Genomic DNA, 113620 nt, shown 5'->3' with positions numbered 1-113620 from the left:
GCAGGTGGCCCCGGGAGCCGTCCCGGCGTCGGCCGCTGCCCGGCCGCAGCCCCGCCTTCGTCGCGATCAGCAGCTCGTCGCGGGGGACCAGGCTGCCCAGCAGCGACCCGATGACCGACTCCGCGTCACCGTCGCCGTACACGTCGGCGGTGTCCACCAGGTTGCCGCCCGCGTCGAGAAAGCTCTTCAGCTGGGCGGCCGCGTCGTCGGCGTCGGTGTCCCGGCCCCAGGTCATGGTGCCGAGCGCGAGCCGGGAAACCGCCAGCCCGCTTCGGCCGAGCGGTCGCTGTTGCATGGGTGAACCTTATTTCGAACCCGCCGCCACGGATATCCTCGCTCCCGTCAAGTTCCTGCTCGCCCTCCGGGCGACACCCACCCCCGGCCGCGCGGCGCGTTCGGGGTGAGCCGGTGATCGGCCGGGCCGCCCGCATTGCGTAACCTGATGCGACCTGTGGTGCGCCGATGGGGGAGGACCAGTGCGACTCGGGCTCAGTCTCGGATACCAGACGGCGTGGAGCACACCCGCCGACCACCTGGCGCTCGCCCAGGAGGCCGACCGGCTCGGCTACTCGGTGGTGTGGGCGGCGGAGGCGTACGGCTCCGACTCGCCGAGCATGCTGGCCTGGATCGCCGGCCAGACCGAACGAATCGACATCGGCAGCGCGGTGATGCAGATCCCCGCCCGGACCCCGGCCATGACCGCCATGACGGCGGCGACCATCGACGCCCTCTCCGGCGGCCGGTTCCGGCTCGGCCTGGGCGTCTCCGGCCCCCAGGTCTCCGAGGGCTGGCACGGGGTGCGCTTCGCCAAGCCCCTCGCCCGCACCCGCGAGTACGTCGACATCGTCAAGCTCGCCGTCGCCCGCAAGGAGGTCGCGTACGACGGCGATTTCTACACCCTGCCGCTGCCCGACGGCCCCGGCAAGGCGCTGCGACTGGGCTTCCACCCGCCGCGCGAACAGGTCCCGATCTACCTCGCCGCCGTCGGCCCGAAGAACCTGGAGCTGGCCGGCGAGATCGCCGACGGCTGGCTGGCCGTCTTCTACGCCCCCGAGTTCGCCGACGAGCAGCTCGCCGCCGTGGCCGCCGGGCGGGCGAAGGCCGGCAAGGAACTGGCCGGCTTCGACGTCGTGCCGTCGGTGCCGGTGGTCGTCGGCGACGACGTCGCCACCTGCGCCGAGCTGGTCCGCTGGTACGCCGCCCTCTACGTCGGCGGGATGGGCAGCCGGCAGCAGAACTTCTACAACCAGCTCGCCACCCGGATGGGCTACGGCGACGCCGCCCGCGAGGTGCAGGACCTCTACCTGGCCAAGCGGCAGCGCGACGCGGCCGCCGCCGTGCCGATGGAGTTCATCGACCGCACCTCGCTGCTCGGCCCCAGGGAGCGCATCGCCGAGCGCCTGCGCGAGTACGCCGCCGCCGGCGTCACCACCCTGTCGGTGACCCTCTTCGTCGCCGACCGCGACAGCGGCGTGCAGACGCTGCGCACCGTCGCCGAGGCCCTCGAGATGTCCGGGGTCGGCGAGTGACCTGGATCGAGGCCATCGTCCTGGGCGTCGTCCAGGGGCTCACGGAGTTCCTCCCGGTCAGCTCGTCGGGGCACCTGCGGATCACCTCGGCGATCTTCTTCGGCCGGGACGCCGGCGCGTCGTTCACCGCCGTCACGCAGCTCGGCACCGAGGCGGCCGTGCTGATCTACTTCGCCAAGGACATCTGGCGGATCACCCGGACCTGGATCGTCGGGCTCTGGGACCGTTCGGTGCGTGCCAGCCTCGACTACCGGATGGGCTGGTACGTGATCGTCGGCTCGATCCCGATCGGGCTGTTCGGCTTCCTGTTCAAGGACCAGATCCGCACCGCCGGGCGCAACCTGTGGGTGGTCGCCACCACGCTGATCGTCTTCGCGTTCGTGCTGGCCTTCGCCGAGTACTGGGGGCGGCAGAGCCGCACCCTGGAGAACTTCCGGATGCGCGACGGCATCGTGATGGGCTTCGCCCAGGCGATGGCGCTGATCCCCGGGGTGTCCCGCTCCGGCGGCACGCTCACCGCCGGCCTGCTGCTCAACCTCACCCGGGAGGCGGCGGCCCGGTACTCGTTCCTGCTCGCCATCCCGGCGGTCGTGATGTCCGGCATCTTCAGCGTCGGGGACGTCTTTGAGCCGTCCGCGCCGGGGACGTCCGCGCCGAGCGGGGCGCAGATGGTGGTGGCCACGCTCATCGCCTTCGTCATCGGCTACGCGGCGATCGCCTGGCTGCTGCGCTACGTCGCCCACCACACCCTGTACGTCTTCGTGCTGTACCGGGTCGCCCTCGGCACCCTCGTGCTCGCCCTCCTGATGACGGGCACGATCGCCGCCACCTAGGTGCAAGGAAGGGCCCCTTGTTAACGCTTTCTGTAGCGGAAGGGCCCCTTGTTAACACCCCGACTGGGCGGGGCCGCCGAGGGTCGGGGCGCCACCGGTAAGGACGCTACCGGCCGGGCTCCTGGTGTTCGGGGGCCCGGCCGGCAGCGTGTGTACGTGGTGTCAGCTGTTCCAGTGTTGGGTGACGAGGTCGGCGGCCTGCTGTTCCCACTGCGCGTAGGCGTCGGGGTAGGCCGACACCTGGACGGTCTGGGCGGCGTCGGTCAGGGCCATGTTCTGCCAGCCGTCGACCTGTCGCAGGCCCTTGAGGAACGCCGTCGTCGCGTATTCGGGGTCGGTGATCTGCTCGGGCGAGCCCCAGCCGCTGGAGGGACGCTGCTGGAACAGGCCGAGGGAGTCGTGGTCGTTGCGGTCACCCAGGTGACCCAGGTTCTCCAGCTTCGACTCCTGCAACGCCGTGCCGATCGAGATGACCGCGGCGCGCTCGTCCAGGCCGGCCTTCTTCGTGGCGGCGATGATGGCCTTGACGTTGGCGGTCTGCTCCGGGTCGAGGTCGATGCGCGACTGCGCGCCCTGCACGCCGTGGGGGATGAGCTTCCCGGCGTCCACGCCAGCGGTCTTGTCGGTCTTGTCGGCCTGGACGGCGGCGACGGGCCGCGCCTCACCGGTGCCGGTGTCGGTGGTGGTGTGGTGGAGGGGGCCGGCGGCGAGGCCACCGGCGAAGGCGAGTCCGGCGATGCCGAGGACGCTCTTACGCAGGATGGTCGTGTTCATCAGGGGTGACTCCAATCCGGGGGTCGGCACACCCTCACGCCCCGAACGGGGGCGGTACGGGGGTGTGCGAGCACCACGTCGAGGCGCCCGAACAACGAACAAACGGGGGGAAAGACGAGGGAGGACCAGGCCAGCTGCCGTGTGGTGCCGGCCCGGGTCCAGGTGTAACGACCGGCGACCCGCCCCCATTCCCGGCGACCGGCCACCACTCCTGGGGGTCGAGGGCTGCTGGGTCGGGGGGTCTGGGGGGTGCTGCTTCGGTCGTGCGTCAGGTGTAACGACCCCGACCCCGTCGAGATTCCGGCCCACGGGTTGCCGCCGGCCACCCCACCCCGTCCCCACGCCCGGACCGGGTGCCGGCCTCGACGCCCACGCCCCGCACCCACACCCCACGACCACCCCACGCCCCGCCCCGCCGAGGTCGGACAATCCGCCCATCCTGGTAGGGGCGTGACGGGATGACGGGCAAGTGGGGGCATCAACGGGCCGGGATACCCCCATCCGCCCGACATGAAGTCGATCAACCCAGTCCCGCCGACGGGCCGGGCTGAGCTGCCCCGCCAGAGTCGGACGATCCGCCCATCCGGGTGGAGGGGTGAGGGGATGTCGGGCAGGTGGCGGTATCAACCGGCGGCGGGATGCCGCCACCTGCCCGAGATGGAGTGGTCCGGCAACCCCTCGCCCTGTTCCGGTCCGTACGGCCGCCTAGGGTGGGCAGCGTGGCGACTCTTCTCCTCCTGCGGCACGGCCGCACCACCGCGAACGCCGACGGCGGCCTGGCCGGGCGGCAGCCCGTCGAGCTGGACGACACGGGCCGGGCCCAGGCGACGGCGGCGGGTGAGCGGCTGCGTGGGCTGCCCCTCGCGGCGGTGGTGACCAGCCCGCTGATCCGGTGCCGGCAGACCCTGGAACTGGCTCTGCCGCAGGCCGCGCCGACGGTGGACGAGGGGCTGATCGAGTGCGGGTACGGCAGTTGGGAGGGGCAGCCGCTCAAGAAGCTCGCCAAGGAGCCGCTCTGGCCGGTGGTCCAGCAGCACCCCAGCGCCGCCGTCTTCCCCGACGGGGAGGCCATGGCGGCGATGGCGGCCCGCGCCGTGGCCACGGTGCGCTCCTGGGACGCCCGGATCACCGCCGAGCACGGCCCCGAGGCGGTCTGGCTGGCGTGCAGCCACGGCGACGTGATCAAGGCCATCGTCGCGGACGCGCTCGGCGTACACCTGGATCTTTTTCAGCGCATCGTCGCGGACCCGGCGTCGGTCACGGCGATCCGGTACACGCCGCTGCGGCCCTTCCTGCTGCGGCTCAACGATACCGGCGGCGACCTGGCCGGGCTGGTGCCGCCGCCGCGCAAGCGACGGCGGCGGTCCGCGCGGCCGGCGGAGTCGGACGCTGCGGTCGGCGGGGGAGCGGGGGCCGGGCGGTGAGGCCGGCGACGGGCGTCCTCCCCGGCGGGCGGGCCGGGCGGCGCGACCGGTGCGGCGCGGGCGCGCGATTCCGGGTCGGTGGGGTGCGCGACGCTGTGGCGCGCCGGATAGGGTCGTGGGTATGACCCACCAGGTGCACGCCTTCGAGCCGCCGGAGCGGTTCGTCGCCGGGACCGTCGGGCCGCCCGGGGAGCGCACGTTCTTCCTGCAGGCCCGCGGCGGAGGCCGGCTGGTCAGCGTCGCGCTGGAGAAGGTCCAGGTGTCGTTGCTCGCCGAGAAGCTGGAGGAGCTGCTCACCGAGGCACAGCGCCGATTCGGCGTGCAGCTGCCCGAGGCGGTGGCCTCCGTGGGTGACAACGATCCACTGGACACGCCGGTCGACGAGGAGTTCCGCGTGGGCACCCTCGGGCTGGCCTTCGACGTCGACACCGCGACCGTCGTGATCGAGGCGATCGCCGCCGGGGAGGCGGAGGCCGAGGTCGAGCTGGGCGGCGACGAGGACGAAGACGACGACGAGGACGACGACGAGGAGCCGGACGAGGACCTGGACCGGTTGCGGGTCCGGTTGACCCCCGAGGCGACCCGCGAGTTCATCGAGCGGGCCCGCCGGGTGGTCAACGCCGGCCGTCCGCCCTGCCCGCTCTGCGGCCAGCCGCTGGATCCCGCCGGGCACCTCTGCCCGCGGCACAACGGTTATCACCGGTGACCTCGTCGGAACTCGAACGTCGACAGGACGACGCGGCGACGCTACGGCTGCTCCGTGACGGTGAGCTGACCGTCGAGGGCCGGCTGGTCGACGCGTCGAACGCGACGCTGCTCGGTGCGCTCACGCTCGACGGGGCGAGTGCCCGCTGCGTCTACAAGCCGGTGCGCGGCGAGCGTCCCCTCTGGGACTTCCCGGACGGCACCCTCGCCGGCCGGGAGGTCTCGGCGTACCTGGTCTCCCGGGCCACGGGTTGGGACCTGGTCCCGCCGACGGTGCTGCGCGACGGCCCGTTCGGGCCGGGCTCCTGTCAACTGTGGATCGACGAGCCCGACGACGCCGAGCCGCTGGTCGGCTTCGTGCCGGCGGAGGCGGTGCCGCCGCGCTGGTTCCCGGTCGCGGCGGCCCGGGACGACGACGGCGCCGCGTACGCGCTTGCCCACGCCGACGACCCGCGCCTGGCCCGGCTGGCGGTGCTCGACGCGGTCATCAACAACGCGGACCGCAAGGGCGGCCACGTGCTGCTCGGCGCGGACGACCGGCTCTACGGCGTCGACCACGGGGTGAGCTTCCACGTGGAGGACAAGCTGCGCACCGTGCTCTGGGGCTGGGCCGGCCGGGAGCTGCCGCCGGACGCGCTGGAGATGCTCGCCGACCTGGCGGTCCGGCTCGGCGGGGAGCTGGGTGAGGAGCTCGCCGAGCACCTGACGATCCGCGAGGTCGCCGAGCTGACGGCACGGGTGGGCCGGTTGCGCGACGGCGGCCGGTTCCCCCAGCCGCCGCAGGACTGGCCGGCGATGCCCTGGCCGCCGATGTAGCCGTCGGTTCCGACGGTCCGGCAGGCCCGACCGCGCCGCCCAGCAGGGACGTGAGCGGTTGTCGCGTTGGTCACCCGTGGGGCGGGTCCGGCGCGCGGGGCGGCTGGCTAGGCTGACGGTCATGGAGTCTTGGACGGGACATGAGGTGCCACGGCTGCCCGGCAGGGGTGGCCCGCTGACATTGTTCGACTCGGCGCGACGCGGTGCCCATCCCAGTCGGCCCGGCGACGTGGCCACCATGTACGTCTGCGGCATCACCCCGTACGATGCCACGCACCTCGGCCACGCCGCCACCATGATCACTTTCGATCTGGTGCAGCGGATGTGGCTGGACGCGGGCCTGACGGTGCGCTACGTGCAGAACGTCACCGACATCGACGATCCGCTGCTGGAGCGGGCCGAGCGCGACGGCGAGGACTGGAAGGTCCTGGCGATGCGGGAGACCGCGCTGTTCCGCGAGGACATGGAGGCGTTGCGGATGATCCCGCCGGCGCACTACGTCGGCGCGGTCGAGTCGATCCCCGACATCGCCGACAAGGTCCTCACCCTGCTCAAGGACGGCGCCGCGTACCGGCTCGACGACGGCACCGGGGACGTCTACTTCGACGTCGCCGCCGCGCCGGAGTTCGGCTACGAGTCCAACCTGTCCCGCGCCGAGATGCAGGAGATCTTCCCCGAGCGCGGGGGTGACCCGGAGCGGGCCGGCAAGCGCGACCCCCTGGACCCGCTGCTGTGGCGGGGCGCCCGCGAGGGCGAGCCGTCCTGGTCCGGCGGCGACCTCGGCCCGGGCCGCCCCGGCTGGCACATCGAGTGCGCGGTGATCGCGCTGAACCTGCTCGGCGAGTCGATCGACGTGCAGGGCGGCGGCAACGACCTGCTCTTCCCGCACCACGAGTGTTCCGCCGCGCACGCCGAGCGGCTCACCGGCCGGTCGCCTTTCGCGACCCACTACGTGCACGCCGGCATGATCGGCCTGAACGGCGAGAAGATGTCGAAGTCCAAGGGCAACCTGGTCTTCGTCTCCCGGCTGCGGGCCGACCTGGTGGACCCGATGGCGGTCCGGCTGGGGCTGATGGCCGGCCACTACCGCGCCGACCGCACCTGGACCGACGAGCTGCTCGCCGCCGCCCAGGAGCGCCTGGCCCGCTGGCGGCGGGCCGCCGCCGCGCCGTCCGGGCCGTCCGGCGAGGACTTCCTGGCGGAGGTACGCGAGCGCCTCGGCGACGACCTGGACACCCCGGGCGCGCTCGCGCTCGCCGACGACTGGGCGGAGCGTGCCCTCGCCGGCACGGGCACGGATCCCGAGGCCCCGGCCCTCTTCGCCACGACCGTCGACGCCCTCCTCGGCATCCGCCTCTGACCCCACCCCAACCGCCACCCCCTGTCGCCTCCTCGCCCCCTCCCGCCCCGGTGGTCAAGAGAACTGCGTCAGCGTCGATCTCCACGGTGACGCAAACCCCTTGATCACCGGGGCGGGGCCGGAGGGGGAGGCGCGGGGATCGCGCAGGGGAGGGGCAGGGGGCTAGCCCAGGATCAGGCCCGGATCCGGGTCGGGGGTCGGGGCGGGAGCCGGGATCTTGTATTCCTCGGTGAGGGTCGTCATCGGGCCGGGCCAGGTGGCCTGGGCGACCTCGATGGGCTTGCGCCGGGCGTCGTAGGCGACGTGCAGCAGGTGCAGCACGGGGGTGTCGGGGCGGATCTGGAGGGTCTCCGCCTCCTCGCGGCTGGGCTGGCGGGCGGTGATGGTGTCGGTGGCGGTGACGTACTGCCGGCCGGTGGCCTCCTCCGCCTCCTGGTAGAGGGGCCGGCCGAACGCCTCGCCCCGTTCCAGCGTGGTGCCGGCGGTGTCGGCCGGGAGGAACCAGGAGGCGCCCACCTCGACGGGGGAGTCCTCGGTGCGGACGAGGTGGCGGCGGCAGAGCAGCTCGGTGCCGTCGGCGACGCCGAACGCGTCGGCCACCTCGGGCGGGGCGGGGGCGCGGCCGACGGAGACGAGCTGCTGACGGTACCGGGCGGCCAGGTCCGTGTGGTAGCCGCGGAATCCGCCGTACCGGCCCCGGGAGAGGCGGTTGAGCCGGCGTCGGGTGCCCCTGACGTACGTGCCGGAGCCGGGCTTGGTGATCAGGATGCCCTCGACCCGCAGCTGGTCGACGGCGCGCTGCACGGTCTGCTTGGCGACGCCGAACATCTCGGCGATGGCCGGGATGGACGGCAGCCGCTCGCCCGGCCCCCAGTCGCCGCGGCGCACCTGGGCCTTGAGCTGCGCGGCGATCTGCCGGTGCGGGAACTCGGCGGCACCCGGGTTGATCTGCATGGCTCCTCCTGGAGATCACAGCTAGGTTCCTAGGATGCCCCACGGGGTGTGAGCGCGCCACCCCGAACCCGCGAGAGCCCCCGGACCAGGCGGTCCGGGGGCTCTCGGAGTGGATCCGGCTACCAGGAGCCGGCGGTGGGGCCGGCGGAACCGCCGCGCCGGCGCAGGTACTTCTCGAACTCCTGGGCGATCTCGTCCCCGGTCAGCGGGGTGATGCCCGCGTCGCCGACGCGTTCCTCCAGCTCGCGCACGTATTCCCCCAGCTCGGCGTCCTGCTCGGCGGCCCCGCGCACCCGCTGTTCCCACTCCGCCGCCTCCTCCGCCAGGTCGGCCATCGGCACCGGCAGGTCGAGCACCTCCTCGACCCGGTGCAGCAGCGCGAGGGTGGCCTTGGGGCACGGCGGGTTGTTCGCGTAGTGCGGCACGTGCACCCAGAAGGACACGGCGTCGACCTCGGCGCGGGTGCAGGCGTCGTGCAGCACCCCGACGATGCCGGTGGGGCCGTCGTAGCGGGTGGGGGTGAGCTGGTAGCGGCGGGCGGCCTCCGCGTCGGAGGCGCTGCCGCTGATCGGCAGGGGCCGGGTGTACGGCACGTCGGCCAGCAGCGCGCCGAGCAGCACCACCCGTTCGACCTCCAGGCTGTGGCAGATCTCCAGCACCTGTTCGCAGAACGTGCGCCAGCGCATGCTCGGCTCGATGCCCCGGATCAGCACCACGTCCCGCTCGGTGCCCTCGGGGCTGGCCACCATGAACCGGGTGGTGGGCCACTCGACCCGGCGGGTCTCGCCGTCGGCCATCGTGATCGTCGGCCGGCTGACCTGGAAGTCGTAGAAGTCCTCCGGGTCCAGCTCGGTGACCTGCCGCGCCTGCCAGACCTGTTCCAGGTGCTCGACCGCCGCGGTGGAGGCGTCCGCGGCGTCGTTCCAGCCCTCGAAAGCGGCGATGGCCACGGGGGACCGCAGCACCGGCAGTCCGTCGAACTCGGTCATGCCGTCACCTCACCTTGTCGTCGGCGGGCGGTCCCGGGCTGCGGCCCGGTCGTCCGCCTGCCGGGCCCGGTGACGTCCCTGATGTCCTTCACGTCCGTCAGCCTACGTGTCGGGGCCGGATGCGGCCCGTCGGCCGCGCCGGTCCGGCCCGTGGGCCCCGGTGCGCGGCGGCCCGCCCCCGCCCCCGGATCCGCGCACTACCCTGAGTGGCGTGCGGACTTCGCTGCTGGACGTGCTGGCGGAGCGGGTCCTCGTCGCCGACGGCGCGATGGGGACGATGCTCCAGGCGGCCGAGCTGACCCTGGACGACTTCGAGGGGCACGAGGGTTGCAACGAGATCCTCAACGTCACCCGCCCGGACGTGATCCGTGGGGTGCACGACGCCTACCTCGCGGCGGGCGCGGACTGCGTCGAGACCAACACCTTCGGCGCGAACCTCGCCAACCTGGGCGAGTACGGCCTCCAGCACCGGATCGGGGAGCTGTCCGAGGCCGGCGCGCGGATCGCCCGGGAGGCCGCCGACGCGTGGGGCGCCGCCGGGCGGCCCCGGCTCGTGCTCGGGGCGATCGGCCCCGGCACGAAGCTGCCCACCCTCGGGCACGCCGCGTACGCGACGCTGCGCGACGCGTACCAGCAGAACGCTTCGGGCCTGCTCGCCGGTGGCGTGGACGCGTTGATCGTCGAGACCTGCCAGGACCTGCTCCAGGTGAAGGCGGCCGTCGTCGGGTCCCGGCGGGCGATGGCCGAGGCCGGGCGGCGCCTGCCGCTGATCTGCCACGTGACCGTGGAGACCACCGGCACGATGCTGCTGGGCAGCGAGATCGGCGCGGCGCTGACCGCCCTGGAGCCGCTGGGCATCGACCTGATCGGGCTGAACTGCGCGACGGGCCCGGCGGAGATGACCGAGCACCTGCGCTACCTGTCCCGGCACGCCCGGGTGCCGCTGTCGGTGATGCCGAACGCCGGCCTGCCGCAGCTCACCGCCGACGGCGCGGTCTACCCGCTGACCCCGGTGGAGCTGGCCGACGCGCTGGAGCGGTTCGTCGCCGAGTACGGGGTGTCGCTGGTCGGCGGGTGCTGCGGGACGACGCCGGAGCACATCCGGCTGGTCGCCGAGCGGCTGCACGGGGCGCGGCCGGGCGTCCGCGAGCCGCGCCCCGAGGCCGGGGTCTCCTCGATCTACCACCACGTGCCGTTCGCGCAGGACGCCAGCGTGCTGATGGTGGGGGAGCGGACCAACGCCAACGGGTCGAGGGCGTTCCGGGAGGCGATGCTGGCCGGCGACTGGCAGGCGTGCGTGGAGATCGCCCGCAGTCAGGCCCGGGACGGCTCGCACCTGCTGGACCTGTGCGTGGACTACGTGGGCCGCGACGGCACCCGGGACATGCGGGAGCTGGCGGGGCGGTTCGCCACCGCGTCCACGCTGCCGGTCATGCTGGACTCGACCGAGCCGGCGGTGATCGAGGCCGGGCTGGAGATGCTCGGCGGGCGGTGCGTGGTCAACTCGGTCAACTTCGAGGACGGCGACGGGCCGGGTTCCCGCTACGCCCGGGTGATGCCGGTCGTCGTCGAGCACGGGGCGGCCGTGGTGGCGCTGCTCATCGACGAGGAGGGGCAGGCCCGCACGGCCGAGTGGAAGGTGCGGGTCGCGCAGCGGCTGATCGAGGACCTCACCGGCCGGTGGGGGCTGCGCCGGTCCGACATCCTGATCGACGCGTTGACGTTCCCGATCGCCACCGGCCAGGAGGAGACCCGCCGCGACGGCGTCGAGACGATCGAGGCGATCCGGGAGATCGCGCGGCGCTGGCCGGGGGTCAACTTCACCCTCGGCGTGTCGAACGTGTCGTTCGGGCTGAACCCGGCGGCCCGGCAGGTGCTCAACTCGGTCTTCCTGCACGAGTGCGTGCGGGCGGGGCTGACGTCGGCGATCGTGCACGCCAGCAAGATCCTGCCGATGTCGAAGATCCCCGACGAGCAGCGCGAGGCCGCGCTGGACCTGGTGTACGACCGGCGGCGCGCCGGCCACGACCCGGTGCAGCGGTTCATCGAGGTCTTCGAGGGGGTGGACGCCTCGTCGGCGCGGGCCACCCGGGCGGAGGAGCTGGCGGCGCTGCCGCTGGACGAGCGGCTGCGGCGGCGGATCGTCGACGGTGAACGCAACGGCCTGGAGGCCGACCTCGACGCGGCGATGGCGGAGGGCCGGTCGCCGCTGTCGATCATCAACGACCTGCTGCTGGACGGCATGCGGGTGGTCGGGGAGCTGTTCGGCTCGGGCCAGATGCAGCTTCCGTTCGTGCTCCAGTCGGCCGAGGTGATGAAGACGGCGGTGGCCTACCTGGAGCCGCACATGGAGAAGGCCGACGACGGCGGCAAGGGCCGGATCGTGCTGGCCACGGTCAAGGGCGACGTGCACGACATCGGCAAGAACCTGGTCGACATCATCCTGTCCAACAACGGCTACGAGGTGGTCAACATCGGCATCAAGCAGCCGATCTCGGCGATCCTCGACGCGGCCGAGCAGCACCGGGCCGACGCGATCGGCATGTCGGGGCTGCTGGTCAAGAGCACGGTGGTCATGAAGGAGAACCTGGCCGAGATGGCCGAGCGCGGGGTGGCGCAGCGCTGGCCGGTGCTGCTCGGCGGGGCGGCGCTGACCCGGGCGTACGTGGAGGACGACCTGCGGGCGGCGTTCCCCGGCCAGGTGCACTACGCCCGGGACGCCTTCGAGGGGCTGTCGCTGATGGACCGGGTGATGACGGCCAGGCGGGGTGGCGCGCCGGTGGTGGACCCGCAGCGGGAGGCGGCCCTGGCGGCGCGGCGGCAGCGCCGGGAGCGGCAGCGGACGATGGTCGGTGACGCGCTGCCGGGGTTGGACGACGCGTCGGTGCGTTCCGACGTGGCGGTCGACGTGGAGGTGCCGACGCCGCCGTTCTTCGGCACGCGGGTGGTGCGGGGTGTGCCGCTGGCCGACTATGCGGCGTTGCTGGACGAGCGGGCGACGTTCCTGGGGCAGTGGGGGCTGCGGGGCGCGCGGGGCGGGAAGGGCCCGTCGTACGAGGAGTTGGTGGAGACCGAGGGGCGGCCCCGGCTGCGCTACTGGCTGGACCGGCTGACCGCCGACAAGGTCCTGGAGGCGGCCGTGGTGTACGGCTACTTCCCGGCGTACTCGGAGGGCAACGACCTGGTGGTGCTCGGCGAGGACGGGCGCACCGAGCGGGCCCGGTTCTCGTTCCCCCGGCAGCGGCAGGAGCGGCGGTTGTGCCTGGCCGACTTCTTCCGGCCGCGCGGCGACGGCCCGGACGTGGTGGCGTTGCAGTTGGTGACGGTCGGGCAGCCGATCAGCGACTACACGGCGAAGATGTTCGCCGGCAACTCCTACCGGGACTATCTGGAGGTGCACGGCCTGTCCGTGCAGCTCACCGAGGCCCTGGCGGAGTACTGGCACCGGCGGATCCGCGCGGAGCTGACGCTGCCGGGCGGCCGTACGGTGGCCGACGACGACCCGGCGGACCTGGCGGGCCTGCTGCGCACCGACTACCGGGGCTGCCGGTACGCGTTCGGCTACCCGGCCTGCCCGGACCTGGAGGACCGGGCGAAGATCGTGGACCTGCTGGGCGCCCAGCGGATCGGGGTGGAGTTGTCGGAGGAGTTCCAGCTCGTGCCGGAGCAGGCGACGGACGCGATCGTGGTGCACCACCCGGAGGCGAACTACTTCAACGCGAAGTGATCGCGTCGCGGGGCGGGGGCGGAGTGCCCTGCGCCGCCGGGGCCTTCCTACCCCGCGTCCGTCCCGGCGACCCCGGCCGGGTTCCCCTCGGCGAAGTAGGGTTCGGCCGCCTCCAGCCGGGGCGTCCGAACTCCGAGCCTGCGCGCTTCGGCCAGCGTGTCGCGGCAGATGGCGCGCAGCTCCTCGGGGTTGGCGTGGGCCGACGTGACCCGGCGCATCGGTGGGAACCAGGCGAGCAGCCAGGCGAGCGCCGGGGCGGCCAGCCAGAGGGGCGCGGTGAACGGCAGCAGCTCGGCCCGGTGCCGCCGCAGCTCGACGCCGCGTGCCTCGACCAGCGGCAGCAGTTCGCGGACGGCGAGGATCGCCTCGCGTACGTCGCGGCGCGTCATCGTGGCCAGCGAGCCGCGCCGCAGGCTCTGCGTGTGCAGGCCCGCGTTCTGCACGAAGTGGACCGCCAGCCAGCCCCGGAAGTCGGGGTTCTCGTTGATCCGGAGCCCCGCCCCGCGCAACAGTTCGCGTACGGCCCGCTCGCGCGCGGTCGGCGGTCGGCCGAGGGTGCCGAGGAAGACCACGGGCAGCAGCGCTCCGCGCAGCACCCCGTCGTCGCCGAACCCGCCGCCGGCCCCGGGGAAGCCCCAGGCAACCTGCTCCGCGGGGAGCGCCGCGATCGCGGTCGGCGGCTCGACCCACAGGTTGTTGAAGACGAGCACCGTGGCCCCGCCCACGCGTGGCCCGAGGAAGGCTGCGGCCTCCGCGAAGTTGTAGTGCTGCACGCTCAGCACGATCAGGTCGAAGTCGTGGTCCGGCTCCAGGGACTCGCGGTAGCGCACCGGCCACTTCTCGGTGACCCGCTTGCCCCACGGCAGGCGTCGCGCGTCGAGCAGATCAAGGTCGATCGCCTCCCCGTACGCCGCCGCCCGCCCCGGCCGGACGTAGAACTCGACCTGGTGCCCGGCCCGTTCCAGGGCCCACCCGTAGACGGCGCTGATGACGCCCCGGCCGAACATCAAGATCTTCACGCGTCACTCCGTACGCTACAATTGGAGACCATCTCCACTTCCAAAATATGGAGACCGTCTCCACTTGTCAACGGGGGCCGCACGTGACCGACGCCAAGCCGCTGCGCGCCGACGCCCGCCGCAACCGCGACGCCCTGCTCGCCAAGGCGCGGGAACTCTTCGCCGACAACGGCTTCGACCTGCGCTTCGACGACTTCGCCAAGCTGGCCGGCGTGGGCACCGGCACGCTCTACCGCCACTTCCCGACCCGGGAAGCCCTCGCCGAGGCGGTCTACCGCGAGGAGCTCGCCGCCCTGTGCGACCGGGCCCGCACCCTGCGCGCCACCGTCCCGGCCGACGAGGCGCTGGAGTCCTTCCTGCGCGGGCTCGTCGCCCACCTGGACGCCCATCAGGGCCTCGCCCGCACCCTCGTGGTGCTCATGGCCACCCGCGCGGAGGCGATGGCCGAGGGCGCCCAGGCCCTGCACCGGGTCGTCGCCGACCTGCTGGCCTCCGCCGTCGAGGCGGGAGCCATGCGCGCCGACGTGGGCGCCGGCGCTGTCATGATCGCCCTCCAGGGCATCTGCGCGGCGTACGACCACCCGGACTTCCGCGCCGACGCGGACCAGGTCGTCACCCTCGTCCTCGCCGGCCTCCGCCACCCCGCGCGCCCGCGCCACGCCCCGCCCGGCATCGTCCGTGGCTGACTGACCGCGACGGCAGCGACAGCGGCGGCCGGCCGCCGACGTGGACTCCACCGGGTGACACTGCGTTCAGTGCGCTCGCGTGTACCGTCCGAAGTGTCCGCTGGTTGATGCCAGCGGGAATGCCGCCAGCCCTCGACCTGGGAGTGTCGCTGATGCCCCGTCGTCCCATACCCGTCGATCCGTCGATCGGTGATCGCATTCGGGCCCGTCGCGAGCTGCGGGGTTGGAGCATCCGGCATGCCGCCAGCCGTGCTGGCATCTCCCACACGTCGTGGTCGCGGATCGAGCGTGGCCAGCAGCGCACCGACCGGTACATGGTGGTGGATCTTGCTGCGGCGCTGGAGTGCTCGGTGGTCGATCTGACCGGGCAGGCGTACACGCCGGCCGATCGGCAGCTCGATGCGGCACGGATCGATGCCGAGCGGGTGTGGCGGATCATGATGGACACGCCGATGGTCGGCGCGCGGGAGATGCCGGCCACCGTCGAGCAGGTGCGCCGGGAGGCAGGGCTCGTGCGTGCCCTGTACGGGCGGTGTGACTACGCGGGTGCCCTGCGCAGGCTTGTCGACCTGGTGCCCGCGATGCACGGCCTGACCGATCGGCGGGCGGCGTTGGCGGAGATGGTCCCCGTCTACGGGGTCGCGATGGGTTCCCTGCTCAACGTCGGCTATCCGGCTCACGCGTGGCTCGCGGCGGAACGCTGTGCGGAGGCGGCGGGACTGCTGGACGATCCGGTGGCGGCGGGGGTGGCAGCGGCCAACCGGGCGCGGGTGTCGGCCTACTCCGGCGCGTACGGGCCGGCGCGGGCATGGTGCGACGCGGCGGGCGCCGACCTGGCGGGCAGCGGGGCGGACGGGGCCCTGGACGTGCTCGGGTTCCTGCATCTCGCGCGGGCCCATCACCTCGCCGGCCTGCGTGACCGGGCGGGCGCGGAGGAGCATCTCGCCGAGGCGGCGCGGATCGCCGCGCACACGGGGGAGACCGAGAGCTGGGATCTTGCCTGGGGCCCGCGGAACGTGGCGCTGTGGCGGATGGCGTTCCAGCTCGACACGGGCCGACCGGAGGAGGCGATCCGGACGGCCACCGGTGTGGACGTGAGCGGCCTGCCGGCGGTACGGCAGGTGTACTTCTGGCTGGACCTGAGCCGGGCCGCGGAGGCGGTCGGGCGGAGCCGGGACGCGGTGCGGATGCTGCTCGCGGCGGAGCGGGTTGGTCCGCAGCACGCGCGTTCGTCGACGTCGGCGCGCGAGACGGCCCGGGAGTTGCTGCGCCGGGGCGCTGCCTCGCCGGAACTGCGGGGCCTGTGTGAGCGGATGAGCATGACCGTGCAGTAGCCATCCGATAGTGGTGCGTAGGCGTTCCAGTGGCCGTGTGTGCTGTCCGTAGCGTTCTGATCACGGATGTGGCTGCTTCGATCTGACTGCCGCCGTGGCCCTGAGTCAGCGCGGCGGTGGCGGTCCTTCCCGGAGAGCCGGCCGCGCCACTTCCGGAAGGGTTTCAGATGGGCGGCACGCAGCGCGATCCAGGGCCGAGCCGGGGCGAGCAGGCGGAAACGGATGAACGGGAGGCGGCAAGACAGCGGATCCTCGCCCAGGCCGAGGCCGAACGGATACCGGTCGAGGAGACGACCCGGGCGGTGCCGGACCGGCGGTGGCGTCGTGGACAACAGTGAGCCGCCGATAGGGCGTCGGGTGGCGCAGTGGCGGGCGCGGCGGCGGATGACGCAGCAGATGCTCGCCGACCGGTTGGGCAAGTCCAAGAGCTGGGTGGACAAGGTCGAACGTGGCGTTCGCGCCTTGGACAGGTTCTCCGTCATCCAGGAAGTCGCCGAGGTGCTGCGGGTGGACGCGGCGTTGCTGCTGGGCGGTGACGTGCGGCGGGCGGGAACCGGCGGAACCGAGGGCGTGCAGGGGGTCCGGGCGGCGCTCGCCTGCCACGACATCCGCGCGGCCGGGCCTGAGGTGTGGCCGGTAGGGTCCACGGGCGAGTTGCACCGGCGGGTGGAGCACGCGTGGCTGACATATCAGCACGCGCACTACCCGCAGTTGATGCGGCTGGTGCCTGCCCTCCTCGCCGACGCCAGTTCCGCGCACGCCGCCGGTGGCGGGGGCGACGTGGCGGGCCTGCTGAGACAGGTCTATCGGATTGTCGCCTCGCTGCTGGTGAAGCTCGGTGAGCCGGATGTGGCGTGGCTCGCGGCCGACCGGGCCATGGTTCTGTCCACCGGCGACGCGCTGTGGACGGCGGTGGCGTCGGTGCCGCTCGGTCAGGCGTTGCGTGCGTCAGGCCAGGGTCGGGTGGCTGTGGCAGCGACGACCGTCGCCGCCCACCGGATCGCGCCGAGCGTGCCCCACGGGGCCCTGCCACAGGATCTGGCGGTGTGCGGCACTCTGCTGGTCGAGGCGGCCCTTGCCGCCGCCACCTGCGCCGACCACCGCAGCGTGGCGGAACTACTCGACCGGGCCGCCGAGATCGCCGAGCGGGTTGACGGCGGCCAGGACCACCACCACACCGGCTTCGGGGCGGCGGCGGTGCGGGTGGCGCGGGTCGCGGCGGCCGTCGAACTCGGCGACGGCGGCGAGGCAATCGCCCAGCACGCGCAGACGGTCAGGCTGCCCGGCTGGCGGCGACTGCCCGTCGAGCACCGGGCCGCCTACCTGGTCGATGTCGCGCGGGCGTACCTCCAGGTCGGTGACCTGCTGGGGGCGGGCCGTGCCCTGGTCGAGGCGGATCGGGCCGCGCCGGCCGAGGTCCGGGTGCGGCCATCGGCGCGTACGGTGATCGCCGAGGTGGCCCGGTGCGGCCCGGCGCCGGCCGGCGTCGCGCACCTGGCCACGGCGATCGGCCTGATTCGATGACCGCGCCGTTCCTGTCCCTGGCGCAGATCCGCAACCGGCTGATCCTCACCGCCCGCTGGGTCCTGCGCGACCACCGCCCCGGGCCCGACGGACGCTGTCCGGTCTGCCGCACGGCGGGCTGCCCGGCGGTGACCGCCGCCCGCGACGTCCTGCGCGCCACCACGGACGTGCGCCTCTGGAGCACCACAGCCCAGCCCACGGCACCCGATCGGCACGATCCCGGCGGGCCGCGGCGGAGCGGATGAGCGGGCCGCTGGTCGTCTCGGCAACCGGTAGGGTGCGGCCGTGACGGACGGGTGGGCGTGGGACGAGTCGCTGTTCGAGGGCGCCGCCGCGCACTACGAGCGGGGCCGCCTGCCCTACGCGGAGGGACTCGTGGCGGCGCTCGCCGACGAGCTGGGGCTCGACGGTTCGGGGCGGCTGCTGGATGTGGGCTGCGGCCCGGGGACGGTGACGGTGCCGCTGGCCGGGTGGTTCGCCGAGGCGGTGGGCGTGGACCCCGACGCCGGGATGCTGGCCCGGGCGCGGCTGCGGGCCGCGCGCGACGGCGTGGGCAACGTCCGGTGGGTACGCGCGCGGGCCGAGGACCTGCCCGCCGGGCTGGGCGTGTTCCGGGTGGTGGTGTTCGCGCAGTCGTTCCACTGGACGGTTCAGGACGCCGTCGCCGCCACGGTGCGGGGGATGCTGCCGCCGGGCGGGGCGTTCGTGCACGTCGGCGAGGTCACGGAGCCGTCGTCGACGCAGGGGCTGCCGCATCCGACGCCCCCGTACGACGGGATCGCCGACCTGGTGCGCCGCTGGCTCGGGCCGGTGCGGCGGGCCGGTCGGGGGTTCCTGCCGGGCGGGACGCCGGGCGGCGAGGCGCAGGTCCTGGCCGGGGCGGGCTTCGCGGGCCCGACGCGGCTGCGGGTGCCCTCCGGCGTGGTGGCGCGGCGGTCGGTCGACGACGTCGTGGCGTGGGTGCACTCGCGGTCGGACGGGGCCCCGCACCTGTTCGGGACGCGGCTGGCGGAGTTCGACGCCGAGCTGCGCGCCCTGCTCCTCGCGTCGTCGCCGGGCGGATGGTTCGCCGAGCGGGTGCCCGACACGGAGGTGCGGATCTGGCGTACTCCTCGGGCCTGAGGGCGGGGTCCGGCCGGGTGGCGTGCCGCCGGCCGGCACGGGGGTCGGCCGGCGGCACGCGGCGGGGGCGGGCCGGTCAGCCGGCCGCGACGGACGCGGCGGCGGCCACCTCGGCCAGCGGCCCCTGCACCAGTGGGCCCTGCACCGAGCCGCCGATGCGGTGGGCCTCGGCGAGGAGGTGGGCGCGCCAGCGCCGCCACAGCGGGGTCATCCGGGAGGTCAGCCAGACGACGTCGACGGCGTCGTCGGGCAGGACGGTGCGGATGCCGAGGGCGTGGCGGGCCGGGTGCGCCGGGTCGTCGGGGAGCTTGGCGAGCAGCGTCTCGTCGTAGTCGAACAGGTGGGCGGGCGGGAAGCCGGGCGGCAGCTCGCCGCCGCAGCCGAACACGGCGATCCGGGCGCCGGGCGGCACGGTGTCGCGCAGCCGGGCCAGTTCGGCCGTGACGTCGAGGGCGCGGACCCGGTTGACGGCGCGGCGGATGGCGGGCAGCTCCTGGCGCAGGTGCCAGGCGCGGGTGTCCTCCAGTTGGGGCAGGTGCCGGGCGAACCAGGCCCAGAGCAGCTCCAGCACCGGCTCGGGGTGCTTGCGCAGGATGGTCAGGACGTTGCTGGGGTTGTCGCCGGTGTCGCCGGTGGCCTCCCGGGGGTGGGGGCTGTCCACCGCCCACGCCTCGCGGCTGACCTCGAAGGCGAGTCCGTGGCGGTCCAGGCGCAGGCCGAGTTCGATGTCCTCGCCGCCCCAGGAGCGGAAGTCCTCGTCGAAGCCGCCGACGGCGTGGAAGCCCGCCGCCGGCACGGAGCAGTTGAGCGACCAGAACAGCTGCCAGGCCAGGGGCACCCGGGACAGGTCGAAGGCGGTGCTGGCGAAGGTGGCGTGCCGGCCGTCCTGGAAGGAGGGCAGCGCCCCGAACGCGCGGACGATCTCCTCGGGGCTGCGGTCGCGGGTCGCGGCCTCCAGCCCGGGGAGGGGGTCGCCGGGCTGGTAGCCGAAGGTGTAGCCGAGCACGGCGCGGGGCGGCCCGGGCCGGGCGTGGGCGGCGAGGTGGGCGGCGAGGAAGTCGGGGCCGGGCAGCACGCCGGTGTCGACGAACGCGAGGACGTCGCCGGTGGCGAGCCGGGCGCCGGCGTTGCGGGCGGCGGCGGCGCGGAAGCCGAGGTCGGGCTGGAAGTGGTAGCGCAGGCGCAGCCGGTCGGCGAACGCGTCGACGGTCTGCCGGGTGTCGTCGGTGGAGCCGTCGTCGGCGACGACGACCTCGTACCGCTCGGCGGGCATCCGTTGGCCGGCGAGCGCGGTCAGGGTGCCGCGCAGCAGGGGCGCGCGGTTGTAGGTGGGGACGATGACGGAGATCAGTGGCGTTGCGGCGCCAGATGACATGGTGTGACTCCGGTACTCGGGGGCGTCACAACCTATCGACCGTTGACTGAGTCGCGCATCAGTCGTGAGGCTTGTTCATCTCCTGCTTACGGAGCGCGGGAAGCCCTTACCCGAGTCACATTCCCGTATTGTCGGGCATCATTGTCGGGTATCGGCCGCGACCGAAACAGCCCAGCCGCGCCGAGCCGACGCGGGAGCGGGGCGCGTCCCGAACTGTGGGCGATGATCGTGATTTCTGGCAGGGTTGACACCATGCCGGCCCTCCTGCGTTCCCGTGTCACCGACTGGACCCTCACCGTGCCCGTGCTGGCCGTGGTGATCCTGGCTCTGACCTGGGGCAGGGAGCTGCCCCCGTTGGTCGTGGGGGTGGTCGCGACGTTCCTCGCCGGGGCGGTGCTCGCCGCCGTGCACCACGCGGAGGTGGTCGCCCACAAGGTGGGCGAGCCCTTCGGCTCGCTGGTCCTCGCCGTCGCCGTCACGGTGATCGAGGTGGCCCTGATCGTCACCCTGATGATCAGCGGCGGGGACAAGACGGTGTCGCTGGCCCGGGACACGGTCTTCGCCGCCGTCATGATCACCTGCAACGGCATCCTCGGCCTGTCCCTGCTGCTCGCGGCCCTGCGCCGCCGGGTGGCGGTGTTCAACCCCGAGGGCACCGGCGGGGCCCTGGCCACCGTGGCCACCCTGGCCACCCTCAGCCTGGTGGTGCCGACCTTCACCACCAGCCGGCCCGGCCCCGAGTTCTCCCCGCCGCAGCTCGTCTTCGCCGCCGTGGCGTCGCTCGCCCTGTACGGGCTGTTCGTGCTGGTGCAGACCGGCCGGCACCGCGACTACTTCCTGCCGGTCACCTCCGACGGGACCGTCGCCGACGCCGACGGCGACGGGCACGCCGACCCGCCGTCGACCGGCGCCGCCCTGGCCAGCCTGATCATGCTGCTGGTGGCGCTGATCGCCGTGGTGGGCCTCGCGAAGATGGTGTCCCCGGCGATCGAGGCCGGGGTCTCGGCGGCGAACCTGCCGCAGGCGTTCGTCGGTGTGGTGATCGCGCTGCTGGTGCTGCTGCCCGAGACCCTCGCGGCAGCCCGCGCCGCCCGCCGCGACCGGGTGCAGATCAGCCTCAACCTGGCCCTCGGGTCGGCCATGGCCAGCATCGGCCTGACCATCCCCGCCATCGCCATCGCCTCGATCTGGCTCGACGGGCCGCTGCTGCTCGGGCTCGGCGGCACCCAGCTGACCCTGCTGGCGCTGACCGTCGTCACCGGCGTGCTGACCGTGGTGCCGGGCCGGGCCACCCTGTTGCAGGGCGGCGTGCACCTGGTCCTACTGGCCGCGTTCGTCTTCCTCGCCGCCAGCCCCTGATTCCGCGCCGCCACCCCTGCGGGCCGCGCGCCGGCCCGGCGCGGCCCGGCCCACGGGCGCGGCCCCGGTCGACCGCGATCGGGGATGGTCACCGGGTCGCCGGCCGGGCATGATCGACAGGGAGCCGGGGTAGTGGACCGGTGGGACGAGCCCGGGAGGCACTGTGACGGCACGGTCGGGACGTCGACCCGGCGGTCCGCTGGCCGGTCTGCTGGCGGCGATGGTGCTGGCCAGCGGCTGCGTGGTCGGCGGGGTGAACGAGGGCGCGCCGCAGCAACCCCTGCCCCGGTCGACCCGCCAGCCCAGCTCGCCCCAGGGGGAGCAGACCCGCGCCGACGGCACCACCAGCGTGGCCGAGTTCCAGGAGGACATGGCCGTCGCGGTGGACAAGGCCGAGATCTACTGGACCGCGCAGTTCCGGGCGTCGGGCCGGCGGTTCCAGCCGGTCCGGCGGGTCGTGCCCTACCAGCGGGAGGGCGAGGTCTCCTGCGCCGGGCAGGCCCTGCCCCGCAACAACGCCGTCTACTGCTCGGCGGGCGACTTCATCGCCTACGACGTCCGCTGGTCGGTCGCGGCGTTCCGGCAGGTCGGCGACGCGTTCCTCTACTACCTGCTCGGCCACGAGTACGCCCACGGCATCCAGGTGCGGCTCGGACTGCGCGCCCAGTTCACCATCCAGCAGGAGTTGCAGGCCGACTGCCTGGCCGGGGCGTACATCGGCGGCTCGATCGAGGCCGGTGAGCTGCGGCTGGAGGACGGCGACCTCGACGAGTTCCGGGAGGGGCTGCTCGCCGTCGGCGACGACCCCGACCAGCCGTGGTTCGCCGAGGGCGCGCACGGCACCGCCGAACAACGCACCGACCACTTCTTCCGGGGCTACGAGCAGGGCCTCGCGGCCTGCAACCTGGGCTGAGGGCGGGCGGGGAGCCGGGCCGACGGCGTCCCCGGCGGGGACCGGGTCCCGGCGGCGACCGGGCCGACGCAGGTCAGGGCGGGGACCGGGTCCCGGCCGGGGCGGGCCGGCTGCAAGGATCGGGTCGACCCCGCGACGCCTGGAGGACCCCCTGAGCAGCCACCACCCCGCCGCCGTGCTCTTCGACATGGACGGCACCCTGGTCGACAGCGAGAAGCTGTGGGACGTCGCGCTGCGCGAGCTCGCCGCCGAGTACGGCGCCACCCTCTCCGACGCCGGGCGCAAGGCGCTGATCGGCACCAGCATGGCCGACGCGATGCGGATCCTGCACGACGACCTCGGCCAGCCGCACCGCGACCCGCAGGCCAGCGCGGCGTGGATCGACGCCCGGATCCTGGAGCTGTTCCGCACCGGGCTGCGGTGGCGGCCCGGCGCCCTGGCGCTGCTGCGGGCCGTCCGCGCGGCCGGCATCCCCACCGCCCTGGTCACCTCCAGCGGCCGGCCGCTGGTGGAGGTGGCGCTGGACACCCTGGGCCGGGACAGCTTCGACGCGGTGGTCTGCGGCGACGAGGTGGACGCGGCGAAGCCGCACCCCGAGCCGTACCTGACGGCCGCCCGGCTGCTCGGCGTGCCGATCGACAGGTGCGTGGCGATCGAGGACTCCCCGACCGGGGTGGCCAGTGCCCTCGCCGCGGGCGCGGCCGTGCTGGCGGTGCCGGCGGAGGTGCCGATCGCGCCGGCCGACGGCGTACACCAGCTCGACAGCCTGACCGGCGCGGACCTGGAGCTGCTCGCCGCCCTGCTCGGCGACCCGCCCGCGGCCACCTGAATGCCGGCGGCCCCGCCCGGCCGGCCTCCCTGCGCCCACGTCGATCTCCGTTGACGGTGCTCGGCGTGGCCACTATCCTCCGCTGCGTGTCCGGCCCCAAGGCATCCAGACGCTAGCCACCGCTGCGCGGTGGCTGGCCCCGACCAGGGCGCGGTGCAGCTCGGCCCAGGCTGAGCCAGCGCGTCTCGTCGCCGTGCCGTCACCCACGCCGCCGCTGTTGCCCGGGATGCCGTAGCCGCCGCCCTGACCTGTCGGGCCCGTGCTGCCGTCGCTCCCGGTCGCCTCGCGCGGCGGTGCCCGTCTGCCCGGCTGGACCGATCCGCCGCGCCATGGCCCGCCGCGTTCCCGCCATCCACCCACGACGCGGTTGTGGAGTCCTCATGCCAATTGTGATCTACATTCTCGGGCTCGCCGTCTTCGCCCAGGGAACAACCGAGTTCATGCTGGCCGGCCTGATCCCGGACATCGCCGCCGACCTGCGGGTCTCAGTCCCGGCAGCCGGCGCGCTCACCTCGACCTTCGCCGCCGGAATGATCGTCGGGGCGCCGCTGATGGCCGTGCTCAGCCTGCGCTGGCCCCGCCGTTCGGCGCTGCTGGTCTTCCTGACCGTCTTCGTCGCCGTCCACGTCGTCGGGGCCGTCACCGGCAGCTTCGGCGTCCTGTTGGCCACCCGCGTCGTCGGTGCCGTGGCCAACGCCGGGTTCCTGGCCGTGGGCCTCGCCACGGCGACCGGCCTGGCCGGGCCCCACGCCAAGGGCCGGGCCGCCGCCGTGCTGCTCGGGGGCGTCACCCTCGCCTGCGTCGCGGGCGTGCCCGTCGGCGCCGTGCTCGGAAACCTGTGGGGCTGGCGCTCGGCGTACTGGGCGGTGGCCGCCGTCTCCGTGCCCGCCGCCCTCGCGATCCTGCGTTCGGTGCCGCCCACGCCGCCGGGCACGCCCGTGCCCGACGCGCGGCGGGAGCTGCGCGCGCTGCGCCGTCCCCGACTGGCCGTGACCCTGCTGCTGGCCGCGCTGGTCAACGGCGCGACGTTCTGCACCTTCACCTACCTGGCCCCGCTGGTCACCGAGGTCAGCGGGTACGGCAGGGCGTGGGTGCCGGCGCTGCTGGCGGCCTTCGGCCTGGGATCGTTCGCCGGCGTCACCGTCGCCGGCCGGCTCTCCGACAGCCGGCCGATGCCGGTCCTGGTGGCCGGCGGCCCGGCCCTGCTCGCCGGCTGGCTGCTGTTCGCGGCGACCGCGGCGATCGCCCCGGTGGCGTTCCTGCTCGTCCTCGTGCAGGGGACGCTGTCGTTCGCCGTCGGGGCCACGCTGATCACGCTGGTGCTGTATCGGGCCGCCGACGCGCCGTCGCTGGGCGGCTCCTTCGCCACCGTCGCCCTCAACGTGGGCGCGGCCATCGGCCCCCTGCTGGGCGGCGCCGCGATCGGTGCCGGCCTGGGCTACCGGTCCCCGCTGTGGGTCAGCGCCCTGCTGGTGGCGCTGGCCCTGACGGTGGGACTGGCCCCGACGGCCCGGGGTCGGGACCGGACGGACGCCCCCGGGCAGCCGATCCCGTCGTAGTCCGCGCGGCCAGCCGCCCGCCCCGGGCGACCCCGGCCAGGGCGGGCGGCCCGGGCGACCGGTCCCGGCCCCGCCGTGGGCGAGCGGTCCCGGCGCTCGGCGTGGGTGCCGGTCCCGGTGCTCGGCGTTAAGAAGGGCCCCCTGCTATGCCGAAGGCGTTAACAGGGGGCCCTTCCTTGCGACTCAGTCGTGGGCGATCGCGCCCAGGACGTTGATCCGGGCGGCGCGGACCGCCGGCAGCGCCGCCGCGACCACCCCGATCAGCGCGGCCAGGCCGAGGAAGATCCCCATCTGCGACCACGGCAGCACCAGGTCGGTGATCCCCTCGTCCTTCAGCGCCCGCACCACCGCCGCGCCGAGGCCGGTGCCGACCGCGACGCCGAGCAGCGCGCCGAACACGGAGATCACCACGGCCTCCACGGTGATCATCCGCATGGTCTGCGCCCGGCGCAGCCCGATCGCCCGCAGCAGCCCCAGCTCCCGGGTGCGTTCCAGCACCGACAGCGCCAGGGTGTTGATGATGCCCAGCACCGCGATCACGATGGCCAGCGCCAACAGGATCTGGATCATCGTGAGCAGGGTGTCGAAGCCGCTGGTCTGCTGCTCGATGTAGCTGGCCCGGTCGGCCACCGACACCTCCGGGTTGTCGGCCACCAGCGCGTCGAGCTGCGGCTGCACCTGCGACACCGGCGTGCCCGGGGTCAGCCGCACCAGCGCCGTGAACGGCTCCGGGTTGGTGAACTCCGGCCCCGCCTGCCGGGGCAGGATGATCGACCCGATGGACCGCTCGTCGGGCAGCACCGCCGCCACCGTGTACGTGTGCGGCCCCTCGCCCCGGGCGAACTGCGCGGTCAGCCGGTCACCGACCGACTTGCCCAGCTCCTTGGCGCCGGACACGCTCAGCGCCACCTGGTCCGGCTTGAGGGTGGCGGCCGTGCCCGACTGCGGCACGGTGCCGTAGATGCGGGCCATCGCGGCCAGGTCGGTCAGCGCCACCACGTACGTCCGGTCGCCGTCGACGATCGCGTTGTCGTTGTAGACGCCCAGCACCGCGTCGACCCCCGGCAGCGCGGCGGCCCTGTCGACCACCGACGCGTCGAACGTGGGCGGCCGGGGCCCCGTCTGCGCCCCGGAGATCACCAGCTGCGCGTCGACCGTGCGCTCCGCCGAGGCGGAGATGCTCGACTTCGCCGAGTCCAGGATCACCGTCACCCCGGTCACCAGGGCGATGCCGACCATCAGCGCGGCGGCGGTGATCGCCGTGCGGCGCGGGTTGCGCCCCGAGTTCAGCCGACCCAGCCGGCCCGGCACCGACCAGGCGAACAACGCCCCGAGCAGCGACACCACCGGGCGGCTGATCAGCGGGGTCAGCAGCGCCACCCCGATGAACGTGAACAGCACCCCGGCCAGGATCACCGTCAGCGTGGCCCCGCCCGCGTTGCCGGTCAGGCCGACGGCCAGCAGCCCGCCGCCGAGGGCGGTGACCACCGCCCCGGACACCGTGACCTTCGTCAGCGGCCGGTCCGGGGTGGCCACGTCCTGCATCGCCGCGATCGGCGGGATGCGCGCCGCCCGCAGCGCCGGCAGCAGCGCCGCGACCACCGTGATCAGCATGCCGACGGCGAACGCGCCGACCACCGCCTGCGGCGGCACCCCGATCCCGGCCAGCTCCAGCCCGCCGGCGAACCTGCCGAACGCCCAGGCCAGCAGCGCGCCCACCCCGACGCCCGCGCCCAGCCCGAGGACCGAGGCGATCAGGCCGACCGCGAGGGCCTCCAGCACCACCGAACCGATGATCTGCCGCCCGCTCGCGCCGATGGCCCGCATCAGCGCCAGCTCCCGGGTCCGCTGCGCCACGATGATCGAGAACGTGTTGAGGATCAGGAACGTGCCCACCAGCAGCGCCACCGCGGCGAAGCCGAGCAGCACCTTGTTGAAGAACGACAGATCCTCCTTCAGGTCGGCCGACGAGGCGGCGGAGAGCTCCGCGCCGGTCTTCACGTCGTAGCCGGCGCCCAGCGTGCGGGCCACGTCGTCGCGCACCGTCTCGGCGCGCACCCCGTCGGCGACCCGCACGGTGACGTTGTTGAACGTGCCGGGCTTGCCGAGCATCAGCTGCTGGGCGGCGGGCGTGGTGAACGCGACCTCGTTCGCGCCGCCGATGGTGTCCCGGCCGCTGCTGTAGCCGAAGACGCCCACCAGGGTGAACTCGCGCCGCTTCGACTCGAAGGCGGTCAGCGCGCCGACCCGGTCGCCCACCTTCACCTTCGCGGCCTTCGCCAGTGCCGCGTTGACCGCGATCTCATCGTCGGCCTGCGGGCCGCGCCCCTCGCGCAGCCGCACCAGGTCGGACTCGCCCGTCCAGTTCGTGCCGAGCTGCGGCGGACCGAACGACGTGACGACCTTGCCGTTGCTGCCGATCAGCCGGGCCCCGTCGGCGTTGACCAGGCCCGTGGCCGACGCCACCCCGGGCACCGCCCGCACCCGGTCCACCACGTCCGCGGGGAACGGAGCGGACACCTGCTCGCCCTCGCCCTCGCCCACCTCCAGCTTCGGCTTCGCGGCCACGTTGACGTCGACGCCGGCGTACGCGTCGGCGAAGATCGCGTCGAAGGACCGGCCGAGGGTGTCGGTGAGCACGAACGCCCCGGAGACGAACATGACGCCGAGCACCACCGCCAGGCCGGACAGGACCAGGCGCACCTTGCGCGCCAGCAGGCTCTTCATGGTCGCCCGGAACATCAGTTGCCCACCTCGGTCGCGGCGGGGACGTCCAGCTTCTTCATCGTGTCCAGCACCGTGTCGGCCGTCGGCTCGATCAGCTCCGACACGATCTCCCCGTCGGCGAGGAACACCACCCGGTCGGCGTACGCGGCGGCCGTCGGGTCGTGGGTCACCATGACGATCGTCTGGCCGTGCTCGCGCACCGAGTTGCGCAGGAAGCTCAGCACCTCCGCGCCGGAGCGGGAGTCCAGGTTGCCCGTCGGCTCGTCGGCGAAGATCACCTCGGGGCGGGCGACCAGCGCCCGCGCGCACGCCACCCGCTGCTGCTGCCCGCCGGAGAGCTGCGCCGGGCGGTGGTCGAGCCGGTCGCGCAACCCCACCGTCGCGATCACCACGTCGTACCAGGCCGGGTCGGGCTTGCGCCCGGCGATCGACAACGGCAGCAGGATGTTCTCCTTCGCCGTCAGCGTCGGCAGCAGGTTGAACTGCTGGAAGATGAAGCCCACCTTGTCGCGGCGCAGCTTCGTCAGCCCGGCGTCGCCGAGCCCCGTCACCGTCGTGTCGCCGATCGCCACCGTGCCCCGGGTCACCGCGTCCAGGCCCGCCAGGCAGTGCATCAGCGTCGACTTGCCCGACCCCGACGGGCCCATGATCGCGGTGAACCGGCCCCGTTCGAACTCGGCGCTCACCCCCCGCAGCGCGACGACCTGCGCCTCGCCGCTGCCGTACACCTTCCACACGTCGCTGGCACGGGCAGCGGCCTGCGCCTGCCGGCCTGTCGTCGCGGTCACGTCATCTACCTCTTCCGTCGGGCTGGGCCGCACCGGCCCCCGCTGGCCCGGTGCGGGCATGAGCCCATCCTCGGCCCCCGCCGCCGCCGAACCCTCCGACTTCGGGCGGACCTGCGGCGGAAATCCCGCTGCGGGTGGGCCCGGATGCCGGCTCAGGGTTGCCCCTGACCGCTACGGGCGCGCGCCGCCGCCGGCTATCCCCGGGGCCGCACCAGACCCGACTCGTACGCGAGCACCACGGCCTGCACCCGGTCGCGCAGCCCCAGCTTCGTCAGCACGTGCCCGACGTGGGTCTTCACCGTCGTCTCGCTGACCGTCAACTCCCGGGCGATCTCCGCGTTGGACAGCCCCCGCGCCACCTGCACCAGCACCTCCCGCTCGCGCTCGGTGAGCGTGCTGAGCGCCCGGGGCGGCGTCGCCGTCGGATCGGGCAGCGAGTCGGCGAAGCGGTCCAGCAGCCGCTTGAGGATCCGCGGGGCGACCACCGCCTCCCCGGCGGCCACCGTGCGGATCGCCGTCACCAGGTCCTCCGCCGGCACGTCCTTGGCCAGGAAACCGCTGGCCCCGGCCCGCAGCGCGCCCACCACGTACTCGTCGAGGTCGAACGTCGTCAGGATCAGCACCCGCACCGGCAGCCGGGCCTCGACGATGGCCCGGGTCGCGGCCACCCCGTCCATCCGGGGCATCCGGATGTCCATCAGCACCACGTCCGGCAGCAGCCGGCGCGACAGCTCCACCGCCTCCACGCCGTCGCCGGCCTCGGCCACGATGTCCAGCCCCTCCTCGGAGCCCAGCACCATCCGGAACCCGGTGCGCAGCAGCGGCTGGTCGTCGGCGAGCAGGATCCGTACCGGCCGCGGCGGCGGCGCGCCCTCTTCGGTCATCTGGGGTCCCCCCGTCGCGCCGGCCCGGCCGGCTGGTCGTGACGCGGCCCGGTCACACCGGCACCGCCCCGAGCTGCTCCACCGGAATCCTCGCGTACACCCGGTAGCCGCCGCCGGGCCGGGCCCCGGCGCGCAGCGTCCCGCCGTAGAGGCCGACCCGCTCCCGCATGCCCACCAGCCCGTGCCCGATCCGGACCGCGCCCGGCGTCGGCCCCCGACCGGTGTCGGTGACCTCCACCGCCAGGTACGCCGCGCCGAACGTCAACCGCACCACCGCCGTCGCCTCCCCGGCGTGCTTGAGGGCGTTGGTCAGCGCCTCCTGCACGATCCGGTAGACCGTCAACGCCACCCCCTCCTCCAACGGCCCCGGCTCGCCCTCGACCCGCAACGTCACCGGCAGCCCCGCCTCGCGCACCTGCTCCACCAGCGGCCCGATGCCCGCCAGCCCCGGCTGCGGGGCCAGGTCGGCCGCCGGCTCCGCGTCGGTGCGCAGCACGTCCAACAGCCGGCGCAGCTCCCGCAGCGTCGCCCGGCCGGTGTCCTCGATCGTGGCGATCGCCTCGTCGGCGGCGTCCGGGTCGCGGCGCAGCACCCGCCGCGCCCCGGTGGCGAGGACCCCCATCACGCTCACGTGGTGGGCCACCACGTCGTGCAGCTCCCGGGCGATGCGCCGCCGTTCGTCGGCGACCGCCTGCTCGGCCAGGGACCGCTGGTTCTGCTCGGCCACCCGGGCCCGCTCCCGCAGCGCCTCGGTGGAGGCGCGGCGGGCGTGCACCGCCCGGCCCACCGCGTACGCCACCACGGCGACGAGCACGTTGTTGAGCACCAGGTAGGCCGCACCCACCTCGAAGACCGTGTCGTCGACCGGGTCGAAGACGTTGACCGCCGCCACCGGCACCCACAACGCCACGGTGGCCAGCGCCGCCGGGCGGGCCCGGTGGCGCGCCGCCATCGTGTACGTCAACACCACGAAGGCGAGGCTCTGCGTGTTCGGGGCGTGCCCGAACAGCACCGGCACCGCCAGGGTCGCCACGGCGGCGGCCACCGCCGGCCACGGCGCGGCCCGGCGCAGCGCCACCGGGGCGGCGCACAGCACGCTCCAGCCCAGCGCCGCCGGCAGCGGGCCGGGCCGGAAGTCGACCGGGGTGAGCAGGACGAAGAGGGCGTCCACCAGCACCACGGCGACGGCGAGCAGCGCGTCGGAGGCCAGCGGGCGGCCGCGCAGCCACGCCCTCAACCCTGCGGTCATAGGGGAACGCTAGCCGCCGCCGCACGCGATCGGTCGTCGCCGACGGTGAACCCGGCCTCCTCCTCAGGGAGGAGCCTCACTCGTCCGCGCCGGGCGGGCTGGGCCGGGACCGGGCGTCGACCAGCGGGTCCGCCGAGGCGGCCGCCGCCGGGAACGGCGGCGGGGTGCCGCCGAAGCTCGGGCACAGCGCCTGGTGGTTGCACCAGTCGCACAGCCGGCTCGGCCGCGGCCGGAAGTCCTGCCGGGCCGTCGCCGTCTCGATCGCCTGCCACAACGCCACCACGGTGCGCTCGAACCGCGCCAGCTCCTCCGCGTCGGGGGTGTAGTCACAGACCTCCGCGTCCTTGAGGTAGAGCAGCCGCAGCACCCGCGGCACCACCCCGCGCGTGCGCCACAGCACCAACGCGTAGAACTTGAGCTGGAACAACGCCCGCGCCTCGAACGCCTCCCGGGGCGCGCCGCCGGTCTTGTAGTCGACCACCCGCAGCGCCCCGTCGGGGGCCACGTCCAGGCGGTCCAGATAGCCCCGGATCAGCAGCTCGTCGTCGACCACGGCCGAGATCAACGCCTCCCGCTCGGCCGGCTCCAACCGGCGCGGGTCCTCCACCGCGAAGTAGCCCCCCAGCAGCCCGGACGCCGACCGCAGGAACTCGGCCGTGCCGTCGGGATCGGCGGCGTCGAACAGGGCGGCCAGCTCCGGCTGCTCGGCGACCAGCCGGTCCCACTGCGGGGCCACCAGGTCACCGGCCGCCTCCGGGGTGCGGCCCGCCGCCGGCAGGTCGAACAGCCGCTCCAGCACCGCGTGCACCAGCGTGCCCCGGGCCTGCTCCACGCTCGGCCGCTCGGGCAGCCGGTCGATGCTGCGGAAGCGGTAGAGCAGCGGACACGTCTTGAAGTCGGCCGCCCGCGACGGCGACAGCGACGCCCGGACCGTCGCCGGCACCTCCGCCGTGGCCCGCGCCTGCTGCTGGTCGATCACCGGTTCCGCCGTCATGCCCGGAAGGTTAGGCCACCGGTCCGACAAGCCCGCCGCGCCGCTCCGCCGGGTCGCCGTCGGCGTCGGGTCCGTAGCATCGGGGCGATGGAGCAGCCGCAGAGCGACCGACCGCCGCGCCGTCCCACCCGCACCGGCCTCACCGTCGGCCGGGTCCTCGGCGTGCCGCTGCACCTCAACGGGTCGATGCTGCTGCTGGCCCTGCTGGTCACCGTGACCTACGCCGAGTTCGCCCGCCGCCAGCTCGACCTCTCCCAGCTCGGCGCGTACCTGATCGGCGTCGGGTTCGTCGTGTCGCTGCTCGGCTCGGTGCTGCTGCACGAGCTCGGCCACGCCCTCACCGCCCGCCGCCACGGCATCGGCGTGCGGGGCATCACCCTGGAACTGCTCGGCGGCTACACGGAGATGGACCGCGACGCCCCCAGCCCCCGCGTCGACCTGCTGGTGTCGCTGGCCGGCCCGGCCGTCTCCGCGGTGCTCGGCGTCGCCGCCGTCGCCGCGACCCTGGCGCTGCCCGACGGCACCCTGACCAACCAGCTCGCCTTCCAGCTCGCGGTCAGCAACGTCATCGTCGCGCTGTTCAACCTGCTGCCCGGGCTGCCGCTCGACGGCGGACGGGCCCTGCGAGCCGCGGTGTGGGCGTTCACCCGCGACCGGCACACCGGCACCGAGGTCGCCGGCTGGGTCGGCCGGGCCGTCGCCGTCGGCACCGTCGCGGCGACGCTCGCGCTGACCGTCACCGGGCTGCTGGCGCCCCTGGCCCTGCCGCTGATGCTGCTCGTCGCGGTCACCCTGTGGCGCGGGGCGGGGCAGTCCATCCGGCTGGCCCGGATCAGCCGCCGGTTCCCGCTGATCGACCTGCGCCGGCTGGCCCGCCCCGTCCTCGCCGTGCCCACCGGCACGCCGCTGGCCGAGGCGCAGCGCCGCCGCGCCGAGGGCGACCGCCCCGACGCCGCGCTCGCCGTCACCGACGGCGCGGGCCGGCCGGTCGCGCTCGTCGACCCCGTCGCCGCCGACGCCGTGCCGCCGGCCCGCCGGCCCTGGATCGCCGTCGACGCCGTCGCCCGCGCCCTGGCCGGGCTGCCCGTCCTGCCGGCGGGCCTCGACGGGGAACGGGTGATGGAGGCCGTGCGGACCCACCCGGGCGCACAGTACGTCGTGACGGCAGGCGAAGATGTCGTCGGCGTTCTGCACATCGCGGACCTGGCGCAGCTCCTGGAACCCAAACGGAAGATGAACACGTGACCGCACATCCCCCCACCCTCCCGGCCGACCCCGACGCGCCGGCGTCCGCCGACAGCCCGGCGTCGCCGCCCGTGCCGGCGGCCCACGGCAGCGACGCGCCGGGCCTCCGCCACGCCAGGGGGCCCTTCCGCCCCGGCGACCGGGTGCAGCTGACCGACCCGAAGGGGCGGATGCACACGGTCACCCTGGAACCCGGCAAGGAGTTCCACACCCACCGCGGGATCCTCGCCCACGACGCGCTCGTCGGGCTGCCCGACGGCAGCGTGGTCACCACCTCCGGCGGCGGCACCGCGTTCCTCGCGCTGCGTCCGCTGTTGTCGGACTACGTCCTGTCCATGCCGCGCGGCGCCCAGGTGATCTACCCGAAGGACTCGGCGCAGATCGTCGCCATGGGCGACATCTTCCCCGGCGCGAAGGTCCTCGAGGCCGGCGCCGGCTCCGGCGCGCTGAGCTGCTCCCTCCTGCGGGCCGTCGGCACCACCGGCGAACTGCACTCCTACGAGCTGCGCGACGACTTCGCCCAGATCGCCCGCCGCAACGTCGAGGCGTTCTTCCACGGCCCGCACCCGGCGTGGCGCCTGCACGTCGGCGACGTCGCCGCGTGCGCGGAGACCGGCTTCGACCGGATCATCCTGGACATGCTCACCCCCTGGGAGGCCCTCGACATGGTCGAGCGGGCGCTCGTGCCCGGCGGGGTGTTCATCGGCTACGTCGCCACCACGCCCCAGCTCTCGGAGCTGGTCGAGGCGCTGCGCGAGCGCGGCGGCTGGACCGAGCCGCGCGCCTGGGAGTCCCTGGTGCGCGACTGGCACGCCGAGGGGCTGGCCGTGCGTCCCGACCACCGGATGATCGCGCACACCGCGTTCCTCGTCTCCGCCCGCCGGCTCGCCCCCGGCGTCACCGCCCCGCCCCGGCGGCGCAAGCCCAGCAAGGGCGCCGAGGCGTACGCCGAACGCAAGCAGGCGCTGCGCGCGGCCGCCGAGGCCCGGCAGGCCGCCGCCGCCCAGGCCGCCGGGGCGCTGCCCGACACGGCGGAGGAGCGTGGGGTGGCCGGATGAGCCAACCGGGCTTCGGCGGTCAGGACGTGCCGGCGGTGTTCCCCGACTGGTCGCCCTACCCCGACCTCGAATCGGCGGCGCGGGCCTACCTGCGGGACCCGGACGTCGCCCTGGAGGCCCTGGGCGGGGTGCTGCGCGGCGCCTCCGTGCTCGGCTTCACCCTCGAACGGTTCGTCAACGAGGTCAACGGGGTGTGGCAGGAGGTGGTGGTCTGCGACGGCAGCCGCCTCGTGCTCTGGCACGGCGAGGACGTGCCGCCGGGGGAGGGGCCGCCCGGGTCGATGACCTCGTCGCTGCGGGTGGTGCCGGTCTCCACCGTCACCGAGGTCGGCTGCCGGCGGCGGCTCACCCGCACCGACGACGGCCGGATCCGGGTCGACAGCATCGACGTCTACCTGCTGCTCACCTCGCTCGACGAGGCGCCGCCCGGCGACGAGATCGGCGGGGTGCCGCGGCACGACGCGCTGCGCTTCGGCAAGACCCTCGACGACGGCGGGGCCGGGCAGATCGCCCGGCTGGAGGAGTTCGCCCGGACGGTCGCCGCCGTGGTGGGCCGCCCGCTGCTCTGAGCCCGGCCCGTCGGGCGCCACCGCCAGGGTCGTCCCGCCGGGGCGGCCCGGCGGGTGCCCGGTCGGCGGTCGGTCGCCGCGGCGGCCGGGCTCAGTCGTCCTCGGCGGCCGGGCCGGCGACCTCGACGCCGTCGCCCCGCACCACGTGGATGCACTCGCCCGGGCACTCCTTCGCCGAGTCGATCACCTCGAGGCGCAGGTGCTCGGGCACCCCCACCCGGCTGCCCGGGGCGAGCTGCAACTCGCCGTCGGGGCCCTTGACGTAGGCCAGCCCGTCGACGTCGAACTCGAAGACCTCCGGCGCGTACTGCACGCACAGGCCGTCACCCGTGCAGAGGTCCTGGTCAACCCAGACCTGCAACTGGTCGGTCGCGACCTCGCTCACCGGCGTACCCCCATGTTCTCCCGTCCCACGACACGACGGTACCCGAACGCTCCGACCTGCCCCTGCGGCCACCCTGGCGATCAAGGTTCAGTGACGAGGGCGTTGCGTGGGACCGAATCGGCCTCATAGCGGCTAGTGTTAGGGCAGAACGTTCAAGCCCCCCGGGGAGGTGGGACGTGGCACGCAGCGACGACGCGGACTCGCGCGCCGCACGGTGGGAGAAGGAGGCCCACGATCTCTCCACGCAGGTCGCGTTCCTTCAAGAGGAACTCGCTCTGGTGCGGCGCAAGTTGACCGAAAGCCCCCGACACGTCCGGCAGCTCGAAGAGCGGCTGGCGGCCACCCAGGCACAGTTGGCGCGGCTGACCGAGAACAACGAACGGCTCGTGAGCACTCTCAAGGAGGCCCGAGCGCAGATCGTGACGCTCAAGGAGGAGATCGACCGCCTCGCGCAACCGCCGAGTGGCTACGGTGTCTTCCTGGCAGCGCACGAGGACGGCACGGTGGACGTGTTCACCGGGGGGCGCAAGCTCCGGGTGGCCGTCTCTCCCTCGCTGGACGTCGCGGAGCTGCGACGTGGCCAGGAGGTCCTGCTCAACGACGCGCTCAACATCGTCGACGCGTTCGGGTTCGAGCGGGTCGGCGAGGTGGTGATGCTCAAGGAGATCCTCGCGGGTCCCGACGGCGCTCCGGGCGACCGGGCGCTGGTGGTCTCGCACTCCGACGAGGAGCGCATCGTGCACCTCGCCGAGACCCTGATCGGCTCGCCGATCCGGGCCGGCGACTCGCTCATGATCGAGCCCCGCTCGGCGTACGCGTACGAGCGGATCCCGAAGAGCGAGGTCGAGGAGCTCGTCCTGGAGGAGGTGCCCGACGTCGACTACACCGACATCGGTGGCCTCCAGTCGCAGATCGAGCAGATCCGCGACGCGGTGGAGCTGCCCTTCCTGCACGCGGACCTGTTCCGTGAGCACCAGCTCCGCCCGCCCAAGGGCATCCTGCTCTACGGCCCGCCCGGCTGCGGCAAGACGCTCATCGCCAAGGCGGTGGCGAACTCGCTGGCCAAGAAGATCGCCGAGCGGCTCGGCAAGGAGAGGCACACCAGCTTCTTCCTCAACATCAAGGGCCCGGAGCTGCTCAACAAGTACGTCGGCGAGACCGAGCGGCACATCCGGTTGATCTTCCAGCGGGCCCGGGAGAAGGCCGGCGAGGGCACGCCCGTGATCGTGTTCTTCGACGAGATGGACTCCATCTTCCGCACCCGCGGCTCCGGCGTCTCCTCCGACGTGGAGAACACGATCGTCCCCCAGCTGCTCAGCGAGATCGACGGCGTGGAGGGGCTGGAGAACGTCATCGTCATCGGCGCCTCCAACCGGGAGGACATGATCGACCCGGCCATCCTGCGCCCCGGCCGGCTCGACGTGAAGATCAAGATCGAGCGGCCGGACGCCGAGGCGGCCAAGGACATCTTCTCCAAGTACATCCTCGCCGGGCTGCCGCTGCACCCGGACGACCTGGCCGAACACGGCGGCGACGCCCAGGCCACCGTCGCCGCCATGATCGACGCGGTGGTCCTGCGGATGTACTCCGAGACCGAGGAGAACCGCTTCCTCGAGGTCACCTACGCCAACGGCGACAAGGAAGTCCTCTACTTCAAGGACTTCAACTCCGGCGCGATGATCCAGAACATCGTCGACCGGGGCAAGAAGATGGCGATCAAGGAGTTCCTCACCTCCGGCCGCAAGGGCCTGCGCCTGCAGCACCTCCTCGACGCCTGCGTCGACGAGTTCCGCGAGAACGAGGACCTGCCCAACACCACCAACCCCGACGACTGGGCCCGCATCTCCGGCAAGAAGGGCGAACGGATCGTCTACATCCGCACGCTCGTCTCCGGCGGCAAGGGCACCGAGGCCGGCCGGTCGATCGAGACCGCCAGCAACACCGGCCAATACCTGTAAACCCCCGACGACACGCCCCGGGGCCCGCGACAGCGACGTCGCGGGCCCCGTCGCGTACCCGTGCCCGGCACGACACCGCCCCGACGTGGCCGCCCGCCGCACCCCCGCACCGCGCGGCGCGGACTACGCTCGACGTGACGGGGGACCGGGTCGGCGAGCGAAGCGGGTAGGTTGATGAGCGTAAGACGGATCATGGGCACCGAGGTCGAGTACGGCATCTCCGTGCCCGGCCAGGCGGGGGCCAACCCGATGGTCACCTCCTCCCAGGTGGTCAACGCCTACGGGGCGCGCCCCGAACTCAACCGGGGCGGCCGGGCCCGCTGGGACTACGAAGAGGAGTCGCCGCTGCGCGACGCCCGCGGCTTCACCTACTCCGGCGCCGCGTACGACCCCGCCGAGGCGCTCGCCGACGAGGACCTCGGGCTGGCCAACGTCATACTCACCAACGGCGCCCGCCTCTACGTCGACCACGCCCACCCCGAATACTCCACCCCCGAGGTCACCAACCCCCTCGACGTGGTGAAGTGGGACAAGGCCGGCGAACGGGTGATGGCCGAGGCGGCCCGCCGGGCCGCCACCATCCCGGGCACCCAGCCCATCCACCTCTACAAGAACAACACCGACAACAAGGGCGCCAGCTACGGCGCCCACGAGAACTACCTGATGCGCCGGCAGACGCCGTTCGCCGACATCGTCGCGTACCTGACGCCGTTCTTCGTCACCCGCCAGATCGTCTGCGGCGCCGGCCGCGTCGGCATCGGCCAGGACGGCGGCGCCAGCGGCTTCCAGATCTCCCAGCGCGCCGACTTCTTCGAGGTCGAGGTCGGCCTGGAGACGACGCTCAAGCGGCCCATCATCAACACCCGCGACGAGCCGCACGCCGACGCCGACAAGTACCGCCGGCTGCACGTCATCATCGGCGACGCCAACCTGTCGGAGATCTCCACGTACCTCAAGGTCGGCACCACCGCCCTGATCCTCACCATGATCGAGGAGAAGGCGCTCGGGCCGGACCTGGGCATCGCCGACCCGGTGGGCGAGCTGCGCGCCGTCAGCCACGACCCGTCGCTCAAGCACCTGATGCGGCTGCGCGACGGGCGGCGGCTGACCGCCCTGGACGTGCAGTGGGCCTACTTCGAGCGGGTCAGCTCCTTCGTGGACGACCGGTACGGCGCCGACGTCGACGAGCAGACCGCCGACGTGCTCGACCGCTGGGAGAGCGTCCTCGACCGGCTCGGCCGCGACGCGTTCGAATGCGCCGACGAGCTGGACTGGGTGGCGAAGCTGCGGGTGCTGGAGGGCTACCGGGAGCGGGAGAAGCTCGGCTGGGGCTCGCACAAGCTCCAACTGGTCGACCTCCAGTACTCCGACGTGCGGCCGGAGAAGGGCCTCTACCACCGGCTCGTGCAGCGCGGGTCGATGAAGACGCTGCTGACCGACGAGCAGACCCGCACGGCGATGACCGAGCCGCCGGAGGACACCCGGGCCTACTTCCGGGGCCGCTGCCTGGCCCAGTACGCCTCCGAGGTGGTCGCCGCGAGCTGGGACTCGGTGATCTTCGACGTGGGCCGGGAGTCGCTGGTGCGGGTGCCGATGATGGAGCCGGAGCGGGGCACCCGAAAGCACGTCGGCGCGCTGTTCGACCGGTGCGTCAGCGCGAAGGACCTGCTGGAGACGCTGACCGGCGGCTGACCCTGCCGAGGGCCCGAAAGCCCGCCCCGCGCCAAGCCGGCGCGCGGCGGGCTTTTCGTCGCCTCCGCGAGGTAAGTTCATCGGAGACGATCGTGGAGGAGGCAGCAATGGCCACTCGTGACAGCGGCGGGCAGTCGCAGTCGGGCAAGGCCCGGCAGGGCGAGGAGATCGAGGACGTCACCACCGAGGCGAACCCGGAGGTCGCCGAGCGGCACGCCGAGATCACCGAGGACGTCGACGACCTGCTCGACGAGATCGACTCCGTCCTGGAGGAGAACGCAGAAGAGTTCGTGAGGGGATACGTACAGAAGGGAGGTCAGTAGGGCATAGTGGGGAAAAACGGACATGCCTCTATCGCTTGACGATCGAGATGGGTTGCGCCGCTGCCGCGACTGCGGCGTATGGAAGGCGCTCGAAGAGTTCTGCGCGAGCAGCAAGCGTCCTTCCGGTCGCGGCAGCTACTGCAAGGCGTGCTTCAACGTCCGCTCGCGCGCAAGCTACGCGAAGCGGCTCAAGGAAACTCGCGGTCGGGAGGTCAAGCAGTCGCCACAAGTGCCCGACGGGCACCGCTTCTGCCCGGACTGCGGCACCGCCAAGCCAGTAACGGACTTCCCTCGGAACAGGTCCGACAGCACCGGCTACGCCAGTTACTGCAAGCCCTGTCACAACACCCGCACTCGGGAGACCAAGCAGCGGCTCTACGGCGGCAACCGCGAATACCACCTGCGCCAGCGCTACGGGGTGGGGCAGAAGGAGTTCGACGAGCTCCTAGCCGAGCAGGGCGGGGTCTGCGCGATCTGTGGTGGCGCGGACCCGCAACATCTGGACCACGATCATCGCACCGGCTGGGTGCGCGGGATACTCTGCTTCAACTGCAACGGCGGTCTTGGCCAGTTCCGTGACAGTCCTACGAGACTGGCCAGGGCGATCACGTACCTGAGAGGAACCACGTGGCAGCGGGCTTTGATCCATCCGGGCGTCTACCAGATGCGTTCACCAACGCGGGGACGTCGTCCTTCACGTCTTTCCTGAGCAGGGTGGCCCCCGAGATGCTGCCCGGCCGTCGGCCGTTGCCGCCCGGCATGGCCGCCGACCTGGCGCCGCACGCGACCACCATCGTGGCCATCTCGGCCGCCGGTGGCGTGGTGATGGCGGGCGACCGGCGGGCCACCATGGGCAACCTGATCGCCCAGCGGGACATCGAGAAGGTGCACCCGGCCGACGCGTACTCGCTGGTCGGCATCGCGGGCACCGCGGGCATCGGCATCGAGCTGATGCGACTGTTCCAGGTGGAGCTGGAGCACTACGAGAAGATCGAGGGCGCGATGCTCTCGCTCGACGGCAAGGCCAACCGGCTGGCGTCGATGATCCGGGGCAACCTGGGCGCGGCCATGCAGGGCCTCGCGGTGATCCCGCTGTTCGCCGGGTTCGACCTGGCCGCCGCCGACCCGGCGCGGGCCGGGCGGATCTTCAGCTTCGACGTCACCGGCGGCCCCTACGAGGAGACCGGCTACGACGCGATCGGCTCCGGTTCGATCTTCGCGCGGTCGGCGTTGAAGAAGCGGTTCCGGGCGGGCCTGCCGGTCGACGACGCGGTGCGGCTCGCGGTGGAGGCGCTCTACGACGCGGCCGACGACGACACGGCCACCGGCGGCCCGGACCTGACCCGCCGGATCTACCCGGTGGTGATGACGGCGACGGCGGAGGGCACGCACCGGCTCACCGACGCCGAGACGGCCGCGATCGCCGAGGCCGTGGTGGCCGGCCGGATGGAGAACCCGGGCGGCTGAGCCCCGCCTCCGCCCCAGTCAGCAGTCGTCGTCAGCACAGCGCCCAAAGGAGAACCGCCGCCGTGGCCATGCAGTTCTACGCCTCGCCCGAGCAGATCATGCGCGACCGTTCCGAGCTGGCCCGCAAGGGCATCGCCCGGGGCCGCAGCGCGGTGGTCGTGAGCTACTCCGGCGGGGTGCTCTTCGTCGCGGAGAACCTCTCCAGCACCCTGCACAAGGTCAGTGAGATCTACGACCGGATCGGCTTCGCCGCCGTGGGCCGGTACAACGAGTTCGAGAATCTGCGTCGCGCCGGGGTCCGGATGGCCGACCTGAACGGCCTGAGCTACGACCGGCGGGACGTGACGGGTCTGGCGTTGGCCAACGCGTACGCGCAGACCCTCGGCGCCATCTTCACCGAGCAGTCGAAGCCGTTCGAGGTGGAGATCTGCGTGGCGGAGGTGGGCGCGACGCCGGAGGCCGACGCGCTCTACCGGTTGACCTACGACGGTTCGGTCAACGACGAGCCGGGCCGGATGGCGATGGGTGGGCAGGCCGAGGCGATCTCCGGTGTGCTCAAGTCGCAGCACCGGCCGGACATGTCGCTCGGCGAGGCGGTCCGGGTGGCCGTGGCGGCGTTGGGCAGCGTCGGCGGTGAGGGCGGCGCGGCGCGGACGATCGCGGCGAACCAGTTGGAGGTGGCGGTCCTGGACCGGCACCGTAAGGGCCGGACGTTCCGGCGGATCACCGGCGCGGCCCTGACCGCGCTGCTGGACGCCGGGGCGGAGGAGTCGACGGAGCCGGCGACCGAGGAGCGTCCGGAGACTCCGGCGACGCCGACGCAGGAGGCGGGGAAGCCGACGACGTCGGCGGGCTCGGCGGACCTGGAGGGGTAGCGCGGGTCCGACACGCCCGGGCGTGACCGTTCGACGACAGTGATCACCTGGCCGGCCACCCAGATGGGTGGCCGGTCGTGTGTGTCCGGGTGGTCAGCCCTGCCCATTCGGGGCCGGAGAGGACTAATGTCAACTCATGGAGCGGCGAATCTTCGGCCTTGAGACCGAGTACGGCGTCACCTGCACCTACCGTGGGCAGCGGCGGCTGTCCCCCGACGAGGTCGCGCGGTACCTGTTCCGTCGGGTGGTGTCGTGGGGCCGGTCGAGCAACGTGTTCCTGCGCAACGGCGCCCGGCTCTACCTGGACGTGGGGTCCCACCCGGAGTACGCGACGCCGGAGTGCGACTCCGTGGTGGACCTGGTGGCCCACGACCGGGCGGGGGAGCGGATCCTGGAGGGGCTGCTCGTCGACGCGGAGAAGCGGCTGCACGACGAGGGCATCGCGGGTGAGATCTACCTGTTCAAGAACAACACGGACTCGGCGGGGAACTCGTACGGCTGCCACGAGAACTACCTGGTCTCCCGGCACGGCGAGTTCGGCCGGCTGGCGGACGTGCTGATTCCGTTCCTGGTGACCCGGCAGTTGATCTGCGGGGCGGGCAAGGTGCTGCAGACGCCCCGGGGTGCGGTCTACTGCCTGTCGCAGCGGGCGGAGCACATCTGGGAGGGGGTGTCGTCGGCGACGACCCGGAGTCGGCCGATCATCAACACCCGGGACGAGCCGCACGCGGACGCGGAGCGGTACCGGCGGCTGCACGTCATCGTGGGTGACTCGAACATGAACGAGGTCACCACGCTGCTGAAGGTCGGCTCCGCGGACATCGTGCTGCGGATGATCGAGGCGGGGGTGGTGATGCGGGACCTGTCGCTGGAGAACCCGATCCGGGCGATCCGCGAGGTGTCGCACGACATCACGGGTCGGCGGAAGGTGCGGTTGGCCTCCGGCAAGGAGGTCAGCGCGCTGGAGATCCAGCAGGAATACCTGGCGAAGGCGACGGAGTTCGTGGAGCGCCGGGGCGGGGACCAGACGGCCAAGCGGGTGGTGGAGCTGTGGGGCCGGGTGCTGCGGGCGGTGGAGACCGGTGACCTGGAGCCGGTGTCGCGGGAGATCGACTGGGTGTCGAAGCTGCGGCTGATCGAGCGGTACCAGCGCAAGCACGACCTGCCGTTGTCGCATCCCCGGGTGGCGCAGATGGACCTGGCGTATCACGACCTGCGGCGCGGGCGGGGCCTGTACGGGCTGCTGGAGCGGCGTGGGGAGGTGGACCGGGTGGCGACGGATCCGGAGATCTTCGAGGCGAAGGAGACGCCGCCGCAGACGACGCGGGCGCGGCTGCGGGGGGAGTTCATCCGGCACGCGCAGGAGAAGCGGCGTGACTTCACGGTCGACTGGGTGCACCTGAAGCTCAACGACCAGGCGCAGCGCACCGTGCTGTGCAAGGACCCGTTCCGGGCGTACGACGAGCGGGTGGAGCGGTTGATCGCCAGCATGTGATCCGGTGGGCCCCCTCGTGCGGCGCTGGTCGCGGCGGGAGGGGGCCGCCCGGGTAGGCTGGCGCTGCCATGATGTCTGAACCTCCGGGGCGCGAGCGCGGCGCCGAGAAGTTGAACTGGATCGACCGCCGCCGGGAGAAGATCCGCGCGGAGGTGGAGCGGAACCGGCGCGGCGAGTACACGGTGCCGACGTGGGTGTTGGCCGTGGCGCTGGTGGTGCTCGTCGGCGGCTGGCTGGCATTGATCTTCCTGGCCTGAGGTCTCCCGCGCCGCCCGGCCGCAGCCGCGCCCGGCTGCCGCGCCGCCCGGCCGCAGCCGGGACGACGGCGAATCAGCGGGCGAGGGCGGCGGCGTGCCGGCCGGCGGCTGCGGCGGCGAGGAAGTAGGCGTGGTCGGCGTCGAGGCCGCGGCCCATGGTGGACAGGGGCACGGGGCTGGCGCGCAGCGCGGCGTCGAGCCCGTCGGTGGGGACCCGGACGATGCGGTGCCGCCCGGTGAGGGGGGCGAGCGCGGCGTCGACGTCGCCGGCCAGGGCGGCGGGCAGGCCGGCGGGCACGACGAGGTCGGCGGGGGCGAGGGCGACGCGGCCGTACGCGGTGAGGCTGTGGTGGGACACGCCCCGGTGCCGGGGGCGGGGGTCGGCGTCGGAGATGCGCAGGGAGCCGACGGGTTTCCCGCCGAGGGCGGCGACGGCGTTGACGGCCTCGCCGACGGCGACGCCGGAGTAGCCCCACCGGGTGCCGGTGCCGAGGTTGCCGGGGCCCTGGGCGCAGATGACCACGTCGGCGTCGAGCACGTGCCGGGCGGCGAGCAGGCCGCTGTGCACGGTGGTGGCTTCCAGGTCGCCGCCGAACGCCTGCCCGACGCTGATCGTGCCGGCGAGCCGGCCGCGCAGCCCGTCGAGGGCGCGGGAGAACCAGGCGGGCAGCGCGCCGCCGTCGGTGAGCAGGTAGGCGACGCGGGCGGCGGGGGCGTCGGCGTGGATGCCGGCGAGGATGGCGGGCAGGGCGGAGTGCAGGTCGGCGGTGACGACGGGCAGGCCGGCGACGTCCTCGGCGGCGGCGAGCGTCGCGTGGTGCGGGCTGGCCTCCTCGTCGACGCCGAGCAGGATGGGTTGCAGGGGCGTGTAGCGGGCCTTGACGAGGTGCCCGGCGTCGCGGGTGTCGCCGGCCTGCGGCGGGTCGGGCGGCAGCCGGTCGGGCAGGGCCACGACGAGGGCGTATCCGCCGGTGCCGAGGCCCATGAGCAGCGCCCCGGCGTTGAGCAGCACCCGGTCGCCGGGGGCGGGGCGGCCGACGAGGTGCGGGTAGGCCAGGGCCCGCATGGTGGCGCCGTCGGCGAGTGTGACGTCGAGTTCGATCGCGCCGGTCCACTCGCGCCGTAGCGCCGTCACGGTTCCCGCCCGCCATCGCACCATGCGGTGCACGCTAGCGGTTGCCGGGGGCGGGGCGCGGGGGCGGGGTCAGCGTGGCGGCTCGTCCTGGATGTGCCGGGTGCGCCGGTTGCGGGTCTCGGGGCGCGACGGGGTGGGGTCGAGGAAGACGTACCCGATCTCGGGGTAGCGGGCGGTGAGGCGGCGCTCGGCCTCGTCGGCGGCGGCCTCGATGTCGGCGCCGGTGGCGTCGTCGCGGAAGTCGACCTTGGCGGCGACCAGCATGTCCTCGGGGCCGAGCTGCATGGTGAGCAGGGTGTCGATGCGTTCGACGGCGGGCAGCCCGTCGAGTTCCGCCGCGATCTCGTGGCGCAGCCGCTCGGGCACGGAGCGCCCGACGAGCAGCGAGATGTTGGCCTTGGCGAGGGTGATCGCGACGACCAGCAGCAGCAGGCCGATGGCGATGGAGGCGAGGCCGTCGTAGAGCTCGTCGCCGGTGAGGTGGGACAGGCCGAGGCCGACGGCGGCGAGCAGCAGGCCGATCAGGGCGGCGCTGTCCTCCAGGAAGACGGCCTTGACGGTGGTGTCGGCGGTGAGCTTCAGGAACCGTCTCGGCGTGGTGTTCCAGCGGCGCGACTCGGCGCGGATCTGCCGGGTCGCCCGGGCCAGGGAGACCGACTCGACGGCGAACGACACGGCCAGCACGACGTACGCGACGAGGTAGTCGCCGCTGTGTTCGTGCACGAGGATGGTGGTGACGCCGTGGGTGATGGCGAAGCCGGCCCCGGCGACGAAGGTGAACAGCGCGGCGAGGAACGCCCAGACATAGCTCTCCTTGCCGTACCCGAAGGGGTGGCGGACGTCGGCGGGTCGTGCGCCGCGGCGCAGCGCGAGGTAGAGCAGCGCCTCGGTGGTGGTGTCGGCGACGGAGTGCGCGGCCTCGGAGAGCATCGCCGCGGAGCCGGAGATCAGCCCGGCGACGAGCTTGGCCACGGCGATGGCGAGGTTCGCCGCGCCGGCCACGACGACGGTGCCCACGCTCTCGGTCTTGACGTCCGCTTCGGGCATGGGGTCACCCTATGGCCGCCGGGCGCGGCCCGCTGCGGTGCCCTTGTGGTCACCCAGGGTGAGTGTTGTGGCGTTGCCGCGACGCGCCCGGATTGGGTGCGCGCCCGCGCGGCGCGGGCTGCTAGCGTGCACACGTGTCGCGGACCCGCACCGAACGCCTGGTCAACCTGGTGATCTGCCTGTTGTCGACGCGACGGTTCCTGACCGCCGCGCAGATCGCCGCGACCGTGCCCGGTTACGAGCACGATCCGGACGACGCGAAGGATCACGAAGCGTTCCAGCGCAAGTTCGAGCGGGACAAGGCGGAGCTGCGTGAGCTGGGGGTGCCGCTGGAGACGGGGACGGCGAGCGTCTTCGACTCGGAGCCGGGCTACCGGATCGCCCACCGGGAATACGCGTTGCCGGACATCCCGCTGGAGCCGGACGAGGCGGCGGCGGTCGGCATCGCGGCCCGGTTGTGGCAGCACGCGGGGCTGGCGGCCGCCGCGTCGTCGGGGCTGGCGAAGCTGCGGGCCGCCGGGGTGGACGTGGACCCGCAGGCGACCCTGGGCCTGGAGCCGATGGTGACGGTCGACCCGGCGTTCGCGCCGTTGACGGCCGCCGCCCGGGACCGCCGCGAGGTGAGCTTCGACTACCGCGTGCCCGACCGCGACGATCCGACCCGCCGCCGGGTCCAGCCGTGGGGCGTGGTCTGCTGGCGGGGCCGGTGGTATGTGGTGGGGCACGACCTGGACCGGGCGGCGACCCGCTGTTTCCGCCTGTCGCGGGTGGTGGGCGCGGTCCGGGTGGTCGGGGCCCCGGGCGGCTACGAGCCGCCGCCGGGGCAGGATCTGATCAGCCACGTGGCGCGCTGGTCGGGGCCGGTGGAGCGCACGGGCCGGGCGACGGTCCTGGTCCGTCCGGGCCGCGCGGCGGGTCTGCGCCGCTGGGCGGTCGACAGCGGCTCCGGGCCCACGGGGGACCGGCTGGTCCTGCCGTACGCCGACGCGGAGTCCCTGGCCGCCAAGCTGGTGGGGTACGGCCCGGACGTGCGGGTGCTCGACCCGCCGGAGGTGCGCGAGGCGGTGATCCAGCGGCTCAAGGAGATCGCCGCCCGGCACGACGAGCTGACCGTGACCGGAGGTGCCCGATGACCCGCCCGGCGACCCGTCCCGCCGCCCGCCCGACCGGCCTGCGCGCCGCCGGCAACCGGGCGTCGGCCGACCGGCTGGCCCGGCTGCTCAACCTGGTGCCCTACCTGCTGGCCCGGCCGGGCATCGAGATCGCCGAGGCGGCCGGTGACCTGGGGGTGACCGAGCGGCAGCTCCGGGAGGACCTGGAGCTGCTGTGGGTGTGCGGGCTGCCCGGTTACGGCCCGGGTGACCTGATCGACATGGCGTTCGACGGCGACCGGGTGACCATCACCTACGACGCGGGCATCGACCGGCCGCTGCGGTTGACCCCCGACGAGGCGCTGGCGCTGGTGGTGGCGCTGCGGATGCTCGCCGAGACGCCGGGGGTGGCCAACCGGGAGGCGGTGGAGCGGGCCCTCGCGAAGATCGAGAACGCGGCGGGCGACCTGGTCGGCGCCCCGGTGGAGGTGCGCCTGCAGGCGGACGGCCGGCGGGTGGAGCAGCTGCGGGCGGCCGTGGGGCGGGGCCGGGCGCTGCGGATCACCTACTACACGCCGGCCCGGGACGAGACGACCGAGCGGGTCATCGACCCGCTGCGGATGCTGATGGTGGGCGGCCGGGCGTACGTGGAGGCGTGGTGCCGCCGCGCGGAGGAGGTCCGGCTGTTCCGGGCCGACCGGATCGACGCGGTCGTCGAGCTCGACGAGCCGGCGGCGGCGCCGCCGCAGGCCCGCCCGCACGACCTCACCGAGGGGGTGTTCCGGCCGTCGCCGGACCTGCCGTTGATCACGTTGCGGATCGGCCGGGGCGAGCGGTGGATCACGGAATACTATCCGTGCGAGCGGGTCGAGCGCGGCGACGGCGACCAGTGGCTGGTGTCGCTGCGGGTGACCGACCTGGGCTGGGCCCGCCGGTTCGTGCTGGGGCTGGGCCCGGGGGTGGCCGTGGTCGCCCCGGCGGAGCTGGCCGAGCAGGTGCGGGCGCAGGCGGTCGCCGCGCTGGAGGCGTACGCCAGCCCGGACGGCGCGCCGTCGGGTGCTCCGGCGGGGGCCGCGTCGCCCCGGTAGGCTGGCCGCCGTGGTGAAGTGGATCGTGGTCGCGGTGGTGCTGTTCGCGTTCGTGGTGCTGGCGTTGGCCGTGCGGCCGGTGCTGACCCGGCTGCCCCGGCTGCGGCGGGCGGCGATGGCGTTGCAGGGCCGCCAGGCGGAGGCGGAGGCGCTGCGGGTGTCGGCCGAGGCGTTGCAGGCGCGCGCGGAGGCGATGCAGGGGCAGGTGGAGCTCACCCAGCGCCGCCTGGCCGTGATCAAGGCGAAGCGCGGCCACTAGATCGACCCGGGCCGCTGCGCCCTGTCCCCGCTGGTCGGCGCGGGGCGGGTACCCGCAGGTGGGATCCCGGTTCGAATGGTTGACGGGACGCGCGGAGTTGGTCAACACTTCACCGGCCGGTCGAAACCACCAGCGTCCGGCGGGTGGCAACGGCCCTCGACGGACGTACGATGGGCTCCGGAAACACCCCCACGACGACACAGAGCGACTGGAGCTTCCCATGGGTGCCCTCAAGCCGTGGCACATCGCCGTACTCGTGGTCGTGATGATCCTGCTCTTCGGCGCGAAGCGGCTCCCCGACGCGGCCCGCTCGCTGGGCCGTTCGCTGCGGATCATCAAGGCCGAGACGAAGAGCCTGCACGACGACGACCGCGATCTGGCCGAGAAGGCCGACGCCCAGGCCGGCTACCAGCCGCTGCCGCCGAACGCCGCGCAGCCCCAGCAGTCGTACGCGCAGCCGCAGCAGCAGCCGTACGCCCCGCCGCAGGCTCCGCAGCAGCCGGTCATCGACCCGGTGCAGCGCGTCCGCGACCACTGACCGAGGGGCCCGACCACCGTGGCCTTCGCCCTTCGTAAACGCGGACCGAGCAAGTTCGAGCAGGCCGCCGACGGTTCCATGACGCTCATGGACCACATCCGGGAGCTGCGCTCCCGGCTGTTCCGGGCGTCGCTGGCGATCGTCGTGGGCCTGATCGGCGGCTTTCTGCTCGCCCAGCCGGCGTTCGACCTCCTCAAGCAGCCCTACTGCCGGCTGCCGGGGGCCACCGACGCGCTCGGCAACTGCCAGCAGTTCCTCCAGCTCTCCCCGGCGGACGGCTTCATCCTCAAGCTGAAGCTGGCGCTGTGGATCGGCCTGATCATCGGCGCGCCGGTCTGGCTCTACCAACTGTGGGCGTTCATCGCCCCCGGCCTGCACCGGCACGAGCGCAAGTGGGCCTACGTCTTCGTCTCCATCGCCGCGCCGCTGTTCGCCGGCGGCGCGCTGCTGGCCTACCTGGTCGTGGACAAGGGCCTGGCGTTCCTGATGGAGTCGGGCGTCACGGGCCTGTCCACCCAGCTGGAGGTCACCCGCTACATCTCCTTCGTCACCAACATGATCCTGCTGTTCGGGGTGGCGTTCGAGTTCCCGCTGATCCTGCTGATGCTCAACTTCACCGGGGTGGCCAGCGCGAAGCGGCTGCTCAGCTGGTGGCGTGTGGTGATCTTCATTTCGTTCGCCTTCGCGGCGATCGCCACGCCCGACCCGGGGCCGTTCGGCATGACCCTGCTGGCGGCGGCGCTGTGCCTGCTCTACTTCGTCGCCGTGGGTGTCGCGTTCCTCAACGACAAGCGGCGCGGGCGGGGCAAGGAGATCTACGCCGGCATCGCCGACGACGAGGTGTCGCCGTTGGAGCTCAACGACGACCGGGTGCCGCCGAGCCAGCGGATCGAGGCCTCGGCCCCGATCGGGGCTCCGGAGCCGGTGGCCGCGCCGGCGCCGATCGACCGCCGCTACGACGACATGACCTGACGAGGCAGACGACGCGAAGGCCCGCCCCGAGAAAGGTTCGGGGCGGGCCTTCGTCGTGCCGGGGGCGCGGCCCGTCGGGCCGGCGGTGGAGTCGTGGGGCGCCGCCGTCAGGCGAGCAGGACCTGGCCGTCGCGCACCGACACCGCGACCGGCGGCAGCGGCGAGCCGGCCGGGCCGCCGCGCACCGACCCGTCGGCGATGTCGAATTTGCTGTTGTGGCAGCCGCAGACGATGGTGCCGCCGTCGACGCGGGTGACGGTGCAGCCGGCGTGGGTGCAGGTGGCGGAGTACGCCTTGACGGTCTCCTGCGTCGGCCGGGTCAGCACCACGCCCCGGTCGGCGAGGATCCGACCGCCGCCGACGGGCAGGTCGGCCACGGCGGCCAGCGCCGCCGCCTGCCCGCCGGCGGGGGCGTCGTCGGGAGCCTCGCCGGGGGCGTCGGCGTCGGCCGGGTCGCCGCTGCCGGCGGGCTCGGCCACCGGGTCACCGCTGGCCGGCACGTCGCCGCCGGGCGGGTCGGCCGCCACCGGCGCGGCGACGGGCTGCCCGTACGTCTGGCAGCCGGCCAGCAGGGCGGTGACGCCCGCCGCCCCGGTGGCGCACAGGACGGCCCGGCGGGACGGGCAGGGCCGGTGCTCCTCGGTCATCGGGTGGTCCTCCTCGCTGCGGTCGGCGTCGACGGGCGGCCCGTGGTCGGTGCCGCCCTGCGGGGCGCGGCCGATGTGGCCGGCGGCCTGCGGGCGGTGCCCGGTGCCGTCACCGGGTGACCCCGAAGGTGGTGAAGTACCACAGCGACGAGGTCAGCCAGATCGCCGTGAGGGCGACGAAGACCGCCCCGCCGGTGACGGGCAGCACCCAGCCGGCCAGCCCCGGCTTCGGCAGGGCCAGCATCTTCGTGGTGAACACGCCGAAGAAGAAGCAGCCGAACAGGGAGTGCGCCAGGGTGCGCAGGTCGTAGGCGGCGAAGCCGAGGGCGTACAGGCAGTGCACGGCCACGGGTACGGCGAGCAGGAACGCCAGCCGGCCGGACCAGCGGTGGGCGACGCCCGCCCAGGAGGGGCGGAAGCCGCCGAGCCGCCCCCACATCGCCAGCGCCGACAGCACCTGCACCACGGCGAGGGCCATCGCGCCGCTGCCCAGCCACACCTTCACCTGCATCGGCCCGGTGAAGCCGGCGACGTTGACGGCGATGCCGGTGGGCTGGTGCAGTTTCGCGTAGACGCCGGTGGCCACGGCGACCGCCGCGCCGGCGAGCACCGGCAGCAGCAGCGAGGCCGTGCGGGCCGGCTCGGTCTCGGCGGCGAGCCGCGCCGCGAACGCGGCGGGGTCGGGCAGCACCCGCAGGCCCCGATCGTCGTCGCCGGGGCCCCGGTCGTCGCGGGACCGGTCGGCGTCCGGCCCGCCGGCGCGGCCGGTGGGCCAGGTGTCGACCTCGGGCCGCGCCTTCTTGCGGCCGGCGTCCCACCGGTCGCCACCGGGGCGGGCACCCGTCCCGGTGCCCCACACGTCGACCTCGGGCCCGGTGTCCGGGCCGTCGCCCCACGCCCCGGCGCGGGGCAGGTCGTCGCTGCCACGGCCCGGCCTGCCGGCGCGCGGCGCGTCACCGCTGTCGCCGATCCACCCGCCGGCGCGCGGGCCGGCGTTCCCGCCGTCCCAGGCGGCGGCCCGGGGCGCGCTGTCCGCGTCGCCGCCCCACACGTCGACCTCGGGCGGGGTGTCCCAGTCGACGCGGGGCGGGGCCTTCGTGCCGCTGTCCCAGTCGTCGCCGGCCGGGGCGACGTCCGTGCCGGCGCGCCAGTCGCCGCTGGTCACCGGCCGGGCTCCGGCGCGGGGATCACCGGCCGGGCGGTGACGGTCAGCCCCTCGACGATCGTGGTGCCGAACGCGGGGTCCAGCGGCGGGGCCGGGATCGGCCGGCCGTTCCAGGTGAGCACGCCGATCTGGGTGCCGTCGGGCCGCAGGATCCAGCCGCCGTCGACCCCGGCGTCCCGTAGCTGCGGGGTCGCCCGGTAGACCACGGGGGCGGTTCCCGCCGTGGCCTTCGCGGTGAACGTGGTCGTCTCGCCGCCGATGGTCAGCTTGCCGGTCGCCTCGGAGCCGTCGAACGTCCCGGTGAGCTTCGCGTTCTTGCCGTCGAGGGCGAGCTTTCCGTCGGCGGCCGTGCCGCGCAGCCACAGCTCCATGTCCTTGCCGTCGCACACGTACGCCTCGGCGGCGCCGTCGCGGGAGGTGATGGCGATGCTGGCGCCGTTGTTCAGGCGGCCGGTCCAGCTCGCGTCCACCTTCTGTTCGGGCGTGCCGGCGGCCGGGACGTCCGTCGCGCCGGGTTCCGCCGACGGGGGCGCCGAGGCACCCGGGGACAGCTCGGGCGGTTGGCTCCCGGACGGCGCCGGCGGCGCGTCGGCGGCGCTGGCCGGGGGCGCGGCGTCCGCCTTCGGCGGCGCGGCCGTCGGTGCCGCCTGCGCGCTCATCGCGAACAGCACGGCCGCCATTCCGGCTCCGGTCACCAGCGTCAGCAGCGGGGTCATGCGCTTCATGGGGCAGCTCCCTTCACCGGAACGTACGGGGTTGGCCCGCCGGTCGTTCAACGCGACGGCAGATTGCTTCGGCGACGAGTCCCGCAACCGGCGTCGGGACCGTCCGGCGCGGGCCGGTCGGCGGTGCCACGGCGGTGCGGGCGGGCGGTACGGTGCTCGCCGTGACCGCAGCCGACCACCCCGCCCCCGGGCCGCGCCCCGACGGTCCCGTCGCCGTGCTCGCCAACCCCACGGCCGGGCGCGGGCGGCACCGGGGCCTGCTGCCGCGCCTGCTCGACCGGCTGGCGACGGCGGGCCGCCCGGTGCGGCTGCTGGAGGCGGGCACGGGCGCGCAGGCCGAGGCGGCGTGCCGGGCCGCCGTCGCCGACGGGGCCGCCGCGCTGGTCACCGTCGGCGGCGACGGCACGGTGCACCGGGGCCTGCAGGCGGTGGCCGGCACGGGGGTGCCGTTCGCTGCGGTGCCGGCCGGCACCGGCAACGACTTCGCCGCCGACACCGGCTTTCCCGCCGACCCGATCGCCGCCGTCGAGACCGTCGCCGCCGCGCTGCGCGAGGGCCGGACCCGGCCGGTGGACCTGGCCCGGATGACCGGCCCCGGCGGCGACACCCGGTGGTACGGGGCGGTGCTCGCCGCCGGCTTCGACGCGATCGTCAACGAGCGGGCCAACCGGATGCGCCGCCCGCGTGGCCCCCGCCGTTACGACCTGGCGATCCTGGTGGAGCTGGCCCGGCTGCGCCCGCGCCGCTACACCCTGCGGCTCGACGGCGAGCCACTGGAGCGCGACGCGGTGCTGGTGGCGGTCGGCAACTGCGCCAGCTACGGCGGCGGCATGCGGATCTGCCCCGACGCGGACCCGACGGACGGCCTGCTGGACGTGGTGGTCGGCGGCCGGTTCGACAGGCGCACGCTGATCCGGGTGAAGCCGCGCATCTACCGGGGCACCCACGTGCGGCATCCGCTGGTGAGCAGCCACCGGGCCCGCACGGTGGAGCTGGCCGCCGAGGGCATCACCACCTACGCCGACGGGGAGCGCTGCCTCGACCTGCCGGTGACGGTGACCGCCGTGCCGGGCGCGGTGCGCCTGCTGCGCTGAACGGGACGCGGGCGCGGACGGGCGGCAGGCCGTCGCCCGGCGCGGCTACCAGCGGTTGCGGGCCTCCTCGGCCCAGCCGACGAGTCCGTCGAGGTCGACCCGCTCGCCGTCGTCGGTGGCCGCCCAGCCGGTGAAGTGCCCGAAGCACTGGTGCGTCTCGTTGGCCACCACGCCGAGGTTGGTGCGGGCGGCCCGCTCATGGAAGGGGTGCAGCGTCACGTCCACCCGGTCGCCGGTGATCCGCCACGGGCGCAGCCAGTCGGACCGGTCGTACGTCCAGCGCAGCTCGTCGCCGATCTTGTGCAGCCGGCCGGCGACGAACAGCCCGTTCTCGGTGCTGCCGGTGCCGTCGGTCCACGTCCCGCCGAGCTGGACGGCCCGGCCGGGCCCGCTGCCCGCCGCCCAGTTCCAGGCGACCGAGTACGGCCATCGTCCCCGGCCGTGGTCGAGCACGGCGAACGACCCGTCGGCGGGGACGTCGTGCCACGTGCCGCCGACGCGCAGCCGGCCGCGTACGGGTCGCCCGACGTCCTTGACGGTGTACTGGAACCGCCGCTGGCCCCACGGCACGACCACCCCGAGCGACTCGTGGCCGGCGGGCAGCGGCATGGCCAGGTCGACCTCGACGTCGCCGGCGGCGGCGCGCAGGGTGGTGCCGTCGGGGCGCTGGTCGATGGCGACGGTCACCGGCCCGCGCGCGGTGACGGTGCCGACGCCGCTGCGCTCGGGCAGCTCCACCCCGCGGGCCAGCGGCACCACCGCCTCGGCGACGACCTCCTCGCCGGTGGCGCGGTCGAGCACGTAGAGGCTGTGCACGCCGGCGTAGTCCAGCGACGACACGACGACCCCGATCACGTGGGCCGGGGTGACGACGCCCCAGTACTCCCAGCGCTTGGTCCGCCCCCAGCCCCGCAGGTTGGCCCGGTGCAGGGGGCGGCGGGTCCAGCCGACCGCGTCCGGGTTGAGCCGCCCGTCGGGCCGGCAGAGGTCGACGGGTGCGGTGATCTCGCGTTCGTGCGTCATGGCGGGAGGTTACCCGCCGGTACGCGGGGTGGCGGGTGGTCCCGCCGTCCCGCGTACCGGGGCCGGTCAGCGGATCGGGTTCCAGCCGTCCGCGCCGGCCAGGTACCGCTGCGCGGTGTAGGCGGGCGCCTGGGCGTCGGTGAGCTGCGGGCGGTCGGCGGTGACCGTCGCGCCGGGGCCGCTGTTGCGGTACTCGAAGAACCGGGCGTCGCGCCACGAGAACCCGGACATGTCGGTCCACGGGGAGTCCTTGACGTGCGCCCCGAGGACGCTGTCGCGGAACACGACCTGGCCGATCGCGTTGACGTCGCCGCTGGGGTGCCACGGCCGGCCGAGGTGCACGCTCTGGGCGGCGGCCGAGTCGGTGGTCAGGGTGCAGCCGACGAACAGGAAGCCGTACGGGTTGCCGATCATCGTGGACGGCGCGGTGACGTACCCGTTGTTGGTCGACGACCCGCGGTCGAGCGACCTGATCTCGCAGCGGTCGAAGACGCCGGTGCCCCGGCCGAAGATGAAGTCGACGTCTCCCTCGACGTAGCAGTCGCGGAAGTACGCGCGGCCGATGGCGCTGCTGTTGGCGCTGTTGTGGTAGAGGGTGTCCTGGTTGCCGAGGAACCGGACGTTGTCGAAGACCAGCCGGTCGGCGCGGGTGAGCACGGCGACGGCCTGCTCGGCGCTGTAGTCGTGGGTGGCCTCGTCGAAGCTGTTGGCGAAGGTCAGGTGCCGGGCGGTGAAGTCGCTGCCGTCGATGGTCACCGAGGCGCTGCCCGAGGTGCCGTAGGTGCCGCCGTCCGGCTTCGGGGTGCCCGAGGCGTTGTCGTAGGTGATGACCACGTCGCGGGCGTCGCCGGTGGAGCCGACGAGGGTGAGGCGGGGCTTGTCGGCGGGGATGGTGACCAGCTCCCGGTAGGTGCCGGGCCGGATGACGATGGTGCGCCCGGTGGTGTTGCCGGCGGGCACGGCGTCCACCGCCGCCTGCACGCTGGTATAGGCGCCGCTGCCGTCCTTGGCGACGACCACCGTGTCGCCGGCCGGCGGGGTGCCGGTGGGCGTCGGGGTCGGCGAGGCGGGGGGCGTGGTCGTCGGCGTGGCGGTGGGGGTGGCCGGCGGGGGAGCGCCGGTCGGTGGCGTGGTGGGGGTGGTGGCGCCGCTGGTGACCGTCACGTCGTCGTAGCGGGCGGTCGCGTGGCGGGTCTGCACGCCGATGCGGCCGGTGGCGATGCTGCCGGTGCCCGAGCCGACCGGGACGCCGTCGACCCACCCGCGCACGGTCGACCCGGCGGCCTCGATGCGCAGCGTGTACCAGGCGCCGGTGGCGACGGTGCGCGACAGCGTGCCCAGGGTGGTCGCCGCGCCGCTGCGGACCGCCTCCAGCCGGACCTGGTTGCCGGGCAGCAGGGCCAGCCGGTAGTAGGTGGTCGACCCGGAGGCCCGGGCGAGCAGGGCCACGGCCCCGTCGGCCGGCAGGGTCAGGGCCATGACCCGGGCCTGGACGGTGTAGTCGGTCCAGGTCGAGGTGCCGGCGAACAGGCGCGCGTTGTCGGTGTCGGCCTTGGCCTGGTGCAGGGCGGGGCTGTCGTCGGCGACGACCGACCAGGTCCCGCCGGACTTCGACCAGCCGGCGGTGTCCCCGTCGGTGAAGTCGTCGCTGAACAGCGTGGCGGCGTACGCGGACTGGACGCCGCCGAGCTGGGTCAGGCCGAGCGCGGCGGCGGTGAGGGCAGCGGTGGCGACGGCGAGCAGGGGCCGTCGGCGGCTTCTGCGCATGGTGGAGGATCCTCCGGGGGACGGGGTGGGAGGCCGGCAACGGGGCGTGAAAGCGCTTTCCTGGCGCACCGTAGCCCCGGTCCTCATGCCTGTCAATGCATCGCGTCCCCGCGCGGCTGGCCACGCCGGCGACAGCGTCACCGGCGTGGCCCGTCCACGGTCGCGGGCGGGGCCTAGCCGTTCAGCCGTTGGCGACGAGCCGCCAGCGGTTGTCGGCGCTGCCGTTGTCGGAGTCCTGCACGGCCTGCGCGCCCTGGGCGGTGGAGCCGTTGAGGATGCCGAGCAGCTTGCCGCTGTTGACGTTGCGGATCTTGTAGGTGCCGTCGCCCTGGTTCAGCAGGGTCCACAGGTGGTCGGCGGTGCCGTTGTCGGCCCACTGTAGGACGCGGGCGTTGTCGGCGGTGGACATGTTCTCGACGCCGAGGACCTTGCCGCTGTTGACGTTGCGGAACTTGACGTTGCCGCCGTCGGTCACGACGACCCAGTTGTGGTCGGCGGTGCCGGTGTTGCCCCACTGGAGGGCGAGCCCGCCGTCGGCGGTGGACATGTTCTGGATGCCGAGCACCAGGCCGCTGCCGACGTTGACCAGCTTGTGGGTGGTGGTGCCGGTGCCGCCGCTGACGCTCCAGTAGACGGTGTAGTTGTAGCCGTGCGCGTCCTGGAACGGCGCGAGGTTGACCGTCGCGCCGTTGGCGGACGCGGTGAACGCGAGCGAGCTGGTGCTGGTCCGGGTGACCGACGTGGCGTTGAGCGAGGGCAGGGCGTTCAGGGTGGTGTTGCCGTAGTTGCCGGCCAGCACCATCGGGCCGTAGGTGACGGCGGCGACGGCCGCGTTGTCGTTGGCGGGCGAGAGCACGACCCGCATCGGCAGCCGCACGGTGATGGTGTCGCCCGCGGCCCAGGTGCGGGTGACCGTGGCGTAGCCGCCGGGCGTGGTGTCCACGCTCTGCGTCGTGCCGTTGACGGCGATCGTCGCGCCGGTGGTCCACGCCGGGATGCGCACCCGGATGCTCCACGAGCCGCTCATGGTGCCGGACAGGGTGAGGGTGGTGGTGTCGCCGACCGGGTAGCTGGTGCTCTGGGTGACCGTGATGCCGCGCTGGGACCAGTCCAGCGTCGACGGCGCGAACAGGTTCACGGTGAGCGTGGTGCCGTTGTAGAAGTAGATCGAGTCCATCAGCCTGGTGTTGACCTCCAGGCCGGTGCCCTGGCAGCACCAGAACGAGTTGTAGTCGGTGCTCCAGGTGCCGCCGCCCCAGGCGGGGCCGACGCCCCGTCGGCCGCCCGGCTTCAGCGGGGTGAAGTAGGTGACGTGGCCGTGGCCGTCGGCCGGGTTCTGCGCGCCGATGACGTGGTTGGCCAGCGCGCGCTCGAAGAAGTCGAAGTACGCCGCCCGGTTGGGGTCGATCAGCCACAGCTCCCGGGTCAGCTTCAGCATGTTGACCGTGTTGCAGTGCTCGCACGTGTCGTTGGTGAGGTAGCCGGCGATCGCGTTGGGCGGGCGGAAGTGCTCGGCCTGGCTGTTGCCGCCGATGACGTACGTGTGCGCGTTGACGGTCATGTTCCACGCGTTGCTGGCGATGTCGCGGTACCGCGTGGTGCCGGTCGCCTTGAACTCACGCGCCGCGCCGATCCACTTGGGCACCTGGGTGTTGGCGTGCTTGCCGGAAAGCTGATCCTGGTTCGCGGCGAGCGGATCGAACACGCCGGCGTGGTCGAAGCGCTGGGCGACGGTGAGCCAGCGGCCGTCGCCGGTGTACTGGTAGAGGTCGGCCAGCGCCTCGTTCATGCCGCCGAACTCGGTGCCCAGCATGTTCTGCATCTGGCTGTAGCTCAGCCGGGACGTGCGGGTGTCGACCCAGCCGGCCAACGCCAGCAGCACGGTCCGCGCCTGGGTGTTGCCGATGTAGCGCCAGACGTCCAGCAGCCCGATGAGGGTCTTGTGGATGCAGTAGTAGGGCACGTTGCCGTTGGACAGCGTGCGCGCCTCCAGCGCCGCGAAGTCCGACTCCGGGAACCCGGACAGGTAGCCCGCGGTGAACCCGGCCGCGCCGTTGTTCGCCTGGCACTTGGCCAGCTCGGCGACCATGTAGTTCGCCTTGTCTCGGCAGGTGGTGTCGCCGAGGACCGCGTACGCCTGGGCCCAGGCGGTCAGGAAGTGGCCCTGCATGTGGGTGCGGAACGGGAACGACGGGGCGTCCCAGCCGCCGTTGGAGGCGGCGCCGTTGGTGGACAGGCGGTGGTTGGCGCGGAAGTTGTAGAGCAGCCGGTCGACGTCGACGAAGCGCAGGTAGCTCAGCGTGCGGTTCTGGTTGTCCAGCCAGCGGCCGGCGGTCAGCCGCACCTGGCCCAGCTCGAACGGGTACGCCGAGACGCCGGTGTCCGGTCGCGCCGGCGGGACCGCCAACGCCGCGGCGGCCGGCTGTGCGCCGGTGAACGTGGCGCCGGCCGCGGAGACGACCGCGGTCGCGCCGGCGGCCTGCAACAGCTGCCGTCGGTTGATGGGCAGGGGCATCGGACCTCCAAGGGGTGCCGGGCCAGGGACGGGAACTGCGGCCCGAGGGCAGGTCGTCGAGCCGGTAGGTCGCCGGGCTCGACCGAGAAGCGTCGCGTTAACGTTCACATACGACGACTGACATGTTACGTTCGACGCCTCGATTGATTCAAGAAGGTGATTCTATCGAGCTTCTTACGACCGGGAGGCGGGCATGTTTGCGCCGGTGAGACGCCCGATGGCCCGGCGGTGGGCGCGCTCGTCGGCCGGCTCGGGGCGGGCCGTGGCGGGGCTTGCGGGCGGGGGTCGAGATGTTATCGCTATCAACCGGCGGTCGAGGGGTGCCGGCGCGGCGGTGCCGGCGGCGGGATCACCCGGGCGGCGGGCCGACGCTGCTGCGCGTCATCAACGTCGGGGACACGGTCTGCCGCAGCGTGCGGTCGACGCCGGACTCGATCTGGGTCAGCAGCAGGCTGAGGCTGGCCTTCGCCACGGTGTCGAAGTCGGGGCGGACGGTGGTCAGCGGCGGGATGAAATAGGCCGCGTCGGGCACGTCGTCGAAGCCGACGACGCTGACCTCCTCCGGCACCCGCCGGCCGTGCTCGTGCAGCGCGTGCAGCACGCCCAGGGCGAGGTCGTCGTTGGCGGTGAAGATCGCCGTCACCCCCGGCGTGCGCGCCAGCATCTGCCCGCAGCGGTATCCCGACGCCGCCGACCAGTCCGCCTGCAACACGGGAGGAGCCTCCGCGCCCGCGGCCCGCAGCGTCTCCCGCCACCCCGCGATCCGGCCGGCGCTGTCGAACCAGTCGCCCGGGCCGGAGACGTGCCAGACCGTCCGGTGGCCCGCGTCGAGCAGGTGCCGGGTGGCCAGCCGGCCGCCCTCCACCTGGTCGATGGTGACCAGGGGCTCCGGTCGGCGGGGGTCGCCGTCGACGGTGACCAGCGGAATGTCGGTGGGCAGGCAGTCCAGCGCCTCGCCGGCGGACTCCACGGGCGCGATCACCACGATCCCGGCGACGCGGTGCGCCAGGTGCCGTTCGACGACGGCGGTGATCGAGTCGCGGTCCAGGTTGCGGACGCTGCCCACGCTGACGGCGAAGCCCGCCTCGGCCGCGGCGAGCTCGAACGCCGACAGCAGGGACGCCGGGCCGTAGAGCGTGGTGTTGAGCGCCACCACGCCGAGGACCTGGGACCGCCCGGTGACCAGCGCGCGGGCGGCGCGGTTCGGGCGGTAGCCGAGCTGGCTGATCGCGGCCTGCACCCGCAGCCGGGTCTGTTCCCGGACGTTGGGGTGCCCGTTGAGGACGCGCGACACGGTCTGGTGCGACACCCCGGCTAGGCGGGCCACGTCCCTCATCGCAGGACCGCGTGCGGTCATCCCACCCACCTCTCCGTGCGCCCTCCCGGCCCGTTGACGCCGGGTGGTCGGACCGATGCTTCGCCGGGCATCGACCTCGGGGCACGCAGACACGCCGCCGTGGACAACGCCAAATCAGCGAGAGTCTACGCGGCGGTGGTGTCGGGTGGGCTGGAGAAGGCGGCCGTACTGCGGCTGCAAACCGTGATGTTCGTCATCACGGATCGTGGACGGGCGCGAGCAGACGACGGGCGGCCTGGGACGGCACCTTCCTTCTTCGCCGGCCGCCGTGGCCGGCGGCGCGCGCAGGGGACGGGTGGTATCGATCGGTTCGGATGCTATCGAAACGAGTCGGTGGCGACAAGGAGAGGTTTCCGAGGGCCGCCGGGGCGTCGGTCACCGCACGCCGGGAGCGGCGGTGCTGTCCCGTACGACGAGCGTGGTCGCCAGCTCGACGCGGGTCTGGGGGAGGCGCTGGTTGGTGGCCAGGGCCAGCACCATCCGGGCGGCGGCGGCCCCCATGTCGGTGAGCGGCTGCTGCACCGACGTCATCGTCGGGCCGCACAGCCTGGTGTGCGGGATGTCGTCGAAACCCACGACGCTGAGATCCTGGGGGATACGCCGGCCGGTCCGGCGGGCGGCCTCGTAGACCCCCAGGGCCTGCAGGTCGTTGCCGCACAGCACCGCCGTCGGGGTCGGGTTGAGGCGCAGCAGGTCCTGACCGAGGCTGAGACCGTCCTCGAAGGAGAACCAGGCCCCCGTGCGCAGCAGCCTCGGCTCCAGCCCGACCCCGGCGGCCTCCATCGCCGCCCGCGCGCCGTCGAGCCTGGCCCGGGCGCAGAGCCGCTCGGTCGGGCCGGTGATCACGGCGATCCGCCGGTGACCCAGGTCGAGCAGGTGCCGGGCGGCCTCGAAGCCGCCGCTCCAGTTCGTCGCCGTCACCGAGGGGACGGTGTGCAGCGGCAGCTCGTCCGTCGGATCCAGCACCACCAGCGGGATCGCGCTCGCCCGCAGCAGGGCGTGCTGCTCGGAGGTGAAGCCGAGGTGCACCGCGATCACCCCCGTCGGCCGCCGCGCCAGCAGGTCGCGGGACCAGAACCGGCCCTGCGACAGCTGCCGCCGGGCGTCGGTGAAGCCGACGGCCAGCCGGTGCTCGCCGGCGACCTGCTCCACCCCGTGCATGATCGCCACCGCCAGGTTGCTCTGCATCCCGTAGAAGACCACCTCGACGATGGCGCTCGGGGTGCCCAGCTCCGGCCGGCGGTAGCCGTGCTCCCGCAGCAGGGCCTCCACCCGGGACCGGGTCCCGGCGGCGACGCCCGACCTGCCGTTGAGCACCTTCGACACCGTCGGCGCCGACACGTCCGCGAGGCGCGCGATCGTGGTGAGCGTGTGTTCCCCCCGCCTGCGCCCCCGCCGTTCGACGCCCGCCGCGCCGTCCGTGCGCTGCTGGCCGGGCGGGGCGGCCGGGGGGCGGGCGGCCGCCGCACCGGCCGCCGCCGCGTCGACCTGCGCGCGGGCGGGCGGCCGGCGGTGCCGGCCCGCCGTGGCGAGCAGTTCGGCCCGCACCGCCTCGGCCGTCTCGACCGCGCCCGGCCCTGCCGGTATCGTCCGGGTGAGGTAGCGGCGTCGCTTCGACACGGGGTCGACCCCGGCATAGACCCGGACCCGCAGGGAGCCGCTGGGGAGTTCCTCGATCTCGCCACGCGCCCGCCGGCGGGGCCCGGGGTCGTCCGACATGGAGCCAGGCTACTCCACAGTGGCTCCACGTCGATGCCCTGGCTCCACGGCTCCACGCGGGGGCCGGCGGTCACGCCCGGGCTCGGCGGCCGGACGGCCCTGCCGGTCAGGGGGCGAGGCGCTTCTCGAACCAGTGGTGGGCGTAGCGCTCGGTGTTGAACGGCTCGACCTCGTGGTACCCGGCGGAGCGGTACAGGGCGATGGCCTCGGTGAGGCTGCGGTTGGTGTCCAGCCGGACGGCGGTCCAGCCGCGCGCGGCGGCGTACCCCTCCAACTCGTCGAGCAGCCGCCGGCCGACGCCGAGGCCGCGCACCGTCGCGGAGGCCCACACGCGCTTGATCTCGGCCGGCGCGCCGGGGCGCAGCTTCACCGCGCCGCAGCCGACGGGCTCGGCGTCGAGGGTGGCCAGCAGGAACACCCCGGCGGGCGGGGTCAGCTCGTCGTCGCCGAGCGGGCTGCTCAGCGCCGGGTCGAAGCCGCCGTCGAAGCGCCGGGCGACGTCGCGGGCGTAGGCCCGCACGCACACCCGCGCCCGTGGGTCGCCCGGCGGGCACGGCTCGATGGTCACCCTCGACGCGACGAGCAGCCGCTCCACCTCGGCCATCGCCGCGACGAGCCGGGTGCGGCGTGGCCCGCTGAGCGGTGCGAGGATCGACCAGGCGAACGCGTCGGAGCGTTCGTCGAGCTCGGCCCACTCGGCCCGGCCGGCGTCGGTGAGCGTGGCCTGCCGGACCCGGCCGTCGCCGCCGCCCGGCGCGACGGTGACGAGCCCGTCGCCCTCCAGGGCGCGCAGGAGCCGGCTGAGGTGCCCGGAGTCCAGGCCGAGCCGGTTCCGCAGCGCCGCGACCTCGGCGCCGTCCGGGCCGATCTCCCACAGCAGGCGCGCCTGGGCGAGGGGCCGCCCGCGCGCCATGTACGCGTCGTCCAGCGCGCCCACCCGTCGGGTCACCGTCCGGTTGAACCGCCGTACCGTCGCGACAAGCTCCGTGTCCATGTGCCTGACTTTAGTCAGGTAAATGTCGGGCGGTGCGGCGGGGGTCGCCCACCACCATCCCGCCGCCGGCCAGTCCACCTGGGGGCCGCCCAGCGCGGCGGCGCCCAGTGGCCCGGGCCGGCGACGGCGAGCGTGGTCGACAGCCCTCCCGATCGCCCACGCCGTCAGCGGGCCGACCCGGCGCGGCGCTTGTTGTAGACGTCGAACGCGACGGCGACGAGCAGTACCAGGCCCTTCACCACCGACTGCATCGACTGGTCGACGCCCATGAGCTGCATGCCGTTGCTCATCACGGCCATGATCAGGCCGCCGACCATCGCGCCCACGACCGTGCCGACCCCGCCGGTGACCGCCGCGCCGCCGATGAACGCCGCCGCGATCGCGTCCAGCTCGAACATGTTGCCTGCGGCGGGCTGCGCGCCGTTGGACCGCGACGAGTAGATGATGCCCGCCACCGCCGACAGGAAGCCCATGTTGACGAAGACCCAGAAGTTGACGGTCTTCACCTTCACCCCGGAGAGCATGGCGGCGGGGAGGTTGCCGCCGATCGCGTAGACCTGGCGGCCGAACACGGTGCGCCGGGTCAGCAGCCCGTACGCGAGGACGAGCACCGCGAGGACGATGAGCACGATCGGCAGGCCCCGGGCGTGCGCCAGCTGCCAGGCGAAGTACATGACGACCGCGCCCACCAGCACGACCCGGGCGACGAACAGCGGGAACGACTCGACCGGCTGCTGGTAGCGGATGCGCGCCACCCGGGTACGGAAGCCGCCCACCGCGTACCCGGCGACGGCCACCGCGCCGATGAGCAGGGTGAACGCGTCGAAGCCCTGGCCGCCGAGCAACCCGTTGAGGAAGCCCGCCGCGATCTGCTGGTATTCGGCCGGGAACGGCGACAGCGAGATGTTGTCCAGCACCCGCAGGGTGAGGCCGCGGAACAGCAGCATGCCGGCGAGGGTCACGATGAAGGCGGGAATGCCCGCGTAGGCGACCCAGAAGCCGTGCCAGGCGCCGACGGCGAGGCCGACGGCCAACGCGGCCAGCACGCCGAGCCACCACGGGTGGCCCTGCTGGATGACGAGCACGGCGGAGACCGCGCCGGTGAGGGCGACCACCGAGCCGACCGACAGGTCGATGTGCCCGCCGATGATCACGATGACCATGCCGATGGCGAGCACCAGGATGTAGGAGTACTGCAGGACGATGTTGGTGATGTTGCCCGGGCTCAGCGAGACGCCGTCGGTCAGCACCGCGAAGAGCGCGACGATGACCACGAGGGCGACGAAGATGCCGCTCTGGCGCAGGTTGCGCATGATCAGCGTACGCGGATCGCTGATGCCGGTGTGCAGGGCGAGGGCGGGGGCGGCCTCGTCGGCCGACGGGCGCTGCCCGGGGGAGGAGGATTTGATGTCGGTCATCAGGCCGGTTCCTTGTCCTTCGCCATGAGCTGCATGAGCTTCTCCTGGGTGGCCTCGCCCGCCGGCAGTTCGCCGGTGAGCCGGCCCGCCGCGAGCGTGTAGATGCGGTCGCACATCCCGAGCAGCTCCGGCAGCTCGGAGGAGATGAGCACGACCGCCTTGCCCTGCGCCACCAGCCGGTTGACGATCGTGTAGATCTCGAACTTCGCCCCGACGTCGATGCCGCGCGTCGGCTCGTCGAGGATCAGCACGTCCGGGTCGGTGAACAGCCACTTCGACAGGACGACCTTCTGCTGGTTGCCGCCGGAGAGCTTGCCGACCGTCGCCATGACGCTGGGCGCCTTGATGTTCATGTCGCGCCGGCTGGCCTCGGCGACCCGGATCTCCTCGTTGTCGTGCACCCAGCCGAGGCGGGCGAGCTTGCGCAGCGCCGCCGCCGAGACGTTGTGGCGGATGTCGTCGATGAGGTTGAGCCCGTACCGCTTGCGGTCCTCCGTGGCGTACGCGATGCCGTTGCCGATCGCCTCGGCGACCGTGCGCGCCCTGATCGGGCGGCCGCGCAGGAAGAGCCGGCCGCTGATGTCGCGTCCGTACGACCGGCCGAAGATGCTCATGGCGAGCTCGGTGCGCCCGGCCCCCATGAGCCCGGCGATGCCGACTACCTCGCCCGCGCGGACGGTGAAGCCGACGTCGTCGACCACCGTGCGGTCCTGGGTGGGGTGGCGCACCGTCCAGTTCTCCACCCGCAGCACCTCCTCGCCGGGGGACGACACCCGGTCGGGGTAGAAGCTGTGCAGGTCGCGCCCGACCATGCCGCGGATGATCCGGTCCTGGGTCACCTCACCCGCGCGCACGTCGAGCCGCTCGACCGTGCGCCCGTCGCGCAGGACGGTGATCGAGTCGGCGATCGCGGTGATCTCGCCCAGCTTGTGCGAGATCATGATGCAGGTGATGCCCTGGTCGCGCAGCCGCCGCAGCAGGTCGAGCAGGTGCGCCGAGTCGACGTCGTTGAGGGCGGCGGTCGGCTCGTCCAGGATGAGCAGCTTCACCTTCTTCGACAGCGCCTTCGCGATCTCGACGAGCTGCTGCTTGCCGACGCCGAGCGCCGCGATCGGCGTCACGGCGTTCTCCCGCAGGCCGACGGACTCCAGCAGGGCCGCCGCGTCGGCGTTGGCGCGGTTCCAGTCGATGAGGCCGCTGCGCCCGCGCCGCTCGTTGCCGAGGAAGATGTTCTCCGCGATCGACAGGTGCGGCACCAGGGCGAGCTCCTGGTGGATGATGACGATGCCGTGGGACTCGCTGTCCCGGATGCCCCGGAAGTGCACGGGGCGGCCGTCGAAGACGATCTCGCCGTCGTAGCTGCCCGACGGGTACACCCCCGACAGCACCTTCATCAGGGTGGACTTGCCGGCGCCGTTCTCGCCGCAGATGGCGTGGATCTCGCCGCGCCGCACGGTGATCGAGACGTCCTGGAGCGCCGCCACCCCGGGGAACGTCTTGGTGATGGTGCGCATCTCGAGGATGGTGTCGCTCACGGGCATCCTCCCGCTGTTCGGGTCGTCGGGTGGCGTCGCCGGCCGGGCCGGCGCCCGCCGGGCCCGGGCGAGCGCCCGGACCCGACGGAGACCGGGCTACTTCTTGGCCTGCCCGGCGGCGACCTCCTCGGCCGTCCAGTAGCCGGAGTCGACGAGGACGGACTTGATGTCGTCCTTGAAGACGGTCTGGATCGGCAGCAGGTACGCCGGGACGACCTTGACCTTGTTGTTGTAGGTGGTGGTGTCGTTGGCCTGCGGCTGCTTCTCCTGGAGGAACGCCTCGGCGGCGATGGCGGCCTGCTCGGCCAGCAGCCGGGTGTCCTTGAAGACGGTGGAGCTCTGCACGCCGTCGTTGATGAGCTTGATCGAGGCGATCTCGGCGTCCTGGCCGGTCACCACCGGCAGCTTCTTCTTACCCTTGCCGTACCCGGCGTTCTGCAGGGCGGTGATGATGCCCCGGGAGATCCCGTCGTACGGCGACAGCACGCCGTCCACCGTGGACCCGTCGTTGTAGCTCGACGTCAGCAGGTCCTCCATCCGCTTCTGGGCGGTCTCCTGCTGCCACCGCAGCGTGGCGGCCTGCTCGATCTTCGTCTGGCCGGACTTCACCTTCAGCGTGCCGTTGTCGAAGAACGGCTTGAGGGTGTCCATCGCCCCGCCGAAGAAGTACTGCGTGTTGTTGTCGTCGAGCGAGCCGGCGAACAGTTCGATGGTGAACGGGCCGGTCGCCGTGCCCTTGGAGCCGTCCTTGTTCTGCAGGCCGAGGCCGACGAGCAGCGCGGTGGCCTGGGCGACGCCTACCTTGTAGTTGTCGAAGCTGACGTAGAAGTCGACGTTGGGGCTGCCGAGGATGAGCCGGTCGTAGGAGATGACCGGGATCTTCGCCTGGGCGGCGGCCTGGAGCTGGCCGCTGAGCGCCGTGCCGTCGATCGCCGCGATGATCAGGACGTCCGCGCCCTGCGTGATCATCTGGTCGATCTGCTGCGACTGGGTGGGGATGTCGTCCCCGGCGTACTGCAGGTCGACCTTGTATCCCTTGGCCTGTAGCTTCTCCTTCACCGAGTTGCCGTCGGCGATCCACCGCTCCGAGGTCTGCGTCGGCATCGAGACGCCGATGGTCAGGTCGGTGGGCTTCTTGTCGGCGGTGTCGCCGCCTCCGCCGGCCCCCTCGCCGCTGCACGCCGCGATGCTGAGCGCCAGCACGGCGCTGCCGAGTGCCATCAAGAATCTTCTGGACACAGGCTTCCCTCCCAGGACCTCGTGCCGAAAGTGCGGAGCGTGTCCACGCCCCGGTCAGTGTTAGCGCTCACATCCGCCTTGGTCAACATGTTTCGGGAAATGCCGGGGTCACGTTCTCGTAACAGCTCCGACCACTTCGGAGCCGGGTCGTTCGGAGCAGGGCGGACCCGTTGGGACACCGCTCGATCGACACGTCTGAGAGCATCGTGGGCGACCACTGGGGAGGCTCACATGAACAGCAACGTCACCCGCCGGACCGCGATCGGGCTGGGCGCGGCCGCCGCCGCGCTCGCCGCCACCGGCCGGCCCGCCGCCGCCGAGGGCCGGGCGTCCGCCGCGCCGGCCACGGGGACCCGTGCCACCGGCGGCGCCGAGGTGATCCGGCGGACCTACCTCGAACAGAAGGCCGCGGCCGGCGGCGTGTGGCACTCGCACATCGCGATGGTCGACCGGGCCGGCACGCTCGCCACCGTCGTCGCCGACGACGCCGACCGCGTCACGCACGGCTACAGCGTGCAGAAGCTCGCCGTCGCCGTCGCCGTGATGGACAAGATCGACCGCGGGCAGCTGCGGCTGGACCAGCGGCTCGACCTGACCGCCGACATCATCCTCGGCGGCAGCGGCATCTACTTCCTGCAGACCGTCTGGGGTGACCAGGTCACCGTCGCCAACTTCCTCACCGCGATGCTGCTCGTCTCCGACAACACGGCCGTGCGGATGTGCGGCCGGGTGGTGCCGGCGCTGGAGATCAACGACATCCTCGCCGCGAAGGGGTTCGTCCACACCCGCGTCGAGCCCGTGGCCAACCCGAACCGGTTCTACCTCGGCGTCACCACGCCCCGCGAGACCCACGACCTGCTGTGGCGGTTGGCCAACAAGACCATTCTCACCCCGCGGTCCGCCGACTTCCTGCTCGGCATCCTGCGGTGGATCAACGGCTACCACGACGGGATCCGGCACACCATGTCCTCTGCCGAGCGCAGCCGGGTCGCCACCAAGTACGGCGCCGACTACGACGAGCTGGGCGCGGCCCGGCACGAGGCCGGCATCATGTTCGACCCGGCGGGCGCGCCCACCCTGACCTACGCGCTGTTCGCCGACTCCCTCGGCGACCTGGACAACTACGGGTCGACCCACCCGGCGGTGCGGGCCCACGCGGTCCTCGGCCGGACCATGTTCGACGCGATCTGCACCACCACCAACCGCACCGCCCGCGCCCGGCACCACGTCCCGCCGTTCCGCCCGGTCGACGGCGGCTGACCCCCGCCGGCCGGGCCCGCCGTCAGGCGGGCCCGGCCGCGCCGGTCACGGCTCGTAGGCGAGGTTCGGGCGCAGCCAGCGCTCGACCTCGGCGAGGGCCACGCGACGCCGCGCCGCGTAGTCCTCGGCCTGGTCGCGGCCGATCCGCCCGACCGTGAAGTACCGCGAGTCGGGGTGCGCGAAGATCAGCCCGCTGACGGCGGCCGCGGGCGTCATCGCGTACGACTCCGTCAGGCCGATGCCCAGCGTCTGCGCGCCGAGCAGGTCGAACAGGTCCCGCTTCTCGCTGTGGTCGGGGCTGGCCGGATAGCCCAGCGCGGGCCGGATGCCCCGGAACCGCTCGGCGTGCAGGTCCGCCAGCGCCGGGGCGGCGTCGGGCTCGAACCAGTCGCGGCGGGCCCGCAGGTGCAGGTGCTCGGCGAACGCCTCGGCGAGCCGGTCGGCCAGCGCCTTGACCATGATGGCGCGGTAGTCGTCGTGCTCGGCCTCGTAGCGGGCGGCCAGCTCCTCCGCGCCGTGCACCGCCACCGCGAAGCCACCCAGGTGGTCGCCGGCCGGCGCGACGTAGTCGGCGAGGCACCGGTTGGCCCGGCCGGCGGGCTTCGCGGTCTGCTGGCGCAGCATCGGCAGGCGCACCCCGGCGTCGTCGAGGACGATGTCGTCACCCTCGGCGTGCGCCGTCCAGAAGCCGTACGCGCCCCGGGCGTGCAACGACCCGTCGGCGATGATCGCGTCGAGCAGGGTGTTGGCGTCGTCGTACAGCTCGCGGGCGACGGGCTGGTCGAGGATCGCCGGGAACTTCCCCTTCAGCTCCCACGCCAGGAACAGGAACTGCCAGTCGATCATCTCGCGCAGCTCGGTGAGGGACGGCTCGACCACGCGCACGCCGGTGAACGCCGGCACCGGCAGGTCGGCGAAGTCGACCCGCTCGCGGTTGGCGCGGGCCTGGGCGAGGGTGAGCAGCGGCTGGGCGTGCCGGTTGGCGTGCTGCTCGCGCAGCCGCTCCTGCTCGGCCCGGTTGGCCGTGTCGAGGGTCTGCGCGCGGTCGGCGTCGAGCAGGTCGGAGACCACGCCGACGACCCGGGACGCGTCGAGCACGTGCACGGTCGGCCCCTCGTACGCCGGGGCGATCCGCACCGCCGTGTGCTGCCGGGACGTGGTGGCCCCGCCGATGAGCAACGGCATCCGCAGCCCCCGGCGCTGCATCTCGCCCGCGACGGCGACCATCTCGTCCAGCGACGGGGTGATCAGCCCGGACAGGCCGATCGCGTCGGCGCCCTCGGCCACGGCGGTGTCCAGGATCCGTGCCGCCGGCACCATCACGCCCAGGTCGACGACCTCGTAGTTGTTGCAGCCGAGGACGACGCCGACGATGTTCTTGCCGATGTCGTGCACGTCGCCCTTGACGGTGGCGAGGACGACCTTGCCCTGGCCCTGCCCGGCGGCCCGCTCCTTGGTCATGTACGGCTCCAGGTAGGCCACCGACCGCTTCATCACCCGGGCGCTCTTGACCACCTGCGGCAGGAACATCTTGCCCGCGCCGAACAGGTCGCCGACGACCTTCATGCCGTCCATCAGCGGGCCCTCGATGACGTCGAGGGGCCGGTCGAACAGCAGCCGGGCCTCCTCGGTGTCGGCCTCGACGTGGTCGACGATCCCGTGCACCAGCGCGTGGGTGAGCCGCTCGGCGACGGGAGCGGCCCGCCAGGACAGGTCGACCTCACGCTTGGTGCCCGACCCGGTGACCGTGGACGCGAAGGTGACCAGCCGGTCGGTGGCGTCGGGCCGGCGGTCGAAGATGACGTCCTCGACCAGTTCGAGCAGGTCCGCCGGGATGTTCTCGTAGACGCTGAGCTGGCCGGCGTTGACGATGCCCATGTCCAGCCCCGCCCGCACGGCGTGGAACAGGAACGCCGAGTGCATCGCCTCGCGCACCACGTCGTTGCCCCGGAACGCGAACGACAGGTTCGAGATGCCGCCGCTGGTGCGCGCGCCGGGGCAGCGGGCCTTGATCAGCGGCAGGGCGTCGATGAACGCCTTCGCGTAGCCGTTGTGCTCGGCGATGCCGGTGGCCACGGCCAGCACGTTCGGGTCGAAGATGATGTCCTCGGGGGCGAAGCCGGCCTCGCCCACCAGCAGGTCGTACGCCCGCCCGCAGATCTCCACCTTGCGCGCGGTGGTGTCGGCCTGGCCCTGCTCGTCGAAGGCCATCACCACCACGCCCGCGCCGTAGCCGCGGATCGCCCGGGCCTGGGCGAGGAACGGCTCCGGGCCCTCCTTCAGGCTGATCGAGTTGACGACGCCCTTGCCCTGCACGCACTTCAGGCCGGCTTCGAGCACGCTCCACCGGGAACTGTCGATCATGATGGGGATCCGGGCCACCTCGGGCTCGGTGGCGATGAGGTTGAGGAACGTGGTCATCGCCCGCTCGCTGTCGAGCAGGTCGGCGTCCATGTTGACGTCGAGCAGGTTCGCGCCGCCGCGCACCTGCTCGACGGCCACGTCGACCGCGCCCTGGTGGTCGTCGGCCTCGATGAGCCGGCGGAACCGCGCCGAGCCGGTCACGTTGGTGCGCTCGCCGATCATCACGAAGCCGGTGTCGGGCCCGATCGTGAACGGCTCCAGGCCGCTGAACCGGGTCGCCGGGGGCTCCTCGGCGACCCGTCGCGGCGGCACGCCCCGCACCGCCGCCGCGATCCCGGCGATGTGCGGCGGGGTCGTGCCGCAGCAGCCGCCGACGATGTTGACCAGTCCGTCGCCGGCGAACCCGCCGAGCAGCGCGCCGATCTCCTCCGGCGTCTGGTCGTAGCCGCCGAAGGCGTTGGGCAGCCCGGCGTTGGGGTGCGCGGCGACGTAGGCGCCGGCCAGCCGGGACAGCTCCGCCACGTGCGGGCGCATCTCCGCCGCGCCGAGCGCGCAGTTGACGCCGACGACCAGCGGCTCGGCGTGCGCGATGGAACGCCAGAACGCCTCCACCGTCTGCCCCGACAACGTGCGGCCGCTCAGGTCCACCACCGTGACGGAGATCCACAGCGGCAGGTGGGGGGCCGCCTCGCGGGCCGCCGCGATCGCCGCCTTCGCGTTGAGTGTGTCGAAGATGGTCTCCACCAGCAGCAGGTCGACCCCGCCCTCGGCCAGCGCCGCCATCTGCTCCGCGTACGCGGCCTTGACGTCGTCGAACGTGACCGCCCGGTACGCGGGGTCCTCCACGCGCGGCGACAGCGACAGGGTGACGTTGAGCGGGCCGACGGAGCCGGCGACGAACCGCCCGCCCGCCTCGTCCGCGGCCTGCCGGGCGAGCTGCGCGCCGCGCACGTTCATCTCGCGCGCCAGCGCCTCCAGGCCGTAGTCGGCCTGCCCGATGCTCGTGGCGGTGAACGTGTTGGTGGTGGTGATGTCGGCACCGGCCGCCAGGTATTGCCGGTGCACGTCGAGGATCAGGTCCGGGCGGGTCAGGTTGAGCAGGTCTGGGTCGCCGGTGACGTCGCGGGGATGGTCCGCGCCGATCAGGTCGCCCCGGTAGTCGGCGGGGGAGAGCTTGGCGCCCTGCAACATCGTGCCCCAGGCGCCGTCGAGCACCGCGATGCGCTCGGCCAGCAACCGCCGCAGCGCCGCAACCGCACCTGAACCGTCGACGGACGAACCCACACCGACCACCCCCGAAGTCTCGGAGGCGCCCTTGGTCCACATGCTCCCAGGTCGAGCGTGGCGGGCCGGGCCCGTCGCAGCGCCTCTCGGCCTGGTATCGAGAGACTACCGGATACCGGCCCAGAACCGTCGAATCGATCCCACCCAGTGCGACGGCCCGGTCGCCACTAGGCTCGACCCGGAGGTGTGGAGATGAAACTCGGACTGCACTACTGGACTTTCTCGACCCCGGCCGACGCGGCGGCGATCGCGCCGACCCTGGCCGAGACCGCCACCCTCGCCGAGCAGGCGGGGTTCGCGTCGTTCACCGTGATGGACCACTACTTCCAGATGGAGGCCCAGGCCCCGGCCGAGGAGCCGATGCTGGAGGCGTACACGACCCTCGGCTACGTCGCGGCGCTGACCCGGCGGATGACGCTGGGTGTGCTGGTCACCGGCGTCATGTACCGCCACCCGGGCCTGCTCGCCAAGATCGTCACGACGCTGGACGTGCTCTCCGGCGGCCGGGCCCGCCTCGGCATCGGCGCGTCCTGGTACGAGCGGGAACAGCGCGGTCTCGGCGTGCCGGTCGTGCCGGTGGCCGAGCGGTTCGAGCGGCTGGAGGAGACGCTGCGCATCTGCCGGCAGATGTTCAGCGACGACGACGGGCCCTTCGAGGGCCGGCACTACCGGCTGGCCGAGACGCTCAACTCGCCGCAGCCGCTGCGCCGCCCGCACCCGCCGATCATGATCGGCGGCGGCGGTGAGCGCAAGACGCTGCTGCTGGTCGCCCGGTACGCCGACGCGTGCAACCTGTTCGGCTCCAGCCCCGACGACGTGGCCCGCAAGCTGGACGTGCTGCGCGGCCACTGCGCCGCCGAGGGCCGCGACTACGACGCCATCGAGAAGACGGCGATCGTGCTGCGGCCGCCGCTGGCCGACGTCGACGCGTTCGTCGCCGACGTGGCCGCGTACGCCGCGCTCGGGGTGACCGAGGTGCAGACGATGCCGGACCGGCACCCGGTGGAGTTCACCCGGCGGATCGCCGACGAGGTGCTGCCGAGGCTGGCCGACATCGGCTGACCGGCCGCCCGGCTGACCGGCCGCGCGCCCCGCCCGGCGGCGCGTGGGCCGGCCGGTCTACCGGCGCAGCCGCCGGTAGACCGGGGCCAGCCGCCGGTGCAGCAGGCGGTAGACGTCGAAGATCTCGTCGTACGTGGCCCGGTGCGCGGGCGTCGGCGCGAACACCCGGTCGCTGCGCATCAGCCCGGGCAGGTCGCCGAAGCCGACCATCCCGGTGCCGACCGCGCCGATCCAGCCCGCGCCCCGGGCGTTGACCGCCAGGGGGTTCGCGTCGCGCCGGATCTCGACGCCGAGCACGTCGGCGAAGATCTGGCACCACGAGTCCGACAGCGCACCGCCGCCGGTGATCGCCAGCGAGGTGACGGGCGCGCCGAGGAACCGGTCGACGGCCCGGAACAGCCAGCGGGTGTTCAGGGCGACGCCCTCGAAGACCGCCCGCAGCAGGTCGGAGCGGTTGGTGTCCAGCGAGATGTTGAGGAACGCCGCACGCAGGTGCGGGTCGTCGACCGGGGCGCGTTCGCCGTAGAGCCACGGGGTGTAGATGACGCCGTTCGCCCCCGGCGGCACCGTCGGGATGATCCGGTCGAACGCGTCGAAGATCGTGCCCTCGTCGCGGCTGACGTGCCCCGCGCCCAGCAGCGGGTCGTCGTACTCGACGACCTTGTCGCGCAGCCACGTCAGGTTGGCCCCGGCGGTGGCCTGCAACGCGGTCATCAGGTAGCGGTCGGGGATGGCGCACGGCACCGCGGCGATCCCGGCGACCACGTCGGTCTTCTTCGCCGGCACGTGCGCGGCGACCCACGACGAGGTGCCGAGATAGAGGTGCGGCTGGTTGTCGCCGGTCGTGCCCGCCCCGATCGCGGCGGCCGTGTTGTCGATGGCCCCGGCCACCACCCGCACCGACCCCGGCAGGCCCAGGTGCGCGGCGGCGGCCGGCGACAGCGTGCCGATCACGTCGATGCAGGCGACGATCGGCGGCAGCTTGTCCCGGTCGATGCCGCAGTCGGCGACCAGGGCGGGGGAGTAGCGGACGTCGCCCGGCCGCCGGTTGTCGGTCACCCACGAGGTGAGGATCGAGTCGACGGTGGCCACCGTCCGCCCGGTCAGCTTCAGGTTGATCCAGTCGAGCACGTTGAGGAACGACGCGGTGCGCGCGTACACCTGCGGCATCTCGTCGCGGACCAGCAGCATGTGCGCCGCCGGGTCCTTGCCGGTCGGCGACGGCATGCCGCCGGTGAGCCGCAGCCAGCGCGCGATCCGGCGCGCCGACAAGCCGTGGTACGCGGGAAAGCCGCCGAACTGGCGGCGCAGGTTCGCCGCGCCCCGCATGTCCAGCCAGCTGATGCACGCCGTCAACGGCTCACCGGCCGCGTCGACGGCGATGGTCCCCTCGCCCTGCGTGGAGGCGCACACCACGGTGACCGCGCGCAGGTGGTCGGGGTGGGCCCGGCCCAGGTCGGCGGCGACCTGCCCGAGCGCGTCCCACCAGGCGCGGGGATCCTGCTCGGCCCCGCCGCCGGGGAGCACCCGCAGCGGCACGGCCCGCTCGGCCCAGCCGGTGACGGTGCCGTCGGCGGCGACGAGGGCGGCCTTCATCCCCGAGGTGCCCAGGTCGATCGCGAGCACCTGCGGTGCCGTGGCTGCCACCGGATCAGACCCCTTCGACCAGCGCGAACACCTGGTCGAACCGCGCGAGCGCGTCGTCGATGACCTCGTCGGTGTCGGCCATCGAGGTGTACATCCGCGAGCCGGCCAGGGTGATGATGCCGTGCGCAGCGTACGCCGCGCCCATCTGCTCCATCAGCCGCTTGCGGGCCTTGTTCTCCTTGAGCAGCTTCACCGGGTGGCGCATGTCCAGCAGCATGACGCCGCTGCACTCCAGGTGCACGATCGAGCCCTGGTTGTAGGCGACGTACGGCAGGCCGTAGCGGTCGATGAGCCGTTGCAGGCCACGGGTGAGCCGGTCGCCGGCCCGCCCGGCGATGACCGGCGCGTTGGTGCGGGCCATCTCCTCGATGGCGAAGTAGCCGGCCGCGCAGGACAGCGGGTTCGCCGACAGGGTCCCGCCGACCTGGATGTGCGCGCCGCTCTTGCCGTCCAGGCCGGAGCCGAAGACCGCCATCACGTCGGCGCGACCGCCGACGCCGCCGGCCATCGGGTACCCGCCGGAGACCGCCTTGCCGAGCACCGTCAGGTCGGGGGTGACGCCGAAGTAGCCGGCCGCGCCGCCCAGGCCGAGGCGGAACCCGGTGACCACCTCGTCGAAGACCAGCAGCGCGCCGAACTCGTCGCAGAGCTGGCGTACCTTGGCGTTGAAGTCGCGCGGCACCGGCCGGGTGCCGGACTCCGGGCCGACGGGCTCGACCACGACGGCGGCCGTGCCGCCCCGCAGCCGGTTCTCGATCAGCTTGCGCCGCAGCTGCCCCAGGTCGTGCGGGAACGCCTCCCGGGTGCGGCTGGTCGCGCCGAAGGGGATGCCCTTGGCGTTCATCCGGTAGGTGCCGGGCACCCGCAGCCCGTAGACCATGGTGTCGGACCAGCCGTGGTACGCGCCGCCGACCTTGATCACCATCTTCTTGCCGGTGAACGCCCGCGCCCCGCGCACGGCGGCCATCACCGCCTCGGTGCCCGAGCCGAGCGCCCGGTACATCTCCACGTGCGGCAGGTACCGGTGGATGATCTCGGCGAGCTTCAGCTCGTACTCGTGGAACAGGCCGGTGACCGGCCCGGACGCCCGGACCACCTCCGCGACCCGCTCGTTGACCGGCCCGTAGTTGCTGCCCAGGATCGTCGGGCCGCCGGCCTGGAGGAAGTCGATGTAGGTGTTGCCGTCGCGGTCGACCAGGTGCGCGCCCTCGGCCCGCTCGATCGCCAGGGGGAACGGGTAGTTGAACGCCAGGTTGTGCTGCACGCCGCCGGGGATGCGCCGCTTCGCCCGGTCGGTGATCTCCCGGCTGGCCCGGCACTTGGTGTCGTAGTAGTTGAGCACGTCGAGCAGCGCGTCGTGGCGCAGCCCGCGGATCGGCTGGGCGACCAGCGCCCTCAGGCGGCGCATGACGTCGTCGACGTCGGGATACTCGCTGATCGCGTACCCGAGCCGGGCCGCCTCGCCGCCTTCCGGCTCCCCCTCGCCGGGCGCGGCGAGCGCGGCGGCCGTCGCGTCGGCGCTGGGCAGCTCCTCGTCGGCGGGCACCCGCAGCGGCGACACCGCCTCGGTGATCTGGGCGGCGATCCGCTTCTCGTCGGCGCGCAGCTTGCCGAAGGCGACCTCGCGGATCGCCGTCGGGATCGTGTAGACCTTCCCCGTCTCGGTGGTCAGCGCCAGCAGGTAGGCGATCGAGACCTTCTCCAGCAGCGCCATGTTGAACACCGCCCGGTCCGGGTCCGTGCCGAGGGCGACGATCCCGTGGTTGGCGATGATGAACGCGTTGTCCCCGCCGGCGACCTTCTTCTGCACGTTGCGCGCCAGGAACCCCGTGCCCGACGGGGCGTAGTCGACGATGGCGACCCGCTTGCCGAGGAAGCGCACCTGCTCGTCGGTGAGCGCCGGGATCGGCCGGCGCAGGAAGGCCAGCGCCGAGGCGTACGGCTGGTGGGTGTGCACGATCGCGTTGACGTCCGGCCGCTGCCGGTAGATGTTGGCGTGCATCCCGCACTCGATCGACGGCGCGAGGCCCGTGCCGGAGTCGTCGGGCACGTGCTTTCCGGCGAAGTCGACGATGCAGACGTCCTCGACGCGCATCCGGTCGTAGTCGTAGTTGCTGGGGGTGACCGCGTACAGCTCGTGGCCGGGCACCCGGACCGACACGTTGCCCTCCGTGGCCTTGAGGTAGCCACGGGCGAGCATGGTGCGGCACATGTCGACGACGTGCTGGCGGGACGTGCGGTGCTCCACGGCGCTCTCCTCGGTCGGGCCACGGCGGATCGGCGGGGATGCCCGTCGGGTCCATCGTCGCCGGGCGGCCGACGCGGAGCACCGTCCCGCCGGACGCGAGAATCGGGCCCCCGATTGTCACCGCGTGACAAAATCGCGGGATGACCGCGCCCGTCACGCCCTGGCAGCGGCTCCCCGCCGACCTGGCCGCCGCGATGCGCCCCCACCTGCCCGCCACCGTCGGCGCGGTCGCGGCGGCGGTCACCGAGGCCACCCCGGCCTTCGCCGCCATCTCCGACGCCAAGTTCGCCCGGGACGTGCGCACCGCCGTGCAGGTCGCGTTCGAGCGCTTCGTCGACCTCGTCGGCACCGCCGAGCCCGCCCTGCCGCCGCGCGTGCGGGACGTCTTCGTGGCGCTCGGCGCGGGCGAGGCGCGCGAGGACCGGGGGCCGGAGGCGCTGCTGGCGGCGCAGCGGACGGCGGCGCGGCTGATGCTGCGCACCGCGTCGGAGTCGCTGGCCCGGCTGCGCCCCGTCGACACCGCGGAGCTGATCGACCTGTCCGACGCCATCACCGCGTACGTCGACGAGCTGGCCGCCGCGAGCACCGACGGCTACGCCCTCCAGCTGCGCGAGCAGGCCGGGGAGGGCGACCGGCGACGCCGGCAGCTCGCCGAGCTGCTGCTGCGCGGCGACGGGCTGCCCGCCGCCGTCGAGGCCGCCGCCGCGCGGATCGGCTGGCCGCGCCTCGACGAGGTGACGCCGGTCCTGCTGCCGCTGGAACAGGCCCGCGACGCGCGGTTCCGCTACGGCGCGGACGGCCTCGTGGTCGAACGCGCCCGCGACGCCGTGCTGCTGCTGCGGGCCGGCCCCCGCTCCGCCCGCCCGCAGCTCGCCGAGGCCCTCGCGGGGCGCGGGGCGGTGGTGGGGCCGGCGCTGGGCTGGGCGCAGCTGCCGGCGGCGGTCCGGCTCGCCGAGCTGACCGCCGGGCCGGCCGGGGCGGACCCGGGCCCGGTCTTCGTCGACGACCATCTGGTCGCGCTGACCCTGCGCGGGGAGGCCGGCGCGCTGGCCGTGCTCACCGCCCGCCGGCTCGCGCCCCTGGCGCAACTGCGCCCGGCCCAGCGGGAGAGCCTGCTGGTGACCCTGCACAGCTGGCTGCGGCACTGGGGCTCGCGCGCCGAGGTCGCCAGCGAGCTGTACGTGCACCCGCAGACCGTCAGCTACCGCATCAGACGCCTGCGTGAGCTGTACGGCGACGACCTGACCGACCCGACCGCCCGCACGGAACTCCTCCTGGTCCTGGCCGCCCGTCCCACCCCCGGCTCGGATCCCGGCCCCGGCTCGGCCCCCGGGCCCGTTCGGTGACCGGGAGGACGGCGTCAACCTCGATCTTCACGGTGACGCAGACCCTTTGATCACCGGGGCGAGGTGGGGTGGGGCCAGGTGGTCAGGAGGGTGTCCAGGGCGTCCAGGATCCGGGTCCAGGTCTCCTGGGTGTCGGGGGCGCTGTGGTCGAACCCGCCCCCCAGCTCGAGGCTGACGTAGCCGTGGAAGACGCTGCCCAGCAGGCGGACCGCGTGCGTCTGGTCGGGTTCGGTCAGGTCGTACCCCCGCAGGATCGCCCGGAGCATCCGCGCGTGCCGGACGCCGGCGCTGGCGGCGGCCGGGGCCGGGTCGAGCCGGAGCTGGGCGGCGGCGTAGCGGCCCGGGTGCTCCCGGGCGTAGTCGCGGTAGACGTTCGCCACGGCGGTCAGCGCGTCCCTGCCGGACCGCCCGGCCAGGGCGTCGGCGGCGCGGGTGGCGAGGTCGTCCAGGGCGAGCAGGGCGATCCGGGTCCTGAGGTCCTGGGAGTTTCGCAGGTGTGAGTAGAGGCTGGCGACGGTGACGCCGAACCGCCTGGCGACCGCAGAGACGGTCACCTGGTCGAAGCCGACTTCGTCGGCCAGCTCCGCCCCGGCCAGGGTCAGGCGTGCTGCGGTGAGTCCGGCGCGGGCCACGATCCTCCTCGGTTGCCTAAGTCGATTATGCGTTTGCCTAAAGTCTTTAGGCAACCTAGCGTGCCATGCATGGAGCCGCTGACCGAGCAACAGATCCGTGCCGCGTTCCTCAACTGCACCAAGGGCGAGGCGAAGCGCCTGTCCGTGCCGCGCGACCTGGCCGACCGCCCCTGGGTCGACCTGGACTACCTCGGCTGGCGGGACCCGCAGGCACCGGACCGCGCCTACCTCGTCACCGTGCTCGACGGTCGCCCGACGGCCCTCGCGCTGCGCTGCCCCAGCCCCACCGCCGCGCAGCGACCGCGCGGCATGTGCTCGATCTGCCTCACCACCCCGGCCGGCGGCGTCTCGCTGATGGTCGCGCGCCGGGCGGGCCGGCCCGGGCAACAGGGCAACACCGTCGGCACGTACGTCTGTAGCGACCTCGCCTGTTCCCTGTACGTGCGCGGCAGGAAGGACGCCGGGCCCGGCGCGCGCCTCCAGGAGTCGTTGACCCTGGAGGAGAAGGTCCAGCGGACGGTGGCCCACCTCGCCGCGTTCGTCGCCAGGGTGACCGCCTGACCATCGTGATCCGCCCCGGTGGCGAGGCGGCGGGGCGGATCACTCGTTCCGCAGGCGGTCAGGGGATCGAGAAGAGCCGGTCCGCGGGTACGACGGTGGCGGGCAGCGCCGCGCCGGGCACGAGGGCCGGGTCGACGGGGCGGTTCACGTCCGCCTCGAACGCGGCGAACCCGGGCCCGCTGATGCGCAGGCGGAGCGTCAGCCCCGGGTCCTCTCCGTCCACGCGGTCCGCCACGGAGAGGATCTCCGCCGTCGCGGCGACACCCGCGGCGGACAGGTGACGCGCGTCGCGTCGCGACCGGGCGACCAGCCGCAACCCGAGGACGCCGAAACCGACGCCGACAACCGTCATGAACGCGGCACCGGCGAGCAGGCCCCAGAATTCCCCGGGCGACGGTGGCGGGTCCAGCGTCAGGCCGGCGACGAGCAGGGCCGGCCCGGGCAGGCAGATGGCGAGGAACACCAGCCGGCACAACAGCGCGCCGAGCGGACCGATGCGGGCCTCCGCTTGCCGGGGCGTGCTCACCAACTCATCCTAGTTGGCCTCTCCCGCACCATGATCGCCGCCGGCCGGACCGTGTTCCGGGCACGACCCCATGGACGGCACCACCCCGTGCGGGGGCGGCGGCTAGCCGACCAGCGCGCGGGTCACCGCGAAACCCAGGGTCGCCGCGCCCAGCCCGGCGGCGACGCTGGTCAGCGCGTTCACCAGCGCGAGCAGGCGGGAGCCGTCCCGGGCCAGGCGCAGCGTCTCGTACCCGAAGGTGGAGTAGGTGGTGAGCGCGCCGCAGAACCCGGTGGCCAGCAGCGCGCCCACCGCCGGGCCGACCGGGGCGGCGACCAGGGCGCCGAGCACCAGCGAGCCGACCACGTTCACCGTCAGGGTGCCCCAGGGGAACGGTGAGGCGTGCCGGGCCTGCACGGCCCGGTCGGTGAGGTAGCGCAGCGGCGCACCGACGGCCGCGCCGAGGGCGATCAGCAGGGCCGTCACGCCGGCCCGCCGTCGGGCCGCGCCCCGTCGGGGTCCGCGGGCCCCGGTGTCGTCGGGTGGGCGTGCGGGCCGGTCGCGCGGCCGAGCAGCCGGGCCGCGGCGGCGTCGCCGACCCAGACCGCGGCGAGCGCCCCCAGCAGGGTGGCGACGAGGTACGCCAGCGCGGTGCCCGCCGCACCGGCGAGCGCCGCCTGCCGCACGTCCACCACGTACGTGGAGAAGGTGGTGTAGCCGCCGAGCACGCCCACGCCCAGGAACGGCCGGGTGAGCGGCGGAACGCGGCCGGCGGTGACCACCGCCATCAGCGCCCCGATCAGCAGGCACCCGGACACGTTGACGCCGAACGTCGCCCAGCCGAACCCGGTCGGCGGGTGCGGGAACGCCGCCTGGACGCCCGCCCGGGCGAGCGCGCCGAGCACGCCCCCGGCCGCGATGACGCCGAGCACGACCGCCGGGTGGGCGCGCAGCTCGCCCCGGTCGGCCGGCACCCGCAGGTCGACGTCGGGGTCGACCCGGCGCGGGGTCGGTCCTGCCACCTCGCCCTCCCACCGGCCGCCTGGGCGTACGAGCGCGAGCCTACCCCCGCCGCCCCGCACGGAGGGCCCCTTGATCGTCTGCGGGAAGCGGAGATTGCGGCCGGCGTGTCGTCTCCTTTCCGCGCAGACGATCAAGGCGTGGCGTGGCGCGGGCGGCGTGGGGCGGGGCAGGCAGGATCGCCCAGCGACGCGCGGGCCAGGGCGAGCAGGGCGGGGTCGAGGTCGATCAGGGTGACCCGGGCCCGGGGGAAGCGGGCCAGGGCGCGCAGCGTGATCGTGCCGGTGCCACCGGCGAGGTCGAGCAGGCGGGGTGAGTCCGTGTCGACCACGGCCTCGACGGCGTCGAGCATGGCGGCGAGGCGTTCCTCCCGGTCCGGCATGAACCCCTCCTGCTGCCGATCCCAGCTCTCCTGCCAGGCCGCCGCCGTCGCGGCGAGCCCGGGGGCGGGGACGGCGGAACCCTCGGTGATCGTCGCGGGGCGTCCGGCGGACGCCTCGGCCACACCCTCGCTGATGTAAGGAGTCATACGCATCAGGCTAGTTACGCCGCCGGTCGACGTCCAGACCTTGTTGCCAATGATTGGCAACAAGGGGGGAGTGTCGTTCGCGGTCTCCGTCCCTGTTCAGCACGGTTTCGACCGGGTCCGGGCGGGGCACATCACGGGTGAGATCGACTACCGAGAGGGGGATCGTGATGGCGGAGACCAGCACACCGGCCGGCACGCGCCCGTCCGTCAGCGCCGACACCGGGGGTGGCCGCAGTCGCGGCCCGGCGGCCGGCCCGCCGTTCCGCAAGCCGCGATGGCCCAAGGCGTACGCCTTCGCGCTGGTCACCGGCGCGCTCTTCCTCTTCTCGTGGGTCGGCCAGTTCCTCTTCCAACTCGTGGTGCAGCGCAACGAGGCGAGCCAGCACGGCCAGGCGTTCGCCTGGTCCGAGTTCCTGCCGCAGTTCTTCGCGAGCACCTTCGAGAACTGGCAGTCGGAGTTCCTCCAGCTGATCTGGCAGGCCGCCGGGCTGGCCCTCTTCTACTACTGGGGCTCGTCCCAGTCCCGGGAGTCCGACTACCGGATCGAGGCCAAGCTGGACGCGCTGCTGCGCGAACGCAACCTGGATCCGGAGAACCCGTGACCCGGCCCGCCCCGCGCCGTCGAGGAGCGGGCGGCGGTCGGCGAGACCCTGCTCACCCCGTGAGCGGGACCGCCGGACGAGCCGCCGCGCTGCACCGCGTCCCGCCCGCCCGGCCGGCCGGGCGCGGGCAGGCGGCGGCCGGGCCGGTCACCGCCGGCCGAGCGGGACCGCCTGGGCCGGCACCGCCGGCGTCGGCGGCACCGGTGCCGGGGCGGGCCCGGCGGGGCGTGCGGCCAGGCCGCCGAGCAGGGCGCCCAGCAGCGCGGCGAGGACGACGACGCCGCCGGTCACCTCGGGTGTCCAGCGCACCCCGACGGCCGGCGCGAGGCCGGTCAGGTGGCCGGCGACCAGCAGGCCGCCGAGCAGCGCCCCGGCCAGCGGCAGCCGCAGCGGCGCGTCCGGGCCGCGTACGGCGTCCAGCCGCCACAGCAGCGCGTCGGCGAGGGCCGCGCCGCCCAGGGTCCCCAGCGCGGCCCACGTCTGCGGCGTCGGGAACTCCTGCATCACCAGGTTGAACAACGCCACCCCGGCGACCAGGGCCGCGCCCGTGCCCGGGGCCGCGCGCCGCCGGTGGACCAGCAGGAACGGCCCCACCAGCAGCAGCGTCGTGAGCAGGTACGCGTCGACGCCGAGCACCGCCTGCTGCTGGGTGCCCAGGCCGCCGATGAACCGGGTCGGGGCGAGGGTGAGGAACGCCGACGCGTAGGTGAGCAGGATGGACGGGGCCATCGCGCCGAGCATGAGCGAGGCGACGCCCGTGGCCGAGCGCGCGCCGCCCTCGCCGCTGGCCCACCACGAGCGCAGCGGGCTGGTCACCAGCAGCACCGCCGAGGCGTCGAGGAGCAGGTGGCTCGGGCTGAACGCGGCGTCGAGCCCGACCTCCACCCCCAGCGTCTCGTGCCAGGTCAGGTCGGCCAGGCCGGCGAGCAGGAAGGTCGCCGCCGCGATCGCGCCGACCCGGTAGCCGGCGGGCCAGCCGTCCCGCCACCATCGGGGCGCGCCGCCGCGCCGCCGGTACGCCAGCCAGCACGTCCACGCCGCCGTGGCGACGAAGCCCGCGTAGAGCAGCCCGTGCCACGGGGTGAAGAAGCCTTCGATGGTCTCGATGATGTTGCTGTGCGCCCAGCCGTCGGACATCGCCCCGGCGGTGAGCACCGCGCCGAACAGGACGGTGACGAGGTCCTCCCGGCGGGTGGCCGGCGGCACTCCGGGGGAGGCGACTGCGGACGGTGAAGTGTCGTGGCGGACTCCGCTGCTGTTCATCGGCGGTCCTCTCGGGAGATGGCGACTCAGCGTCATTGTGCGGCTCCCGTGGGCGACGGTCCGGGACCGGCGGCCGTCCACGCCGGGCGCGTCGCGCCGCCGTCCACATGTTGGGAAGCTGGCGCGGGCGGCGGCCTCATCCGCGTCGTGCCGGCGAGCGCGGCGCTGGTGTGCCACGGCGGCTCGGGCAGCACGTGCGGTGCGTTCGTCGCCGGCATCCCGCAGTTGGCGACCACGGGGCCGGGGGACCGTCGGCACAACGCCGGGCTCATCGCCGGCCGGGGGTCCGGCCTCGCCGCCCCGGGCCGGCGGATCACCGCCGAACTGCTCACCCGGCTGCTGACCGGCCCGGCACCGGCCGGGGCCGCCCGCGAGGTCAGCGGCGGGACCGCCGCCATGCCGGACCCGGCGGACCCGGCGCCCCGGCTGGAGACGCTGCGCTGATCCCGGCCCGGCCGGGGGCCGCGCCGGCCCGGCTCCCGGCTCCCGTCCGGCCGGGCACCGCCGCCGGGCGACCGGTCGCGCGGGCCGGGGCGCGCCGGCCGGGCCGGTGCCGTCGGCCGGGGCCGCGCCGGGGCCGGGTGCGTCGCGGGCCGCGCCGGCGGCACCGGTGCGGTCGCACCGGCGCGGCGCACGACGGCCGCCAGGACCGCCCGGGGCAGCCGGTCGTGCGCCACCCGGCGCAGCGCCGGGTCGGCGACGTCGTACCCGCCCCGCGTCCGACGCAGCAGCCCGCGCGCGGCGAGCGCGGACATGGTCCGCTCGGCCTGGCCCGCCGGCCACCCGAGGGCCCGGTCGACCGTCGCGGCGGCGGTCCCGGGGCCGAGCGCGGCGGCGACCATCAGCGCGGCGCGTTCCCGGCCGGCGCAGGCGTCCAGGCGGGCGGCGGCGACCGCGAGCACCCGCTGCGGCGGCTGCGCCGGGTCCGTCCCCTCGGCCACGTGCCGCACGTACGCCTCGGCGTGCCCCGGCGACCCGGCGACCAGCGGCAGCAGCCGGGCCGCCAGCGCCGCCGGCTGTCCGGCCCGGACCAGCAGGCCGCGGAGCAGCCGACCGCTCTCCACCGCGGCCAGCGGGGGCAGCGGCACCTCGTCGTGGCCGCCCTCGGGGCCGGTGCGGTCGCCGCTCCACTGCGGACGCCGCGTCGTCACCACCGCCAGCGGCACCCGCCGGGCGACGGCCGCCGCGAACAGGGCACGCAGGAAGCGGTCCGTCGCCGGGGCGGCCCGGTCGGCGTCGTCGAGCGCCAGCACGACGGGCTGCCGGTCGGCCAGGCGCAGCAGCACCCGCTGCCACACCGCCGCGCCGACCGGCGACGGGCCGACGAGCAGCCCCTCCAACGCGACCACCGTGGACAGCGCCTGCCCCGCAGGGACCACGCCGTCGAGCGCCGCCAGCAGCCGTCGGCGTACGGTCGCCGGCTGCTCGTCGACGCGCAGGCCCGCGAACGCGCGCAGCAGGTCGGCGACGGGCGTCAGCGGCTGCTCGGGACGCGGCGGGCAGGCGGCGGCGTACCAGCGCACCGGCGTGCCGTCGACGGCCCCGACCGTGCGGCCCAGCTCGTGCAGCACCCGACTGCGGCCGCTGCCGACCGGGCCGACCAGCGCCACCCAGCGGGGGGCACGCTCGCGGGCGGCCCGCAGCACCCGGTCCCGGGCGGCGGCGAGCTGCCGGCGGCGGCCGACCAACGGGCCGTGGTGGCGGACCGGCTCGGGGCGGTCGACCCCGACGGCGAGCGCCACGTCCAGGGGCAGCGGCTTGCCGGCGACGCTCAGCGGGCCGAGTGCCCGGTGGACGATCATCCCGGCGGTGGCGCGGCGGGTGGACGCGCAGAGCACGACGCCGCCGGGCGGGGCGTGCTCCTGGAGCCGGGCGGCGGCGGTGATCACCGCGCCGCTGGCCATGCCGTGCGCGCCGGCGCGGATGCCCGCGACGTCCACCAGCGCCTCGCCGGTGGCGACGCCGACCCGCGTGCGCAGGGCCGCCACGCCCGGCAGGGGCCGACCGTCCAGGGCGCGCTGGATCTCCAGCCCGGCGCGCACCGCCCGGTACGCGTCGTGGCCGTCGGACTCGCGGGCCCCGAACAGGGCCATCACGGCGTCGCCGACGTACTTCTCGACCACGCCGCCCCAGCGGTCCAGCACCCCGACGACGGTGTCGAAGTAGGCGCGTTGCAGGGCCCGGACCTCCTCCGGGTCGAGCCGGTCGATCAGCGCGGTCGAGCCGACGATGTCGGCGAAGAGGACGCTGACCGTCCGTAGTTCCTCGGGCACCGGCCAGTCGGCCGGCGTCGACGACTGCGTTCCGTTGCCGGTCGTGGACATGGGCATCGCACCGCCTTTCCCCCGCTTGGTGCCTGACGACCTCAGGAGACTCCCACCACCGGTCCGACGGGGGATCGGCAGAACGACGTATGTCGGCCTACCGCAACCTTTGGTCGCAATGTCGACGCGAGGCGTACCAGTGGGGGCGAAGACCCGTAGAACGGTCCGGGGACCTGTGACTAGGCTGCGAACATGGCCAGCGATGTGGACCTCGCACCACTCGTCGGCCGTGCCGACCACCTCGCGACGCTGCGGTCCGCGCTGCTCGACGGCGTGGGTCCGGGGCAGACGGCGGCGGTGTTCGTCACGGGCGAGAGCGGGGTGGGCAAGACCCGGCTGCTGCGCGAGGCGGGCGACCGGTTCCGCGCCGGGGGAGCGCTCGTGCTCACCGGCTCGTGCCTCGACATCGGCGACTCGTCTCCCCTGCATCCGCTGTTGCAGGCGTTGCGGCGCTTCGACGCCGAGCTGACGGCCTCGCACGCGCGGACGTCGTCGGCGGTGCGCGGGCTGTTGCAGACGTTCGCCGCCGAGACGGCCGGCCCGGACGGGGCGGGCGCCCTGCTGGAGCGGGTCTCCCGGGGGTTGCACCTGGTGGCGCAGGGGCGGCCGTTGGTGCTGGTGCTCGACGACCTGCAGTGGGTCGACCGCACCACCCGGCAGTTGCTGCTCTATCTGCTGGCCGGGCTCGGCGACCTCCAGTTGTCGGTGTTGGCGGCGGTGCGGGCGGAGTCGTTGCAGGGCGCGCACCCGCTGCGGCGGGTGCTGACCGAGCTGCGTCGGCTGCGGTCGGTGCGGGTGGTCGACCTGGCGCCGCTGGACCGGGCGGGCACCGAGCAGCTGGCCGCGGCGGTGCTGGGCGGGCCGTTGGGCGCGGAGGCGGCGGAGTCGCTGTGGCGGCGCAGCGGCGGGAACCCGTTCGTGGTGGAGGAGCTGGCGCGGGACCTGCGCGAGGGGCGCGACGGGCTGTCGGAGACGGTGCGGGAGGTGTTCCTGTCCCGGGTGGACGCGTTGCCGCAGGCCGCGCACGCGGTGGTGCACGCGGTGGCGGCCGGGGTGGAGCCGGTGCCGCACTGGCTGTTGGCCGAGGTGATGCGGCTGCCGGAGGGGGAGCTGATCGACGCGGTGCGGGCGGCGGTGGCGCACCGGTTGCTGATGGGTGACGACGACGGTTACCGGCTGCGGCACCGGCTGGTGGCGGAGGTGCTCGCCCACGAGTTGCTGCCCGCGGAGCGGTCGGTGCTGCACCGTCGCTACGCGGAGGCGTTGACGACGGCCCCGGCGGAGTTGCACCAGGCGCGGCTGGCGCACCACTGGCGGCTGGCGGGGGAACCGGCGCGGGCGTTGCCGGCGGCGGTCGCGGCGGCGCAGGAGGCCGAGCGGCTGCACGGCTACGCCGAGGCGCACCGCCACTGGTCGGTCGCCCTGCAACTGGCCGGCCCGCAGGCCCCCGGGGTCGCCCCGGTCGACGGCGGGATCACCGCCGACCGCGCGGAGCTGTTGCGCCACGCCGCCGAGGCGGCCCACCACTGCGGCGAGCACGCCCGGGCGTTGTCCCTGTTGGAGGAGCTGGCCGACGCCGAGGACGCGGCCCCGGCCTGCGCGCTGCACATCCGGCGGGCCCGCTACCTGGCCGCCGCCGGCCGGTCCGCGCCCGCCGAGGCGGAGTACCGGCGGGCCCTGGCCGCCGCCGACTGCACCCCCCGGGAGCGGGCGACGGCCGCCGCGCACCTGGCCGAGTTGCTGCTGCACCTGGGCCGCTACGCCGACGCCGGCGAGTGGGCCCGGGAGGCCCTGGAGCTGGCCGCGCAGGTGGAGGGGTCCGTCTCCGAGGTGGTGCTGGCCAGCATGGCGCTGGGCTTCAGCGAGGCCTACCTGGAGGACCCGGACGCCGGGCTGGCCGTCATGCGGGAGGCCCTCGACACCGCCGAGCGGGCCGGCCGCCCCGAGGACGTGGCCTGCGCCTACCTGCACCTGGCGGAGCTGCTGACCGGGCCGCTGAACATCCTGGAGGAGGGGGTGGTGGTGGCCCGCCGGGGCGCCGAGCGGGTCGCCGAGCTGGGCCTGGGCCGCACCTACGAGACCCGGCTGCTGGCCATCGCCACCAACGGGCTGTTCCGGGTGGGACAGTGGGCGGAGGCGGAGAAGGTGGTCGCGGCGGCGCTGCGGCACCGCCCGTCCGGCGCGGACGCCGTCGAGCTGCTGCTGGCCCGCTGCCGGCTCTCCGTCGGCTACGGCGACATCGCCGCCGCCGACCGCGACCTGGAGGCCGTCGCCACCGTGCTGGCCGGCGGCGGGGCCCGGCACGTCATCCCGCTGCTGACCCTCCGCGCCGGCCTGGCGATGTGGCAGGGCCGGCACGACCTGGCCCGGCAGGCCGTGCAGCGCGGCCTCACCGAGATCCGCTCCGACGACGTCGGCATCCTCGCCGCCCTGGTCTGGCACGGGCTGCGCGCCGAGGCCGAGGCGCACGCCGCCCGCGCCCCGGTGGACACGACGGTGGTGCGCCGGCTGCGCGAGGTGGCCGAGCGGGTGGCCCGCAAGAGCGAGCACGCCGCCCGGCCGGTGCGCGACGTGGTCGACGGGTTCCTGGCCCTGTGCGAGGCCGAGGTCAGCCGCCTCGACGGCAGCGACCCGCAGCTGTGGGCCCGTTCGGTGACCGAGTGGGACCGCCGCCACCACCCCTACCCGGCGGCGTACTCGCGGCTGCGGCAGGCCGAGGCGCTGCTGGCCCGCCGCAGCCGCACCGCCACCGCCGGCAAGCTGCTGCGCGAGGCGTACCAGGTGGCGCAGGGGCTCGGCGCGGAGCCGCTGAGCACCGAGATCCGCACCCTGGCCACCCGGGCCCGGGTGACGTTGGAGGACCGGGGCGCCCTCGCCGACGGGCGGCCCGCGGCCGGCGACGAGCCGTCCGGCGACGAGCTGGCGATGCTGACGGCCCGGGAGCGCGAGGTGCTCGCCGCCGTGGCCGAAGGGCTGACCAACAAGGAGATCGGCCAGCGGCTGTTCATCTCCGAACGCACCATCGGCGTGCACGTGTCGCACATCTTCGACAAGCTCCAGGTGCGCACCCGGGTCCAGGCCAGCGCGATCTTCCTGCGCAACCGTCCCGAGTAGATCCCCCACGACGTACGCCCGTCGCCCGCTTATACGTCGTTCTACTGATCCGCCGCACGGATCACGGCTGAGAGGCTGTGCCCCGAGGCCACGGCGCGGGAATGCCGCGGCACGCAGGGGGGAGGACGCATGGGGAAGGACGAACCGGTCTGGGGCCCGGTGCACCAGGACATCGTGGGGCTGCTCGCCGACCACCCGGCGGACGTGCCGGCGGTGGTCGACCACCTCACCAAGCTCCAGGACCTGCTGGTGCGGCTGCCTCCGTTGGAGCGAAGCTGCCCCCTCGCGGACTTCAACGAGCTGTACCTGACCATCACCACCAGCGTGTTGAACGGCCTGTACGACGACCGCTTCGCCGACCCGGTCTTCCTGGCCCGGCTCGACGTGGAGTTCGCCGCCCGCTACTTCGACGCGCTGCGCTACTGGACGGAGTCCAGCCCGGCCACCCCCCGGGCCTGGTCCTGCCTGTTCCGGCGGATGCGCGGCCCGGACGCCCGGCCGCTGCCGTCGGCCGCGGCCGGGGTGAACGCCCACATCAACTTCGACCTGCCGTTCGCGTTGGTGACCACGTTCGACAGTCTGGAGTCCGAGCCGGTCGACGGCACCGACCAGCACCACGACTACCTGGAGATCAACCAGATCTTCGCCGAGCGGATCCCGGAGCTGCGGCGCGGCTACCTGGACAACTGGCAGCTCATGATCGACATGCTCAACGGCGACATCGACGACTGGTACCAGGGCGAACTGGTCGAGTACACGCGCAACGTGGCGTGGCGCAACGCCCAGAAGATCTGGCGCTGCCGGCACGATCCGGAGGCCCGCGAGTGTGAGCGTGAGCGGCTGGACGACAACGCCGCCGCGCTCGGTCGGCTGCTGCTCTCGCCCCTCGGGGCGTTCCTGCAGTAGCCGGGTACGGGGGGTCCCCGCGCTACCGGGGGGGAAGCGCGGGGACACCCCCCTGTCCCGTAACGGGGTGGCGGGCCGGCGGGGCGGCCGCCACGATGGCGGGGTGAGCACCCGCGAGGAGCCGCTGCCCGGCAACGCCACCGCCGGGGTGGTCCGGGTGGGCGACACGGTCCGCCGACCGGCCGGCCCGTGGACCGACACCGTCGACGCCCTGCTGGCCCACCTGCACCGGGTGGGGTTCCCCGGCGCGCCCCGCCCGCTGGGCCGCGACGACCGGGGCCGTCAGGTGCTGGAGTACGTGCCCGGCGCGGCCGGCGACGTCACCGGCACGTACTCCCTGGGGGAGCTGGCCGGGATCGGGGCGCTGCTGGCCGACCTGCACCGCGCGACGGCCGGGTTCGTGCCGCCGCAGCCGGCGGTGTGGCAGCGGGTGATCCCGCCGGACCGCGAGGACCTGGTCTGCCACCACGACCCCGCGCCGTGGAACCTGATCCGCTCGCCCCGGGGCTGGGTCCTGATCGACTGGGACGGCGCCGGGCCCGGGTCGCGGCCGTGGGAGCTGGCGTACGCGGCGCAGAGCATGGCCGGGATGCGGGCGGACCGGCCGGTGCCCGAGTCGGCGGCGCGGCTGCGGGCCCTCGTCGACGGCTACGGCCTCGACGGCCCGCAGCGGGCCGAGCTGCCCCGGCTGCTCGGCCGGCGGGCCCGCGCCATGTACGACCTGCTCGCGGCCGGCGCCCGGGAGGGCCGGCAGCCGTGGGCGCGGATCTGGGTGGACGACGGCCCCTACTGGCGGGCCACCGCCGACCACCTCGACGCCCACGTGGCCGCCTGGTCCGCCGCGCTGAGCTGACCGGCCCGACCTCCCGCGGGATCCGCCGCGCCGAGTCGACCGGCCCGACCTTCCTCGCCGGTTCGGCCGGAGCGGGCGGCGGGTTGCGCCTACGGTCGGTTCAGGGCGTGGAGGGGGCGCGCATGGCGCAGCGGCGGGACGGCGGGCAGCCGAGGCGGACCCGGGGCCACCGGCGTGCGGCGGCCCCGGGCGACGGCGTGGTCGTCCCGGCCTGCGTCGACCGGGCGACCCGCCCGCGGCAGCCCGCCGGCCGGTTCGGCCGCTGGTTGTTCGAGCACCGGGTGCCGCCGGTCGGGCCGGAGACCGGGGAGACGCAGGGCCGGGCGCACCCGTGGTGGCAGGTGATGTGCCTGACCGGCGTCGACTACTTCTCCACCCTGTCGTACCTGCCCGGCATCGCCGCGCTGGCGGCCGGGGCGCTCTCCCCGGTGGCGACGCTGCTGATCGTGGCGCTGACCCTGTTCGGGATGCTGCCGATGTACCGGCGGGTGGCCCGGGAGAGCCCGCACGGGCAGGGCTCGGTGGCGATGCTGGAGCGGCTGCTGCCGTTCTGGCGGGGCAAGGTCTTCGTCCTCGTCCTGCTCGGCTTCGTGGCCACCTCGTGGATCATCACGATCACCCTGTCCGCCGCCGATGCCACCGTCCACCTGCTGGAGAACCCGTACCTGCCGGCGTCGTTCCCGCGCGGCACCCTCGCGGCGGTGGCGGTGACCGTGCTGCTGCTGGTGGTCCTCGGCGGGGTCTTCCTGCTCGGGTTCCGCGAGGCGGTGACGGTGGCGGTGCCCCTGGTGGTGGTCTTCCTGGGGCTGAACGCGGTGATCGTCGCGGCGGGCGTGGCGGCGATCGTGGCGGACCCGGCCGCGCTGGGGGACTGGACCGCCGCGCTGACGGCCGGCGGCGGCGGGGTCGCCGGCCTGCTCGGCCCGGCGGTGCTGGCGTTCCCGCTGCTGGTCCTGGGTCTGTCGGGCTTCGAGACCGGGGTGAGCATGATGCCCCTGGTGCGCGGGGACGGCCCGGACGCCGAGCGTCGGCTCGCCGCCCGGATCCGCAACACGCGCCGGCTGCTCGCCGCCGCCGCGCTGATCATGTCGGTGTACCTGGTCGCCACGACGCTCGTCACCACCGTGCTGATCCCCGCCCGGGAGTTCCGGCCGGGCGGGGCGGCCAACGGCCGGGCGTTGGCCTGGCTGGCGCACGAGCGGCTCGGCGAGGCGTTCGGCACGGTCTACGACGTCAGCAGCGTGCTGATCCTCTGGTTCGCCGGTGCCTCGGCGATGGCCGGTCTGATCAACATCGTGCCGCGCTACCTGCCCTCGTACGGGATGGCCCCGGAGTGGGGCCGGGCGGTGCGCCCCGTGGTGATCGTCTACACGCTGATCAGCATCCTGATCACCGTGGCCTTCCGCGCGGACGTCAACGCCCAGGCCGGCGCGTACGCGACCGGGATCCTGGCGATGATGGTCTCCGCCGCGGTGGCGGTGACGATCGCGACGGCCCGCGCCCGGCACCGGTTCGCGGCGGTCGGCTTCGCCGTGCTCACCGTCGTCCTGCTCTACGCCCTCACGGAGAACGTGATCGCCAAGCCGGACGGGATCGCCATCTCCGGCCTGTTCATCGCGGGCATCATCGGCGTCTCGCTGATCTCCCGGGTCACCCGCACCACGGAGCTGCGCGCCGACCGGATCGAGTTCGACGACGACGCCCGCCGGTTCGTCGCCGAGTCCCTCGCCCACGACGGCCGGCTGCACCTGATCGCCAACAAGCGCGACAGCGGGGCGGTGAAGGAGTACACGGTCAAGGAGCGCGCGCAGCGCGGCATGAACCCGGTCCCGGGTGCCGCCGACGTGCTGTTCCTGGAGGTCGACGTCGTCGACCCGTCGGAGTTCAGCCGGGTCCTGCGGGTGCACGGGGTGGAGGTCGGCGGGTACCGGGTGCTGCGGGCGGCCAGCCCGGCCGTGCCCAACGCGATCGCCGCGATCCTGCTCGCGCTGCGCGACGCCACCGGGGTCCGCCCGCACGCGCACTTCGAGTGGTCCGAGGGCAACCCCATCGCCCATTTGCTGCGCTATCTGATCCTGGGGCGCGGCGACACCCCGCCCGTGGTGCGGGAGATCATCCGCAAGTCGGAGCGGGACCCGTCCCGCCGCCCCGGCATCCACGTCGGCGGCTGAGCCGCGGAGACACCCCGGGCGACCCCGATCACCCGTCTCGACGTGAATAATACGTTTATTCATGTACGCCTGACTTGCCCGATTCTTCTCCGTATCGTGACTTTCGGTGGCCCCCGCGAGGTACGCCACCCGGCGCCCCGTTCCGGTGCCGCCGCGTCATTTCGTGCAGGAGAGGCAGGACCGTGATGTTCACGTACCAGGGCAACCGGCGAGCGACGCCCAGCAGGCGACGGTCCCGGTGGTTCTTAGCCGGCGGCGTGGTGGCCGGCAGCCTGGTGGTCGGCGCGGCCGGTGTCACCGGCGTCGCCGCGCTGGCCGCCGACCACGCTCCCGGCGTCACCGACCAGGGGCGGCCGGCGGCGGCCGTGCGCGACGACGGCCCCGACGGGGGACGGTGGACCGGCGAGGGCGCTCCGGGCGGCCCCGGCCGGCCGGAGGCCGGGACGGAGAGGGCGGGCGCCCCGGACGGACCGGGGACGCCGGACGGCAAGCCGGACGGGCCGGGCACCCGCCGGCCGCCCCTGCTCACCGTGCCCTGCGACTCGGCCCGGCTCGTCGCCGCGCTCGTGCAGGCCAACGCGGAGGGCGGGGCGACGGTGCGGCTCGCGCCGAAGTGCACCTACACGCTGAGTCACGCCTTCCAGCAGCCCGACGAGTACGACGGCGGCATCCGCGACGCCCGGGAGGCCGCCGACGCCGCCGAGACCCCCGGGGACGCCGAACTGCCGCCGCGCCAGCCGGGCGACGACAACACCGGCCTGCCGGTGATCTACCAGGCGATCACCGTCGAGGGCTCCGGGGCGACCATCGCCCGGGGCGAGAACGCCGAGACCTTCCGCTTCTTCACGGTGCGCGACGGCGGCGAGCTGACGCTGCGCGACGTCACCCTGCGCAACGGCCGGTCCACCTCGGAGGGGGGCAGCGTCCACGTCGTGCACGGGGCCACGGCCGTCCTCGAACGCACCACGGTCGTCGGCAGCACCTCCGTCTCGCCGAAGGAGGGCGGCGGCGGGGTCTTCAACGACGGCAACATGGTGGTCCGGGAGAGTCGGTTCGTCGGCAACTCGGCCGCCGGCGCCGAGGGCAAGGGCGGCGGCATGCTCAACGGCGGCGTGCTGACCATGACCAAGACCGAGTTCCGCGACAACAGCGCCAACGGCTACGGCGGCGGGCTCGCCAACTACCGGGGCGCGGCCGACGTCGCCACCACCGTCCTCGCGCACAACATCGCCGGGCAGGGCGGCGGCCTGGCCAGCTTCTCGGCCCGCACCAAGGTCGAGGACACCCGGGTCGTCGACAACACGGCCAGGATCGGCGGCGGCATCGCCAACTCCGACGCGGTGCTGGTCCTACGCGGCCTGGTCGTCCAGGGCAACGCCGCCAGCGACAACGGCGGGGGCATCTCCAGCGTCCAGGGCCTGCTGCCGATGGACGACAGCGTCGTCAGCGGCAACCACGCCCGGGGCAACGGCGGCGGCATCTTCGCCGACCGCTCCAACACCCTGGTACGCACCAGCGAGGTGGGCGGCAACGCCGCGGTCGGCGCGAAGTCCGCCGGTGGCGGCATCTACACCGTCGCCGGGCAGCTCTCGCTGTTCAAGAGCAAGGTGGTCGGCAACAGCGCGACCCTGCCCCCGGGCGGGATCTTCGCCGACCGGGCCCAGGTCAGGATCGACGACGCCAGCGTCGTCATCGAGAACCGGCCCACCAACTGCCTCGGCAGCAAGGTGCCGATCGCCCACTGCTTCCGCTGACCGTGCGGCCGACCCGCCCCGCTCGGCGCGTTCGGCGGGCCCGCCGGTGCCGGCGGCAGATTTTGGACGGTCCGTGTTCGCTCGTGACGGCAACCGTCCAGGAACGCCGCAGGGTGGCTGAAGCGACAAGCGGCCCGCCCCCGAGAGGGGGCGGGCCGCTTGTGTCGTGCGCTCGACCTACTTGGACGGCTCGGGGAGCTCGCAGTCGATCTTCGGGTTCGCGCCGATGTAGTTCAACGGCCCGGCGACGATGGTCACCAGGATGGTGCCCGCCTCGGCGCAGTTCGTGTCGTCGCCGTCGTAGTAGCCCCGCTGCCCAGCGGCGATGGCGCCGATGACCAGCCAGATGACAAGGATGATTCCCAGAATCGACGGGCCGCGCCGCATGGCTTCCTCCCGGGTAGTGGTGGGTTTCGAGGTGAGCCCGATGTACCCAACCGCCACTCGCGGCTAAACGACCGCTGCCCCGTCCGCGCAGGTGCGGACGGGGCAGCGCCGTGATCGACGCGCGGGCCGCTGCCAGGTGGGTGTGTCGGACCTGGCGTGGTGCTGTGCCGCCGCCGGGACGGGCCGTCAGGCGTCGGCGTCGCCGGCCGGGAGCACCCGGTCGGCCTCGGCCGGGGCGCCGACGAGGACCTTGGCCTGCTGGGGCCACGTGGCCAGGCTGGGCGCGGCCCGCAGGCCGGCGGAGCGGATCGTCTCCCGCAGGGTCGCCTCGTCGAGGTCGGCGAGCTGCCGGTAGGTGCGGATGCCGGCGTCCTGGAGCGCGGCGGCCATCTTCGGGCCGATGCCCTGGATGCGACGGAAGTCGTCGGCCGACCCGGTGGTCGGGTCCGCCGCCGCGGCGACGACCGGCGCGGCCTCGGGCTCGACCGGGACGTGCTGCGCCTCGGGCCCGACCAGGGCGGCCGGCGGCAGGGCGTCGTCGACCGGGGTGCGCGGCGCGGGGACGACGGGCGCGGCGGCCTCGGCCTCCGCTGCGGGCTCGGCCGGCGCGCTAGCGGCCGCCGGCTCGACGGCGTCGGCCGTCACCGCCGGCCGGACCGGCTCGGTCGCCACCGGCTCGACGTCCACGGTCGAAGCGGCCACCGGGTCCACGTCCGCGGTCCCGGTCGCCGGCTCGACAGCCGTGGTCCCGGTCGCCGGCTCGACAGCCGTGGTCTCGGCCGCGGGCTCGACAGCCACGGTCGGCTCGGTCGCCGTCGGCTCGGCGGGGGTCGCGTCGGCCGGCGGGGCGGGGGTCTCGGCGACCGGCTCTGGCGTCGCCGCCGGCTCCGGGTCGGTGGCGACGGCGGGGGAGCCATCGGTCGCGGGGGCGTCGACCGTGGCGGCCGGGGTGAAGGCGGCCGGGTCGGCGTCGCCGAGGACTCCGCCGGGCGGGGTGGGGGAGGCGGTGTCCGGGGTGGGCTGGTCGAGGACGGCGACCGGGGCCGCCGCCGGGGCGACCGTCGCCTCCGGCCGCTGCTCGTCGACCGTGGCCTCGGGGACAGGGCTGGACACCACCGCCACGCCGGCGACCGGGTCACCCTCCACGATGGGCGTCGCGCCGGAGGGCGTCTCCTGCCGGCCACGCAGCGCCCATCCGGCTGCCGCACCCACCAGCAGTGCCAGGATCACGATCAGCCATTGCCCGAAACTTGACGGCATTGGCGAACCTCCCTCTTTGAGAGCATCGGTGAAAAGTCGCGAAGAAAATCCGTCGCAGCTTCGCACACGCGCCGTGTCGGCGACAGGGAGGTCCGGGGCCTTCCGGCGCTGGTGGGGTGCTTCGTACCCGGGGTGGCGGCGAGCTGACCGAGCGTGGTCGGCCGGGGTCAGTCCTCCTCGCCGCGATAGGTGTAGAAGTCGTCGACGAACTTGCGCCGTAGCCGGGGCACCCGACTGGTGACGCCGAAGTAGCCGCGCGCCCCGAGCAGCGCGAGCCGTCCGATCACCGGACGGTAGATCCGGTCGTCGCCGCTGGTGCCGCTGCGGTGCAGCGAGTCGTGCACCCGGGCGAACCCGTACGGGAGCATGGCGGCCTCGTAGTCGGCGACGGCCTGCACCAGGGTCTTCTCGCCGGCGGCGGCGAGCCTGATCTGCCGGCAGAGCAGGGCGGCGTCGCGCAGGGCGGTGTTCGCGCCGACCCCGCGCCCCGGGGTCATGGTGTGGATGGCGTCGCCGAGCAGGGTGACGGTGCTGCTCTTCCAGGCCGGCACGGGCTCGGAGGTGGACACCCTGATGGGCAGGGCGCTGCCGGGGTCGCTGCGGGCCAGCAGTTCCCGCAGGCGGGGGTGCCAGTTGCGGGTGAGTTCCTGGGCGATCCGGACGAGGTCCTCGCCGCGGCGGCTCATGACGTCGGCGGGGAACCGGCGGGCCGCGCTCCAGATGATGAAGTTGATGTTGTCGCGGGTGGTGTCGTGGCGCAGGCCGGGCCAGCGGCGCAGCAGGTCGGCGTCGGCGGCGGCGACGCCGGGCTTGACGTCGCCGCCGCGGTCCCACTTGAACTCCATCACGTGCAGCACGCCCATCGTCCCGCCCGCGCCGAAGACCAGCGAGATGCCCTGCGCGACACGTTCGGGCAGCAGCGAGCGGGTGTGTTCGGTCAGCGGGATCCGGGTGGCGATGTTGACGGTGCCGGCATCGCGGATCACCGCGTGCGGCAGGTACTGGCGGCGTACCGCCGAGTGCGTGCCGTCGGCGGCGACCAGCAGGTCGCCGGTGGCCGTGCTGCCGTCGGCGAAGTGGGCGGTGACCGTCCCGTCGTCGCGCTGCTCGTAGTGGGTGAAGGTCCGGTCGAACTCGACGGTGTCCTCCAGCCCGGTGAGCAGGACCTGGCGCAGGGTCATCCGGGCGACCGAGCGTTCGGTGTCGACGTCGTCGGTGTCCGGGCGCAGCGGGAACGAGGCGGTCTGCCGCAGCCGTTCGGTGACGACGTTGAAGTAGCGGGGCCCCCGGGCGCAGGTGACGGCGAAGATGTCGAACAGCTCCGGCGGCAGGCACTCCCGCAGCGCCCTGCTGCCGGTGGGCCCGATGCCGACCCGGTAGCCGAGCAGCCCGTCGGCCCGGTCGGCGTGCCGTTCGTGGACGGAGACGCCGATCCCGGCCCGGCGCAGCCCGTGGGCCAGGCACAGGCCGCCGGTGCCGGCCCCGATGATCATCACGTGCGGTGGGTTGGCCACCATGTCGCGGCCCGCCGGCTCAGCCGGCCGTGCCGGTGACGCCGACCGGCGAGGTGGCGTCCCAGCTGTAGAAGCAGCCGGCGATCGCGTCGCGCGGCGAGCGCCAGGTCGGCAGGTACGGCGAGGTGTGCGCGGAGAGCCGCTCGTTGACCTGGAGGTAGAGCGGGTGGTTGCGGGCCGCGGCGAGGGCGTCGGCCTCGACGTCGGCGGTCTCCATCAGGTGTACGCACAGGTCGTGCAGGCAGTACAGGGAGCGGTGCCGGACGCCGGTGAGGCCCGGCAGCTCCGTCGCGTCGGACTCGGCGAAGATCTGCGCGACGCGTCCCTCCGCGCCGGGGATGATCCTGCTGACGATCAGTAGACGGCTCATGGGTCCCCTCCCGCAGGCGGCGCCTCTGGATCAAGGTCGGGCGACCGTGGCGCCGCTTCTGCGACCACCATGCCGACCGGTCTGTCACGTTGCCGTCACCGTGGGTGTGTTTGCGGTGACGCGCCTGGCCGGCGCGGCTCGGGGGGCGTCGGGCGGCTGGCCTGCCGGATGGGCGCGAGCGTGTCGTGCAGCAGGGCGGTCATCGCCGGGGACGGCTCCAGGCGCAGTTCCCGCAGGAGCAGGTCGCGGTACGCGTAGAAGGCGTGCACGGCCTCGAAGACGTTGCCCTCGGCGAGGTGGACGCGCACCACCAGCCGGTGCGGGGTCTCGCGCAGCGGTTCCGCCGCCATGGCCTCCAGCGCGGCCTCCAGGGCCTCGCCGTGCCGTCCCGCCGCGAGGTGGTTGCGGGCCACCTGCTCCAGCATGTGCAACCGCAGCTGGCGTAGGCGTTCGCGTTCCAGCAGCACCCAGTCGTCGTACCAGCCGGGGAGCAGGTCGTGCCGGCCGGCGGTGAGGGCGACGCCGGTGCTGCCCGGGTCGTCGCCGTCGCGGACGCGGGCGGCGGTGCTGGTCAGGTCGTCGACGTCGAGCCGTACGCGGGGGTCGAGGCGGGTGGTGTCGCCGCTGGTGACCAGGGGACAGCACGGGTCCTGGCGCAGCCGCCACAACGCGGTGCGCAGCGAGGACAGTGCCCGTTCCTCCGGCGCCTCGGGCCAGAGCAGGCCGGCGAGGTGGCTGCGGGTGGCGCCGGGGCGCAGCCCGATGAGCGCGAGGACCCGTTGCAGGCCGCGCGGCACGACGACGGGCGTCTCGTCGTGCAGCAACTGGAAGCCGCCGAGCAGGCGCAGCGAGACGTCCGGGGCGTGGCTGTCGCCCGTGGTCGGCGTGGGCGGATCAGCGGTCACGGCGGCACCCCCTGCACCGGACCTGGTCCGGACTCCTCGCGCGTCCCGGCGCGCTCGCCCCGGGGGCGTCACCGTCTCCGGTGGCTCCATGCGTCGCGGCCCGGGCGTCGCGACCGCCGGGCTGGCCCGCTCGAAGATTAACCGCAGTGATTACGGTGAGTCAACATTGGGTACGGCGCGGCTGGCGGCCTCGTGGACCGAAGATGCCTGCCAACTGCGAATATTTGTCGTTATCGGGGTCGCCCTCTCAGGAGGGGCATGGATTGTCCACAGGATTCATCAACGCAGCGTCACCACTGGTCGTGTCGGTGGGTGGCCCGGCGGTGACGCCTCGGTGACGGCGGTGCGCGCACCGTGGCGGCAGTCGTCCCGCGTGACGGCGAGCTCATGCCGCGCCGCCGCGCGCCCGAGGGAGGCAGTCCATGGATCGTTCGCTGATCGTCGCCAAGGTGGTCCCCGACGCCGAGGAGCGGGTCGCCGAGATCTTCGCCGAGTCCGACGCCACGGAGCTGCCGCGCCTGGCCGGGGTCCGGCACCGGTCGCTGTACCGGCTGGGTGACCTCTACGTGCACCTGCTGGAGACCGAGCGGCCGGGGGAGACGGCGGTGGAGGGCATCCGGGAGCACCCCGAGTTCGCCCGGGTCAGCGCGCGGCTGCGGCCGTACGTCTCGCCGTACCTGCCGACCTGGCGCTCGCCCCGCGACGCCATGGCGCGCTGCTTCTACCGCTGGGACCACGGCGGGCGGCGGCCGTGACCGCCACCGTCGGCGGGCGGGTGCGGCCGCGCCGCGCCGGATGCGCCGCACCGGACGACGGGAGAAGCCCCGTTCGCGTCCCCGCCGCCGGTCCGCCCGGCCCCGACCAGAGGAGAAACTGATGACCGTCACCCACGGCCGCCCGCTCACCGCCGAGATCACCGAGATCCTGGTGGCGAACTGCGGCCTGGACGCCGAGGCCGCGGCCCGGGAGCCCGGGGCGTCCCTGGAGGACCTCGGCATGGACTCCCTCGCCCTGCTCGAACTGTCGGCGGTGGTCGCCGACCGCTACCGGGTGCGCCTGCCCGAGGATGCCACGCGGCTGAGCATCGCCGAGGTCGCCGACCTGGTCGCCGGGGCGGCCGACCCGCCCGGGCACACCGAGAACAGCATCGTCATCGCCGCGCCGCTGCGGCTGGTGTGGGAGCTGACCAACGACGTGGCGAACTGGCCGGACCTGTTCACCGAGTACGCCTCGGCGCAGATCCTCGAACGCGACGGCCGCACCGTGCGGTTCCGCCTCACCATGCACCCCGACGAGAACGGCGTCGTGTGGAGCTGGGTGAGCGAACGCACCACCGACTGGGAGAACCGCGAGGTGCGGGCGCACCGGGTGGAGACCGGCCCGTTCGAGTACATGCGCATCCACTGGCGCTACGACACCGAGCCGGAGGGCACCCGGATGACCTGGGTGCAGGACTTCGCGATGCACCCGAGCGCCCCCCTGGACAACGCCGGGATGACCGAGCGGATCAACACCAACAGCCGCGTCCAGCTCGCGGTCATCAAGGAACGGATCGAGCGGGCGGCGCGGGCCGGCTCCGCCACCCCGGGAGGCGACGATGAGTGAGACCACCGCCCAGCGGACGGCCGACGACCCGGCGTACCGGACGGTCGCCGCCCGCGACGTGCCGGCCGACCGGCGGCGCGGCGGCGAGCTGCGGGTGCTGCTCGGGCCGAGGACGGTCGGCAGCACCTCCGGGTTCATGGGGGTCGCCGCCCTCGCCCCGGGCGACCGCATCGCCGAGCACTACCACCCGTACAGCGAGGAGTTCCTGTACGTCGCGCGGGGGGCGATCACCGTGGACCTGGACGACCGGCCGGTGCCGCTGGCCGCCGGGGAGGCGCTGCTCGTGCCGGTCAACGTGCGGCACCGGCTGCGCAACACCGGCGCGGAGCCGGCCGAGGTGGTGTTCCACCTCGGTCCCCTCGCGCCCCGGCCCGAGCTGGGGCACGTCGACACCGAGCCGGCGGAACAGCGGGGCGCGTCGTGACCGCGCGCCGCACGGTGGTGACCGGCATCGGGGTGGTCGCCCCGGGCGGCGTGACCCGGGACCGGTTCTGGAAGACGATCACGGAGGGGCGCACGGCGACGCGGCGGATCACGTTCTTCGACCCGTCGCCGTTCCGTTCCCGCATCGCCGCCGAGTGCGACTTCGACCCGGTCGCCGCCGGCCTCACGGAGGCCGAGCGCCGGCGCGCCGACCGGTACGTGCAGTTCGCCCTGGCCTGCTCGATCGAGGCGGTCGCCGACAGCGGCCTGGAGCTGACCGACGCGCAGCGCGACCGCGCCGGGGTGGTGCTGGGCACCGCCGTCGGCGGCACCATGGCCCTGGAGCAGGAGTACGTGACCGTCAGCGACTCCGGCAGCCGCTGGCTGGTCGACCACGACCGCGGCGGGCCGTACCTGTACCAGGCGCTCGTGCCCAGCAGCCTGGCCGCCGACGTGGCCTGCCGGCACGGGCTGCACGGGCCGGCGCAGGTGGTCTCGACCGGCTGCACGTCCGGCATCGACGCCATCGGGTACGCCCACCAGCTCATCGCCGACGGCGAGGTGGACATCATCCTCGCGGGGGCGGCGGACTCGCCGATCTCCCCGGTCACCGTCGCCTCGTTCGACGCGATCAAGGCGACCAGCCCCGACAACGACGACCCGGCGCACGCGTCGCGCCCGTTCGACGCCGACCGGCACGGTTTCGTCCTCGCCGAGGGCGCGGCGGTGCTGGTGCTGGAGGAGTACGGGCACGCCCGCCGCCGGGGCGCGCACGTCTACTGCGAGGTAGCCGGGTACGCCAGCCGCAGCAACGGCTACCACATGACGGGGCTGCGCCCCGACGGGCTGGAGATGGGGCTGGCCATCTCGGCGACCCTGAAGCAGGCGCGGCTGATCCCGCAGCAGGTCTCCTACATCAGCGCGCACGGCTCCGGCACCCGGCAGAACGACCGGCACGAGACGGCGGCGTTCAAGCGGGCCCTCGGCGAGGCCGCCCGCCGGGTGCCGATCAGCTCCATCAAGTCCATGGTGGGGCACTCCCTCGGCGCGATCGGCTCCATCGAGATGGCCGCCTGCGCCCTCGCCATCGAGTACGGCGTGGTGCCGCCGACGGCCAACTGGGCCACCCGGGATCCGGAGTGCGACCTGGACTACGTGCCGAACGTGGCCCGGGAGCTGCCGGTGGACGTGGCCCTGTCGGTGGGCAGCGGGTTCGGCGGCTTCCAGTCGGCGATGGTGTTCCGCCGGCTGGCCGGCACGACGCACGGCCGCACGACGCACGGCGGGACGACGCACGGCGGCGCGGCGCGCGGCGCGGCCGGGGAAGGCCGGGCGGCGTGACCACCCGGGCGGTGGTCACCGGGATCGGGGTGGTCGCCCCGAGCGGCATCGGCGCCGAGGCGCACTGGTCCACGGTGGTGTCGCGGACCCGGCGCACCGGGCCGATCACGCTGTTCGACCCGGCGTCCTATCCCACCCGCGTCGCCGGCCAGGTGCCCGACTTCGAGGCGTTGACCTGGGCGGACAACCGTCGGCTGGTGCAGACGGACCGGTGGACGCACCTGGGGTTCGCGGCGACCCGGCTGGCGCTTGCCGACGCCGGGCTGCCCGAGCACGCCCCCGACCCCTACGGCTACGCGGTGACCCTGGCCAGCTCGTCGGGCGGGAACCTGTTCGGGCAGCGGGAGCTGCAACGGCTGTGGGGCGGGCCCTCGCGCACCGTGGGGGCGTACCAGTCGATCGCCTGGTTCTACGCCGCCAGCGTCGGGCAGCTCTCCATCCACCACCAGTTCAAGGGCCCCTGCGGGGTGCTGGTCAGCGAGTCGGCCGGCGGGCTGGACAGCCTCGCGCACGCGGTGCGCACCGTGCGGCGGGGCACCCCCGTGGTGATCGCCGGGGCCACCGAGTGCCCGCTGAGCCCGTACGCGCTGGCCTGCCAGCTGCGGTCCGGGCTGCTCAGCGCCGCCGCCGATCCCGCCGGGGCGTACCGGCCGTTCGACGTCGACGCCGCCGGCTACGTGCCGGCCGAGGGCGGCGCGGTGTTCGTGGTGGAGGAGCTGTCGCACGCCCTGGCCCGGGGGGCCCGCAGCTACGGGGAGGTGACCGGCTGGGGGGCCACCCACGACGCGGCGCACACCGGCCCCGACTCCGCCGGGGACCCCGCCCAGTACGCGCGGGCGATGCGGCTGGCCCTGGACCGGGCCGGCGTCGCCCCCGACGACGTGGACGTGGTGCTGCCCGACGCGCTGGGCACGCCCCGCCACGACCGGGCGGAGGCCGACGCGCTGCGCGCGGTGTTCGGCGACCGGCCCGTGCCGGTGAGCACGGCCAAGCCGCTGACCGGCCGGGCGCACCAGGGCGGGTCGGCGCTGGACGTGGCGACGGCGCTGCTGGCCTTCGCCCACGACACGCTGCCCGCCTCCGCCGGCCCGGACCGGCCGGCGGACGGCTGCGAGCTGGACTTCCTGCGGGAGGCCCGCCGGCCGGCGTCCCGGGTGGCGCTGGTGGCCGCCCGGGGGTTCGACGGTTTCAACAGCGCGCTGGTGCTGCGGGGCGCGGCGGCCCGCCCGGCGCCGACGCCCCGCCGGGCGGCCGAGCCCGGCCCGACCCAGGGAGTGGCACGATGACCGGACAGCGGGCGCGGGTGGTCTTCCTGGTCCGGGTGCCGCAGCAGCGCACCGGGGACTTCCTGCGCGCCTACGAGGCGATCCGGCACCTGGTCGCCGAGGGGGTGCCGGGGCACCTGGTGGATCAGGTGTGCCGCTCGTCGGCCGACCCGGAGCAGTGGCTGATCACCAGCGAGTGGGTGAACCTGGCCGCGTTCGAGGCGTGGGAGCGCAGCCCGGAGCACCGGGACCTGGTCAGGCCGATGCGGGAGTGCTTCACCGACGCCCGGTCGCTGCGGTTCGTCGTGCACGCGCAGACGCCGGCCCTGGCCTGACCTCGCGGGCGGGGGCTCCCCTCCGCGGTAAGATCGTGTATCTTCGATGGGTGGTCGCCGGTCGGCGGCCACCCATCGGCCGTCAGGCCGACGCGGGAGGCTGTCTGGCCGAGCGTGGTCGGGCGGCCGGGTCGGATTCGGGCAGGCTGCCGCCCGGGTGTGCCGGCTCGGCGGCGGGCAGGCTCCCGCCCCGCGGCGGCGGTGTCGCCGGCGGCCTCGCGGCCCCCGATCCTGCCCGGCGAACCGGCTGACCGGCAATCGGGCCGCACGACCTTTTTGATCTAGCCATTTGCATCTAGTAATGGTCTCGACGGCTGTCGTAGTGTTCCGTCAGCACCCCGGAAGACGCACCACATTGGGCAGTTATGCCCTTTTTCGATGCTGGGCGGTAGACCACAGTGACCATGGATCGTTCGGCAGCAGAATCTACAGTAGACCACCCTGCGTGGGTTGACGACCTTTTGCTGGCCGGCCCGGCGGCCGAAGTATGTCTGCGGCTGCCCGACCCGGTGGACCGGGGCACGCTGCGCCGGCTCGTCGGCGAGGCCCAGGCCCGGCTCACCGACGCCGGGCTGCGTCCCGGCGGGGCCGCCGCGCTGCGCCTGCCGCCCTCGCTGGCGTACGTGGTGAACCTCCTCGCCACCTGGCGCGCCGGGGCCCAGGCGATCCTGCTCGACCACCGGCTCACCGACCACGAGGTGCAGGGCGCGCTCGCCCGGCTCACCCCGCAGGTCGTCGTCGCCCCGGTGCGCAGCGGCGGCGCCGCGCTGAAGATCTTCGTCGACGTCACCGAGGGCGTCACCGCCTACTCGGACCGGCCCGCCGGCAGCCCGCACGCGGTGATCCAGCTCAGCTCCGGCTCCACGGGTCCGTCCAAGGTGATCGGTCGCAGCGCCGCGTCCCTCGTGGCCGAGGTGCGCCGCTACACGCGCATCGACGGCGTGGCCCTGCCCGGCGAGCGGATCATCCTGCTGCCGTCCATGGTGCACGTGCTCGGCCTCGTCGGCGGGCTGCTCTACGGCCTGCACGCCCACGTGACGCTGGTGCCGCCGGACCGGCTCAGCGGCGACGCGGTGCTGGCCGCCATCGCCGCCGACGACACCCCGGCCACCGTGCTCGGCGTGCCGTTCCACATCGGACTGCTCGCCTCCACCCGGCCGACCGGCCCGCTGCCGCAGCTCAAGCGGATGACCACCGGCGGCGAGCTGGTCCCGCCGGCCGTCGTCACCGCGTTCGTCGACCGCTTCGGCGTGCCGCTGGGCAACATGTACGGGATGACCGAGGTCGGCGTCATCGGCACCGACCTGCACGGCTGGCACCGGCCGTCGATCGCCCCCGCCCCCGGGATCACCGTCCGCGAGTCGGCCACCGGCGAGCTGTGGGTGAGCTGCCCGGACTCGCCGTACGTGGGGCTGTCCGACCCGGACCGCTGGGCCGACGGCTGGCTGCGCACCCGCGACGCCGGCACCGTCGACCCCGGGACCGGTCTGGTCACCGTGCGCGGCCGGCTCGACTCGCAGGTTTCCGTCGGCGGGCTGAAGGTCGATCTCACCGAGGTCGAGGCCACCCTCGCCGGGCTGCCCGGCGTCGCCGCCGCCGTGGTCGTGCACGACGGCGACATCACCGCGTACGTGCAGCCGGACGGGCCGCTGTCGGAGGAGGTGCTGGAGAAGCTGCTCGCCGAGCGGCTCGCCGCCTACAAGCGGCCCCGCGTCCTGCACCTGCTCGACCGGCTGCCCCGCACCACCACCGGCAAGCTGGTCCGGTCGACCGAGGCGCTGCGGGCGGCCGCGCCGTGACCGGCCCGCTCCGGTGGCCCGTCGCGGCACCCGCCGGTCTGACTGATCAATCAGTCGATCACCAGCTCGACGCCGTCCGCCGGCCCGTCGACCGCGACGGCCAGCACCAGGTCACCGGCCAGCACCGGCCCGTCGCCGCCGGGGGACAGCCGGGGGTGGCCGACCCGCAGGCCGCCGGCCCCCGGGACGGGGCGCAGCAACTCGCCGGGGCCGCCGGGCACCGGCATCGGCCGGCGCAGGCCGCCGTCGCGCAACCCGCGCCCGAGCGCCTTGCCGACCGCCTCCTTGGCCGTCCACAGCAGCAGGAACGCCTCGACCTGGCACCCGGGAGGGCGTCCGTGCAGCCAGGCGGCCTCCTGCGGGGCGTACCAGCGGCGGGCCAGCGCCAGCGCGGGCAGGTCCCGGCGGCGCTCGGCGTCGACGCCGACCCCGCCGCCGCGGCGGGCCGCCACCACCACGACCCCGCCGGCGTGGCTGACGCTCACCGGCAGCTCCACCGCGTCACCGGCGTCGACGAGCGGCCGCCCGGCCGCATCGCGTCGCACCCGGATCTCCGCCTCCGCCCGGCCGAGCAGCGCGCCACCCGCGCGCCGCAGCAGCCGCCGGGCCGCCGCCGGCCGATCGCCGTCGGTACGGCCGAGGAACACGTACACGGTGTCCCGACCGGGCACCGCTGACTGGCTCACGGAAAGAGGTTAACCAATGCGCGACGAGGTCCGTGCCTTCGTCATCTCCCAGCTCGACGACATGAACTACGACGTCGACGGCATCGACGACGACACCACCCTCGGCCCGGCCGGCGTCGACCTGGAGTCGCTGGCCCTGGCCGACCTGGCCGTCCGCGTCGAGGACCGCTACGGCCTGAAGTTCGCCGACGACGAGTCCGAGAAGCTGGCGCTGATGACGGTCGGCGAGTTCACCACGATGGTCGCCGACCGGGTCGCCGCGACGGCCGACGGCAACTCCTGATGGCCGGTCAGCCCGACCTGGGGCGAGCTGACCTGCTGACGATGCTCGCCGAGATGACCGCGAAGCCGGCCGACCAGGTGTCCGACCGGGTGGGCTCGATGGAGCTCGCCTGGCTGGTCCACCTCGTCGAACAACGCTACGACCGCCGGCTCGACCTCACCGACGACCAGCTCGCCGGCATCCGGACGGTCGACGACGCCGTGGCGGTGTTCCACACCTGCCTGACCGCCCCCGCAGATGGCTGAGCGGGCCCCCGTACGGATCACCGGTGTCCACGCGCTCAGCGCCCTCGGCAGGGGCGCCGACGCCCAGCTCGCCGGGGTGCTCGCCGGAGCCCCCGCGTTCCGGCCCGTCGGCCGCTTCGACACCAGCGCCCGCCGCGTCGACGTGGCGGCCACCCTGGCCGACGCCGGCCCGCTGGCCGACGAGCTGACCGAGGCGGTGCACACCACGTGCGCCGCCGCCGGGCTCGACACCGCCGCCCGGGCCGCCGCGCCGCTGCTGCTCGCCGCCCACGGCGGCGCGGGCGTGCCGGCACTGGCCGGGGAGCTGGCCCGCCGGTGCGGGCTGGCCGGTGCGCCCCGGGTCTACACCAGCGCCTGCGTGTCCGCGTCCACCGCGGTCGCCGACGCCGCCGCGCTGATCGGCCGCGGCGTCGTCGACCGGGTCGTCGTCGCCGCCGGGTACCTGGTCGAACCCGACCAGTACGCGCTCTTCGACGCCGGCCGGGCCCTCGCCACCGACGGCGCGGTCCGCCCGTTCAGCGCCGGGCGGCGCGGGCTGCTGCTCGGCGACGGCGTGGCCGCCGTGGTGCTGGAGTCCGCCGACGCGGCGGCCCGGCGGGACGCGCCGACGCTGGCCTCGGTGCTCGGCTGGGGCCGGGCCGGCGACGCCTACCACCCCTGCCAGCCCGACCCGCAGGGGCGCGGCCTGGCCCGCGCGCTCGGCGCGGCCCTGCGCCGCGCCGGCCTGCGACCCGAGGACATCGGGTACGTCAACGCCAACGCCACCGGCACCGGCTACAGCGACGCGGCCGAGGCGGCGGCGCTGCGGCTGGCCTGGGGCGAGCACGCGCACCGGGTGCCGGTCAGCTCCACCAAGGCGCTGCACGGGCACGCGCTGGAGGCGTCCGGGCTGCTGGAGCTGGTGGTGACCGTGCTGGCCGTGCGGCACGGGAAGCTGCCGGTCAACGCCGGCTGGCTCGGCCCCGACGAGGCGTGCCCGCTCGACGTCATCCGCGACGCGCCCCGCCCCGCCGCCACCGGTTACGCGGTGAGCCTCAACGCGGCGTTCGGCGGGGCCAACACCGCACTGCTGGTAGGTGCGGCATGACCGGCTCCGGGGAACTGCCGACGACGACGGACGGCCGGCTGCGGGTGCTCGCGCGGGCGAGCTGGCCGGAGCCGGGCGACGCCGACCCGCCGACCCTGCCCGGGTTCGTGCACTCGCGGTTCAGCCCGGTCGTCGCGGCCGTCGCCGACCGGTGCCTCACCCGACGCCACGGCGGGCGACCGGCCCCGGAACCGGCCGGCGGGCGCACCGCGGTGGTGCTGGTCAGCGCCGCCGGGGACCGGGCCAGCGCCGACCACGTGCACGCCACGGTCGCCGCCGGGGGGCGACCCGGGCCGCTGTTCTTCTTCCAGTCGGTGCCCAACAGCGTCGCCGGGCACGTCGCCGCGCGCTGGGGGCTGGGCGGGCCGGTGGTCTGCCTCGCCCCGACCGGGGACCCGCTGGCCGAGGGCACGGCCGAGGCCGAACTGCTGCTGAGCGACGGCGACGCCGACGAGGCGCTGCTGATTCTGATCGAACAGGCACCCGACGACGCCGGTGCGGGCGTCGAGGCCGCAGTGCCGGGCGACCCGCCCGGCACCGCCGCCGTCGCGGTGCTGCTGGGGGGAGGAGACGCATCATGAGGACCAAGGGACTGCGCGGCCTGCTGGCCGCCGACACCGAGCTGGGCGCCGGCAACGTGCTGGCCCGGGTGCTGGCGCACGGCGCCGACCCGGACGGCCCCGGCCTGACCTTCGACACGGAGGTCGACGGGCACCCCGCCGAGCGCCCGCTGACGCTCGGCCAGCTCGACGAGCGGGTCGCCGCCCGCGCCGCCTGGCTGCGCGCCCGGGGCGTCAAGCCCCGCGACCCCGTCGCCGTCTGGGCCACCGCCGCCGCCGACATGGTGCTCAGCTTCCTGGCGCTGACCCGCCTCGGCGCGATCCCCGCGCTGATGAACGGCAAGCTCCGCCCGGAGATCGCCGCCGAGTACATCCGCCGGCTGCGCGGCGCGGGCGTCCTCGCCGACGCCGCGCACACCGAGCTGCTGGCCGGGCACGACCTCGGCGCTCCGCTGCTCGGCACGCCCGCCGACGCCGGCGCGGGCGACCCGGCCGCCGCGGGGGCCCACTACCGGCACCACCCCGACGACCCGATCGTCATCACCCACACCTCCGGGACCACCGGCGTGCCCAAGGCCGTGCTGCACTCGCACGCGAGCCTGTTCGCCGCCACCCGGCACCTGCTGTCGATGCCGCAGGCGCAGGGCACCCGCCGCATCCTCAACGCGCTGCCCGCCCCGCACACCGCGACCGTGCTCATGGTCAACCAGGCGCTGGGCAACCGGGCGGAGATGTTCCTGCTGTCCGACCAGGGCGGCGAGCGGGTCCTCGACGCGATCCAGCGGTGGCGGCCCGACGGCGTGTTCGGGTTCTCCGTCACCTGGGCGGAGCTGGCCCGGTTCGACCTGTCCGCGTACGACCTGGACTCGGTGCGGCTGTGGTTCAACACCGGCGACTGCTCGCACGAGCCGCACGTGCGCCGGCTCGTCGCGGTCGGCTCGCGGGACACCGTGACCCGGCAGGGCGTGGTGCGGGTGCCCGGCTCCGTGTTCATCGACGGGCTGGGCTCCAGCGAGATGGGCCACTCGATGTTCCACATCACGCACACCGCCGACACCGACCGGTACGGCCGCTGCGTGGGTCGCCCGTACCAGTTCACGAAGGTCGCCGTGCTCGACGCCGACGGCAACGAGCTGCCCCCGGGGCAGGTCGGCTTCCTCGGCATCGACTCGCCGTCGCTGTTCCGGGGCTACTGGAACGATTCGGTCACCACCTACCGGTTCCGGCTGCGCGGCTGGTACCTCACCGGCGACCTGGTCTACGCCGACGCCGACGGGCGCTACTACCACCTGGACCGGGCCGTCGACTCCGTCGAGCTCGGCGACGGCCGGCGGTTCTTCACCGCCCTGTCCGAGGAACGGGTCCTCGCCGCCTGCCCCGACGTCACCGACTGCACGGTGGTGATCGTCAAGGAGGACGACCGCGTCGTCACCGACGTGCTGCTGGAGCTGGCGGCCGGGGCCGACCCGGGCGTCGACCGCACCGAGGCGGTGCGCGCCGCGCTCGGCGCGGACGTCGGGGCGACCCTGCGCCGGGTGGTGCCGGTGCGCTCCGAGGACATCCCGGTCACCGTCACCGGCAAGGTCCGCAAGGTGGCGCTGCGCGAGCGCTACCTGACCGAGTCGTCGTCGTGACCGCCCTCATCACCGGGATGGGCCTGCTCACCCCGGCCGGGCGGGGCGCGGGGGAGACCCTCGACGCCCTGCTCGCCGGCCGGTCGGGGCTGGCCCGCCCGCCGCAGGACCACCCGGCCCACGGGGCGCTGGAGGCCGCCGGGCTGTTGCCGGAGATCGACCCGCGCACGGTCGCGTCCGGGCCGGAGACCCGGGTGCTGGACCGGATCGTCGTGCTCGCCCTGCTCGCCGCCGCCGACGCGCTCGCCGACGCCGGCATCGAGGTCGGCCGCGACGTCGACCCCGCCCGGATCGGGGTGATCGTCGGCGGCGTCGGCGGAATGGCGACCCTGGAGCGGCAGGTGCTGGCGCGGGCCGAGCGGGGCCGGGCGGCCGTCAGCCCGTACCTGCTCACCGGGATCCTGCCGAACATGCCGGCGGCGCGCATCGCCATCGCCCACGGCATCCGCGGCTACAGCTCGTCTGTCGGCACGGCGTGCGCCTCCGGCGCGCAGGCCGTCGCCGACGCGGCCCGGCTGATCCGGGCCGGGGAGGCCGACGTGGTGGTCTGCGGGGCCAGCGAGGCCCCGCTGTTCCCCACCTTCGCCGACACCTTCGGCAACGCCCGGGCCCTCGCCCGGGGCTGGGCCGACCCGGCCGAGGCGAGCCGGCCGTTCGACGCCCGCCGCAACGGCTTCGTCCTCGCCGAGGGCGCGGCGCTGCTGGTGCTGGAACGCGCCGAGCACGCCGCCGCCCGGGGCGTGGCCGGCTACGCCGAGGTCGCCGGCTACGGGGCGAACACCGACGCCCACCATCCCACCGCGCCCCGGCCCGACGGGGCGGGAGCGGCCGAGTGCATGCGCCGGGCCCTGGCCGGCGGCGGCGTGACGGCCGGCGACGTCGGCTACGTCAACGCCCACGGCACCGGCACCAAGCTCGGCGACATCGCCGAGATCACCGCCCTGACCGACGTGTTCGGCGAGGGCACGGTGCCGGTCAGCTCCACCAAGGCGCTCACCGGGCACCTGCTCGGCGCGTCCGGGGCGCTGGAGGCCGCCGCCACCGCGCTGGCGCTGGGCCGGGGACTGCTGCCGCCGACCTGGAACCTCGACGATCCGGACCCGGCCTGCCCGGCGGACCACGTCCGCAAGGAGGCCAGGCGGGCCGACGTGGAACACGCGCTGACCAACTCGTTCGGCTTCGGGGGGCAGAACGTGAGCCTGCTGCTGCGGCGCACCGCCGGTGCGGGTGCGCGCGCCGCCGCGCCGGGAGGTGATCCCGCGTAACACCCCGGGCGGGGGAGCCCGGACGGCAGTCACGGGGGGACATGGGGAAGGGCTGGTACATGGACATCCGTTCTATAGATCACATCGAACTCTTCGTGGGGGACGCGCGGCAGGCAGCCTTCTACTTCGGCACGGCCGTCGGGTTCCGCCTCGCCGGTCAGGGCGGCCCCGAGACCGGGCTGGCGGGGCAGCGGTCGCTGCTGCTGCGCCAGGGCGACATCCGGATGGTGCTCACCTCCGGGCTGACCGCCGGGCACCGGGCGTCGGCGTACGTGCAGCGGCACGGCGACGGCATCGCGGTGGTGGCGCTGGAGGTCGACGACGCCGCCGGTGCGTACGCGGAGCTGGTGGGCCGGGGGGCGACCCCGGTGACGCCGCCGACCACCTGCACCGGCGCGGACGCCGAGGTCGTCACCGCCGAGGTGGCCGGCTTCGGGGACGTGCTGCACCGGCTGGTGGAGCGCCGGGGCGACCGGCGCGAGTTCCTGCCCGGCGCGTTCGAGCCCACCGAGCCGGCCGGCGGCGACGACGGCCTGCTCGCCGAGATCGACCACCTGGCGATCTGCGTGCCGCCGGGGCAGCTCGACGCGACCGTCGCCCACTACGAGCGGGTCTTCGGCTTCGCGCAGATCTTCACCGAGCACGTCGAGGTCGCCGGCCAGGCGATGAACTCCACAGTGGTGCAGAGCCCGTCCGGGCGGGTCACCCTGGTGCTGCTGGAGCCGGACCGCGGCCACCGGCCGGGGCAGATCGACGCGTTCCTCACCGAACACGCCGGGGCCGGCGTGCAGCACCTGGGGCTGCGCACCGACGACATCGTCACCGCCGTCGGCGCGCTGCGCTCCCGGGGCGTCCGGTTCGCCGGCACCCCCGGGGCCTACTACGACGACCTGGAGCGGCGGGTCGGCCCGGTCGACGCGCCGCTGGACCGGCTGCGCGAGCTGAGCATCCTGGTCGACCGCGACCACGGCGGCCAGCTCCTGCAGATCTTCACCGAGTCGATGCACGTGCGGCGCACCCTCTTCCTCGAACTCATCGAGCGACGCGGGGCGCTGACCTTCGGCAGCGGCAACATCAAGGCCCTCTACGAGGCCAAGGAACGGGAGCTGGCCGCGGCGGGGGCGACCCCCGCTGTCGCGGCCGGCACGGCACAAGGGGTTGGGGCATGACCACCACACAGATACACCCGGCGCTGACCGCGCAGGAGGAGGCGCTGCTGCCGTCCGACGAGGACGTGCGGCACTACGCCGAGCACGGCTGGTACCTGTCGAAGAAGCTGTTCACCGACGAGGAGGTGGACGCCCTGGTGGCGGCCACCGACCGGTACTACGACGGCGAGCGGGACCGCACCCTGCCGGCGCGCCCGCCGAAGCTCGCCTACTGGGACCCGTCGAAGGGCCCGGTGCAGCGGCACAACGACTACGTCCACTACGAGCACGACGGGATCGCCGCGATCCTGCGCAAGCCGCTGCTCGGCGCGGTCGCCGCCCGGCTCGCGCGGGCCGCCGAGATCCGGGTGTTCCAGTCCACGCTGATCTACAAGCCGCCGATCTCCGGCGAGCCGTCGAACATCGTGCCCTGGCACTTCGACAAGCACTACTGGTCGTCCTCGTCGTCGGAGGACATGCTCACCGCGTTCATCCCGTTCCACGACTGCGGCGAGGAGATGGGCACCATCACCATGGTCGACGGGTCGCACCGGTGGTCCGAGATCGGCGCCGACGACACCGTCGTGCGGCACTTCGCCGAGCGCGACCGCGACCAGCTCGAGGAGATGCTGGCCCGCAACGCCGCGCACAACGGCGCCCAGATCCGCAAGATCCCCATGGTGATCCCCAAGGGACACGTGAGTTTCCACCACTGCCGCACCTACCACGGCAGCGGCGCGAACGTCAGCGGTCGCCCGCGCCGGGCGATCTCGCTGCACCTGCAGGACGGCGCGAACGCCTACCGGGAGTTTCCGCTCTCCGACGGCACCCTCGCCGCGTACAACCACGACGTGCTGGTCCGCCGCACCCACGACGGGCGGCCGGACTACGCGGACCCCGACTTCTGCCCGGTCATCTGGCGCGACCGCGCCCAGCAGGGAGGCTGACAATGTCACGGTACGACTGGGGTAAGACGCACCCGGGCATCGAGCGGTTGGAGCAGGCGGTGACCGACCGCCGCGACGTGGTGGTCAAGCACCCCCTCTACGCCAACCTGGACACCCACGAGGCGCTGGTGACCTTCATGGAGCACCACGTCTTCGCGGTCTGGGACTTCATGTCCCTGCTGAAGTCGTTGCAGCGGCAGCTCACCTGCGTGGACGTGCCGTGGATCCCCACCGGCCCCACCGGCAGCCGCCGGCTGATCAACGACATCGTGATGGTCGAGGAGAGCGACGAGCTCGGCGAGGGCTACATCAGCCACTTCGAGCTCTACGTGCGGGGCATGGCCGAGGCGGGGGCCGACACCGGCGCCGTGGACGCGCTGGTCGACCTGCTGCGCGCCGGCACGCCGGTGACCGAGGCGCTGGTGAAGGCCGGCGTGCCCGGCCCGTCGGCGGCGTTCGCCGCCACCACTTGGAAGATCATCGAGTCGACCCCGGTGCACTGCCAGGCGGCGGCGTTCGCGTTCGGCCGCGAGGACCTGATCCCCGACATGTTCACCCAGGTCGTCGCCGTCAACGAGCGCAGCCAGAAGCTGCACACGTTCGTCGACTACCTGGAGCGGCACATCGAGGTCGACGGGGAGCAGCACACCCCGATGGCCATGCAGATGCTCGCCGACCTGTGCGGCGACGACGACACCAAGTGGCAGGAGTGCGCCGACACCGTCAACCTGGCGCTCACCGCCCGCGCGCAGCTCTGGGACGACATCCTCGCCGCGATCAAGGAGGGTCGCCCGGCGTGACCCGCGACGATCCCGTCCGGCTGTACCGCACGGTGCGGCTGATCCGCCGGTTCGAGGAGCGGGCCGTCGACCTGGTCCGCGCCGGGGCGATCGTCGGCGGCATCCACCCGTACCTCGGTCAGGAGGGGATCGCCGCCGGGGTCTGCGCGGCGCTGCGCGACGACGACCTGGTCACCGGCACCCACCGCGGG

General features: G+C 74.1%; 102 protein-coding genes, 2 pseudogenes and 1 riboswitch (2 of these 105 only partly in view). Of the genes and pseudogenes, 62 read left to right on the top strand and 42 right to left on the bottom strand.

All coding sequences use genetic code 11. The annotated features are described in order from the left end of the window. A protein-coding gene (locus O7633_RS04700) for an aldo/keto reductase (protein WP_043968769.1) crosses the window boundary here: on the bottom strand, positions 1-295 show its start. The gene continues 677 nt to the left of window position 1, outside the view; the window shows 295 of its 972 coding nt (coding positions 1-295); it begins with the start codon at positions 293-295; its stop codon lies beyond the left edge, outside the window. Positions 296-476: 181 nt separating this feature from the next. On the opposite strand from O7633_RS04700, the gene O7633_RS04695 reads away from it, so the two are divergent. Next, positions 477-1529 (top strand): LLM class F420-dependent oxidoreductase, encoded by a 1053-nt coding sequence (locus O7633_RS04695; RefSeq protein ID WP_282326268.1) that lies wholly within the window; start codon positions 477-479, stop codon positions 1527-1529. Further along, positions 1526-2362, top strand: coding sequence for an undecaprenyl-diphosphate phosphatase (locus O7633_RS04690; RefSeq protein ID WP_077939957.1), 837 nt, complete (start codon positions 1526-1528; stop codon positions 2360-2362). Before O7633_RS04695 ends, O7633_RS04690 begins: the two co-directional genes overlap by 4 nt. A gap of 162 nt (positions 2363-2524) precedes the next feature. Here the strand turns inward: O7633_RS04690 and O7633_RS04685 are convergent, their stop codons facing one another. Beyond that, entirely contained in the window at positions 2525-3136 is a 612-nt protein-coding gene (locus O7633_RS04685) for a hypothetical protein (RefSeq protein ID WP_282326264.1), read from the bottom strand. A gap of 710 nt (positions 3137-3846) precedes the next feature. On the opposite strand from O7633_RS04685, the gene O7633_RS04680 reads away from it, so the two are divergent. The 4 genes from O7633_RS04680 (at position 3847) to mshC (ending at position 7441) form a co-directional block, all read left to right on the top strand. After that, entirely contained in the window at positions 3847-4560 is a 714-nt protein-coding gene (locus tag O7633_RS04680; RefSeq protein WP_178065151.1) for a histidine phosphatase family protein, read from the top strand. 121 nt (positions 4561-4681) lie between these two features. Further along, positions 4682-5266: a DUF3090 domain-containing protein gene (locus O7633_RS04675; RefSeq protein ID WP_074477145.1), complete on the top strand. Its 585-nt coding sequence runs from the start codon at positions 4682-4684 to the stop codon at positions 5264-5266. Next, positions 5263-6081, top strand: coding sequence for an SCO1664 family protein (locus O7633_RS04670; protein ID WP_178065152.1), 819 nt, complete (start codon positions 5263-5265; stop codon positions 6079-6081). Before O7633_RS04675 ends, O7633_RS04670 begins: the two co-directional genes overlap by 4 nt. A 121-nt stretch (positions 6082-6202) precedes the next feature. Further along, complete coding sequence (gene mshC / locus O7633_RS04665; protein WP_282326263.1) at positions 6203-7441, top strand: cysteine--1-D-myo-inosityl 2-amino-2-deoxy-alpha-D-glucopyranoside ligase; 1239 nt, start codon at positions 6203-6205, stop codon at positions 7439-7441. A gap of 162 nt (positions 7442-7603) precedes the next feature. Here the strand turns inward: mshC and O7633_RS04660 are convergent, their stop codons facing one another. Both O7633_RS04660 and O7633_RS04655 read right to left on the bottom strand, forming a co-directional pair. Continuing rightward, a complete protein-coding gene (locus O7633_RS04660; RefSeq protein ID WP_282326262.1) occupies positions 7604-8395 on the bottom strand; it encodes a GntR family transcriptional regulator in 792 nt (263 codons plus the stop codon). A 119-nt stretch (positions 8396-8514) separates the two neighbouring features. Then, the gene (locus O7633_RS04655) at positions 8515-9384 is read right to left on the bottom strand and encodes a PAC2 family protein (RefSeq protein WP_043968784.1); all 870 of its coding nucleotides are present in this window, start codon (positions 9382-9384) and stop codon (positions 8515-8517) included. 211 nt (positions 9385-9595) lie between these two features. Here O7633_RS04655 and metH (O7633_RS04650) point away from each other — a divergent pair, with 211 nt between their 5' ends. Next, positions 9596-13111, top strand: coding sequence for a methionine synthase (gene metH, locus O7633_RS04650; RefSeq protein WP_282326261.1), 3516 nt, complete (start codon positions 9596-9598; stop codon positions 13109-13111). A gap of 47 nt (positions 13112-13158) precedes the next feature. Here metH (O7633_RS04650) and O7633_RS04645 read toward each other — a convergent pair whose 3' ends face one another. Beyond that, positions 13159-14130, bottom strand: coding sequence for a 2-dehydropantoate 2-reductase N-terminal domain-containing protein (locus tag O7633_RS04645; protein WP_282326260.1), 972 nt, complete (start codon positions 14128-14130; stop codon positions 13159-13161). A gap of 83 nt (positions 14131-14213) precedes the next feature. On the opposite strand from O7633_RS04645, the gene O7633_RS04640 reads away from it, so the two are divergent. From O7633_RS04640 to O7633_RS04615, 6 genes are all read left to right on the top strand, one after another. Then, positions 14214-14816, top strand: coding sequence for a TetR/AcrR family transcriptional regulator (locus tag O7633_RS04640; RefSeq protein WP_282326257.1), 603 nt, complete (start codon positions 14214-14216; stop codon positions 14814-14816). 185 nt (positions 14817-15001) lie between these two features. Then, the gene (locus tag O7633_RS04635) at positions 15002-16150 is read left to right on the top strand and encodes a helix-turn-helix transcriptional regulator (RefSeq protein WP_282328468.1); all 1149 of its coding nucleotides are present in this window, start codon (positions 15002-15004) and stop codon (positions 16148-16150) included. Positions 16151-16317: 167 nt separating this feature from the next. After that, positions 16318-16488 (top strand): hypothetical protein, encoded by a 171-nt coding sequence (locus O7633_RS04630; RefSeq protein ID WP_282326256.1) that lies wholly within the window; start codon positions 16318-16320, stop codon positions 16486-16488. Continuing rightward, entirely contained in the window at positions 16475-17674 is a 1200-nt protein-coding gene (locus O7633_RS04625; RefSeq protein WP_282326255.1) for a helix-turn-helix domain-containing protein, read from the top strand. The genes O7633_RS04630 and O7633_RS04625 overlap by 14 nt, the downstream gene beginning before the upstream one ends. Then, positions 17671-17919 (top strand): hypothetical protein, encoded by a 249-nt coding sequence (locus O7633_RS04620; protein ID WP_282326253.1) that lies wholly within the window; start codon positions 17671-17673, stop codon positions 17917-17919. Before O7633_RS04625 ends, O7633_RS04620 begins: the two co-directional genes overlap by 4 nt. Before the next feature lie 40 nt (positions 17920-17959). Then, positions 17960-18796 carry a class I SAM-dependent methyltransferase gene (locus O7633_RS04615; RefSeq protein WP_282326251.1) on the top strand — a complete coding sequence of 279 codons (837 nt, stop codon included), beginning with the start codon at positions 17960-17962 and terminating at the stop codon, positions 18794-18796. Positions 18797-18872: 76 nt separating this feature from the next. Here O7633_RS04615 and O7633_RS04610 read toward each other — a convergent pair whose 3' ends face one another. Next, on the bottom strand, positions 18873-20171 hold the full coding sequence (locus O7633_RS04610; protein WP_278135776.1) for a glycosyltransferase: 1299 nt from the start codon (positions 20169-20171) through the stop codon (positions 18873-18875). 252 nt (positions 20172-20423) lie between these two features. Between O7633_RS04610 and O7633_RS04605 the strand changes: the two genes are divergently transcribed. From O7633_RS04605 to O7633_RS04590, 4 genes are all read left to right on the top strand, one after another. Beyond that, positions 20424-21530 (top strand): ionic transporter y4hA, encoded by a 1107-nt coding sequence (locus O7633_RS04605; RefSeq protein ID WP_282326250.1) that lies wholly within the window; start codon positions 20424-20426, stop codon positions 21528-21530. Positions 21531-21693: 163 nt separating this feature from the next. Continuing rightward, the gene (locus O7633_RS04600; RefSeq protein ID WP_074477155.1) at positions 21694-22443 is read left to right on the top strand and encodes a neutral zinc metallopeptidase; all 750 of its coding nucleotides are present in this window, start codon (positions 21694-21696) and stop codon (positions 22441-22443) included. 175 nt (positions 22444-22618) lie between these two features. After that, complete coding sequence (locus O7633_RS04595; protein ID WP_282326248.1) at positions 22619-23272, top strand: HAD family phosphatase; 654 nt, start codon at positions 22619-22621, stop codon at positions 23270-23272. Positions 23273-23652: 380 nt separating this feature from the next. Then, positions 23653-24831 (top strand): Cmx/CmrA family chloramphenicol efflux MFS transporter, encoded by a 1179-nt coding sequence (locus O7633_RS04590; protein ID WP_282326246.1) that lies wholly within the window; start codon positions 23653-23655, stop codon positions 24829-24831. Between the two features lie 183 nt (positions 24832-25014). Here O7633_RS04590 and O7633_RS04585 read toward each other — a convergent pair whose 3' ends face one another. From O7633_RS04585 to O7633_RS04565, 5 genes are all read right to left on the bottom strand, one after another. Beyond that, positions 25015-27573 carry an ABC transporter permease gene (locus O7633_RS04585; protein ID WP_282326244.1) on the bottom strand — a complete coding sequence of 853 codons (2559 nt, stop codon included), beginning with the start codon at positions 27571-27573 and terminating at the stop codon, positions 25015-25017. Further along, positions 27573-28346 (bottom strand): ABC transporter ATP-binding protein, encoded by a 774-nt coding sequence (locus O7633_RS04580; RefSeq protein WP_074477159.1) that lies wholly within the window; start codon positions 28344-28346, stop codon positions 27573-27575. Before O7633_RS04580 ends, O7633_RS04585 begins: the two co-directional genes overlap by 1 nt. Positions 28347-28540: 194 nt before the next feature. Then, complete coding sequence (locus O7633_RS04575) at positions 28541-29230, bottom strand: response regulator transcription factor (RefSeq protein ID WP_178065168.1); 690 nt, start codon at positions 29228-29230, stop codon at positions 28541-28543. Positions 29231-29282: 52 nt separating this feature from the next. Continuing rightward, positions 29283-30479, bottom strand: a complete 1197-nt coding sequence (locus O7633_RS04570; RefSeq protein ID WP_282326240.1) for a sensor histidine kinase — start codon at positions 30477-30479, stop codon at positions 29283-29285. A gap of 76 nt (positions 30480-30555) precedes the next feature. Further along, entirely contained in the window at positions 30556-31473 is a 918-nt protein-coding gene (locus O7633_RS04565; RefSeq protein WP_282326239.1) for a PD-(D/E)XK nuclease family protein, read from the bottom strand. Positions 31474-31560: 87 nt separating this feature from the next. Between O7633_RS04565 and O7633_RS04560 the strand changes: the two genes are divergently transcribed. The 3 genes from O7633_RS04560 (at position 31561) to O7633_RS04550 (ending at position 34345) form a co-directional block, all read left to right on the top strand. Then, the gene (locus tag O7633_RS04560) at positions 31561-32718 is read left to right on the top strand and encodes a site-2 protease family protein (protein ID WP_282326237.1); all 1158 of its coding nucleotides are present in this window, start codon (positions 31561-31563) and stop codon (positions 32716-32718) included. Between the two features lie 71 nt (positions 32719-32789). After that, the gene (locus tag O7633_RS04555) at positions 32790-33776 is read left to right on the top strand and encodes a tRNA (adenine-N1)-methyltransferase (RefSeq protein ID WP_074477337.1); all 987 of its coding nucleotides are present in this window, start codon (positions 32790-32792) and stop codon (positions 33774-33776) included. Next, positions 33773-34345, top strand: coding sequence for a hypothetical protein (locus O7633_RS04550; protein ID WP_043968814.1), 573 nt, complete (start codon positions 33773-33775; stop codon positions 34343-34345). Before O7633_RS04555 ends, O7633_RS04550 begins: the two co-directional genes overlap by 4 nt. Positions 34346-34436: 91 nt before the next feature. Here O7633_RS04550 and O7633_RS04545 read toward each other — a convergent pair whose 3' ends face one another. Then, positions 34437-34730: a ferredoxin gene (locus tag O7633_RS04545; RefSeq protein ID WP_282326234.1), complete on the bottom strand. Its 294-nt coding sequence runs from the start codon at positions 34728-34730 to the stop codon at positions 34437-34439. Positions 34731-34906: 176 nt separating this feature from the next. Here O7633_RS04545 and arc point away from each other — a divergent pair, with 176 nt between their 5' ends. The 8 genes from arc to O7633_RS04505 all read left to right on the top strand — a co-directional run bounded on the left by arc (position 34907) and on the right by O7633_RS04505 (position 42797). After that, positions 34907-36688, top strand: coding sequence for a proteasome ATPase (gene arc / locus O7633_RS04540; protein ID WP_074477164.1), 1782 nt, complete (start codon positions 34907-34909; stop codon positions 36686-36688). A gap of 174 nt (positions 36689-36862) precedes the next feature. Beyond that, positions 36863-38380 carry a depupylase/deamidase Dop gene (gene dop / locus O7633_RS04535; RefSeq protein ID WP_348776318.1) on the top strand — a complete coding sequence of 506 codons (1518 nt, stop codon included), beginning with the start codon at positions 36863-36865 and terminating at the stop codon, positions 38378-38380. A 107-nt stretch (positions 38381-38487) separates the two neighbouring features. After that, positions 38488-38703 carry a ubiquitin-like protein Pup gene (locus O7633_RS04530; RefSeq protein WP_074477166.1) on the top strand — a complete coding sequence of 72 codons (216 nt, stop codon included), beginning with the start codon at positions 38488-38490 and terminating at the stop codon, positions 38701-38703. A 22-nt stretch (positions 38704-38725) separates the two neighbouring features. Further along, positions 38726-39412 carry an endonuclease VII domain-containing protein gene (locus O7633_RS04525; protein WP_282326226.1) on the top strand — a complete coding sequence of 229 codons (687 nt, stop codon included), beginning with the start codon at positions 38726-38728 and terminating at the stop codon, positions 39410-39412. Next, the gene (prcB, locus tag O7633_RS04520; protein WP_282326224.1) at positions 39331-40170 is read left to right on the top strand and encodes a proteasome subunit beta; all 840 of its coding nucleotides are present in this window, start codon (positions 39331-39333) and stop codon (positions 40168-40170) included. Before O7633_RS04525 ends, prcB begins: the two co-directional genes overlap by 82 nt. Before the next feature lie 62 nt (positions 40171-40232). After that, a complete protein-coding gene (gene prcA, locus O7633_RS04515) occupies positions 40233-41045 on the top strand; it encodes a proteasome subunit alpha (protein WP_282326222.1) in 813 nt (270 codons plus the stop codon). A gap of 136 nt (positions 41046-41181) precedes the next feature. Beyond that, a complete protein-coding gene (gene pafA, locus O7633_RS04510; protein ID WP_074477170.1) occupies positions 41182-42540 on the top strand; it encodes a Pup--protein ligase in 1359 nt (452 codons plus the stop codon). Between the two features lie 68 nt (positions 42541-42608). Then, positions 42609-42797 (top strand): hypothetical protein, encoded by a 189-nt coding sequence (locus O7633_RS04505; protein WP_178065175.1) that lies wholly within the window; start codon positions 42609-42611, stop codon positions 42795-42797. A 73-nt stretch (positions 42798-42870) separates the two neighbouring features. On the opposite strand, the gene O7633_RS04500 is transcribed toward O7633_RS04505, so the two are convergent. Further along, complete coding sequence (locus O7633_RS04500; protein ID WP_282326219.1) at positions 42871-43956, bottom strand: DUF3866 family protein; 1086 nt, start codon at positions 43954-43956, stop codon at positions 42871-42873. A 45-nt stretch (positions 43957-44001) separates the two neighbouring features. After that, on the bottom strand, positions 44002-44979 hold the full coding sequence (locus tag O7633_RS04495; RefSeq protein ID WP_282326218.1) for a cation diffusion facilitator family transporter: 978 nt from the start codon (positions 44977-44979) through the stop codon (positions 44002-44004). A 134-nt stretch (positions 44980-45113) separates the two neighbouring features. On the opposite strand from O7633_RS04495, the gene O7633_RS04490 reads away from it, so the two are divergent. The 5 genes from O7633_RS04490 to tatC all read left to right on the top strand — a co-directional run bounded on the left by O7633_RS04490 (position 45114) and on the right by tatC (position 48927). Beyond that, entirely contained in the window at positions 45114-46112 is a 999-nt protein-coding gene (locus O7633_RS04490; RefSeq protein WP_074477174.1) for a WYL domain-containing protein, read from the top strand. Beyond that, positions 46109-47158 (top strand): YafY family protein, encoded by a 1050-nt coding sequence (locus O7633_RS04485; RefSeq protein WP_282326214.1) that lies wholly within the window; start codon positions 46109-46111, stop codon positions 47156-47158. Before O7633_RS04490 ends, O7633_RS04485 begins: the two co-directional genes overlap by 4 nt. 10 nt (positions 47159-47168) lie before the next feature. After that, positions 47169-47417: a hypothetical protein gene (locus tag O7633_RS04480; RefSeq protein WP_282326211.1), complete on the top strand. Its 249-nt coding sequence runs from the start codon at positions 47169-47171 to the stop codon at positions 47415-47417. Between the two features lie 220 nt (positions 47418-47637). Beyond that, positions 47638-47955, top strand: a complete 318-nt coding sequence (gene tatA, locus O7633_RS04475) for a Sec-independent protein translocase subunit TatA (RefSeq protein WP_074477176.1) — start codon at positions 47638-47640, stop codon at positions 47953-47955. An 18-nt stretch (positions 47956-47973) separates the two neighbouring features. Beyond that, complete coding sequence (gene tatC, locus O7633_RS04470) at positions 47974-48927, top strand: twin-arginine translocase subunit TatC (protein ID WP_282326208.1); 954 nt, start codon at positions 47974-47976, stop codon at positions 48925-48927. Between the two features lie 107 nt (positions 48928-49034). On the opposite strand, the gene O7633_RS04465 is transcribed toward tatC, so the two are convergent. The 3 genes from O7633_RS04465 to O7633_RS04455 form a co-directional block, all read right to left on the bottom strand. Next, entirely contained in the window at positions 49035-49574 is a 540-nt protein-coding gene (locus O7633_RS04465; RefSeq protein WP_282326206.1) for a Rieske (2Fe-2S) protein, read from the bottom strand. 109 nt (positions 49575-49683) lie between these two features. Next, positions 49684-50196 (bottom strand): DUF6529 family protein, encoded by a 513-nt coding sequence (locus O7633_RS04460; protein WP_278136444.1) that lies wholly within the window; start codon positions 50194-50196, stop codon positions 49684-49686. 539 nt (positions 50197-50735) lie between these two features. Then, on the bottom strand, positions 50736-51464 hold the full coding sequence (locus tag O7633_RS04455; protein WP_278135738.1) for a hypothetical protein: 729 nt from the start codon (positions 51462-51464) through the stop codon (positions 50736-50738). Positions 51465-51616: 152 nt separating this feature from the next. On the opposite strand from O7633_RS04455, the gene O7633_RS04450 reads away from it, so the two are divergent. Then, positions 51617-52558, top strand: a complete 942-nt coding sequence (locus O7633_RS04450; protein ID WP_282328466.1) for a diacylglycerol kinase family protein — start codon at positions 51617-51619, stop codon at positions 52556-52558. Positions 52559-52603: 45 nt separating this feature from the next. Here O7633_RS04450 and O7633_RS04445 read toward each other — a convergent pair whose 3' ends face one another. The 9 genes from O7633_RS04445 to chvE form a co-directional block, all read right to left on the bottom strand. Further along, positions 52604-53581 (bottom strand): DUF2804 domain-containing protein, encoded by a 978-nt coding sequence (locus O7633_RS04445; protein ID WP_282326204.1) that lies wholly within the window; start codon positions 53579-53581, stop codon positions 52604-52606. A gap of 66 nt (positions 53582-53647) precedes the next feature. Then, entirely contained in the window at positions 53648-55348 is a 1701-nt protein-coding gene (locus O7633_RS04440; RefSeq protein ID WP_282326202.1) for a pectinesterase family protein, read from the bottom strand. Positions 55349-55529: 181 nt separating this feature from the next. Continuing rightward, a complete protein-coding gene (locus tag O7633_RS04435; protein ID WP_282326200.1) occupies positions 55530-57863 on the bottom strand; it encodes a beta-L-arabinofuranosidase domain-containing protein in 2334 nt (777 codons plus the stop codon). 349 nt (positions 57864-58212) lie between these two features. Then, a complete protein-coding gene (locus tag O7633_RS04430; RefSeq protein WP_282326199.1) occupies positions 58213-59220 on the bottom strand; it encodes a LacI family DNA-binding transcriptional regulator in 1008 nt (335 codons plus the stop codon). A gap of 375 nt (positions 59221-59595) precedes the next feature. Continuing rightward, on the bottom strand, positions 59596-60939 hold the full coding sequence (locus O7633_RS04425; protein WP_282326198.1) for a LacI family DNA-binding transcriptional regulator: 1344 nt from the start codon (positions 60937-60939) through the stop codon (positions 59596-59598). Positions 60940-61045: 106 nt separating this feature from the next. Further along, on the bottom strand, positions 61046-61933 hold the full coding sequence (locus tag O7633_RS04420; RefSeq protein WP_282326196.1) for a bifunctional helix-turn-helix transcriptional regulator/GNAT family N-acetyltransferase: 888 nt from the start codon (positions 61931-61933) through the stop codon (positions 61046-61048). A 164-nt stretch (positions 61934-62097) separates the two neighbouring features. Beyond that, positions 62098-63351 carry a multiple monosaccharide ABC transporter permease gene (gene mmsB, locus O7633_RS04415; protein ID WP_278135719.1) on the bottom strand — a complete coding sequence of 418 codons (1254 nt, stop codon included), beginning with the start codon at positions 63349-63351 and terminating at the stop codon, positions 62098-62100. Continuing rightward, entirely contained in the window at positions 63351-64886 is a 1536-nt protein-coding gene (gene mmsA, locus O7633_RS04410) for a multiple monosaccharide ABC transporter ATP-binding protein (protein ID WP_282326194.1), read from the bottom strand. The genes mmsB and mmsA overlap by 1 nt, the downstream gene beginning before the upstream one ends. Before the next feature lie 96 nt (positions 64887-64982). Further along, positions 64983-66107, bottom strand: coding sequence for a multiple monosaccharide ABC transporter substrate-binding protein (chvE, locus tag O7633_RS04405; protein ID WP_278135716.1), 1125 nt, complete (start codon positions 66105-66107; stop codon positions 64983-64985). Between the two features lie 249 nt (positions 66108-66356). Here chvE and O7633_RS04400 point away from each other — a divergent pair, with 249 nt between their 5' ends. Next, positions 66357-67385: a serine hydrolase gene (locus O7633_RS04400; protein ID WP_282326191.1), complete on the top strand. Its 1029-nt coding sequence runs from the start codon at positions 66357-66359 to the stop codon at positions 67383-67385. A 45-nt stretch (positions 67386-67430) separates the two neighbouring features. Here the strand turns inward: O7633_RS04400 and metH (O7633_RS04395) are convergent, their stop codons facing one another. Next, entirely contained in the window at positions 67431-71075 is a 3645-nt protein-coding gene (gene metH, locus O7633_RS04395) for a methionine synthase (RefSeq protein WP_282326189.1), read from the bottom strand. Next, a riboswitch (S-adenosyl-L-homocysteine riboswitch) is annotated at positions 71050-71127 on the bottom strand. (Overlaps the previous gene by 26 nt.) A 98-nt stretch (positions 71128-71225) precedes the next feature. Between metH (O7633_RS04395) and O7633_RS04390 the strand changes: the two genes are divergently transcribed. Next, positions 71226-72095 carry an LLM class F420-dependent oxidoreductase gene (locus O7633_RS04390; RefSeq protein WP_074477191.1) on the top strand — a complete coding sequence of 290 codons (870 nt, stop codon included), beginning with the start codon at positions 71226-71228 and terminating at the stop codon, positions 72093-72095. Positions 72096-72152: 57 nt separating this feature from the next. Here O7633_RS04390 and O7633_RS04385 read toward each other — a convergent pair whose 3' ends face one another. Further along, a complete protein-coding gene (locus tag O7633_RS04385; protein WP_282326187.1) occupies positions 72153-73742 on the bottom strand; it encodes an FGGY-family carbohydrate kinase in 1590 nt (529 codons plus the stop codon). 4 nt (positions 73743-73746) lie between these two features. Continuing rightward, complete coding sequence (locus tag O7633_RS04380; RefSeq protein WP_282326186.1) at positions 73747-75990, bottom strand: aminotransferase class III-fold pyridoxal phosphate-dependent enzyme; 2244 nt, start codon at positions 75988-75990, stop codon at positions 73747-73749. Positions 75991-76130: 140 nt separating this feature from the next. On the opposite strand from O7633_RS04380, the gene O7633_RS04375 reads away from it, so the two are divergent. After that, positions 76131-77336: a PucR family transcriptional regulator gene (locus tag O7633_RS04375; RefSeq protein ID WP_282326184.1), complete on the top strand. Its 1206-nt coding sequence runs from the start codon at positions 76131-76133 to the stop codon at positions 77334-77336. Between the two features lie 50 nt (positions 77337-77386). Here the strand turns inward: O7633_RS04375 and O7633_RS04370 are convergent, their stop codons facing one another. Then, complete coding sequence (locus tag O7633_RS04370) at positions 77387-77968, bottom strand: TetR/AcrR family transcriptional regulator (RefSeq protein WP_282326182.1); 582 nt, start codon at positions 77966-77968, stop codon at positions 77387-77389. 69 nt (positions 77969-78037) lie between these two features. Here O7633_RS04370 and O7633_RS04365 point away from each other — a divergent pair, with 69 nt between their 5' ends. Beyond that, positions 78038-78529, top strand: coding sequence for an FBP domain-containing protein (locus tag O7633_RS04365; RefSeq protein WP_282326180.1), 492 nt, complete (start codon positions 78038-78040; stop codon positions 78527-78529). A 58-nt stretch (positions 78530-78587) separates the two neighbouring features. Here O7633_RS04365 and O7633_RS04360 read toward each other — a convergent pair whose 3' ends face one another. The 4 genes from O7633_RS04360 to O7633_RS33135 all read right to left on the bottom strand — a co-directional run bounded on the left by O7633_RS04360 (position 78588) and on the right by O7633_RS33135 (position 80583). Then, positions 78588-79055: a hypothetical protein gene (locus O7633_RS04360; RefSeq protein WP_282326179.1), complete on the bottom strand. Its 468-nt coding sequence runs from the start codon at positions 79053-79055 to the stop codon at positions 78588-78590. A gap of 102 nt (positions 79056-79157) precedes the next feature. After that, entirely contained in the window at positions 79158-79520 is a 363-nt protein-coding gene (gene crcB, locus O7633_RS04355; RefSeq protein ID WP_282326177.1) for a fluoride efflux transporter CrcB, read from the bottom strand. After that, positions 79517-80056, bottom strand: coding sequence for a CrcB family protein (locus tag O7633_RS04350; protein ID WP_282326175.1), 540 nt, complete (start codon positions 80054-80056; stop codon positions 79517-79519). Before O7633_RS04350 ends, crcB begins: the two co-directional genes overlap by 4 nt. 131 nt (positions 80057-80187) lie before the next feature. Then, positions 80188-80583: a class I SAM-dependent methyltransferase gene (locus O7633_RS33135; RefSeq protein WP_348776317.1), complete on the bottom strand. Its 396-nt coding sequence runs from the start codon at positions 80581-80583 to the stop codon at positions 80188-80190. A gap of 167 nt (positions 80584-80750) precedes the next feature. Here O7633_RS33135 and O7633_RS04340 point away from each other — a divergent pair, with 167 nt between their 5' ends. After that, complete coding sequence (locus O7633_RS04340) at positions 80751-81185, top strand: DUF6766 family protein (protein ID WP_282326161.1); 435 nt, start codon at positions 80751-80753, stop codon at positions 81183-81185. Positions 81186-81332: 147 nt separating this feature from the next. On the opposite strand, the gene O7633_RS04335 is transcribed toward O7633_RS04340, so the two are convergent. After that, positions 81333-82448: a hypothetical protein gene (locus O7633_RS04335; protein WP_282326160.1), complete on the bottom strand. Its 1116-nt coding sequence runs from the start codon at positions 82446-82448 to the stop codon at positions 81333-81335. An 18-nt stretch (positions 82449-82466) separates the two neighbouring features. Here O7633_RS04335 and O7633_RS33130 point away from each other — a divergent pair, with 18 nt between their 5' ends. Then, the gene (locus tag O7633_RS33130) at positions 82467-82892 is read left to right on the top strand and encodes a nucleotide disphospho-sugar-binding domain-containing protein (protein ID WP_348776334.1); all 426 of its coding nucleotides are present in this window, start codon (positions 82467-82469) and stop codon (positions 82890-82892) included. Between the two features lie 719 nt (positions 82893-83611). Here the strand turns inward: O7633_RS33130 and O7633_RS33125 are convergent. After that, positions 83612-84772 (bottom strand): annotated as a pseudogene (locus O7633_RS33125) (adenylate/guanylate cyclase domain-containing protein); the annotation flags it as partial. 192 nt (positions 84773-84964) lie between these two features. Between O7633_RS33125 and O7633_RS04325 the strand changes: the two are divergent. The 5 genes from O7633_RS04325 to O7633_RS04305 all read left to right on the top strand — a co-directional run bounded on the left by O7633_RS04325 (position 84965) and on the right by O7633_RS04305 (position 93570). Continuing rightward, positions 84965-87886: an AAA family ATPase gene (locus O7633_RS04325; protein WP_282326158.1), complete on the top strand. Its 2922-nt coding sequence runs from the start codon at positions 84965-84967 to the stop codon at positions 87884-87886. 129 nt (positions 87887-88015) lie between these two features. Continuing rightward, the gene (locus tag O7633_RS04320; protein ID WP_178065218.1) at positions 88016-88792 is read left to right on the top strand and encodes a DUF5995 family protein; all 777 of its coding nucleotides are present in this window, start codon (positions 88016-88018) and stop codon (positions 88790-88792) included. Positions 88793-88895: 103 nt separating this feature from the next. Beyond that, complete coding sequence (locus tag O7633_RS04315) at positions 88896-89645, top strand: phosphotransferase (protein ID WP_178065219.1); 750 nt, start codon at positions 88896-88898, stop codon at positions 89643-89645. Positions 89646-89767: 122 nt separating this feature from the next. Next, entirely contained in the window at positions 89768-91816 is a 2049-nt protein-coding gene (locus O7633_RS04310) for an amino acid transporter (protein ID WP_282326155.1), read from the top strand. Between the two features lie 185 nt (positions 91817-92001). Then, positions 92002-93570: a hypothetical protein gene (locus tag O7633_RS04305; RefSeq protein ID WP_282328465.1), complete on the top strand. Its 1569-nt coding sequence runs from the start codon at positions 92002-92004 to the stop codon at positions 93568-93570. 177 nt (positions 93571-93747) lie between these two features. Here the strand turns inward: O7633_RS04305 and O7633_RS04300 are convergent, their stop codons facing one another. The 5 genes from O7633_RS04300 to O7633_RS04280 form a co-directional block, all read right to left on the bottom strand. Beyond that, a complete protein-coding gene (locus O7633_RS04300) occupies positions 93748-93957 on the bottom strand; it encodes a hypothetical protein (RefSeq protein ID WP_074477206.1) in 210 nt (69 codons plus the stop codon). A 186-nt stretch (positions 93958-94143) separates the two neighbouring features. Next, the gene (locus tag O7633_RS04295; RefSeq protein WP_282326153.1) at positions 94144-95217 is read right to left on the bottom strand and encodes a helix-hairpin-helix domain-containing protein; all 1074 of its coding nucleotides are present in this window, start codon (positions 95215-95217) and stop codon (positions 94144-94146) included. Between the two features lie 167 nt (positions 95218-95384). Then, the gene (locus tag O7633_RS04290) at positions 95385-96734 is read right to left on the bottom strand and encodes an FAD-dependent monooxygenase (RefSeq protein ID WP_282326151.1); all 1350 of its coding nucleotides are present in this window, start codon (positions 96732-96734) and stop codon (positions 95385-95387) included. A 16-nt stretch (positions 96735-96750) separates the two neighbouring features. Further along, entirely contained in the window at positions 96751-97101 is a 351-nt protein-coding gene (locus tag O7633_RS04285) for a TcmI family type II polyketide cyclase (protein ID WP_074477209.1), read from the bottom strand. A 95-nt stretch (positions 97102-97196) separates the two neighbouring features. Next, entirely contained in the window at positions 97197-97949 is a 753-nt protein-coding gene (locus O7633_RS04280; RefSeq protein ID WP_256095812.1) for a BTAD domain-containing putative transcriptional regulator, read from the bottom strand. Positions 97950-98428: 479 nt separating this feature from the next. On the opposite strand from O7633_RS04280, the gene O7633_RS04275 reads away from it, so the two are divergent. The 7 genes and pseudogenes from O7633_RS04275 to O7633_RS04245 all read left to right on the top strand — a co-directional run bounded on the left by O7633_RS04275 (position 98429) and on the right by O7633_RS04245 (position 104774). After that, positions 98429-98761, top strand: a complete 333-nt coding sequence (locus O7633_RS04275; protein WP_178065224.1) for a TcmI family type II polyketide cyclase — start codon at positions 98429-98431, stop codon at positions 98759-98761. Between the two features lie 121 nt (positions 98762-98882). Further along, positions 98883-99611 carry an SRPBCC family protein gene (locus O7633_RS04270; protein ID WP_278135675.1) on the top strand — a complete coding sequence of 243 codons (729 nt, stop codon included), beginning with the start codon at positions 98883-98885 and terminating at the stop codon, positions 99609-99611. After that, positions 99604-100035, top strand: a complete 432-nt coding sequence (locus O7633_RS04265) for a cupin domain-containing protein (RefSeq protein WP_282326148.1) — start codon at positions 99604-99606, stop codon at positions 100033-100035. The genes O7633_RS04270 and O7633_RS04265 overlap by 8 nt, the downstream gene beginning before the upstream one ends. Further along, positions 100032-101288: pseudogene (locus O7633_RS04260) on the top strand (beta-ketoacyl-[acyl-carrier-protein] synthase family protein); the annotation flags it as partial. The gene O7633_RS04265 and the pseudogene O7633_RS04260, both read left to right, overlap by 4 nt. 83 nt (positions 101289-101371) lie before the next feature. Further along, complete coding sequence (locus tag O7633_RS04255) at positions 101372-102661, top strand: beta-ketoacyl synthase N-terminal-like domain-containing protein (protein ID WP_282326147.1); 1290 nt, start codon at positions 101372-101374, stop codon at positions 102659-102661. Further along, complete coding sequence (locus tag O7633_RS04250; RefSeq protein ID WP_282326146.1) at positions 102658-102975, top strand: antibiotic biosynthesis monooxygenase family protein; 318 nt, start codon at positions 102658-102660, stop codon at positions 102973-102975. Before O7633_RS04255 ends, O7633_RS04250 begins: the two co-directional genes overlap by 4 nt. A gap of 404 nt (positions 102976-103379) precedes the next feature. Continuing rightward, positions 103380-104774 carry a class I adenylate-forming enzyme family protein gene (locus O7633_RS04245; protein ID WP_282328464.1) on the top strand — a complete coding sequence of 465 codons (1395 nt, stop codon included), beginning with the start codon at positions 103380-103382 and terminating at the stop codon, positions 104772-104774. Positions 104775-104824: 50 nt separating this feature from the next. Here O7633_RS04245 and O7633_RS04240 read toward each other — a convergent pair whose 3' ends face one another. After that, a complete protein-coding gene (locus tag O7633_RS04240; RefSeq protein ID WP_282326145.1) occupies positions 104825-105460 on the bottom strand; it encodes a 4'-phosphopantetheinyl transferase superfamily protein in 636 nt (211 codons plus the stop codon). A 16-nt stretch (positions 105461-105476) separates the two neighbouring features. Between O7633_RS04240 and O7633_RS04235 the strand changes: the two genes are divergently transcribed. The 10 genes in view from O7633_RS04235 to O7633_RS04190 are tightly spaced (at most 59 nt apart) and all read left to right on the top strand, a layout consistent with a single transcriptional unit that may run on beyond the window. Continuing rightward, a complete protein-coding gene (locus tag O7633_RS04235) occupies positions 105477-105743 on the top strand; it encodes an acyl carrier protein (protein WP_043968887.1) in 267 nt (88 codons plus the stop codon). After that, entirely contained in the window at positions 105743-105988 is a 246-nt protein-coding gene (locus O7633_RS04230; protein WP_282326144.1) for an acyl carrier protein, read from the top strand. The genes O7633_RS04235 and O7633_RS04230 overlap by 1 nt, the downstream gene beginning before the upstream one ends. Then, positions 105981-107075: a beta-ketoacyl synthase N-terminal-like domain-containing protein gene (locus O7633_RS04225; RefSeq protein ID WP_282326143.1), complete on the top strand. Its 1095-nt coding sequence runs from the start codon at positions 105981-105983 to the stop codon at positions 107073-107075. The genes O7633_RS04230 and O7633_RS04225 overlap by 8 nt, the downstream gene beginning before the upstream one ends. Continuing rightward, a complete protein-coding gene (locus O7633_RS04220; protein ID WP_074477219.1) occupies positions 107072-107656 on the top strand; it encodes a beta-ketoacyl synthase chain length factor in 585 nt (194 codons plus the stop codon). Before O7633_RS04225 ends, O7633_RS04220 begins: the two co-directional genes overlap by 4 nt. After that, a complete protein-coding gene (locus O7633_RS04215; protein WP_282326142.1) occupies positions 107653-109269 on the top strand; it encodes a class I adenylate-forming enzyme family protein in 1617 nt (538 codons plus the stop codon). The genes O7633_RS04220 and O7633_RS04215 overlap by 4 nt, the downstream gene beginning before the upstream one ends. Continuing rightward, complete coding sequence (locus O7633_RS04210; protein WP_282326141.1) at positions 109266-110534, top strand: beta-ketoacyl-[acyl-carrier-protein] synthase family protein; 1269 nt, start codon at positions 109266-109268, stop codon at positions 110532-110534. The genes O7633_RS04215 and O7633_RS04210 overlap by 4 nt, the downstream gene beginning before the upstream one ends. A gap of 59 nt (positions 110535-110593) precedes the next feature. Then, entirely contained in the window at positions 110594-111703 is a 1110-nt protein-coding gene (hppD, locus tag O7633_RS04205) for a 4-hydroxyphenylpyruvate dioxygenase (RefSeq protein WP_178067518.1), read from the top strand. Next, positions 111700-112629 (top strand): phytanoyl-CoA dioxygenase family protein, encoded by a 930-nt coding sequence (locus O7633_RS04200; protein ID WP_282326140.1) that lies wholly within the window; start codon positions 111700-111702, stop codon positions 112627-112629. The genes hppD and O7633_RS04200 overlap by 4 nt, the downstream gene beginning before the upstream one ends. Before the next feature lie 2 nt (positions 112630-112631). After that, positions 112632-113429, top strand: a complete 798-nt coding sequence (locus tag O7633_RS04195) for a DUF3050 domain-containing protein (RefSeq protein ID WP_074477223.1) — start codon at positions 112632-112634, stop codon at positions 113427-113429. Next, positions 113426-113620 carry the 5' end (the start) of a thiamine pyrophosphate-dependent dehydrogenase E1 component subunit alpha gene (locus O7633_RS04190; RefSeq protein ID WP_178065235.1) on the top strand. The gene runs 777 nt beyond the window's last position, so the window shows 195 of its 972 coding nt (coding positions 1-195); the start codon lies at positions 113426-113428; its stop codon lies beyond the right edge, outside the window. Before O7633_RS04195 ends, O7633_RS04190 begins: the two co-directional genes overlap by 4 nt.

The organism is Micromonospora sp. WMMD712, assembly GCF_029581295.1.
GTDB lineage: Bacteria > Actinomycetota > Actinomycetes > Mycobacteriales > Micromonosporaceae > Micromonospora > Micromonospora carbonacea.
This window is presented reverse-complemented; position numbering and strand designations above follow the sequence as displayed.

Coding starts and splice junctions, on each gene's coding strand:
- O7633_RS04425 (WP_282326198.1), bottom strand. CDS start 60,939: ATGTCGGACGACCCCGGGCCCCGCCGGCGGGCGCGTGGCGAGATCGAG.
- O7633_RS04310 (WP_282326155.1), top strand. CDS start 89,768: ATGGCGCAGCGGCGGGACGGCGGGCAGCCGAGGCGGACCCGGGGCCAC.
- O7633_RS04335 (WP_282326160.1), bottom strand. CDS start 82,448: ATGAACAGCAGCGGAGTCCGCCACGACACTTCACCGTCCGCAGTCGCC.
- O7633_RS04590 (WP_282326246.1), top strand. CDS start 23,653: ATGCCAATTGTGATCTACATTCTCGGGCTCGCCGTCTTCGCCCAGGGA.
- mmsB (WP_278135719.1), bottom strand. CDS start 63,351: ATGACCGACATCAAATCCTCCTCCCCCGGGCAGCGCCCGTCGGCCGAC.
- O7633_RS04305 (WP_282328465.1), top strand. CDS start 92,002: ATGTTCACGTACCAGGGCAACCGGCGAGCGACGCCCAGCAGGCGACGG.
- O7633_RS04270 (WP_278135675.1), top strand. CDS start 98,883: ATGACCGTCACCCACGGCCGCCCGCTCACCGCCGAGATCACCGAGATC.
- O7633_RS33135 (WP_348776317.1), bottom strand. CDS start 80,583: ATGACTCCTTACATCAGCGAGGGTGTGGCCGAGGCGTCCGCCGGACGC.
- O7633_RS04215 (WP_282326142.1), top strand. CDS start 107,653: ATGAGGACCAAGGGACTGCGCGGCCTGCTGGCCGCCGACACCGAGCTG.
- O7633_RS04675 (WP_074477145.1), top strand. CDS start 4,682: ATGACCCACCAGGTGCACGCCTTCGAGCCGCCGGAGCGGTTCGTCGCC.
- O7633_RS04465 (WP_282326206.1), bottom strand. CDS start 49,574: ATGACCGAGGAGCACCGGCCCTGCCCGTCCCGCCGGGCCGTCCTGTGC.
- mshC (WP_282326263.1), top strand. CDS start 6,203: ATGGAGTCTTGGACGGGACATGAGGTGCCACGGCTGCCCGGCAGGGGT.
- O7633_RS04390 (WP_074477191.1), top strand. CDS start 71,226: ATGAAACTCGGACTGCACTACTGGACTTTCTCGACCCCGGCCGACGCG.
- O7633_RS04655 (WP_043968784.1), bottom strand. CDS start 9,384: ATGACCGAGTTCGACGGACTGCCGGTGCTGCGGTCCCCCGTGGCCATC.
- O7633_RS04560 (WP_282326237.1), top strand. CDS start 31,561: ATGGAGCAGCCGCAGAGCGACCGACCGCCGCGCCGTCCCACCCGCACC.
- O7633_RS04230 (WP_282326144.1), top strand. CDS start 105,743: ATGGCCGGTCAGCCCGACCTGGGGCGAGCTGACCTGCTGACGATGCTC.
- O7633_RS04235 (WP_043968887.1), top strand. CDS start 105,477: ATGCGCGACGAGGTCCGTGCCTTCGTCATCTCCCAGCTCGACGACATG.
- pafA (WP_074477170.1), top strand. CDS start 41,182: ATGGAGCGGCGAATCTTCGGCCTTGAGACCGAGTACGGCGTCACCTGC.
- O7633_RS04685 (WP_282326264.1), bottom strand. CDS start 3,136: ATGAACACGACCATCCTGCGTAAGAGCGTCCTCGGCATCGCCGGACTC.
- dop (WP_348776318.1), top strand. CDS start 36,863: ATGAGCGTAAGACGGATCATGGGCACCGAGGTCGAGTACGGCATCTCC.
- O7633_RS04195 (WP_074477223.1), top strand. CDS start 112,632: ATGTCACGGTACGACTGGGGTAAGACGCACCCGGGCATCGAGCGGTTG.
- O7633_RS04485 (WP_282326214.1), top strand. CDS start 46,109: ATGACCCGCCCGGCGACCCGTCCCGCCGCCCGCCCGACCGGCCTGCGC.
- O7633_RS04290 (WP_282326151.1), bottom strand. CDS start 96,734: ATGGTGGCCAACCCACCGCACGTGATGATCATCGGGGCCGGCACCGGC.
- O7633_RS04200 (WP_282326140.1), top strand. CDS start 111,700: ATGACCACCACACAGATACACCCGGCGCTGACCGCGCAGGAGGAGGCG.
- O7633_RS04265 (WP_282326148.1), top strand. CDS start 99,604: ATGAGTGAGACCACCGCCCAGCGGACGGCCGACGACCCGGCGTACCGG.
- O7633_RS33130 (WP_348776334.1), top strand. CDS start 82,467: ATGGCGACTCAGCGTCATTGTGCGGCTCCCGTGGGCGACGGTCCGGGA.
- metH (WP_282326189.1), bottom strand. CDS start 71,075: ATGTGGACCAAGGGCGCCTCCGAGACTTCGGGGGTGGTCGGTGTGGGT.
- O7633_RS04525 (WP_282326226.1), top strand. CDS start 38,726: ATGCCTCTATCGCTTGACGATCGAGATGGGTTGCGCCGCTGCCGCGAC.
- O7633_RS04445 (WP_282326204.1), bottom strand. CDS start 53,581: ATGACGCACGAACGCGAGATCACCGCACCCGTCGACCTCTGCCGGCCC.
- O7633_RS04500 (WP_282326219.1), bottom strand. CDS start 43,956: ATGGTGCGATGGCGGGCGGGAACCGTGACGGCGCTACGGCGCGAGTGG.
- O7633_RS04375 (WP_282326184.1), top strand. CDS start 76,131: ATGACCGCGCCCGTCACGCCCTGGCAGCGGCTCCCCGCCGACCTGGCC.
- O7633_RS04505 (WP_178065175.1), top strand. CDS start 42,609: ATGATGTCTGAACCTCCGGGGCGCGAGCGCGGCGCCGAGAAGTTGAAC.
- O7633_RS04250 (WP_282326146.1), top strand. CDS start 102,658: ATGACCGGACAGCGGGCGCGGGTGGTCTTCCTGGTCCGGGTGCCGCAG.
- O7633_RS04605 (WP_282326250.1), top strand. CDS start 20,424: ATGCCGGCCCTCCTGCGTTCCCGTGTCACCGACTGGACCCTCACCGTG.
- tatA (WP_074477176.1), top strand. CDS start 47,638: ATGGGTGCCCTCAAGCCGTGGCACATCGCCGTACTCGTGGTCGTGATG.
- O7633_RS04550 (WP_043968814.1), top strand. CDS start 33,773: ATGAGCCAACCGGGCTTCGGCGGTCAGGACGTGCCGGCGGTGTTCCCC.
- O7633_RS04530 (WP_074477166.1), top strand. CDS start 38,488: ATGGCCACTCGTGACAGCGGCGGGCAGTCGCAGTCGGGCAAGGCCCGG.
- O7633_RS04495 (WP_282326218.1), bottom strand. CDS start 44,979: ATGCCCGAAGCGGACGTCAAGACCGAGAGCGTGGGCACCGTCGTCGTG.
- O7633_RS04430 (WP_282326199.1), bottom strand. CDS start 59,220: ATGACCGCACGCGGTCCTGCGATGAGGGACGTGGCCCGCCTAGCCGGG.
- O7633_RS04660 (WP_282326262.1), bottom strand. CDS start 8,395: ATGCAGATCAACCCGGGTGCCGCCGAGTTCCCGCACCGGCAGATCGCC.
- O7633_RS04440 (WP_282326202.1), bottom strand. CDS start 55,348: ATGCGCAGAAGCCGCCGACGGCCCCTGCTCGCCGTCGCCACCGCTGCC.
- O7633_RS04570 (WP_282326240.1), bottom strand. CDS start 30,479: ATGACCGCAGGGTTGAGGGCGTGGCTGCGCGGCCGCCCGCTGGCCTCC.
- O7633_RS04455 (WP_278135738.1), bottom strand. CDS start 51,464: ATGAAGCGCATGACCCCGCTGCTGACGCTGGTGACCGGAGCCGGAATG.
- O7633_RS04575 (WP_178065168.1), bottom strand. CDS start 29,230: ATGACCGAAGAGGGCGCGCCGCCGCCGCGGCCGGTACGGATCCTGCTC.
- O7633_RS04620 (WP_282326253.1), top strand. CDS start 17,671: ATGACCGCGCCGTTCCTGTCCCTGGCGCAGATCCGCAACCGGCTGATC.
- O7633_RS04325 (WP_282326158.1), top strand. CDS start 84,965: ATGGCCAGCGATGTGGACCTCGCACCACTCGTCGGCCGTGCCGACCAC.
- O7633_RS04245 (WP_282328464.1), top strand. CDS start 103,380: ATGGATCGTTCGGCAGCAGAATCTACAGTAGACCACCCTGCGTGGGTT.
- O7633_RS04320 (WP_178065218.1), top strand. CDS start 88,016: ATGGGGAAGGACGAACCGGTCTGGGGCCCGGTGCACCAGGACATCGTG.
- O7633_RS04610 (WP_278135776.1), bottom strand. CDS start 20,171: ATGTCATCTGGCGCCGCAACGCCACTGATCTCCGTCATCGTCCCCACC.
- O7633_RS04630 (WP_282326256.1), top strand. CDS start 16,318: ATGGGCGGCACGCAGCGCGATCCAGGGCCGAGCCGGGGCGAGCAGGCG.
- O7633_RS04220 (WP_074477219.1), top strand. CDS start 107,072: ATGACCGGCTCCGGGGAACTGCCGACGACGACGGACGGCCGGCTGCGG.
- O7633_RS04300 (WP_074477206.1), bottom strand. CDS start 93,957: ATGCGGCGCGGCCCGTCGATTCTGGGAATCATCCTTGTCATCTGGCTG.
- O7633_RS04225 (WP_282326143.1), top strand. CDS start 105,981: ATGGCTGAGCGGGCCCCCGTACGGATCACCGGTGTCCACGCGCTCAGC.
- hppD (WP_178067518.1), top strand. CDS start 110,594: ATGGACATCCGTTCTATAGATCACATCGAACTCTTCGTGGGGGACGCG.
- chvE (WP_278135716.1), bottom strand. CDS start 66,107: ATGGCACTCGGCAGCGCCGTGCTGGCGCTCAGCATCGCGGCGTGCAGC.
- O7633_RS04585 (WP_282326244.1), bottom strand. CDS start 27,573: ATGTTCCGGGCGACCATGAAGAGCCTGCTGGCGCGCAAGGTGCGCCTG.
- O7633_RS04285 (WP_074477209.1), bottom strand. CDS start 97,101: ATGAGCCGTCTACTGATCGTCAGCAGGATCATCCCCGGCGCGGAGGGA.
- O7633_RS04275 (WP_178065224.1), top strand. CDS start 98,429: ATGGATCGTTCGCTGATCGTCGCCAAGGTGGTCCCCGACGCCGAGGAG.
- O7633_RS04435 (WP_282326200.1), bottom strand. CDS start 57,863: ATGCCCCTGCCCATCAACCGACGGCAGCTGTTGCAGGCCGCCGGCGCG.
- O7633_RS04565 (WP_282326239.1), bottom strand. CDS start 31,473: ATGACGGCGGAACCGGTGATCGACCAGCAGCAGGCGCGGGCCACGGCG.
- O7633_RS04340 (WP_282326161.1), top strand. CDS start 80,751: ATGGCGGAGACCAGCACACCGGCCGGCACGCGCCCGTCCGTCAGCGCC.
- O7633_RS04295 (WP_282326153.1), bottom strand. CDS start 95,217: ATGCCGTCAAGTTTCGGGCAATGGCTGATCGTGATCCTGGCACTGCTG.
- O7633_RS04365 (WP_282326180.1), top strand. CDS start 78,038: ATGGAGCCGCTGACCGAGCAACAGATCCGTGCCGCGTTCCTCAACTGC.
- O7633_RS04400 (WP_282326191.1), top strand. CDS start 66,357: ATGAACAGCAACGTCACCCGCCGGACCGCGATCGGGCTGGGCGCGGCC.
- O7633_RS04420 (WP_282326196.1), bottom strand. CDS start 61,933: ATGGACACGGAGCTTGTCGCGACGGTACGGCGGTTCAACCGGACGGTG.